115 protein-coding genes, 2 tRNA genes and 2 pseudogenes (1 of these 119 running past the window's edge) are annotated in these 110,726 nt (G+C 63.8%); 72 read left to right on the top strand and 47 right to left on the bottom strand.

Going from position 1 to position 110,726, the window contains the following annotated elements; all coding sequences use genetic code 11:
• From aroQ to E0473_RS00550, 4 genes are all read left to right on the top strand, one after another.
• Positions 1 to 196, top strand: the end of a protein-coding gene (gene aroQ, locus E0473_RS00565; RefSeq protein WP_137678937.1) for a type II 3-dehydroquinate dehydratase. It extends 239 nt beyond the left edge of the window; 196 of the gene's 435 nt are visible here — the last part of the coding sequence; the start codon falls outside the window, past its left edge; its stop codon occupies positions 194 to 196.
• A gap of 94 nt (positions 197 to 290) precedes the next feature.
• Entirely contained in the window at positions 291 to 785 is a 495-nt protein-coding gene (gene accB, locus E0473_RS00560; protein ID WP_241657269.1) for an acetyl-CoA carboxylase biotin carboxyl carrier protein, read from the top strand.
• A complete protein-coding gene (gene accC / locus E0473_RS00555; protein WP_137678936.1) occupies positions 785 to 2,134 on the top strand; it encodes an acetyl-CoA carboxylase biotin carboxylase subunit in 1,350 nt (449 codons plus the stop codon). The genes accB and accC overlap by 1 nt, the downstream gene beginning before the upstream one ends.
• Positions 2,135 to 2,223: 89 nt before the next feature.
• Positions 2,224 to 2,532 carry a hypothetical protein gene (locus E0473_RS00550; protein WP_137679985.1) on the top strand — a complete coding sequence of 103 codons (309 nt, stop codon included), beginning with the start codon at positions 2,224 to 2,226 and terminating at the stop codon, positions 2,530 to 2,532.
• 27 nt (positions 2,533 to 2,559) lie between these two features.
• On the opposite strand, the gene E0473_RS00545 is transcribed toward E0473_RS00550, so the two are convergent.
• Positions 2,560 to 3,024 (bottom strand): Lrp/AsnC family transcriptional regulator, encoded by a 465-nt coding sequence (locus E0473_RS00545; protein ID WP_137678935.1) that lies wholly within the window; start codon positions 3,022 to 3,024, stop codon positions 2,560 to 2,562.
• A gap of 259 nt (positions 3,025 to 3,283) precedes the next feature.
• Between E0473_RS00545 and E0473_RS00540 the strand changes: the two genes are divergently transcribed.
• The 17 genes and pseudogenes from E0473_RS00540 (at position 3,284) to E0473_RS00465 (ending at position 20,465) form a co-directional block, all read left to right on the top strand.
• A complete protein-coding gene (locus E0473_RS00540; protein ID WP_137678934.1) occupies positions 3,284 to 5,080 on the top strand; it encodes a histidine kinase dimerization/phospho-acceptor domain-containing protein in 1,797 nt (598 codons plus the stop codon).
• A 44-nt stretch (positions 5,081 to 5,124) separates the two neighbouring features.
• Complete coding sequence (locus E0473_RS00535) at positions 5,125 to 6,123, top strand: polysaccharide deacetylase family protein (RefSeq protein ID WP_137678933.1); 999 nt, start codon at positions 5,125 to 5,127, stop codon at positions 6,121 to 6,123.
• Positions 6,124 to 6,195: 72 nt separating this feature from the next.
• Positions 6,196 to 6,272 (top strand) — tRNA-Ile (locus tag E0473_RS00530).
• A gap of 29 nt (positions 6,273 to 6,301) precedes the next feature.
• Positions 6,302 to 6,378: transfer RNA gene (locus tag E0473_RS00525), tRNA-Pro, on the top strand.
• Between the two features lie 1,152 nt (positions 6,379 to 7,530).
• Positions 7,531 to 7,698, top strand: a complete 168-nt coding sequence (locus E0473_RS00520; RefSeq protein ID WP_162848932.1) for a YezD family protein — start codon at positions 7,531 to 7,533, stop codon at positions 7,696 to 7,698.
• A 71-nt stretch (positions 7,699 to 7,769) separates the two neighbouring features.
• A complete protein-coding gene (locus E0473_RS00515) occupies positions 7,770 to 10,220 on the top strand; it encodes a TonB-dependent receptor (RefSeq protein WP_137678931.1) in 2,451 nt (816 codons plus the stop codon).
• A 781-nt stretch (positions 10,221 to 11,001) separates the two neighbouring features.
• Positions 11,002 to 11,310 (top strand): annotated as a pseudogene (locus E0473_RS15780) (MHYT domain-containing protein); the annotation flags it as partial.
• 84 nt (positions 11,311 to 11,394) lie between these two features.
• The gene (locus E0473_RS00510) at positions 11,395 to 12,855 is read left to right on the top strand and encodes a putative bifunctional diguanylate cyclase/phosphodiesterase (protein WP_421721775.1); all 1,461 of its coding nucleotides are present in this window, start codon (positions 11,395 to 11,397) and stop codon (positions 12,853 to 12,855) included.
• A gap of 9 nt (positions 12,856 to 12,864) precedes the next feature.
• On the top strand, positions 12,865 to 13,314 hold the full coding sequence (locus E0473_RS00505; protein WP_137678929.1) for a BLUF domain-containing protein: 450 nt from the start codon (positions 12,865 to 12,867) through the stop codon (positions 13,312 to 13,314).
• A 406-nt stretch (positions 13,315 to 13,720) separates the two neighbouring features.
• Positions 13,721 to 14,051, top strand: a pseudogene (locus E0473_RS00500) (IS5/IS1182 family transposase); the annotation flags it as partial.
• Between the two features lie 361 nt (positions 14,052 to 14,412).
• On the top strand, positions 14,413 to 15,168 hold the full coding sequence (exbB, locus tag E0473_RS00495) for a tonB-system energizer ExbB (protein ID WP_137678928.1): 756 nt from the start codon (positions 14,413 to 14,415) through the stop codon (positions 15,166 to 15,168).
• 4 nt (positions 15,169 to 15,172) lie between these two features.
• Complete coding sequence (gene exbD / locus E0473_RS00490; protein ID WP_137678927.1) at positions 15,173 to 15,601, top strand: TonB system transport protein ExbD; 429 nt, start codon at positions 15,173 to 15,175, stop codon at positions 15,599 to 15,601.
• A complete protein-coding gene (locus E0473_RS00485; RefSeq protein ID WP_137678926.1) occupies positions 15,601 to 16,374 on the top strand; it encodes an energy transducer TonB in 774 nt (257 codons plus the stop codon). Before exbD ends, E0473_RS00485 begins: the two co-directional genes overlap by 1 nt.
• A 57-nt stretch (positions 16,375 to 16,431) precedes the next feature.
• Positions 16,432 to 18,798 carry a TonB-dependent receptor gene (locus tag E0473_RS00480; RefSeq protein ID WP_137678925.1) on the top strand — a complete coding sequence of 789 codons (2,367 nt, stop codon included), beginning with the start codon at positions 16,432 to 16,434 and terminating at the stop codon, positions 18,796 to 18,798.
• A 61-nt stretch (positions 18,799 to 18,859) separates the two neighbouring features.
• Positions 18,860 to 19,543, top strand: coding sequence for a Fe2+-dependent dioxygenase (locus tag E0473_RS00475; RefSeq protein WP_137678924.1), 684 nt, complete (start codon positions 18,860 to 18,862; stop codon positions 19,541 to 19,543).
• On the top strand, positions 19,540 to 20,142 hold the full coding sequence (locus tag E0473_RS00470) for a cytochrome b family protein (protein WP_161981459.1): 603 nt from the start codon (positions 19,540 to 19,542) through the stop codon (positions 20,140 to 20,142). Before E0473_RS00475 ends, E0473_RS00470 begins: the two co-directional genes overlap by 4 nt.
• A complete protein-coding gene (locus tag E0473_RS00465; RefSeq protein ID WP_137678922.1) occupies positions 20,139 to 20,465 on the top strand; it encodes a PepSY domain-containing protein in 327 nt (108 codons plus the stop codon). The genes E0473_RS00470 and E0473_RS00465 overlap by 4 nt, the downstream gene beginning before the upstream one ends.
• On the opposite strand, the gene E0473_RS00460 is transcribed toward E0473_RS00465, so the two are convergent.
• Both E0473_RS00460 and E0473_RS00455 read right to left on the bottom strand, forming a co-directional pair.
• Positions 20,455 to 22,419: a glycoside hydrolase family 3 protein gene (locus E0473_RS00460; protein ID WP_241657268.1), complete on the bottom strand. Its 1,965-nt coding sequence runs from the start codon at positions 22,417 to 22,419 to the stop codon at positions 20,455 to 20,457. The genes E0473_RS00465 and E0473_RS00460 overlap by 11 nt on opposite strands.
• A 61-nt stretch (positions 22,420 to 22,480) precedes the next feature.
• Complete coding sequence (locus tag E0473_RS00455) at positions 22,481 to 23,107, bottom strand: YitT family protein (protein WP_137678921.1); 627 nt, start codon at positions 23,105 to 23,107, stop codon at positions 22,481 to 22,483.
• A 116-nt stretch (positions 23,108 to 23,223) separates the two neighbouring features.
• On the opposite strand from E0473_RS00455, the gene ettA reads away from it, so the two are divergent.
• Positions 23,224 to 24,903, top strand: coding sequence for an energy-dependent translational throttle protein EttA (gene ettA / locus E0473_RS00450; protein WP_137678920.1), 1,680 nt, complete (start codon positions 23,224 to 23,226; stop codon positions 24,901 to 24,903).
• A gap of 97 nt (positions 24,904 to 25,000) precedes the next feature.
• On the opposite strand, the gene E0473_RS00445 is transcribed toward ettA, so the two are convergent.
• Positions 25,001 to 25,300 carry a GIY-YIG nuclease family protein gene (locus E0473_RS00445; RefSeq protein WP_137678919.1) on the bottom strand — a complete coding sequence of 100 codons (300 nt, stop codon included), beginning with the start codon at positions 25,298 to 25,300 and terminating at the stop codon, positions 25,001 to 25,003.
• Positions 25,301 to 25,411: 111 nt separating this feature from the next.
• On the bottom strand, positions 25,412 to 26,731 hold the full coding sequence (locus tag E0473_RS00440) for a chloride channel protein (RefSeq protein ID WP_137678918.1): 1,320 nt from the start codon (positions 26,729 to 26,731) through the stop codon (positions 25,412 to 25,414).
• Between the two features lie 220 nt (positions 26,732 to 26,951).
• Between E0473_RS00440 and E0473_RS00435 the strand changes: the two genes are divergently transcribed.
• Entirely contained in the window at positions 26,952 to 27,857 is a 906-nt protein-coding gene (locus tag E0473_RS00435; protein ID WP_137678917.1) for an RcnB family protein, read from the top strand.
• A 125-nt stretch (positions 27,858 to 27,982) separates the two neighbouring features.
• Positions 27,983 to 28,663, top strand: coding sequence for a prolyl hydroxylase family protein (locus tag E0473_RS00430; RefSeq protein ID WP_137678916.1), 681 nt, complete (start codon positions 27,983 to 27,985; stop codon positions 28,661 to 28,663).
• A gap of 6 nt (positions 28,664 to 28,669) precedes the next feature.
• Here the strand turns inward: E0473_RS00430 and E0473_RS00425 are convergent, their stop codons facing one another.
• Positions 28,670 to 30,298, bottom strand: a complete 1,629-nt coding sequence (locus tag E0473_RS00425; RefSeq protein WP_137678915.1) for a lysine--tRNA ligase — start codon at positions 30,296 to 30,298, stop codon at positions 28,670 to 28,672.
• A 116-nt stretch (positions 30,299 to 30,414) separates the two neighbouring features.
• Between E0473_RS00425 and E0473_RS00420 the strand changes: the two genes are divergently transcribed.
• From E0473_RS00420 to E0473_RS00405, 4 genes are all read left to right on the top strand, one after another.
• Entirely contained in the window at positions 30,415 to 31,308 is an 894-nt protein-coding gene (locus tag E0473_RS00420) for a mechanosensitive ion channel family protein (RefSeq protein ID WP_137678914.1), read from the top strand.
• A gap of 142 nt (positions 31,309 to 31,450) precedes the next feature.
• Positions 31,451 to 32,977, top strand: a complete 1,527-nt coding sequence (locus E0473_RS00415; protein ID WP_161981457.1) for a tannase/feruloyl esterase family alpha/beta hydrolase — start codon at positions 31,451 to 31,453, stop codon at positions 32,975 to 32,977.
• A 57-nt stretch (positions 32,978 to 33,034) separates the two neighbouring features.
• The gene (locus E0473_RS00410) at positions 33,035 to 35,782 is read left to right on the top strand and encodes an ATP-dependent DNA helicase (protein ID WP_137678912.1); all 2,748 of its coding nucleotides are present in this window, start codon (positions 33,035 to 33,037) and stop codon (positions 35,780 to 35,782) included.
• Complete coding sequence (locus tag E0473_RS00405) at positions 35,770 to 36,312, top strand: SixA phosphatase family protein (RefSeq protein WP_338325082.1); 543 nt, start codon at positions 35,770 to 35,772, stop codon at positions 36,310 to 36,312. The genes E0473_RS00410 and E0473_RS00405 overlap by 13 nt, the downstream gene beginning before the upstream one ends.
• Positions 36,313 to 36,349: 37 nt before the next feature.
• On the opposite strand, the gene E0473_RS00400 is transcribed toward E0473_RS00405, so the two are convergent.
• From E0473_RS00400 to rpmF, 5 genes are all read right to left on the bottom strand, one after another.
• Positions 36,350 to 36,691 carry a MerR family transcriptional regulator gene (locus tag E0473_RS00400; protein ID WP_241657266.1) on the bottom strand — a complete coding sequence of 114 codons (342 nt, stop codon included), beginning with the start codon at positions 36,689 to 36,691 and terminating at the stop codon, positions 36,350 to 36,352.
• Between the two features lie 53 nt (positions 36,692 to 36,744).
• Positions 36,745 to 37,041 (bottom strand): integration host factor subunit alpha, encoded by a 297-nt coding sequence (locus E0473_RS00395; protein ID WP_137679981.1) that lies wholly within the window; start codon positions 37,039 to 37,041, stop codon positions 36,745 to 36,747.
• Positions 37,042 to 37,152: 111 nt separating this feature from the next.
• Positions 37,153 to 38,118 (bottom strand): beta-ketoacyl-ACP synthase III, encoded by a 966-nt coding sequence (locus tag E0473_RS00390; protein ID WP_137678911.1) that lies wholly within the window; start codon positions 38,116 to 38,118, stop codon positions 37,153 to 37,155.
• The gene (gene plsX, locus E0473_RS00385; protein WP_137678910.1) at positions 38,115 to 39,179 is read right to left on the bottom strand and encodes a phosphate acyltransferase PlsX; all 1,065 of its coding nucleotides are present in this window, start codon (positions 39,177 to 39,179) and stop codon (positions 38,115 to 38,117) included. Before plsX ends, E0473_RS00390 begins: the two co-directional genes overlap by 4 nt.
• A gap of 32 nt (positions 39,180 to 39,211) precedes the next feature.
• The gene (rpmF, locus tag E0473_RS00380; RefSeq protein ID WP_137678909.1) at positions 39,212 to 39,391 is read right to left on the bottom strand and encodes a 50S ribosomal protein L32; all 180 of its coding nucleotides are present in this window, start codon (positions 39,389 to 39,391) and stop codon (positions 39,212 to 39,214) included.
• Positions 39,392 to 39,582: 191 nt separating this feature from the next.
• Between rpmF and E0473_RS00375 the strand changes: the two genes are divergently transcribed.
• Positions 39,583 to 39,978, top strand: coding sequence for an MAPEG family protein (locus E0473_RS00375; RefSeq protein ID WP_137678908.1), 396 nt, complete (start codon positions 39,583 to 39,585; stop codon positions 39,976 to 39,978).
• Here the strand turns inward: E0473_RS00375 and E0473_RS00370 are convergent.
• From E0473_RS00370 to E0473_RS15775, 3 genes are read right to left on the bottom strand one after another with little or no spacing between them, the layout of a single operon-like run.
• Entirely contained in the window at positions 39,971 to 40,630 is a 660-nt protein-coding gene (locus E0473_RS00370; RefSeq protein ID WP_277751494.1) for an MBL fold metallo-hydrolase, read from the bottom strand. The two genes, E0473_RS00375 and E0473_RS00370, sit on opposite strands and share 8 nt — an antisense overlap.
• Positions 40,631 to 40,673: 43 nt before the next feature.
• The gene (locus E0473_RS00365; RefSeq protein WP_338325081.1) at positions 40,674 to 41,303 is read right to left on the bottom strand and encodes a LexA family transcriptional regulator; all 630 of its coding nucleotides are present in this window, start codon (positions 41,301 to 41,303) and stop codon (positions 40,674 to 40,676) included.
• A gap of 48 nt (positions 41,304 to 41,351) precedes the next feature.
• Positions 41,352 to 41,642, bottom strand: coding sequence for a hypothetical protein (locus E0473_RS15775; RefSeq protein ID WP_161981456.1), 291 nt, complete (start codon positions 41,640 to 41,642; stop codon positions 41,352 to 41,354).
• Here E0473_RS15775 and E0473_RS00355 point away from each other — a divergent pair.
• A complete protein-coding gene (locus E0473_RS00355) occupies positions 41,641 to 41,994 on the top strand; it encodes a hypothetical protein (RefSeq protein ID WP_162848930.1) in 354 nt (117 codons plus the stop codon). The two genes, E0473_RS15775 and E0473_RS00355, sit on opposite strands and share 2 nt — an antisense overlap.
• Before the next feature lie 87 nt (positions 41,995 to 42,081).
• Here the strand turns inward: E0473_RS00355 and E0473_RS00350 are convergent, their stop codons facing one another.
• From E0473_RS00350 to cobT, 5 genes are all read right to left on the bottom strand, one after another.
• Entirely contained in the window at positions 42,082 to 43,518 is a 1,437-nt protein-coding gene (locus E0473_RS00350) for an aldehyde dehydrogenase family protein (RefSeq protein ID WP_137678905.1), read from the bottom strand.
• A gap of 72 nt (positions 43,519 to 43,590) precedes the next feature.
• On the bottom strand, positions 43,591 to 44,529 hold the full coding sequence (locus E0473_RS00345) for a D-2-hydroxyacid dehydrogenase (RefSeq protein ID WP_137678904.1): 939 nt from the start codon (positions 44,527 to 44,529) through the stop codon (positions 43,591 to 43,593).
• Positions 44,530 to 44,565: 36 nt separating this feature from the next.
• Entirely contained in the window at positions 44,566 to 46,050 is a 1,485-nt protein-coding gene (cysS, locus tag E0473_RS00340; RefSeq protein ID WP_137678903.1) for a cysteine--tRNA ligase, read from the bottom strand.
• Between the two features lie 219 nt (positions 46,051 to 46,269).
• A complete protein-coding gene (locus tag E0473_RS00335) occupies positions 46,270 to 46,764 on the bottom strand; it encodes a DUF2939 domain-containing protein (RefSeq protein WP_137678902.1) in 495 nt (164 codons plus the stop codon).
• A gap of 29 nt (positions 46,765 to 46,793) precedes the next feature.
• The gene (gene cobT / locus E0473_RS00330; RefSeq protein WP_137678901.1) at positions 46,794 to 48,614 is read right to left on the bottom strand and encodes a cobaltochelatase subunit CobT; all 1,821 of its coding nucleotides are present in this window, start codon (positions 48,612 to 48,614) and stop codon (positions 46,794 to 46,796) included.
• Positions 48,615 to 48,762: 148 nt separating this feature from the next.
• Here cobT and E0473_RS00325 point away from each other — a divergent pair, with 148 nt between their 5' ends.
• Complete coding sequence (locus E0473_RS00325) at positions 48,763 to 49,407, top strand: DUF2490 domain-containing protein (RefSeq protein WP_137678900.1); 645 nt, start codon at positions 48,763 to 48,765, stop codon at positions 49,405 to 49,407.
• Between the two features lie 12 nt (positions 49,408 to 49,419).
• Here E0473_RS00325 and E0473_RS00320 read toward each other — a convergent pair whose 3' ends face one another.
• On the bottom strand, positions 49,420 to 50,124 hold the full coding sequence (locus E0473_RS00320; protein WP_137678899.1) for a DUF4197 domain-containing protein: 705 nt from the start codon (positions 50,122 to 50,124) through the stop codon (positions 49,420 to 49,422).
• Positions 50,125 to 50,177: 53 nt separating this feature from the next.
• Between E0473_RS00320 and E0473_RS00315 the strand changes: the two genes are divergently transcribed.
• Positions 50,178 to 52,349: a primosomal protein N' gene (locus E0473_RS00315; RefSeq protein ID WP_137678898.1), complete on the top strand. Its 2,172-nt coding sequence runs from the start codon at positions 50,178 to 50,180 to the stop codon at positions 52,347 to 52,349.
• 90 nt (positions 52,350 to 52,439) lie between these two features.
• Positions 52,440 to 53,516 (top strand): PAS domain-containing protein, encoded by a 1,077-nt coding sequence (locus tag E0473_RS00310; protein ID WP_137678897.1) that lies wholly within the window; start codon positions 52,440 to 52,442, stop codon positions 53,514 to 53,516.
• A gap of 21 nt (positions 53,517 to 53,537) precedes the next feature.
• Here E0473_RS00310 and E0473_RS00305 read toward each other — a convergent pair whose 3' ends face one another.
• Positions 53,538 to 54,563, bottom strand: coding sequence for a bifunctional transcriptional activator/DNA repair enzyme AdaA (locus E0473_RS00305; protein WP_137678896.1), 1,026 nt, complete (start codon positions 54,561 to 54,563; stop codon positions 53,538 to 53,540).
• A 78-nt stretch (positions 54,564 to 54,641) separates the two neighbouring features.
• Between E0473_RS00305 and E0473_RS00300 the strand changes: the two genes are divergently transcribed.
• From E0473_RS00300 to E0473_RS00255, 11 genes are all read left to right on the top strand, one after another.
• Complete coding sequence (locus E0473_RS00300; protein ID WP_137678895.1) at positions 54,642 to 56,219, top strand: S1 family peptidase; 1,578 nt, start codon at positions 54,642 to 54,644, stop codon at positions 56,217 to 56,219.
• A gap of 162 nt (positions 56,220 to 56,381) precedes the next feature.
• Positions 56,382 to 56,939: a F0F1 ATP synthase subunit delta gene (locus E0473_RS00295; RefSeq protein ID WP_137679978.1), complete on the top strand. Its 558-nt coding sequence runs from the start codon at positions 56,382 to 56,384 to the stop codon at positions 56,937 to 56,939.
• Positions 56,940 to 56,965: 26 nt separating this feature from the next.
• Positions 56,966 to 58,495 carry a F0F1 ATP synthase subunit alpha gene (gene atpA, locus E0473_RS00290; RefSeq protein WP_137679977.1) on the top strand — a complete coding sequence of 510 codons (1,530 nt, stop codon included), beginning with the start codon at positions 56,966 to 56,968 and terminating at the stop codon, positions 58,493 to 58,495.
• A 7-nt stretch (positions 58,496 to 58,502) separates the two neighbouring features.
• Positions 58,503 to 58,796 carry a putative quinol monooxygenase gene (locus E0473_RS00285; RefSeq protein ID WP_137678894.1) on the top strand — a complete coding sequence of 98 codons (294 nt, stop codon included), beginning with the start codon at positions 58,503 to 58,505 and terminating at the stop codon, positions 58,794 to 58,796.
• A gap of 7 nt (positions 58,797 to 58,803) precedes the next feature.
• Positions 58,804 to 59,673 (top strand): F0F1 ATP synthase subunit gamma, encoded by an 870-nt coding sequence (locus E0473_RS00280; RefSeq protein ID WP_137678893.1) that lies wholly within the window; start codon positions 58,804 to 58,806, stop codon positions 59,671 to 59,673.
• Positions 59,673 to 60,206, top strand: coding sequence for a hypothetical protein (locus tag E0473_RS00275; protein WP_137678892.1), 534 nt, complete (start codon positions 59,673 to 59,675; stop codon positions 60,204 to 60,206). The genes E0473_RS00280 and E0473_RS00275 overlap by 1 nt, the downstream gene beginning before the upstream one ends.
• Positions 60,207 to 60,244: 38 nt before the next feature.
• Entirely contained in the window at positions 60,245 to 61,702 is a 1,458-nt protein-coding gene (gene atpD / locus E0473_RS00270; protein ID WP_137678891.1) for a F0F1 ATP synthase subunit beta, read from the top strand.
• A gap of 144 nt (positions 61,703 to 61,846) precedes the next feature.
• Complete coding sequence (locus tag E0473_RS00265) at positions 61,847 to 62,104, top strand: ATP synthase F1 subunit epsilon (protein ID WP_137678890.1); 258 nt, start codon at positions 61,847 to 61,849, stop codon at positions 62,102 to 62,104.
• 15 nt (positions 62,105 to 62,119) lie between these two features.
• Positions 62,120 to 62,290, top strand: a complete 171-nt coding sequence (locus tag E0473_RS15470) for a hypothetical protein (protein WP_162848929.1) — start codon at positions 62,120 to 62,122, stop codon at positions 62,288 to 62,290.
• A gap of 109 nt (positions 62,291 to 62,399) precedes the next feature.
• Positions 62,400 to 62,837 (top strand): hypothetical protein, encoded by a 438-nt coding sequence (locus tag E0473_RS15755; protein WP_161981454.1) that lies wholly within the window; start codon positions 62,400 to 62,402, stop codon positions 62,835 to 62,837.
• Complete coding sequence (locus tag E0473_RS00255; RefSeq protein WP_137678888.1) at positions 62,834 to 64,342, top strand: ArnT family glycosyltransferase; 1,509 nt, start codon at positions 62,834 to 62,836, stop codon at positions 64,340 to 64,342. The genes E0473_RS15755 and E0473_RS00255 overlap by 4 nt, the downstream gene beginning before the upstream one ends.
• 6 nt (positions 64,343 to 64,348) lie before the next feature.
• Here the strand turns inward: E0473_RS00255 and E0473_RS00250 are convergent, their stop codons facing one another.
• Positions 64,349 to 65,239, bottom strand: coding sequence for a DMT family transporter (locus tag E0473_RS00250; protein ID WP_137678887.1), 891 nt, complete (start codon positions 65,237 to 65,239; stop codon positions 64,349 to 64,351).
• Between the two features lie 18 nt (positions 65,240 to 65,257).
• Between E0473_RS00250 and E0473_RS15330 the strand changes: the two genes are divergently transcribed.
• Positions 65,258 to 65,395: a hypothetical protein gene (locus E0473_RS15330; RefSeq protein ID WP_161981453.1), complete on the top strand. Its 138-nt coding sequence runs from the start codon at positions 65,258 to 65,260 to the stop codon at positions 65,393 to 65,395.
• 46 nt (positions 65,396 to 65,441) lie between these two features.
• On the top strand, positions 65,442 to 66,995 hold the full coding sequence (locus E0473_RS00245) for a TadA family conjugal transfer-associated ATPase (protein ID WP_137678886.1): 1,554 nt from the start codon (positions 65,442 to 65,444) through the stop codon (positions 66,993 to 66,995).
• A gap of 2 nt (positions 66,996 to 66,997) precedes the next feature.
• On the opposite strand, the gene E0473_RS00240 is transcribed toward E0473_RS00245, so the two are convergent.
• Positions 66,998 to 67,228: a hypothetical protein gene (locus E0473_RS00240; RefSeq protein ID WP_137678885.1), complete on the bottom strand. Its 231-nt coding sequence runs from the start codon at positions 67,226 to 67,228 to the stop codon at positions 66,998 to 67,000.
• A 55-nt stretch (positions 67,229 to 67,283) separates the two neighbouring features.
• Between E0473_RS00240 and E0473_RS00235 the strand changes: the two genes are divergently transcribed.
• Positions 67,284 to 68,198 (top strand): DMT family transporter, encoded by a 915-nt coding sequence (locus E0473_RS00235; protein ID WP_241657265.1) that lies wholly within the window; start codon positions 67,284 to 67,286, stop codon positions 68,196 to 68,198.
• A gap of 82 nt (positions 68,199 to 68,280) precedes the next feature.
• A complete protein-coding gene (locus tag E0473_RS15690) occupies positions 68,281 to 68,409 on the top strand; it encodes a hypothetical protein (RefSeq protein WP_277751493.1) in 129 nt (42 codons plus the stop codon).
• A gap of 33 nt (positions 68,410 to 68,442) precedes the next feature.
• Here the strand turns inward: E0473_RS15690 and E0473_RS00230 are convergent, their stop codons facing one another.
• The 7 genes from E0473_RS00230 to E0473_RS00200 form a co-directional block, all read right to left on the bottom strand.
• Positions 68,443 to 69,039 (bottom strand): DUF938 domain-containing protein, encoded by a 597-nt coding sequence (locus E0473_RS00230; protein WP_137678884.1) that lies wholly within the window; start codon positions 69,037 to 69,039, stop codon positions 68,443 to 68,445.
• Positions 69,036 to 69,725 (bottom strand): NAD(P)H-binding protein, encoded by a 690-nt coding sequence (locus tag E0473_RS00225; protein ID WP_137678883.1) that lies wholly within the window; start codon positions 69,723 to 69,725, stop codon positions 69,036 to 69,038. Before E0473_RS00225 ends, E0473_RS00230 begins: the two co-directional genes overlap by 4 nt.
• Positions 69,718 to 70,878: a deoxyguanosinetriphosphate triphosphohydrolase gene (locus E0473_RS00220; RefSeq protein WP_137678882.1), complete on the bottom strand. Its 1,161-nt coding sequence runs from the start codon at positions 70,876 to 70,878 to the stop codon at positions 69,718 to 69,720. The genes E0473_RS00225 and E0473_RS00220 overlap by 8 nt, the downstream gene beginning before the upstream one ends.
• 105 nt (positions 70,879 to 70,983) lie before the next feature.
• Positions 70,984 to 72,441, bottom strand: coding sequence for an NAD(P)(+) transhydrogenase (Re/Si-specific) subunit beta (locus E0473_RS00215; RefSeq protein ID WP_421721757.1), 1,458 nt, complete (start codon positions 72,439 to 72,441; stop codon positions 70,984 to 70,986).
• Positions 72,442 to 72,560: 119 nt separating this feature from the next.
• On the bottom strand, positions 72,561 to 72,845 hold the full coding sequence (locus E0473_RS00210) for an NAD(P) transhydrogenase subunit alpha part 2 (protein WP_137678880.1): 285 nt from the start codon (positions 72,843 to 72,845) through the stop codon (positions 72,561 to 72,563).
• A gap of 3 nt (positions 72,846 to 72,848) precedes the next feature.
• On the bottom strand, positions 72,849 to 73,970 hold the full coding sequence (locus E0473_RS00205) for an NAD(P) transhydrogenase subunit alpha (RefSeq protein WP_137678879.1): 1,122 nt from the start codon (positions 73,968 to 73,970) through the stop codon (positions 72,849 to 72,851).
• 19 nt (positions 73,971 to 73,989) lie between these two features.
• Positions 73,990 to 74,112 (bottom strand): aa3-type cytochrome c oxidase subunit IV, encoded by a 123-nt coding sequence (locus E0473_RS00200; protein WP_137678878.1) that lies wholly within the window; start codon positions 74,110 to 74,112, stop codon positions 73,990 to 73,992.
• Between the two features lie 155 nt (positions 74,113 to 74,267).
• Between E0473_RS00200 and E0473_RS00195 the strand changes: the two genes are divergently transcribed.
• A complete protein-coding gene (locus E0473_RS00195; protein ID WP_137678877.1) occupies positions 74,268 to 75,689 on the top strand; it encodes a sigma-54-dependent transcriptional regulator in 1,422 nt (473 codons plus the stop codon).
• A 117-nt stretch (positions 75,690 to 75,806) separates the two neighbouring features.
• Here the strand turns inward: E0473_RS00195 and folP are convergent, their stop codons facing one another.
• Positions 75,807 to 76,931, bottom strand: coding sequence for a dihydropteroate synthase (gene folP / locus E0473_RS00190; RefSeq protein ID WP_137678876.1), 1,125 nt, complete (start codon positions 76,929 to 76,931; stop codon positions 75,807 to 75,809).
• Between the two features lie 274 nt (positions 76,932 to 77,205).
• Here folP and E0473_RS00185 point away from each other — a divergent pair, with 274 nt between their 5' ends.
• Both E0473_RS00185 and E0473_RS00180 read left to right on the top strand, forming a co-directional pair.
• Entirely contained in the window at positions 77,206 to 77,724 is a 519-nt protein-coding gene (locus E0473_RS00185) for a TetR/AcrR family transcriptional regulator (RefSeq protein ID WP_137678875.1), read from the top strand.
• Entirely contained in the window at positions 77,721 to 78,851 is a 1,131-nt protein-coding gene (locus E0473_RS00180) for an MFS transporter (RefSeq protein WP_137678874.1), read from the top strand. Before E0473_RS00185 ends, E0473_RS00180 begins: the two co-directional genes overlap by 4 nt.
• Positions 78,852 to 78,873: 22 nt before the next feature.
• Here the strand turns inward: E0473_RS00180 and E0473_RS00175 are convergent, their stop codons facing one another.
• The 3 genes from E0473_RS00175 to E0473_RS00165 form a co-directional block, all read right to left on the bottom strand.
• A complete protein-coding gene (locus E0473_RS00175; protein ID WP_137678873.1) occupies positions 78,874 to 80,010 on the bottom strand; it encodes a site-specific DNA-methyltransferase in 1,137 nt (378 codons plus the stop codon).
• A gap of 217 nt (positions 80,011 to 80,227) precedes the next feature.
• Positions 80,228 to 81,154 (bottom strand): calcium/sodium antiporter, encoded by a 927-nt coding sequence (locus tag E0473_RS00170; protein ID WP_137678872.1) that lies wholly within the window; start codon positions 81,152 to 81,154, stop codon positions 80,228 to 80,230.
• Positions 81,155 to 81,158: 4 nt separating this feature from the next.
• Positions 81,159 to 81,806 carry a ribonuclease HII gene (locus E0473_RS00165; protein ID WP_137678871.1) on the bottom strand — a complete coding sequence of 216 codons (648 nt, stop codon included), beginning with the start codon at positions 81,804 to 81,806 and terminating at the stop codon, positions 81,159 to 81,161.
• Between E0473_RS00165 and E0473_RS00160 the strand changes: the two genes are divergently transcribed.
• From E0473_RS00160 to E0473_RS00135, 6 genes are all read left to right on the top strand, one after another.
• Positions 81,793 to 82,995 (top strand): PQQ-dependent sugar dehydrogenase, encoded by a 1,203-nt coding sequence (locus E0473_RS00160; protein WP_241657264.1) that lies wholly within the window; start codon positions 81,793 to 81,795, stop codon positions 82,993 to 82,995. The two genes, E0473_RS00165 and E0473_RS00160, sit on opposite strands and share 14 nt — an antisense overlap.
• A gap of 53 nt (positions 82,996 to 83,048) precedes the next feature.
• Complete coding sequence (locus E0473_RS00155) at positions 83,049 to 83,573, top strand: GNAT family N-acetyltransferase (RefSeq protein ID WP_137678869.1); 525 nt, start codon at positions 83,049 to 83,051, stop codon at positions 83,571 to 83,573.
• Positions 83,574 to 83,602: 29 nt separating this feature from the next.
• Positions 83,603 to 84,154, top strand: a complete 552-nt coding sequence (locus E0473_RS00150) for a DUF1285 domain-containing protein (protein ID WP_137678868.1) — start codon at positions 83,603 to 83,605, stop codon at positions 84,152 to 84,154.
• A complete protein-coding gene (locus E0473_RS00145) occupies positions 84,151 to 84,750 on the top strand; it encodes a CoA pyrophosphatase (RefSeq protein ID WP_137678867.1) in 600 nt (199 codons plus the stop codon). Before E0473_RS00150 ends, E0473_RS00145 begins: the two co-directional genes overlap by 4 nt.
• 142 nt (positions 84,751 to 84,892) lie before the next feature.
• A complete protein-coding gene (locus E0473_RS00140) occupies positions 84,893 to 86,071 on the top strand; it encodes a CCA tRNA nucleotidyltransferase (RefSeq protein ID WP_137678866.1) in 1,179 nt (392 codons plus the stop codon).
• Positions 86,072 to 86,280: 209 nt separating this feature from the next.
• Positions 86,281 to 86,784, top strand: a complete 504-nt coding sequence (locus E0473_RS00135) for a hypothetical protein (protein WP_137678865.1) — start codon at positions 86,281 to 86,283, stop codon at positions 86,782 to 86,784.
• 61 nt (positions 86,785 to 86,845) lie between these two features.
• On the opposite strand, the gene parC is transcribed toward E0473_RS00135, so the two are convergent.
• The gene (parC, locus tag E0473_RS00130) at positions 86,846 to 89,146 is read right to left on the bottom strand and encodes a DNA topoisomerase IV subunit A (protein ID WP_137678864.1); all 2,301 of its coding nucleotides are present in this window, start codon (positions 89,144 to 89,146) and stop codon (positions 86,846 to 86,848) included.
• A gap of 103 nt (positions 89,147 to 89,249) precedes the next feature.
• Between parC and E0473_RS00125 the strand changes: the two genes are divergently transcribed.
• Both E0473_RS00125 and E0473_RS00120 read left to right on the top strand, forming a co-directional pair.
• On the top strand, positions 89,250 to 89,789 hold the full coding sequence (locus E0473_RS00125; protein ID WP_137678863.1) for a type 1 glutamine amidotransferase domain-containing protein: 540 nt from the start codon (positions 89,250 to 89,252) through the stop codon (positions 89,787 to 89,789).
• A 141-nt stretch (positions 89,790 to 89,930) separates the two neighbouring features.
• Positions 89,931 to 90,794: a DUF4349 domain-containing protein gene (locus E0473_RS00120; protein WP_241657263.1), complete on the top strand. Its 864-nt coding sequence runs from the start codon at positions 89,931 to 89,933 to the stop codon at positions 90,792 to 90,794.
• Here the strand turns inward: E0473_RS00120 and E0473_RS00115 are convergent.
• Positions 90,791 to 91,120, bottom strand: a complete 330-nt coding sequence (locus E0473_RS00115; protein ID WP_137678861.1) for a 2Fe-2S iron-sulfur cluster-binding protein — start codon at positions 91,118 to 91,120, stop codon at positions 90,791 to 90,793. The two genes, E0473_RS00120 and E0473_RS00115, sit on opposite strands and share 4 nt — an antisense overlap.
• A 5-nt stretch (positions 91,121 to 91,125) precedes the next feature.
• A complete protein-coding gene (locus E0473_RS00110) occupies positions 91,126 to 92,193 on the bottom strand; it encodes a cysteine desulfurase family protein (RefSeq protein ID WP_137678860.1) in 1,068 nt (355 codons plus the stop codon).
• A 274-nt stretch (positions 92,194 to 92,467) separates the two neighbouring features.
• Here E0473_RS00110 and E0473_RS00105 point away from each other — a divergent pair, with 274 nt between their 5' ends.
• On the top strand, positions 92,468 to 92,767 hold the full coding sequence (locus E0473_RS00105; RefSeq protein WP_137678859.1) for a putative quinol monooxygenase: 300 nt from the start codon (positions 92,468 to 92,470) through the stop codon (positions 92,765 to 92,767).
• Positions 92,768 to 92,776: 9 nt separating this feature from the next.
• On the opposite strand, the gene E0473_RS15685 is transcribed toward E0473_RS00105, so the two are convergent.
• The 5 genes from E0473_RS15685 to E0473_RS00090 all read right to left on the bottom strand — a co-directional run bounded on the left by E0473_RS15685 (position 92,777) and on the right by E0473_RS00090 (position 94,074).
• Positions 92,777 to 92,902 carry a hypothetical protein gene (locus E0473_RS15685; protein WP_277751492.1) on the bottom strand — a complete coding sequence of 42 codons (126 nt, stop codon included), beginning with the start codon at positions 92,900 to 92,902 and terminating at the stop codon, positions 92,777 to 92,779.
• Between the two features lie 37 nt (positions 92,903 to 92,939).
• Positions 92,940 to 93,284 carry a hypothetical protein gene (locus E0473_RS15325; protein ID WP_161981451.1) on the bottom strand — a complete coding sequence of 115 codons (345 nt, stop codon included), beginning with the start codon at positions 93,282 to 93,284 and terminating at the stop codon, positions 92,940 to 92,942.
• Between the two features lie 58 nt (positions 93,285 to 93,342).
• Positions 93,343 to 93,546 carry a hypothetical protein gene (locus tag E0473_RS00100; RefSeq protein WP_137678858.1) on the bottom strand — a complete coding sequence of 68 codons (204 nt, stop codon included), beginning with the start codon at positions 93,544 to 93,546 and terminating at the stop codon, positions 93,343 to 93,345.
• A 1-nt stretch (position 93,547) separates the two neighbouring features.
• Positions 93,548 to 93,742 carry a hypothetical protein gene (locus tag E0473_RS00095; protein ID WP_137678857.1) on the bottom strand — a complete coding sequence of 65 codons (195 nt, stop codon included), beginning with the start codon at positions 93,740 to 93,742 and terminating at the stop codon, positions 93,548 to 93,550.
• A 77-nt stretch (positions 93,743 to 93,819) separates the two neighbouring features.
• On the bottom strand, positions 93,820 to 94,074 hold the full coding sequence (locus tag E0473_RS00090; RefSeq protein ID WP_137678856.1) for a cold-shock protein: 255 nt from the start codon (positions 94,072 to 94,074) through the stop codon (positions 93,820 to 93,822).
• Between the two features lie 409 nt (positions 94,075 to 94,483).
• On the opposite strand from E0473_RS00090, the gene E0473_RS00085 reads away from it, so the two are divergent.
• Positions 94,484 to 95,224 (top strand): sulfotransferase domain-containing protein, encoded by a 741-nt coding sequence (locus tag E0473_RS00085; RefSeq protein WP_137678855.1) that lies wholly within the window; start codon positions 94,484 to 94,486, stop codon positions 95,222 to 95,224.
• 73 nt (positions 95,225 to 95,297) lie between these two features.
• Here E0473_RS00085 and E0473_RS00080 read toward each other — a convergent pair whose 3' ends face one another.
• Entirely contained in the window at positions 95,298 to 96,284 is a 987-nt protein-coding gene (locus E0473_RS00080) for a cysteine desulfurase family protein (protein WP_137678854.1), read from the bottom strand.
• Positions 96,285 to 96,384: 100 nt separating this feature from the next.
• On the opposite strand from E0473_RS00080, the gene E0473_RS00075 reads away from it, so the two are divergent.
• Entirely contained in the window at positions 96,385 to 97,041 is a 657-nt protein-coding gene (locus tag E0473_RS00075; protein WP_137678853.1) for an alpha/beta hydrolase, read from the top strand.
• Positions 97,042 to 97,214: 173 nt separating this feature from the next.
• On the top strand, positions 97,215 to 97,907 hold the full coding sequence (locus E0473_RS00070) for an energy transducer TonB (RefSeq protein ID WP_161981450.1): 693 nt from the start codon (positions 97,215 to 97,217) through the stop codon (positions 97,905 to 97,907).
• 8 nt (positions 97,908 to 97,915) lie between these two features.
• Here the strand turns inward: E0473_RS00070 and E0473_RS00065 are convergent, their stop codons facing one another.
• A complete protein-coding gene (locus E0473_RS00065; protein ID WP_338325080.1) occupies positions 97,916 to 98,125 on the bottom strand; it encodes a hypothetical protein in 210 nt (69 codons plus the stop codon).
• Positions 98,126 to 98,203: 78 nt separating this feature from the next.
• Here E0473_RS00065 and E0473_RS00060 point away from each other — a divergent pair, with 78 nt between their 5' ends.
• The gene (locus tag E0473_RS00060; RefSeq protein ID WP_137678851.1) at positions 98,204 to 100,045 is read left to right on the top strand and encodes a DUF885 domain-containing protein; all 1,842 of its coding nucleotides are present in this window, start codon (positions 98,204 to 98,206) and stop codon (positions 100,043 to 100,045) included.
• A 382-nt stretch (positions 100,046 to 100,427) separates the two neighbouring features.
• Here the strand turns inward: E0473_RS00060 and E0473_RS00055 are convergent, their stop codons facing one another.
• Entirely contained in the window at positions 100,428 to 102,074 is a 1,647-nt protein-coding gene (locus tag E0473_RS00055) for a phosphoenolpyruvate carboxykinase (protein WP_137678850.1), read from the bottom strand.
• Between the two features lie 189 nt (positions 102,075 to 102,263).
• On the opposite strand from E0473_RS00055, the gene E0473_RS00050 reads away from it, so the two are divergent.
• From E0473_RS00050 to E0473_RS00020, 7 genes are read left to right on the top strand one after another with little or no spacing between them, the layout of a single operon-like run.
• Positions 102,264 to 103,043 (top strand): response regulator transcription factor, encoded by a 780-nt coding sequence (locus E0473_RS00050; RefSeq protein WP_137678849.1) that lies wholly within the window; start codon positions 102,264 to 102,266, stop codon positions 103,041 to 103,043.
• A complete protein-coding gene (locus E0473_RS00045; protein ID WP_137678848.1) occupies positions 103,036 to 104,589 on the top strand; it encodes a stimulus-sensing domain-containing protein in 1,554 nt (517 codons plus the stop codon). The genes E0473_RS00050 and E0473_RS00045 overlap by 8 nt, the downstream gene beginning before the upstream one ends.
• The gene (locus E0473_RS00040; protein WP_137678847.1) at positions 104,586 to 105,032 is read left to right on the top strand and encodes an HPr kinase/phosphorylase; all 447 of its coding nucleotides are present in this window, start codon (positions 104,586 to 104,588) and stop codon (positions 105,030 to 105,032) included. The genes E0473_RS00045 and E0473_RS00040 overlap by 4 nt, the downstream gene beginning before the upstream one ends.
• Before the next feature lie 42 nt (positions 105,033 to 105,074).
• The gene (gene rapZ / locus E0473_RS00035; RefSeq protein WP_137678846.1) at positions 105,075 to 105,983 is read left to right on the top strand and encodes an RNase adapter RapZ; all 909 of its coding nucleotides are present in this window, start codon (positions 105,075 to 105,077) and stop codon (positions 105,981 to 105,983) included.
• A 49-nt stretch (positions 105,984 to 106,032) separates the two neighbouring features.
• Positions 106,033 to 106,437: a PTS sugar transporter subunit IIA gene (locus E0473_RS00030; protein ID WP_137678845.1), complete on the top strand. Its 405-nt coding sequence runs from the start codon at positions 106,033 to 106,035 to the stop codon at positions 106,435 to 106,437.
• Positions 106,434 to 106,727 (top strand): HPr family phosphocarrier protein, encoded by a 294-nt coding sequence (locus E0473_RS00025; RefSeq protein ID WP_137678844.1) that lies wholly within the window; start codon positions 106,434 to 106,436, stop codon positions 106,725 to 106,727. The genes E0473_RS00030 and E0473_RS00025 overlap by 4 nt, the downstream gene beginning before the upstream one ends.
• Complete coding sequence (locus tag E0473_RS00020; RefSeq protein WP_137678843.1) at positions 106,727 to 107,527, top strand: TrmH family RNA methyltransferase; 801 nt, start codon at positions 106,727 to 106,729, stop codon at positions 107,525 to 107,527. The genes E0473_RS00025 and E0473_RS00020 overlap by 1 nt, the downstream gene beginning before the upstream one ends.
• Positions 107,528 to 107,578: 51 nt before the next feature.
• Here the strand turns inward: E0473_RS00020 and E0473_RS00015 are convergent, their stop codons facing one another.
• Entirely contained in the window at positions 107,579 to 108,325 is a 747-nt protein-coding gene (locus E0473_RS00015) for a hypothetical protein (protein WP_137678842.1), read from the bottom strand.
• Positions 108,322 to 109,761, bottom strand: coding sequence for a DNA recombination protein RmuC (locus E0473_RS00010; protein ID WP_137679974.1), 1,440 nt, complete (start codon positions 109,759 to 109,761; stop codon positions 108,322 to 108,324). Before E0473_RS00010 ends, E0473_RS00015 begins: the two co-directional genes overlap by 4 nt.
• Before the next feature lie 239 nt (positions 109,762 to 110,000).
• On the opposite strand from E0473_RS00010, the gene E0473_RS00005 reads away from it, so the two are divergent.
• Positions 110,001 to 110,726: formate--tetrahydrofolate ligase (locus E0473_RS00005; protein ID WP_137678841.1), on the top strand; the 726-nt coding region annotated here is incomplete at its 3' end.

The raw sequence follows: 110,726 nt of genomic DNA, 5'->3' as shown, positions 1-110,726 counted from the left end.
TACGCACACCAGCCTCGCGCTGTACGATGCAATCCGCTCGATCACCACGCCGGTGATCGAGGTCCACATCTCCAACCCCGCCGCGCGCGAGGCTTATCGCCACCAATCCTATGTCGGCATGGCCGCCAGGGGCGCGATCACCGGCATGGGCGTCTACGGCTACGAACTCGCGCTCGAGGCGGCGGCCCGCTTCTGATGTGCCCCGCCCCAAGCTGACCGCAGGCTTGCCATGCGGGGCGACAGGCACTAGCGCGGGCGGTCAACATTAGTCGCAAGTACTGAGGAATTGCATGGCAGATTCTAAGCCGGCTTCTGGCCGTAAGTCGGGCATGACGGTGGACACCGCGCTGGTGCGCGAATTGGCCGAATTGCTCGCCGAAACGGGCCTTACCGAAATCGAGGTGGAGGAAGGCGATCGCCGTATCCGCCTTTCGCGCGAGATGATCGCAGCGCCAGCCGCCGCCATCAGCGTGCCTGCTCCGGCTGCGGCAGCACCCGCAGCAACGCCCGCGCCGGCTGCGGCGCCCGCCGCCCCGGCGCCGAGCGACAACGCCAACGCGGTCAAGTCGCCGATGGTTGGCACCGCCTATATGGCGTCCGAGCCGAACTCGCCGCCGTTCATCGCGGTGGGCGACAAGGTGAAGGCAGGCGACACGCTGCTGATCGTCGAAGCGATGAAGGTCATGAACCCCATCACCGCGCCCAAGGATGGCACCATTGGCGAAATCCTCGTCGACAATGCCGAGCCGGTCGAGTTCGACCAGCCGCTGGTGATCCTGAACTGATGGCGATCAAACGCATACTCATCGCGAACCGCGGCGAGATCGCGCTGCGCGTTCACCGGGCCGCACACGAAATGGGCATCGAGACGGTTGCGGTCCACTCGACCGCCGACGCCGAGGCCATGCATGTGCGCCTCGCTGACCATGCCGTCTGCATCGGCCCGCCCTCGGCGACCGACAGCTACCTCAATCAGGCGGCCATCATCTCGGCTGCCGAGATCACCGGCGCCGATGCCATTCACCCCGGCTACGGCTTCCTCTCGGAAAACGAGAAGTTCGCCGAGATCGTCGAGGCGCACGATCTGATCTGGATCGGCCCCAAGCCCGAGCACATCCGCACCATGGGCGACAAGGTCGCCGCCAAGAAGACGGCGGGCGCGCTGGGCCTGCCGCTGGTGCCGGGCTCTGCCGGTGCGGTCGAGACGATGGACGAGATCCGCGCGGTGGCCGCCGAATGCGGCTATCCGGTGCTGGTCAAGGCCGCAGCAGGTGGCGGTGGCCGCGGCATGAAGGTCATCCCCGGCCCCGAGAACCTCGAAGCTCTCGTCAATCAGGCGAAGTCGGAAGCCAAGGCCGCCTTCGGTGACGACACCATGTATGTCGAGAAGTACCTCGGCAATCCGCGCCACATCGAATTTCAGGTGTTCGGCGACGGCAAGGGCAATGCGATCCACCTCGGCGAGCGCGACTGTTCGTTACAGCGCCGCCACCAGAAGGTGTTCGAGGAAGCCCCCTCGCCCGTCATCACCCCGGAAGAGCGCGCGCGCATGGGCGGTATCGTGGCCAACGCCATGGCCGACATGGGCTATCGCGGCGCGGGCACGATCGAGTTCCTGTGGGAAAACGGGGAGTTCTACTTCATCGAGATGAACACCCGTCTGCAGGTCGAACACCCGGTGACCGAAGCGATCACCGGCGTAGACCTCGTGCGCGAGCAGATCCGCGTTGCCGATGGCAAGCAGCTTTCGGTCACGCAGGACGAACTGGAGTTCAAGGGCCACGCGATCGAGTGCCGGATCAACGCGGAAGACCCGTTCACCTTCGCCCCTTCGCCGGGCAAGGTCACGGCCTACCACCCGGCGGGCGGCATGCATGTGCGCGTCGATAGCGGGCTCTATTCGGGCTATTCGATCCCGCCTTACTACGACTCGATGATCGCCAAGCTGATCGTCTACGGCCGCACCCGCGAGGGCTGCCTGATGCGGCTGCGTCGGGCTCTGGAGGAGATGGTCGTGGAAGGTGTGAAGACCTCGATTCCCTTGCACCAGGCGCTGGTGCGGAACGAGGACGTGATCAACGGCGACTACACGATCAAGTGGCTCGAAGAGTGGCTGGAAAGCCGCGAGGGGTGAACAACCTGGCGCCTCCCTCTGTCCTTTCGGACGAGGGGGTGCCGTGAGTGGCAGCCTTGGCTAATCTTGCAGTGGTCGTGGTTGCGCTCATGGTAATGGCGATCATGGTGCGACGCGGCAATGCGCGTTTTCGCGACTATGCTCGATTGCCGATGCAATGGGGTCTTCACGGTCAAGTCAACTGGACCGCCCCGCGCGCGTTAGCCCTGTCGTTCATTCCCGTGCTTGCGGGCGTGGTGCTAACGAGCGCATTCGTCGCTTCGCTCGCTGCGTCGCCGCGCGAAGGACAGGAGGATGCCGCCCTGCCGGTGTTCCTGATTTTGGGGGGAATGTTTGTCGGTATTTTCGCTTTGCATCTGAGGCTGATTGCCTGGTCACTGCGGCGTAACGGACCGTAGGCAAGGTGCCCTTAATGCAATCCGCCGCTAACCCAGCGGAACCCCCGGTTCGTTCTTCGCGGTGCGGATCGTCAGCGAAGTCTTCACGCTCGCCACGTTGGGCGCTGGCGTCAGCTTGCTGGTGAGGAATTCCTGGAAGCTCTGCAGATCGTGGCTGACGATCTTCAGGATGAAGTCGATCTCGCCGTTGAGCATGTGGCACTCGCGCACCTCGGGCAGGTCGCGCATGTGCACTTCGAAAGCGCGCAGATCTTCCTCCGCCTGGCTGCGCAGTGACACCATCGCGAACACCGTGATCGCATAGCCCAGCTTCGAGGGGTCGAGGTCGGCGTGATAGCCGCGAATCACGCCCTCTTCCTCCAGCGCACGTACCCGGCGCAAACACGGCGGTGCGGTCAGCCCCACGCGGCTGGCCAGGTCGACATTCGTCACCCGGCCTTCGGCTTGAAGTTCAGCCAGCAATTTCCGGTCAATCGCGTCCAGCGTGCCCATGGGCCTGCCCCCTTTGCTGATCACGGTCACAAAACGGCGCCCACCTGCGCCGGAATCTGCGACCTGATCTGGATCCAAGTGCAACTTTCTTGAGGAAACAACCAAGATGCGCAAGCCTGTTGTGCGGAAATGTTATTATCCGCTGTTCGGGATGTCCCTTTTTGCGACGCCGCCTGCCAGCGCACATGCCAAAGACAACCGTGCCGGGTAGTGGCGCATTCGTCCGGATGTTCAATCCTTCTCGCGGAGCGCCATACCCTTGTTCGACGACCGTCTTGCCACCGTACTGCGCATGGCTGCGCTGGGGCAGGCGGGGCAGCTCACCCAATTTCGCCAGTTGCTCGACCTGCTGGGCACCCTGCGCGACGATCAGGCCGCCAGCCCTGTTGTCGAGCGGGGATTCGCCCGACTGACCGAACTGCGCCAGCACATTGCGCCAGAAGAACAGGCCCGAATCCTGCGCGAGAGCGGTCTCCGGCTACGCAATCCGCGGCTCGTGGCGGTTCTGGCGGAAGGCGAACCCCGCATCGCAGCGGCAGCGATGGCCACCGCACGGCTGACCGAGGCGCAGTGGCGCACCCTAATTCCTCAGCTGCCGGTCGGTTGCCGCGGGTTTCTGCGCCACCGCCGCGACTTGCCCGCCAGTGCGACCACACTGTTGGCCCGGCTTGGCATCGGCGATCTGGTGCTTTCCGATGCCGCCCGCGAAACGCGCGCTGAAGCGATCTCGCAGGACCCCCCTGCCCCTGCGCCGCTTCCGAAGGAAGACGCCAAGTGCGAACAAAAGCCGGAGACACCGGCGGTTCCGCTTCCGCCAGCCGCGCCCGCCGCTCTCGAGCCGCTCATCACCGCCGAACCAGAAGCGCCAGACGAACCGAAAGCGCCCGTCGAACCGACTGCGTCAGCCGCAGAGCCGCGCGCCATCGGCGAGATCATCGAGCGGATCGAAATCTATCGCAGCGCCCGCCGCACCCCTGTGCTCGCCCCGCGCCTCCCGCTGGGCGATGCGCCTGCCAGCGAACAGTCCACGAGTGTGATGGCTTTCGACGCGGTCACCGATGCGGAAGGCCGCGTACTTGCGGCGAGCGACCCAGTCATTTCCGAGGTGCTTGGCATGTTGCTGACCGGAGCCCACCCGGGCCCACTGGTGAGCTTTGGCGAAGACATCGCCCCGGCCTTCCGCCTCCACCAACCCGTTCGCGCCGGCCGGATCGCGCTCAAGGGGCGTGGACGTCTCGCCGGTGACTGGCTGATCGAGGCAAGCCCGATCTTCGAGCGCCCGCGCGGGAACTTTGCCGGCTATCGCTGCCGCCTGCGCCGCCCGCCGAGGCCGAGCGCTGCCGAGAGGCAGGTACCTGAAAACGCGGGTGCCGACCGGATGCGCCAGATTCTGCATGAACTGCGCACGCCGGTGGGAGCGATCCAGGGCTTTGCCGAAGTGATCCAGCAGCAGATGTTCGGCCCCGCGCCGCACGAATATCGCGCCCACGCCGCCGCTATCACCGTCGATGCGGCACGCCTGCTAGCAGGCTTTGACGAGCTTGACCGGCTGGCCCGCCTTCAGACCGGCGCGGCCAAGCTCGAAAGCGGTGAGAGCGATCTTGCCGAAGTTTTCAGCGAAACCTTGCGCCGCCTTCGCCCAGTGCTCGAACCGCGCGATGCCGCGATTGAGCTGGAGACGATCGGCGGGCCCTTTCCTCTAGCCATTGCTCGCACGGAAACACGCTTGTTGTCGTGGCGGCTGTTGGCGACCATGGCCGGCGCGCTCGCCCCATCCGAAACGCTCACGCTGAAACTGGAGCAGCGCGGCAAATCCGCCTATCTTTCGTGCCATCTGCCCCAATCGCTGCACGACCTCGACGCCTTCGACGAGAAGCGCCGGGGAGCGCTAAGCTCAGGCGTATTCGGCCCGCGCTTCGCCCTGGACCTTGCCGCAGCCGAGGCCCACGCAGCTGGCGGAAAGCTGACCTTCGCCGAAAAACGGGTAAGCCTTCACTTGCCGCTAACGGGCGGCGGGTTATTGACCCCTGCAAGTCAGGCCCATAGCACGGCCTGAGCAACCGGCGCAGAGGGGGCGGCGGAGCAGCAGGAGTAATTTCGGTGGCCGTGCGAAGCCTGTTAGACCCGCCACCGCCACAAGCTCTCGCCCGTTTTCCCGATGGCAAGACCCGCTACCTTGTAACAGTCGACACCGAGGAAGAGTTCGACTGGGACAAGCCTATCAAGCGCGATGGCTATGGGCTTGAGCATGTGTCGAGGCTCGCTCAATTTCAGCAATTTTGCGAGGAAATGGGCGTCGTTCCGATCTATCTGGTCGACTGGCCCATCGCGACATCCGCGCTGGCCGGCGAAATCCTGCGCGACCCTGTCGCCGCCGGGCGGGCCGAAGTGGGGGTTCAGCTGCATCCTTGGGTCAACCCGCCTTTCAGCGAAGAGGTGAGCCAGACCAACAGCTTTGCCGGCAATCTGCCCTTTGCGCTCGAGGCCGAAAAGTTCGCCCGCCTGCGCGACCGGATCGAGGCGCAGTTTGGCGCTGCCCCGCTGATCTATCGCGCCGGGCGCTATGGCCTTGGCCCGCGCACGGCGGAAATCCTGCAGACCAACGGCATCGCGATAGATACCTCGGTGCGCGCCAAGTTCGATTATGCGGCGAGCGGCGGGCCCGACTATCGCCTCCATCCGCTTGCGCCCTACTGGCTCGACGATGCACACACGATGCTCGAATTGCCGCTGACCACCACCTTCTGGGGGCTGCTGCGCGAGCTGGGCGATGCGATCTATCCGCGCTTGTGGCGAATGCCGCAGGCTCGCGGGGCGCTCTCTCGGCTCGGCCTGTTGGAACGCATTCCGCTGACGCCGGAAGGCGTAGGCGTGGATGAGGCCATTCGCGGGATCGACATGGCGCTCGACGCCGGGTTGCCGGTGCTGATGTTCTCTTTCCACAGCCCTTCGCTGGCGCCGGGCCACACACCCTATGTCCGCAGCGCAGAGGATCTTGCCCGGCTTTACGACTGGTGGCGGCGTATCTTCGCCTATTGCGAAGGGCGCGGCGTGGTATCCTCGTCGGCGGCCGACGTGTTGGCGTCGGTGGCGAGATAGCATCGCAATGACGCGAAGTTCTTGCCGTGCGGGGCTGCACAAGCTATCGGCCCATTTCGCGCTGACAAGGCGGGGCCTGTAGCTCAGTTGGTTAGAGCTGGCCGCTCATAACGGCTAGGTCGCGGGTTCGAGTCCTGCCGGGCCCACCAGCCTTGTTGTCAGCGTGAATGATCCCGGTCGGGGAGTGGCGCAGCCTGGTAGCGCATCTGTTTTGGGAACAGAGGGTCGCAGGTTCGAATCCTGTCTCCCCGACCAATCTCTGGAAACCACGCAATTTTGCGGTTTTCGGTGACGCTACATTGACATATCTAGTGACACTTAGCGTGACACATGTACGAGTGTCGAAACCGCTGCAAGGCAGTGCGGAGCGCAACCAGTAGTCTGGTTGAATAGAGTGTGGATCAGAATTCCGCGAGTTAACTCATCGGCTGGTTAAGAGCACGCCACCATTCTTCCGCTAGCTCCGAATGGCTGGCACTGCGTCGGTTTCCGGCGTGTTTGGTTTTTACCGCATCGAGCGAAGTTGCCACACGACTTTGGCAATCCCGCATAGGTTTCCAAACAGAGCTCGTTGCCCAATTCCAAGTGCACGAAAACCTGGTAATGTCGGTCGCCGTGCTTGGCACGTATTCACCCGCATGGTGGGAGAACCGCCATCCCGGCAGGCTGCGCCTCTCCGCCAGCCGCACAGCCTAATCAAGTCTGACGGAGGCTGACTGCTCATCCTCGGTGAGCAGAGTAATGGCCCGGCAGGCGCGCGCCTACCGTCCAGCACATGCCAACGTGACCGAGCCCATTCCGGCTTAGCCTTGGCTTCTCGTGCGAGCGCTGGTTGTGGCCATCTGGCTGCATTAACCCGATCTTTCGTAATTCTGCTCGGGTGGTTGAATGCGTTGCCATGACCGCAAGAATAAACGGTCCGCGCCCCTGACAACGATCGTCCGACAGGCAGGCGGTTGGCAAACCGGTGGGATCGATGCAGCCCAGGCGCTTGGTGCCCCCTACCCTGGCGCTCTAAATATTGAGAAAATGTCGGATCCGTGGGCTCGCAACCAATAGATCAAGCGCTGGACGACGTATATTGGGCCGATTGCTGGCTGTCGGGAGTTAGAAGGCAAGACGGGCATCACAGACGTATGATGCGCGAACTATAATCGCCCGCGTTGCGTTTGCAAAGTATTTGACCGGATCGCAGATCCGCCGGATGGCATGTGCCTTTCCAACCCAGTTGAGCCTGTACCAGCCTTCCCGCTGAATCAGAATTCACACGCAAATACAGTATGCTATATCGCATCAACAAGTTGCGCTTTCAGTGCTCCCGCATTTTCTTTGCACTTAGCCCTATTCTCAACCTATTTGATTGAGAATAGGGCTAAGTCGGTGAGTCGCTTTAGCAAGGAGATGAGAATGACCAAGATCACGAAACCTGATCTGCCTGGAACTAACGCCGATCCTCTCGGGCTGGTCGCCACTGCACTCGAACGGCTTCGCTTCGGGGCGATTCAGCTTACCGTGCACGAAGGGAAGGTTACCCAGGTAGATATCACCGAAAGGCGCCGATTCCTCGGCGCCTAAGCCAACTAACAGAACAACTCGGAAGAGCAGACCGGACCGCCGGATGCCCCTCTTTTTCGAAAGACTAAGACATGCATCCCATTTACGTCCGGCCCGTGGTGGCCGTTTGCGCGATCGCGCTTGCCACCCCGGTAGCAGCCCAAGAAAGCGCCCTACCCGGCAGCAACAGCGAAGCTTCCTCTCCCAGCACCGAAAGCGCGACGGCGAGCGATGACGATATCATCCTCGTCAACGCCCGACGTCGCAGCGAAAGCGCACAGCAAGTGCCGATCGCTATCAGCGTGATCGGCGGCCGCAAGCTCGACGACCTGGGTGCCTTCAACGTCCAGCGCCTGCAGCAGATCTCGCCGTCGCTGAACTTCTTCTCGTCAAACCCGCGCAACACGGCGGTGAATATCCGCGGTATCGGTGTGCCGTTCGGCCTCACCAACGATGGGTTTGATCAGGGCGTGGGTCTTTATGTCGACGACGTCTATTTCTCGCGCATTGCTTCAGCCACGCTCGATTTCCTCGACGTGGCGCAGATCGAGGTGCTGCGCGGCCCGCAGGGGACGCTGTACGGCAAGAACACGACGGCCGGCGCGATCAATATCACCACTCGACGCCCGACATTCACCTTTGAAGGTCGCGGTGAGCTCAGCGTAGGCAACCTCGGTTTTACGCAGGCGAAAGCCTCGATTTCGGGACCGGTCAGCGACACCGTGGCAGCGCGCTTCGCCCTGTCCTCGACCGACAGGCGCGGCACTATCTTCAACACTACCAGCGGCAACTATATCAACGAGCAGGACAACTTGGGCCTGCGCGCGCAGGTGCTGTGGGAGCCGGCCGACAACCTCGAAGTGTTGCTAGCGGGCGATTACACCGATCAGAACCCCGAATGTTGCGCTCAGATCTACGTCGGAACCGGCCTCACCCAGCGACCGCTGAACCGTCAGTATGCGGCATTGGCGGCAGCGCAGAACTATCAGGTGCCGAGCGAGAACCCATTCGACCGCGTCACCGACGTCGATGCCAACCTCAATGCGCGCAACCGCATCGGCGGTGTGTCGCTGAGGGCGCAGCTCGATACCGCCTTCGGCACGCTCACTTCGATCACCGCTTGGCGCGCATGGGACTGGCTACCTGAAAACGACAGGGACTTCACCGGCCTGCCCATCACCATCCGGTCGCAGAACCCCTCGCAGCAGGACCAGTGGACGCAGGAATTCCGCTTTTCGCACGAAGGGGACCGGATCGGCTTCCTGCTCGGCGCCTTTGCTTTCGAACAGAAGGTGCGCACTCAGGGCACGCAGGAACAGGGCCCGGCAGCGAGCCGCTGGCTACTCAATCCTTCCAGTCCATTGGCGGACGATCCCACGGTGCTCGACGGGTTGACCGCAACCAATGACATCCAGCTCAACAACACCAGCCTGGCGCTGTTCGGCCAATTGACCTGGAAGGTGACCGACAGCCTCTCGCTGCAACCGGGTTTCCGCGTCAACTACGATCGCAAGAAGGGGCTCTACGAGAGCGTGGTGACCAATGGCGATGGTCAGCTGGTGACCTCTGCCGAAACCGATCCGCGCATTGTGGCCCAGCGCGGAGTGCTTGCTCCGCAGCGGTTCGAGCCCGAATTTTCGGACTGGAATTTCAGCTACGATCTTACCGCAAGTTACCAGCTGACAGACGATATCCTAGCCTATGCGACCTACGCGAAAACCTTCAAGCCGGGTGGGATAAACCTCAATGGCGTGCCCACCGATGCGGCGGGAAGCCCCATCCTTGCGGTGGGCTCTGTTCGGCCGGAAACGGTCAACCATTACGAGGCGGGGCTCAAGACGCAGTTCGCGGCGCGGGTGGCGACGCTCAATCTGTCTCTGTTCCGCACCGATATTGATGACTATCAGGCGCAGGTCGTCAACGGCCAGTTGGGGGTACTGCGCGGCTATCTCGCCAATGCCGAAAAGGTGCGCACGCAGGGCGCGGAATTCGACTTCGAGATTCGCCCCAGCGAGCGATTCAATGCCTATTTAGGCGGCGCCTTCACCGACGCGACCTATCTGCGCTTTACCGATGCCCCGTGTCCGCCCGAACTGTCGGGCGGCACCACCGTCGGCACGGGACAAACTCCGGGAGGGGCCGGCGTTCCCGGCTCCTTGAGTCCGGCCAACTGCGATATTTCGGGCGAGCAATTGCCAGGCGTCTCGAAATGGTCGATCACCGCCGGCCTTGAGGGCAGTCTGCCGCTCTCGCTACTGGCGCGCGCGGGCGAGCTGTACCTAGGCATGGACGGAAGCTGGCGTGCCCGGTTGTCTTCAAACCCAACCCCTTCGGCCTACACCTGGATCGAAGGCTACGCGCTGGCCAACCTGCGCTTCGGGTTCCGCAACGACGATGGCCTCAACGCCTTCGTTTGGGTTCGCAACGTCTTGGACGAGGACTACTTCGAACAGCTTGCCGTTCCCTCAGGCAACACAGGGCTGATCGTCGGCCAGCCGGCCGACCCGCGCACCTATGGCCTCACGCTCGCTTACGAATTCTGATCCTGCAATCTACTCATCCGAGGACAAGCTCTTGTTCGAATTTGCTGACATTTTTGATTTACCATCTTCTGCCGTTTAATCCTGCTCGATGCGGTGCTGGGGGTACCGCCCGCCACCGCCTCGAGCAGCGTCCATCTGGTCGAAATGTTCACCACCGGAGCCTCGGGCCCGCGCCATATTAGGCAACGCAATATTGAGGCTCGCTCCATGCGCACCTGGCGGCTTAATTTCCCCGCGCCCCGCGTTCGGCATGCGTCGATGCAATTGGCAGCTAATTGCGATAGACAGAGAAAGTAGAGACAACAGTAAATGGGCCGCTTTGTCGGACCACTGCTTTGCCAGTTTCCCAAGTTGAACAAATAGGTCCCCGTCAAACAGTGTCCTGTCAGAAGCCAAACCGGGAAATGCGATCAGTCACCTTGCAAAAGCCAAGTTGCGGCTGAAACTAATCAGTCGCTGCCATGACGCAACAGAAACACGGATGTCCTTGATAGCACTGTCAGAAATCTGGCCCTATCGGGCGTAGCGATTTGATTAACTGCTTTGCTTCTAACCAAGATTGATCCTGCTGCGCCGCAGGAGAATTTTGGAGCCCTTTGCCATGCGTGTGATCAGCTGTGTCGTCCACGATCACAATCTGTGGTTCGTGATGGTGGCGGCCATCCTTTGCGTTACCGGCTCGCTAGTCGCAACGACGCTGATTCGCCGCACTTTTCTTGAACAGGGTGTGTCGAAAGCTCATTGGTGTTTCCTGTCCGCATTCGTCGCTGGCGGCGCCACATGGGCGACCCACTTCATAGCTATGCTCGGATATCAGGTGCCTGCGCCGGTGACCCTGGATGGCCCCCTTACCGTGTCATCGGCTCTTATCGCGGTGGGCGGAATCGGCGCCGGGCTTGAAATTGCTTCGATCAGACGCTTCCGATTTGCTCCCATATTCGGCGGTGCAACCATTGGGTTGGCGATAGCGTCGATGCATTACACAGGCATGTTTGCTTACCGCGCCGACGGGGCAGTTCGCTGGGACGTTGGCTACATCATTGCGTCGATTGTTTTGACCGTAATCCTGTCGGCGCTTGCAGTTTGGCGGTTACAAAACGGAGCGGAGAAAGGTCGTACCGTTCAAGCTGGGTTGCTTCTGGCACTCGCAATTGTCGGACTGCATTTCACAGGAATGGCGGCCTTTACCGTCACCCCTATGCCGGGCTTTTCTCAGGGTGCGGATAGTGAGGCCTTTGCAACCATGGCTGCGGCTATTGGCTTGGTGACATCGCTGATCGTCGGAACCGGGCTCTCGTCATATTTCCTTGAGCGTAAGACCAGGTCTGATGGAGAAACGCGCATTGCTCACATCGCGATGCATGATGCGTTGACCGATCTGGCAAACCGTCGGCAGTTTACTGAGGCGCTAGAATCCGAGTGTGCGAAGCTGAAGAAATACGGCAGGCCCTTCACGCTCCTGATGGTGGACCTCGATCGGTTCAAGCCGATCAACGACACACTAGGCCATCCCGCCGGAGATGAAGTTCTCAGACGGGTTTCCCGCCGCCTCCTTGTTGCCGTTCGCAGGGGCGACATCGTGGCGCGCATCGGCGGAGATGAATTTGCAATCATCAGTTTCGGCGTGAGCGATGCGACGCAAGCGCAGTCCATTGCCGAGCGAATTATCGAACTGGTCTCGCGCCCCATGATCGTCCAGGACAGCGTAGTGGAAATCAGCGCGAGCGTCGGCGTCGCAGTTGCTCCGCAACACGGGACCGAGCCCGACCAGCTCACCAAACACGCCGATGTCGCCCTTTATTCTGCGAAGCAAAGCGGCAAACATACTTACAGGTTTTTCGAGCCATCTTTGATGTTGGCGATCCAGCGGCGGCGTACGCTGGAGGCTTCGCTACGCCGGGCATGTATGCGCGACGAATTCAGGATAGTTTATCAGCCCGTATTCAACTCCGATGGGACGGAAATATGTGCAGCGGAAGCTCTGCTTCGGTGGACCTGCCCAGAGCGCGGAGAAATTGCCCCTTCCGAATTCATTCCGATAGCGGAAGAGCAGGGGCTGGTCTCCCGCATTGGTGCGACAGTCCTCAGGCAGACCTGCCTAGACGCCGCATCTTGGCCAGACCATATCGGCCTGGCAGTCAACGTATCGCCCATCCAGTTGCTTGATCCTCGTTTGCCGCAAACGGTGAGACAGGCACTTGAGGGAGCCGGGCTGTCTCCGCATCGTCTAGAACTGGAAATTACCGAAACCGCGCTGCTGCAAAACGACGAAGCCGCGCTTAAGGTTCTTAACCAAATTCGCGAGACCGGTGTGCGCATCTCGCTCGATGATTTCGGCACGGGCTATTCATCGCTAAGCTATCTCCATCGTTTCCCAATCAGCCGCATCAAGATCGACAAGTCGTTCGTGCAAAAGCTGCCGGATGATGCCGGGAGCGCTTCCATCGTCAAAGCGATTGCGCAGTTGGGTGCGAGCTTGAACCTCGAGATTACTGCCGAGGGAATTGAAACTTCATCGCAGCTCAACTTCATTCGCGAATACGGCTGCGATCATGTTCAGGGGTTCCTGACCGGTCGTCCGGTTTCGAACGAAGCGTTCATCGGCCTGATGACGCGTGACAGCGTTAGTGCTTAAGGATTGTTCATGCCGCTCACCCGCCTGCTTTACACCAGTACCAGCTGCTTGCCCGAGCAAAATGGCCTGACAGTCCAAGTCAACGCAATCGCTCAGCAAGCGGCGGAAAGAAATGAGAAATGTGCTGTGACGGGCGTTCTCGTTTTTATCGAAAATCAGTTCATTCAGGTATTGGAAGGTGGAGGCCCTGAGATCGAAGAGACCTTCGAGCGAATTTGCTGCGATCTCCGTCACAAAAGCGTCAGGCTTATCGATCTTGTGGTGGTTAAGGAGCGGATGTTTCCGTGCTGGAAGATGCAACTACTTTCCGACAAGCATGAAACTACCCTTGAACTGCGCGATGATCTTGAAACCATCAGCTTTCTTGTGGGTGTCAATGCGAAGGCAGCCGTAGAGAAGATCCGAAAGTGTCTCGATGCTCAAGAATCGACGACTATCCGCCACAATTTGGTATGCTGATTGCTAGATCGCCGGCGCGGCTTTGATCTCCTCCCTCTCTTCATAAGGCGAAGCCGTCTTCGACTTCGTCACTAGTAAAGGTCAGTAATCTCACTTAAAAAAAAGTAGTCGGAAGTCTACGTCACAATGTATGGCGCAAAACTTCCAGCTACTCCTTCATATGCAAATGACAAATTCCGGTCTCGCAGCCGGGTCGTTCGACTGGCCGATAAGAAGCCATATTCCGTTGAAAAACTCTCGCTTGCGGTCGGTGTGAAGTCCTGATTCACTCTTCGCAGGCAAGCGGAGCTCAGGCTGATGACGGGCGACCACGTGCCGAGCGATCAACTGCAGGCGGCCCTCGATCGAACCCGAGCTGATGATCCGGATGCTGAATATCGGCTATTGCATGAGCTTCTGTGAGCGGGCCTTCTACGCCTATAGCGCAAACTACCTTATCGATCTCGACCACACGGGCATTATCGATGTTCAGGCGACCGACCGCGATCTGGCGTACCGAGGTGCTCGCGCAGCGGCGGATGATCGAACGGACGCAGGACCGCTTCGGCTTCTGGCCCGAGAAGCTGGGCGCCGACACCGCCCCGAACCTGGCTTGGCTGGTCGAGGAGAGAGGCATCGCACCGCATATCCCGGTGTTCGAAAAATACGCACGCCACAATGGTACCTTCGAACGATCCGCCTTCTCCTACGACGACCAAGATCACAGCTTTGTCTGCCTAGGTGGCAATCGCCTGCGCACTCCCAACGGAGCAAAAGATGAGTTCCACCTCGCCGCCCGCGCACATAGCCCTCGATAACGTCTGCGGCGATACTCGAAGCTGCGGATCGCATGGCTGACTGCCGACTGGGTGAGGTTCAGCTGCTCGGCCTCGCACTAAGGCGGTCGACGCGATCGATTTCTTACAGGATGGCCAGAGGTTGAGGATCGATCGCAAAGCATGAAGCTTCGTCATCCCATGCAGCGATACGAGCTGAAGTGTCATTCCCCAACCCGCCGATATGGCTGTAAAAAAAGTATTCTACAGCTGCGAAAGATTCGCATTGCAATCGCTTCGCAATAATCATAGTGGCGCCGGCAGGAAGAGTTGGACGCACACAATGACACGATTGAGCTATTCGGCTGCACTTGGAGCAGCTCTGCCCGCTTTGCTGATTTCCACCCCTGTTCTCGCCCAGCCGGTGGTGCCGGCGAGCCTGTCGGTCGGCTCCATGTTCATGGAGGCGGACTGGGTGGTGAAGCTGGTGATGATCGGACTGCTGATTGCCTCGCTGATCACCTGGACCGTAGCCATCGCCAAGGGGCTGGAACTGGGCAAGGAAGGGAAGCGACAGCTCGCGCTGAATGCCAAGGTGATAGGCGCGCGCAGCCTGGCCGATGCACGCAAGGCTGCGCCCGAAGCCTCCGACTTGCTCGATGCCGCTGCATTGGAACTCACGCTTTCGGCCGACGCGCTTGACGATCCAGACGGCATTCGCGAACGCATCGCCACCCGTTTTGCGCGGCTCGAAGCCGAGACCGGGCGCAAGCTGGCGCGCGGCATACATGTACTCGCCACCATCGGCGCGACTGCCCCGTTCGTGGGCTTGTTCGGCACAGTATGGGGCATCATGAACGCCTTTATCGGCATCGCCGAGATGCAGACCACCAACCTCGCCGTCGTCGCGCCCGGTATTGCCGAAGCGCTGCTGGCGACGGGTGTGGGCCTGTTCGCCGCTATCCCCGCCGTCGTGATCTACAACCACTTTGCCCGCCAGGTCGCCGAACAGCGCGCACTTGCCGCCGACCGTGCCGCCGCGATCCTCAACATTGCCTCGCGCGACCTGTCGCGCGGTGTGGCCGCGAAGGATCTCTGAGGCGATGGCGTTCAAGCTTGGCACCTCTGACGAAGGCGACCTGCCGCTCAATGGCGAGATCAACGTTACGCCGTTCATCGACGTGATGCTGGTGCTGCTGATCATCTTCATGGTCGCCGCCCCGCTGGCCACGGTCGACGTGCGGGTGGACTTGCCGGTCGCCAATGCCGAGAGCGCGCCGCGCCCCGATCAGCCGGTGTTCGTCACCATCGAGGCCAACGGCCGCCTCACTGTCAACGACCGCGAAACGCCGCTGTCGCAGCTTGGCGGCGAAGTCCTGCGCGTGACCGGAGAAGATCGCGAACAACGCATCTTCCTGCGGGCCGATAAGACAGTTGAATACGACAAGCTGATGCAGGCGATGAACGGCCTGCGCGCGGCGGGATACCTGCGCGTGGCGCTGGTGGGTGCAGAGGGTGCGGACACTCCCTGATGGCGAGCCCTGCCCCCTCCTCTCCCTCGGGTTCGCTTAACTGGCAGGTGGCCTTTGCTATCGCTGCGGCGGGCCATGTTGTGCTGGGCGCAGCGATCCTCGTGCAGCGCGCAAAATCGAGTGAGCGGCTGCCCGATCCGGTCATGATCGTCGAGCTGCCAGCAGGGGCCGCTCCCGCTCCGTCGCAGGGCACAGTAGAGCCCGAGCAGGAACAGGTGCAGCCGGTTGAACAAGCCCTCCCCGACACCGTCATCCCGCGCCTTCCCATCCCGCGTGTCGAAACCCCGATGTCGAGCGAGCCGGTCGCCGTGCCGACCCCGCCGCTGGCGCCGCAGCGGGTGCAGCCGCAAGCGCAAACCCGTCCGCAACCCGCGCCTGCGCGCAGTGCTCCGGCACCGCTTGCGGCGCCCGCAGCAACCCCGGGCACCGGCACGACAAATGCCGGATCGGGTGCAGGTGAGAACCCACGCGCCAAGGCCGAACAGGCCGACTGGATCGCGCTCGTCAACAATCATCTGGCGCGCCGCAAACGCTACCCGCAAGAGGCGCGTCGGGCCGGACAGGAGGGCACGCCCTCGGTCCGCTTTACCGTCGACCGGCGCGGAAGGGTGTCAAACGTGTCGATTGTCCGCTCCAGCGGGCACCAATTGCTCGACGAGACGACGGTACAATTGGTTCAACGCACCGCGCCGTTCCCCGCCATGCCGCGATCGATGCAACGCGATTCAATTACGATCACCTTGCCGATCGAATATGCGCTCGACCGCGACTAATCCGCAATTGAAATGAATATCCGAAACCCAAGGGACGAAAAGAAGAGGACGTTGTTAATGACTCGCACAAGCAATATCAGAAAGCCAGCAAGCCTGCGCCGCGCCGGTTCAGCCCTAGCGCTTGGCGCGGCGGTAGCGGGCAGCCCCGCTATGGCGCAGGACGCCAATGGCGAGGTCGTGCTCGACACGCTGCGGATCGAAGACCGCGCTGCCGATGTGAACCCCTATTCCACACCCGGCGCGCCCTATAAGGCCGAGCGTTCGGGCGACATCCGCATCACCCGCCCCATCGCCGACACGCCCACCACGATGACGGTGCTGACCGAAAACCAGATCGACGACTCGGGCTACACCGACCTCTCGCGCATCCTTGAGGCCCAGCCCGGCATCACCGTGGGCACCGGCGAAAACGGCAACGCTTTTGGCGACCGTTATATCATCCGCGGGCAGGAAGCGCGCTCCGATGTGTTCGTCGACGGCCTGCGCGATCCGGGCATGACCACGCGCGAGAGCTTCGTGGTCGAGCAGATCGAGATCACCAAGGGCCCGAACTCGACCTTCGCCGGTCGCGGCACGGCGGGCGGCGCGGTGAACCTCATCACCAAGGCGGCCACCACCGACTATGACTTCTTCGACGGCACCATCGGCGTCGGCACCGACCGCTTCGTGCGCCTCACCGGCGACGTGAACCTCGCGCTCGACGAGACCTTCGCGATCCGCGCCAACGGCCTTAACGGCTACACCGACATCCCCGACCGCGAACCCGGCAACCGACGCCGTTCGGGCGGCGCGCTGTCGGCCACCTGGTCGCCCAGCTACGATTTCGACCTTACGCTCGACTATTACCTGTTGCGCGCAAAAGACCGGCCCGACCTTGGCGACTATCTTTCGGGCGATGTCGCAGACAACAGCCGCGAACCCGTGGAAACCCCGGCTTATATGCAGGAGCAGGACTTCCAGAAGTCGAACGTCGATGTCGTCACCGGCCGCCTCAACTGGCAGCTGACCGACAACATCAGCTTCTCCAACCGCGCCCGCTATGGCGAGAGCCACAATGGCTATGTCGTCACCGGCGCACGCGGCACCACCACCGATGCCAGCGATCCCAACGGCGCCTACGACACCTTCTCGCTCTCCACCCATCAAGGCTGGCAGGATGTCGAATACTTCGCCAACCAGGCCAACCTGCTGATTGAAACAGAGGCACTGGGCGGCGAGAACGACCTTATTTTCGGTGCCGAGTATACCGATCACAAGGTGCTAAACGGCGTCTATGACGTGAACAACACCGGCGCGACCAACTGCATCACTCCGGGCAACCGCTTCAACCCGACCCCAGCTCCTAACTTTTGCGGCCTTGGGCCGAACGGTCAGGTGGTGTCGGGTCTCAACAACTTGCTCGGTCGCGAGATCACCAAGGATCGCTGGGACTCCGACTGGCAGGTTGAGACTTTCTCGATCTACCTTATGGACACGATCGACCTCACCGAAAGCCTCACCGTGTTCGGCGGCCTGCGCTGGGATACGTTCGACTTCACGCTGTCGACATTGTCCGTGCCGCGTGGCAGCCCGGCCGGTACTGAGCCGACGCTCGAAACCTACGCCTACGATGACAGCTTCTGGAATGGCCACTTCGGCGTGACCTACCGCCTGAACGACTGGGCCATGGTCTACGGTTCGTTTGCCACGGCGGCCGATATCAACGGCGGCGAGAGCGACCTTGGCACCAATTCGGGTTATGGCGGTCTCGTCATCATCGATGGCGAGTTCCGCGGCGGCTCGCCCGAGCGTTCGGAAAACTGGGAACTGGGCACAAAGCTCGAACTGTTCGATCACAAGTTCCTGCTCACCGGCGCCCTGTTCCAGACCACCAAGAGCGACGTGCTCGAAGGCTCGGCTGGCGGCTACACCCCCGATGGCACGGGCAATACCGGCAAGAACCGCACCCGCGGCTTCGAACTGGGCGTGGCGGGCAACATCACGCCTGCATGGTCGATGCAGGGCGGCCTCACCTATGTCGATACCGACGTGCTCGAAAGCGCGGTCGATGCCGATTACATCGGTAAGGAACTGGCCAACACCGCCAAGTGGCAGGCCTCGTTCCAGACCCGCTATCAGGCGACCGACGCCTTCGCCATCGGCGGCGCGGTGAAGTACAAGGGCGAGCGTTACGGCGGCCAGCCCGATACGGCGGCGGGCTTCACCGAACTGCCCGGCGGCGGCTTTGCCTATAGCCAGCCGGTGCCTGCCTACACCGTGGCCGACCTGTTTGCCGAATATCGCTTCAGCAACAACATGAGCCTGCGGGTGAACGTGAACAACGTGTTCGACGAGAACTACTATCTCGCCGTCTATCGTTCGGGCGGGTTCCTCTACAAGGGCGATGCGCGCCAGGCCGTGGCGACGCTCAACCTGCGCTACTAAGCGCAAACGAGGCGGGGCGGCGGCGATTGCGGCCGCCCCGCTTCCTTTCTAGAGAACCGCCATGCTGATCGTGATCGAAAACCTGCTGACCAAGGACGAGGTCGCCGCGCTGCGAGCCAAGCTCGACGGATCGGGCTGGCTCGATGGCGCGGATACGGCGGGCACGCGCTCGGTGACGGTGAAGCAGAACCTGCAACTGCCGCGCACCGATCCGCTGGCTCAGGAGCTGAGCAACGCGATCCTGCGCAAGCTAGGCCAGCATCCCGAATTCGTCTCGGCCAGCCTTGCCGAGAAGATCTGGCCGCCGGTGTTCAACTGCTATCGCGATGGCGGGCATTACGGCACCCATTCGGACGCCGCGCTGATGCGCCTGCCCGAGGCCAATCTGACCGTGCGCAGCGACCTTTCGGCCACCATCTTCCTTACCGAGCCCGAAGACTACGACGGCGGCGAACTGCTGGCCGAAACGCCGTTCGGGGCGCAGGCGGTGAAGTTGGCGGCGGGCGACATGGTACTTTATCCTTCGTCCTCGCTGCATCAGGTGACGCCGGTGACGCGGGGCCAGCGCATCTGCGCGATCACTTGGATTCAAAGCGCGGTGCCCGATGCCGAGGCTCGTGGTCTGCTCTACGATCTCGATTGCTCGATCCGCGCGCTGACGCCGGGCAAGGCCAAAGACGATCCCGATATCGACCGGCTGATCCACGTCTATCACAACCTTTTGCGCAAATGGGCGCAGGTGTGACCCGCAAGCTACGCCCGCTGGTCTGGCTGCTGCTGGCGCTGCCCGCGCTGGCGATGCTGTATCAGCTGGCGCGCGGCGAGACATTCGCTTTCAAGCTGCTGCATCCCACCGGCGAGCTGGCCTTGCGGCTGATGGTGCTGGCGCTGATGGTCGGGCCGCTGATCGCGATTTTCGGACGCAACCGCTTCCTGCTTGGCTGGCTGGCGCTGCGCCGCAATATTGGCGTTGCCGCGTTCATCTACGGCCTGCTGCACCTCGTATTCTATGCCATGGACATGGCCGCGATCGGGCCGATCGTCGACGAATTCTGGCTGCCCGGCATCTGGACCGGCTGGCTCAGCCTCGCGCTGATGCTCGCCGCCGCCGCGATCAGCGCGGACTGGGCGGTGAAAGCGCTGGGGCCGTGGTGGCAACGCATCCAATATGCCGTCTATGGTGCGGTGCTGATCGGGGCGCTGCACTGGTACTGGCTCGACAACAACGCGGGGCCAGCGCTGGTTCACCTTGCCCCGTTACTCATCTTGTGGACCCTGCGCGCCGTGGTCAAACGCACCCGCCGCGCCCGGAAGAAGGCCAAAGAAAAGGAAATCCTCGCATGACCAACCGCCTCCGCCTTGCCGCCTCGCTTGCCATCGCCGGTGCCGCTCTTGGCCTCGCCCAGCCCGCACTGGCCGATGGCGATGTCGTGTGCTCAAGCGGGCCGCGTGAGAACTGGAAGTCTGTCAACGACCTCAAGAAGGCGGCCTGGCTCGAACGCTGGGAGATCATCGAAACCCGCATCGAGGGCGACTGCTACGAGGTCTATGCGCGCAACCAGCAAGGGCAGGTGCTGGAAGCCTTCTTCCACCCGGTCACGCTGGAAAAGCTGGTGGTGTTCCGCCGCGGCAGCGAGGTTTACCGCAAGCGCGGCTTCACCGGCTAGGCGCCTGCCAACGATAGCCGAGCGCATAGAGCGGCGCCTCGCTATCGGCAGGGGCACCGGGCCGCTGCGCCTCGACCGCTGCCATCGACACCGGCAGTTCGAACGGCAGCTTGCCGCGCGGGCTCACCGCGCCGGTAAGCACGTCGAGCAGCGCGGCATCGCTCGCACCGAAGCTGGCGAGCAGCACGTTGGCGCGCGGGCGGAACGGGGTGAGGATCGCAGGCCGGTCAAGCTGCACATCGGCCACCAGCGGCAGGCCTTCGGGCAGGCTGGCCATGAATTGCCGCGCCTCGTGATCTTCCGGGAAGGCAAGGCTCCCCTCCTGATGCATGGCCCCGAACACATAACCGGGATGCAGCATTTCCGAGGGGCTGCGGGTGCGCAGGATCGCGAAGTCCGCCTCGGCAGGATCGGTGACCGGGGCCAGCCCCGCGGCCTCCGCCGCCTCGGCCGACAGGCCGGACAGCAGCACCTTCGCGCCCGGCTTCAGCGGCAGCGAGCCATCGTTTTCGAGCGTGACCATGCTCAGCGCCATCGCCTCGCGCCCGCGCGCCTTTTCTTCCGCCGTTCCCACCTCGGCCTCGGCCCGCGCGGGATCGACATAGGGGTTATCAAACAGGCCCAATTCGAAGCTCTGGATGAGGATGCGCCGGACAGACTCGTCGATCCGATCCTCGCTCACCAGCCCCAGCCGCACCGCTTCCAGCAGCGGCGCGGGATCGTCGACCCCGCCGAACTGGTCGATCCCCGCATCGAGCGCCTTGGCGAAGCGTTCGGGCCGGGTCAGCTCCTGCACGCCCCACGCGGTCGAGACATCGGCGAAACTGGGCGCTTCGCCCTCGGGCGAACCCTCAACGCAGCGCTCGTTGCAGTCGGCGGTGATCGCCCAGTCGGACAGGATCACGCCCTGAAAGCCCAATTGATCGCGCAGGATGTCGGTCAGGATCACCTTCTGGTATCCCACCCCCACCGGCTCCAGTTTCTGGCCGCGCAGTTCCAGTTCCTCGATGATCGAATAGGCCGGCATCACGCCCGAAGGTTTGGCTCCGAGTGCGCCGGTGAAAGGGATGATCGCCTGCTGCCATTCGAGGATGTTCAGCTTCGACATCCGGCCATAGTAGTTGTGCGCATCGAACCCGGTCGACGAGGCCGAATAGCCGGCAAAGTGCTTGATCACCGCGGCCACCCCGCCCGGCTGCACCCCGCTCGCCCCGCCCTGCAAGCCTTCGACCAGCGCCCGCCCGACGCGCGCCGAGACCTGCGGGTCTTCGCCCAGGGTATCGAAGTTGCGCGGCCAGCGTGGTTCGCTCGCAACGTCGATCTGCGGGCCGAGCAGCATGGCAAAGCCCACCGCGCGCAAATCGTCGCGCACCATTTCGGCATAGCTGCGCGCGAACTCGGGATCGTCGAGCGCGCCGAAGGCCACACCATTCGGCCACTGGCTGAACTGGCCACCCGCCACGCTTGCGCCTGCCAGTTCGGTATAGCCGTGGCGCGGGTCGGTCATTATCAGCGCAGGCACGCCCAACCGGTGCGCCTCCGCCGCTTCCTGCACCGCGTTGTTGGCTTCGGCCAGCGCGCGGTTTTCGGTGGCGAGGCGCGAAATGAAGTGCGTCGCGCGGGTCTTGCCCATCGCCTCGGTCAAGGCGGCAATGTCGTAACCAGTGGCAGGCTCACCCATCGGGGCGTTACCCGGCAGCGTGGCCACGATCATCAGCCCGGCCTTTTCCTCCAGCGTCATGCGCTCGGCGAGATCCTTGGCCCGTTCGGCGGGGGCAAGGCGCCAGTCTTCGTAGGGCGTGAGCGCACCATCGCGGTCAAGATCGCGGAAGGTCACGCCGTCTTCGGTAATGATCGGGATCACCCGGCTTTGCAGATCTGGCGCAGGCAGCTCCTGCTTCGCGCAGGAGGCCAGTAACATCGCGACCGTGGCGACAAGCGCGCTTCTACCCAAGACTGTATCTCCCTTTGCCGTGAGCGTCATCTTAGCACGGCAAAGGTCAGCGAAGGCAAGCCTAATGCCCGGTATAGCGCCCCGGGCGGTGCCAGACGACCAGCGTCATGTTGATCGCCAACATGCTCAGCACCGACCAGCCGAACGAAGCGAGATCGAGCGACGACAGCGCTACCAGCAGGATTATCGCATCTAGCGCCATGTGCATCCGCCCCACGCTCCACCCGCGTGAATTCTGCATCCACACGGCGATGATATTCACCCCGCCCACCCCGGTCTTGTGCCGCAGCAGCGCCAGCAGGCCGAGGCCCGAAACGGTGCCGCCGCCAAGTGCGGCGAAGGCCGGGTGAATGGTCGCGATATCCAGCGACGTGCGCGTTACAGCTGCAAAGGCGAAAATCAGGCCGCAAGCGATGATCGTGCGGATCATGAAGGCCCGGCCCAGCTTCATCAGCCCGATCAGGAAAAACGGGATGTTGATGAGGAAGAACAGCAGGCCCACCCCCAACGGCACATGATAGCTCGCCAGCAGCGCCAGACCCGCAACGCCGGCCGTGGTTATGCCCGCCGCCTTCATCAACACCAGCCCGAAAGCGATCAGCCATGCGCCCGTCACCAGCGCATAGGCATCCTCGAGCAGAGTGTGGCGCGTTTCGTCGCGCGGAGGGGAGATAGTTTCATCTGACACCACTTGCCAATAGACCGCACAGGCCGCGCTGCGCAAGCACCTTGCCGAGCGAGCGATCTGCCCCTATTTCGCGGCCCAACTCATTCCCCGATCACACCGAGTTTTAAGGACCCCAGATGGCCGCCCAATACGCATTTGTCATGAAGGACATGACCAAGACCTTCCCCGGTGCGCAAAAGCCGGTGCTCTCGAACATCAACCTCCAGTTCTACCAAGGTGCCAAGATCGGCATCGTCGGCCCCAACGGCGCGGGTAAGTCGACCCTGATCAAGATCATGGCCGGCATCGACAAAGACTTCACCGGCGAAGCCTGGCCGGGCGAGAACATCACCGTCGGCTATCTCGAACAGGAGCCCGAGCTGGACGAGAGCAAGACCGTGCTCGAAAACGTCAAGGACGGCGCGCGCGAAGTGGCTGACCTGGTCGAGCGTTTCAACGCCATCTCCGCCGAAATGGGCGACCCCAAGGACGACACCGATTTCGACGCGCTGATGGAAGAAATGGGCGACCTGCAGGCTAAGATCGACGCGGTCGATGGCTGGACGCTCGACAACCAGCTCGAAGTGGCGATGGAAGCGCTGCGCTGCCCGCCGGGCGACTGGCCCGTCACCGATCTTTCGGGCGGTGAGAAGCGCCGCGTGGCGCTGACCCGGCTGCTGATCCAGAAGCCCTCGATCCTGCTGCTCGACGAACCGACCAACCACCTTGACGCTGAATCGGTGAAGTGGCTCGAAAACCACCTCAAGGAATATGCCGGCGCGGTGCTGATGATCACCCACGACCGCTACTTCCTCGATAACGTGGTGGAGTGGATCCTCGAACTCGACCGTGGCTCCTACTATCCCTACGAGGGCAACTACTCGACCTACCTCGAGAAGAAAGCCAAGCGTCTCGAGCAGGAAAGCCGCGAGGAAAGCGGCAAGCAGAAGGCGCTTCAGCGCGAACTCGAATGGATCCGGCAAACTCCGTCAGCCCGCCAGACCAAGAGCAAGGCGCGTATCCGCAAGTTCGAAGAGCTGCAGAACAGCCAGGACAGCCGCGGCATCGGCAAGGCGCAGATCGTCATTCAGGTGCCCGAGCGCCTCGGCGGCAAGGTGATCGAGGTGAACAACATCTCGAAGGCTTATGGCGACAAGCTGTTGTTCGAAGACCTTTCCTTCATGCTGCCGCCGGGCGGAATCGTTGGCGTGATCGGGCCGAACGGCGCGGGTAAATCGACGCTGTTCAAGATCCTCACCGGCAAGGAAGAGCCCGATAGCGGCTCCGTGGACATGGGTTCGACGGTGCGGCTGGGCTATGTCGACCAAAGCCGCGATCATCTCGATCCCAAGCACAACGTGTGGGAGGAGATTTCGGACAGCCTCGACTACATGAAGGTCAACGGTCAGGACGTGAGCACGCGCGCCTATGTCGGCGCGTTCAACTTCAAGGGCGCGGACCAGCAGAAGAACGTCGGCAAGCTGTCGGGCGGTGAACGCAACCGCGTGCACATGGCCAAGATGCTGAAGCAGGGCGGCAACGTGCTGCTGCTCGACGAACCGACCAACGACCTCGACGTGGAGACGCTGGGCGCGCTGGAAGAGGCGATCGAGAACTTCGCCGGCTGCGCGGTGGTCATCAGCCACGACCGCTTCTTCCTTGACCGTCTGGCCACGCACATTCTCGCGTTTGAGGGCAACAGCCATGTCGAGTGGTTCGAGGGCAACTTCGAAGCCTACGAGGAAGACAAGCGCCGCCGTCTGGGCGATGCGGCTGATCGACCGAGCCGGGTGGCGTATAAGAAGCTTACGCGCTGAGTTTGATGAACTGAGCCCGGCCCCGGATCAGGTCCGGGGCGACGGAATGGCGATGTGTATCCCCGCGTCGTCGCCCCGGCCTTGAGCCGGGGCCGGGCTACTCTTCCCCGAACCACACATCCCATAAGTCGCGCCAGTCCGGGTTCTCCTCCTCGATCAGCGCAAACTTCCAGTCGCGCCGCCAGCGCTTGATCCTCTTTTCGCGTACGATGGCCTGTTCGATCTCCTCATGGCACTCAGCATAGACGAGCATGGTCTTGCCGCGCTCGGCCACATGAGCCGAGCCTTCGCCCATCCGGTGCTGCTGCACGCGCCGAATAAGATCAGCCGAAATGCCGACGTACATCCCGCCCCGATAGCGGTTGGCCATGATGTATACCCAGCCGCCCTTTTTCATGTGGCAAAGCTATCGCGAAGTTAGATCGAAAAATAGCCCGATCCCGGCTCAAGGCCGGGATGACGAGGTAAGTTCGGAATTCGGCGCCCCGGCCTTGAGCAGGCGCTGGGCTTACGCCGCCGCCTTCGCCTCATCCTTCGGCAGGAAATCCTTCGCCAGCGCGTGATAAAGCCGCTCCTTGCACACCGTCGATCCGGCCCAGTCGCCGATCAAAGCAGTAGCGAACAGCGGCACAATTGCGCCGCTCATGCCCGTAGTCTCGCTAAGAATAATCACCGTGGTCAAAGGCGCTCGGACCACCCCGGTGAAATATCCCGCCATGCCCATCAGCACGATCAACCCGGCCTGATCGCTTGGAAACAGCACCGTCAGCAGGTGCCCGAAGCCCGAACCCGCCGCCAGCGACGGTGCGAAGATGCCGCCCGGAATGCCGCTCACACTGGTCGCCAGCGCGGCGACGAATTTGGCCGGGCCGAACCACAGGTCGCCCTCCTCACCCGCCAGCAGCGCCTGCGTCGCCTCGTATCCGGTGCCCGACACCTGCCCGGCGGTCAGGAAGCCCAGCACGCCCACGATGATCCCGCAGACCAGCGCCGTCACCAGCGGACGCTGGCCCAGCAGCGAAGTCCAGCGTCCGTCCGGCCCGCGCAGGGCCAGCATCAGGCGCGAAAACAGCCCGCCAAGAATGCCGCCGACCAATCCCGCCAGCGGAGCCGCGATCAGGATCGAGGTAACCGGCAAAGAGCCTTCGATCTCGCCGAAATAGACATAGTTGCCCGCCAGCCCCTGCGCCGTCAGACCGGCAATCATCACCGCGCCCATCACCAACACCGCCACGCGCTGCTCATAAGCTACGGCCAGCTCTTCGATGGCGAAGGCGATCCCCGCCAGCGGCGTGTTGAAAGCCGCCGCCACGCCCGCCGCACCGCCTGCGATCAGCACGCCGGCGCTGACCTTCACGCGCAAGGCGCGGTGCACCGCCACCATCAGCGCCGCGCCCAGTTGCACGGTCGGCCCCTCGCGCCCGACCGAAGCCCCGCCGAACAGCGACATCACGGTCAGCACCATCTTCGCCAGCGCCGCGCGCAGCGACACCAGTTTCAGCGTCTGCTCGCTATCGGGATGGCGGCCCGCTGCGATCACTTGCGGAATGCCCGATCCGCGTGCTTCGGGTGCCAGCTTGCGCGTGAGCAGCGCGATCAGCACGAACATCACCGGCGTCAGCACCAGTGGCAGCCAGCCGTATTCGGCGGTGAGATCGAGAAACAAGTCCTGCGCCCCGTCGCCCACCGTGGCGAAGACCAGCGCCACCAGACCGATCAGCACCGCCGAGACCATTGTGGCAACCCGGCGGGTCCAGTCGTCAACCCGCGCGAGATCATCCGGCACCTTCTTGCCGAGCCAGCGTGCGAGCGGTCCGAATATCTGCATGATTGCGCTCTATGACCTGCACGGGCCGCCGTCCAGTTGCGGGCGAAAAAGACGGCAGGTGTTGCATCCCGACACGCGTTCACCAGGCCACTTTGCCGGCACAAACGTTAAGGTTATCGCGCGGTTCAGTTAACGGACAGGACGAATCGGTAAAACGGCGCTTAAGGAAATAACCTCACCGCGGCACTCGGGCGGAATGGTCCAGACGGGAGTTCACACCATGCTTATCGCCAGACTTCTCAAATCGAGCGGGCTTGCCGCGGTCGCCATTGCGCTCGCCCTGCCGGCGCTGAGCGCGCCCGTGGCGGCGCAGGATCGGCAGTGGGAAAACCGCCCCAACAATCGCGGCACGGCCGCCAACCGCTCGGGCACGAACCGCCGCGAGGCCAATCGCGGCAACCAGGGCAATCGGTCCGCATCGGACTGGCGGCAGGAGCGCACTCAAGCCTCGCAGGCGATGCGCGAGGCCCGCCAGGAGGCGCGCCGTGTCGATCGCAGCGCCGAACGCCAGGCCGCCCGGATCGAAAACCGCAGCGAGAACCGCGCAGCCCGGGTTCAGGAGCGCTCCGAACGCTGGGCCAACCGCGCCGAGCGGCAGGGTGACCGGCCTGTAGGGACCCTGCGCGAGCTGGGCCAAAACGCCCAGCGCTGGCGCGATCGGCAGGACAATCGCTGGCGTGACAACGACCGCCGCGACCGTGATCGCGACCGCTGGCGCAACAATGATCGCCGTGACTATCGCGACCGTGATCGCAATCGCGACTATCGCGACCACAACCGCAACCGCGACTATCGCAGAGACCGCGATTATCGCCGATGGGACCACAACAACTGGCGGCGTGACCGGCGCTACGACTGGAACCGTTATCGCCGGGACAACCGCAGCATCTATCGGCTGGGCCGCTACTACTCACCCTATCGCAACTACAGCTACCGCCGCCTGAGCATAGGCATCCATCTCGATAGCCCGTTCTATTCGAACCGCTACTGGATCAACGACCCGTGGCAGTATCGCCTGCCCCAAGTTTACGGCCCCTATCGCTGGGTGCGTTATTACGACGATGTGTTGCTGGTCGACATGTACAGCGGCGAAGTGGTCGACGTGATCCACGACTTCTTCTGGTGATATGCCCGTTCCATCGCCGGCGCGAGTGACCGGCGATGCGAGCCCCTCATCTTCGGGTGGGGGGCTCGACCGCATGGGCGCAGCGCTTGCCTTCGTAGCGCGACTTGGGGATAGATCCCTGCGTGATGAGTAAGACCAAGAGCCCCTACGCCGAGAACGCCGACCTTCCCGCCCTGCGCCGCATCGGCGCGCAGGTGCGCGAGCGACTGGCGGCCAACCCCGCCGTTTACAAGGTGCCCACCGACAAGGCCGAGCTGTTCGCCGTGGGCGACTTCATGAGCGCAGAGGAATGCACGAAGATGCGGGCGCTGATCGACGCTGTGGCCAAGCCCTCCTACGTGTTCGACGTCGACTATTCGGAAGGCTATCGCACCAGCTATTCGGGCGATGTCGATCCGAACGATCCGTTCATTCGCAAGATCAGCCGCCGGATCGACGACCTGCTCGGGATCGAGCCAGAGTTCGGCGAAACGATCCAGGGCCAGCGCTATATGCCGGGGCAGGAGTTCCAGCCGCATTGCGACTGGTTCCATTACGGCACCAGCTACTGGGACATGGAAATGGCGCGCGGCGGGCAGCGCAGCTTCACCACCATGGTGTTCCTGAACGAGGTCGAGGCTGGCGGCACCACCGACTTTGTGGAGCTGGACATTGCCATTGAGCCCAAGCCGGGCGTGCTGCTGATCTGGAACAACGCCAAGCCCGATGGGCACACCAACCTCGATACTCTGCACGCGGGTCGACCGGTGATCACGGGCTGCAAATACGTGATCACCAAATGGTATCGCACCAAGACTTGGACCTGAGGGGGATCAGGACCGCGACAGCGCCTCGGCGATAAGCTTGCGCGAGTTCTCGACGCCGTAAAGCGCGATGAAGCTGCCCATGCGCGGCCCTTGCGCCGATCCGAGCAGCGTCTCGTAGAGCGCTTTGAACCAGTCGCGCAGATTCTCGAACCCGAACTGTTCCTGCTTGCCAATCTCGTAGACTTGCGTTTGCAGATCCTCGGCGCTGGTCGCCGGATCGACCTCGGCAAGGTAAGCATCGAGCGCGCGCAAGGCCTCGGCCTCGTTCGCGCTCGGCGCACGCCGTGACAGCGTGGGCGCGACAAAATCGCGGTTGTAGGCCAGCGCTGCCTCGACCAGCCGCGCAAGGTCCGGGTGACTCTCGGCGCTGGCGTCTTCGACATAGTTGCCGAGGTACGACCAGACCTGTTCGTCGGTCGCCCCGGCGCCCAGCACGCCGACAAGGTTGAGCAGCAGGCCGAAGGTCACCGGCAGGCTGTCACCCGCGCCATGCGGCGGCTGCACCTGATCGGGGCTTTCCGCGCGCAGCAGGTGCCAGGCCGGATTGCCGAGCTGCTTTTCCACCGGCTGGCCAGGAATGGCGGCGCGGAACTGCCAGTATTCGTCCACCGCCTTGGGGATCACGCCAACGTGGAGCTGCTTGGCGCTCTTGGGGTTGGCGTAGAGATAGTGCCCTAAGCTCTCCTCGCTGCCATAGGTCAGCCATTCATCGATGGTGAGGCCGTTGCCCTTGGACTTCGAAATCTTCTCGCCATTGGCATCGAGGAACAGCTCGTAGATCATACCCTCGGGCTTGCGCCCGCCGAGCACCTGCACGATCTTGCCCGACTGGGTGACAGAGTCGGTCAGATCCTTGCCGCACATTTCATAATCGACGCCCAGCGCATACCAGCGCATCGCCCAGTCGACCTTCCATTGCAATTTGGACTGGCCGCCAAGGATCGACTGTTCGACCACTTCGCCCTCGTCCTCGAAGCGCACGATCCCCGCCTCGGCATCGACTACCTCGATCGGCACCTGCAGCACGATCCCGCTCTTGGCGCTGATCGGCAGTACGGGCGAATAGGTCTGGCGGCGCTCTTCGCGCAGCGTAGGCAGCATGATCGCCTGAATATCGTCGTACTTGCGCAAGACCTGCTTGAGCGCCTCGTCGAAGCCGCCCGAGTTGTAGCGGTCGGACGCGGCGATGAATTCGTAGTCGAACCCGAACTGGTCGAGGAATTCGCGCAGCTTCGCATTGTTGTGATGTGCGAAGCTTTCGTACTTCTCGAAAGGGTCGGGAATGCGGCTGAGCGGCTTGCCGAGGTTTTCCTCCAGCAGCGACCGATTGGGGAGATTGTCGGGCACTTTGCGCAGCCCGTCCATGTCGTCCGAGAACGCAACCAGACGAGTGGGCGCAGGCGTGCCATCTTCGGCAGCGGCGACGATCTCGTAGGCGCGGCGCACCAGCGTGGTGCGCAGCACTTCCTGAAAGGTGCCGATATGCGGCAGGCCCGAGGGGCCGTAGCCGGTCTCGAACAGCACGGGTTCGCCGCCGGGTTTGCCATCACGGAAGCGTTTGGCAAGCCGCTGCGCCTCCTGAAACGGCCAGGCTTTGGACGAACGGGCGGCGGCAATGAGATCGGGGCTGAACATAGGCCTAGGCCCTTTGCGGATTACGGGCGCTTTCGCAAGCGCGAAGGCCATTTCGGAACTCGGCGCTGTTCGCCTCGTTGGGAAAGCGAATTTGCTGTCAGACAGAGGGGCGACAATTGAATTACGTCAAGACGATTACGGATCAGATCGAAGCCATGTGGATGGGATTTATCGCCATCCTCCCCAATCTCGCCCTCTCCCTCGTTGTCCTTTTCCTGACCTGGCTGGTCGCCAAGTTCGCAGTGCGTATCGCTGACCGCATTGTTGGCCACACCCATGTGCGCACCGATCTCAAGCGCCTTACGGCAACTGCGGTTAAACTGTTCATATGGATTTTGGGCCTGCTGATCGCGGCGGCTGTGGCCATTCCCGGCTTCACCCCGGCGGGGATGATCGCCGGCCTTGGCGTGGGCGCGCTCGCCATCGGTTTCGCCTTTCAGGATATCTTCGAGAACTTCCTTGCCGGCGTTCTGATCATGCTGCGCGACAAGATGAACATCGGCGACTGGGTCGATGCGGAAGGTGTGAGCGGGACGGTCGAGAAGATCACCTTGCGCGAAACGCATATCCGCCAGTTCTCGGGTGAACTGACCATCCTGCCCAACTCGATGATCTTCAAGAACGCGGTGAAGATCCACACCGATCAGCCCGTGCGCCGGTATGATCTGATGGTCGGCGTCTCTTATGATTGCAGCCTGCCCGATGCGGAAGCTGCCATCGTGCGTGCGCTCGAATCGGTCGAGAGCATTTCGAAAGAGAAGCCGGTGGACGCTTTCGCCCGTGCCTTCGGCGGCAGCTCGATCGATTTTCTGGTCCGCTGGTGGGTCGATACCGAGCGCGAGAACCACTTCCTCGTTCACCGCGACGTGATCTATGCGATCAAGCGCGAGCTCGACGAAGCCGAGATCGACATTCCCTTCCCCATCGTCACCAACATGTTTCCCGAAACCCTGCGCCTGGAGCAGGAAGACACCGGCAACGAGACGGCCAAACCGGTCGAGGGCAATTGAAAGTGATTTGATCGGCTCGGCCGTCTTGGCCTCGCCCGAAAGCTGTGCCATTCCCCGGCCAAACTCCGCACCAGCTTGCCCGGGCAGGCTGGTGCGAGTGGAAGAGAGCCTCGCCTCGGCGGGGCCGTAGGTGGAGTGGGACGTGAACCGCATCAAAGTACTAGCCGCATCGATCAGCCTTGCCACGCTCGCGCTCACGGCCTGCTCGCAAGCCAGCCCCAAAGCGGAAGCGCCGGGCCTGATCGCCACCAGTGCCGATGCCTGCAACGCTTTCGATGTCTCCACACTCGGCACCGGCGAAGGCAGCGCAAGCTGGGTCGAGACCGAGGAAAGCCTGCCCGCTTACTGCGAAATCAGCGCGACTCTCTCGCCGCTTGATGGCTCGGCCATCGGCGTGGTCTATCGCTTGCCTGCCGAATGGAACGGAAAGCTGCTCGGCCTCGGCGGTGGCGGCTGGGCTGGAAACGTCACCATCGAGGCGGCTGCTGAGGGCCTCGCCAAGAACTTCGCCACCATGCAGACCGATGGCGGCCAACCGGGCACGGATGTCTGGGCCAACAGCTGGGTGGCCGAAAATCCGGTTGCGGCGGAAGACTTCAGCCACCGCGCCGTTCATGAAATGACCGTGGCGGGCAAGCAGGTCGCCGCCAGCCTCTATGGCACCGAACACGAGAGCGCCTATTTCAACGGCTGCTCGACCGGCGGGCGCATGGCGCTGATGGAAGCGCAGCGTTATCCTGAAGATTACGACGCGATCATCGCTGGTGCCCCGGTCTATACCTTGCAGGTGCAGACCAGCGCCGTGTTCCGCAATCAGACCTTCGCGACAGATGATAGCGCCGCCGGGTTCACTCCGGCCGAACTGCAACTGGTGCAGGATTCGGCCCTCGCCGCCTGCGATGGCGACGACGGGCTGGAAGACGGGCTGATCAACGATCCGCGCGCCTGCGCTTTCGATCCGGCGAAGCTGCAATGCACGGGCGAGAAAGATGACAGCTGCCTCTCGGGAACGCAGGTGGCTGCTCTCAAGCAGACCTATTCGGGCCAGCGCGCATCGGACGACAGCTGGTCGATGTTTCCGATGAGCCGCGGCGGCGAAGCAGGCTGGTCGCTGTTCATGGCTACCGATGGCTCCGGCAAGGATCCCACCGGCGGCGGGGGCCTTGGCAACCTGTTCCCGCTGTTCTTCGAGCCCGGCGAAAGGCCTACGCTCGCGAGCTTCGACAACAGCAGCTATCTCGCAGTACGCGCCAGCCCATTTGCCGAGATGTATGAGGCAAAGAGCCCCGATCTGTCGGCCTTCTTCGAACGCGGCGGCAAGCTGATGATGTACCATGGCGAAAGCGATCCCGGCCCCAGCCCTATCGGCTCGACCGACTATGCGCGGCAGGTGGTCGACGCGAATCCGCAGGCGAGCGAGCAGTTCCGCTACTTCCTGCTGCCCGGCGTTGCCCATTGCCGCGGCGGGCCGGGTGCGGATCTTGTCGACTACCTTGGCGCCATGGACGACTGGGCCGGTGGCGCCATCGCGCCCGACCGCCTGATCGGGACGAAGGACGACCGTTCGCTGACCCGACCGCATTGCGCATGGCCCAATGTCGCGCACTACAAGGGCGAAGGCGATCCCAACAATCGGGTGAGCTGGACCTGCGAACCGCGCAAGAGCTGACGAAAAGAAGGCGGCAGGCGTTTTCCTTTCGTTCCATTTGCCTCTAGGGTTTCGCTGATGGCCGAACCCCTCCCCCTTCCCGCGCTGCACGCCAGCCACTCCGGCTGCTGGCAGCGCGGTGCCAGCGGCGACACCGCGCAGATCGGGCGCGGCCAGGCGGTGATGGCGGCAGCCGATACGCCCAACCTCGTGCTCAACGCGCCGCTGGTGGCAACGCGGCTGGGCTACCCCGATCTTTCCGGGCTGGACCTGCTGGAACTGTTCGCCTTCGTCCACCCGGCCCGCTTTTGCGTGCCCACGCCGCGCGGGCTGGCCCATGCGCTGGAGCTGAACGAACCGGCGAGCGATGCCGATGTGCCCGAATTCCTCCAGCGCGCGGCCTCGCACTTGCTCGCCCGCTGCGAAGCGCCCGAATGGCCCGAGCGCGAAGGCGCGTGGAGCGTTCTGCAATCGTTGGCGCGGCTGCGCTGGACCTGGGCGCCGGTGCTCGCCCCGCACGTGGCCAAGCCGGAACGCGCCGAACGCTGGCTGTTCGCTCGCCTGCCCGAATGGGAAGAAGCCGCTGAACGCCCGCAACCGGCGCAGGTTACGCTGGCGGAGGATGCGGTCGAGACCCGACTCGAAGCACTGACCGGAAATCAGGCCGAACGGCGCGAAGGGCAGCGGCTCTATTCGCGCAAGTCCGCGCATGTGTTCGCCCCCCGCCCCGCACGCGGTCAGCCACACCTGCTGTTGGCGCAGGCGGGCACCGGCATCGGCAAGACGCTGGGCTATCTCGCCCCAGCCTCGCTGTGGTCCGAAACAGCGCACGGCACGGTCTGGGTTTCGACCTACACGAAAAATCTTCAGCGCCAGCTGCGCGAGGAGAGCCGCCGCGCCTGGCCCGAACGACGGCCCGATGGCAGCCAGCCGGTGGTGGTGCGAAAGGGCCGCGAGAACTACCTGTGCCTGCTCAATCTCGAAGATGCCTTGCAAGGCGGGTTCTCGGGCCGCCCCGCGATCCTGGCGCAGCTGGTGGCGCGCTGGGCCGCCTATAGCCAGGATGGCGACATGATCGGCGGCGACCTGCCCGGCTGGCTCGGCACGCTGTTCCGCCAGCGCGCGATCCGCTCGCTCACCGACCAGCGTGGCGAGTGCATCTATGCCGGATGCCCGCACTTCCGGAAGTGCTTCATCGAACGCGCCGCGCGGGCCTCGGCGCAGGCCGATCTGGTGATCGCCAACCACGCTTTGGTGATGATCAACGCCGCACGCGGGCGCGATACGGCGCAGCGTCCCACGCGGATCGTGTTCGACGAGGGCCACCACGTGTTCGACGCCGCCGATTCGACCTACTCCGCCGCGCTCAGCGGGATGGAGGCGATCGAGCTGCGGCGCTGGATCATCGGCCCTGAACGCGGCTCCAAAGGCAGGCGGCGCGGGCTGTCCGCAAGGCTCGCCGATGTCGCGAGCTATGACGACGAGGCCGGAGACGCGGTGGAGGCCGCGCGCCACGCCGCCGAAGCCCTCCCCAGCTCAGGCTGGCTTGACCGGCTCGCCGAAAACGCGCCCTCCGGCCCCATCGAAACCCTGCTCGGCGCGATCCGCGCCACGACCTATGCCCGCGACGAAAGCGGCGGACAGGAAGCAGGCTACGGGATCGAGACCGAGGCAGCGCAACTCGATGGGCCACTGGTGGAGCTTGCGCAGGAAGGTGCCGCAGCCCTCGCCGCTATCCGTCAGCCTCTAATAAAGCTCGGCATCCGGCTGGAGGCGCTGCTGGAGGAAGGGCCGGACTGGCTCGACGGACAAGGCCGCGCGCGGATTGAGGGTGCCCGCCATTCGCTGGTATGGCGGATCGACACGCTGGCATCGTGGCAAGCCATGCTCGAACGGCTAGGCGGTCCGACCGACCCGCAGTTCGTCGACTGGCTCGCCGTGGCGCGCGGCGATGCGCGCGAATACGATGTCGGTCTCTACCGCCACTTCCTCGACCCGATGCAGCCCTTCGCGCAAACCGTTCTCGAAGGCGCGCACGGGGTGATGCTGACCAGCGCTACGTTGTGCGACCGCGGTGCCGAAGGGCCGGACTGGGACGAAGCCGTGGCCCGCTCTGGCGCGACCCACCTCGGCCTCGCGCCCGAACAGATCGCCGCCACCAGCCCGTTCGACTATGCATCGCGGGCCGAAATCCTGATCGTCACCGACGTGCCCAAGGGCGATCTTGCCGCACTCGCCGGGGCCTATGCGCGGATCATTGAGACGACGGGCGGCGGCGTGCTCGGCCTGTTCACCGCGATTCGCCGCCTGCGGAGCGTCCACGGCCGCATCGCCGACCGGCTCGCGCGCGCAGGTCTGCCGCTCTATGCCCAGCACGTCGATCCGATCGACACCGGCACGCTGGTCGATATCTTTCGCGACGATCCGCACGCCTCCTTGCTCGGCACCGATGCCCTGCGCGACGGGGTCGATGTGCCCGGGCAATCGCTGCGCTGCGTGGTGATGGAGCAGGTGCCCTGGCCCAAGCCTAGTATCCTGCACCGCGCGCGCCGTGCGGCAGGCGGCGGCAGCGCCTATGACGACCGCGTGATCCGTGCCCGCCTCGCCCAGGCCTTTGGGCGGCTGATCCGCACCCGGGACGACCACGGCCACTTTGTCGTGCTTTCTCCCGCCTTTCCCTCGCGCCTGCTGACAGCCTTTCCGCCAGACGTTCCGGTCACGCGGCTGACACTCGATGATGCTTTACAACGGCTCGGAGAGGGTCTTTTGTCGCCCGATGCAACCTTGCCGCAACCAGCGGCAGAGCAAGGAGAGTGGCCAAGGTGAAGCGGCTGGGCCTGTTCCGCCATGCCAAGTCCGATTGGGACGATATGAGCCTGCGCGATTTCGACCGCGGGTTGAATGCGCGCGGGCAGCGCGGCGCGGCATTGATGGGCCGCCATATCGCCGAATACGGCGCGAAGTGGGACCGGGTGCTGGCGAGCCCCGCCAAGCGCATCAAGCTCACGCTCGAATCGAGCGCGCTGAAAGTGCCGGTCGACTATGTCGATGCCGCCTATCTGGCAGACAGCACCACGCTGATGGCGATGCTCACCGCGATCGCGGGCGATCCCTCAGCGGTCATGCTGGCCGGGCATAATCCGGGCATGCAGGAACTCGCACTGGATCTGGCCGGTGCCACCAACGAGAACGCGCTGTTCGGCGAAGTGCTGGAGAAGTTTCCCACCGCAGGCTTTGCCGTGCTCGATCTCGCCATCGACAAATGGGCCGATTGCGCGCCGAACTGCGGCCGTATCGTGCATTTCGCACGGCCACGCGATCTCGATCCCGAGCTGGGGCCAGTCGGCGTAGGCTGACTGGCCCGTGCTGCGGTGAAGACCAATCGTTGAAGGCTTAGTTGCCGAGACTGCGGGCGAGCTTGGCGCGCACAGCATGCAACCCCTCAAGCAGATCGTCGTCCACTTCAGCCGCCTGCGCCGAACCTCGGTGTTGGGCCGTGGTATCCTCGGCGGCAGGCTGCTTGCCTTCGAGCACGCTGCGCGCACCCTTCAGCGTATAGCCCTCGGCGTTGACGAGTCGGTCGATCTGGCTGACCAGCGCGATATCCTCAGCACGGTAAAGCCTGCGTCCCCCGCTCCGCTTGAGCGGGTTCAGCATCGGGAACTGTTGCTCCCAGTAACGCAGCACATGGGGTTTGAGACCCAGCGCCTCGCAGACTTCACCGATGGTTCTCATGGCACCGGGTGCCTTTCCATCGCTGAAGAAAACTTCTCCGTGCATTTCCGTCATCAGCTCGAAGCGATCCTGTCCTTCAGCTTCTGACTGGCACGGAAGGTCAGAACCCGCCGCGGAGTGATCGGCACTTCGACGCCGGTCTTGGGATTGCGACCGATACGCTCGTTCTTGTCGCGCAGCACGAAGCTGCCGAAGCCGGAGATCTTCACGTTCTCGCCATCGGCCATCGCATCGCACATCTTGGCGAGGATCTCCTCGACCAGCGCGAGGCTCTCAGCCCGCGAAAAGCCCATCTTGTGGTTGATTGTTTCTGCCAGATCGGCCCTGGTGAGGGTGCCGACGGATCGCATATTGACCATGCGCCCATTCCTATCGCTACGTTTGACTACCCCGAGCGCCTCTTGGGGCAAAGATCGGTCGATAGCAAGGAAAAGCGCAGGAAATTTCCCCCGTCTACCGTGTTAAACGCGTAGTAACGATGCGCCCCAGGTAAATCCGCCGCCCATGGCTTCAAGCATAACCAGCTGGCCCGGCTGAATTCGGCCATCACGCCGCGCCACATCGAAGGCCAGTGGCACCGAAGCGGCCGAGGTATTCGCGTGGCGATCGACAGTCACCACCACCTGCTCCATCGACAGGCCGAGCTTGCGCGCGGTGGCATCGAGAATGCGCAGATTGGCCTGATGCGGCACCACCCAATCGAGCGCGTCGGCGCCTAGCTGCGCTTCCGCCAACACCTCTTCGAGCACTTCGGCCAGGTTCTTCACCGCGTGGCGAAACACCTCGCGTCCCTTCATCCTGAGGTGGCCGACCATGGTGCTGGTCGAGGGCCCGCCATCGACATATAACAGATCGTTGTGCGCGCCATCGGCATGGAGGCGGCTGGCGAGAACACCGGGGCCTTCCTCGGCCACATCGCGCGCTTCCAGCACGAACGCGCCGGCGCCATCGCCGAACAGCACGCAGGTCGTGCGGTCTTCCCAATCAAGCACGCGGCTCATGGTTTCCGCGCCGATCACCACGGCCCGGCGCGCCATACCGCTGCGCAGCATCGCATCGGCAGTGCTCATCGCATAGAGGAACCCGGAACAGACCGCCGCGACATCGAAAGCCGGAAAGCCTGCCCCGCCCAGCGCGTGCTGCACCTTGGTGGCCGTGGCCGGAAAGGTCTGATCGGGCGTGCAGGTGGCGAGCACGATAAGGTCGATCCCGTCGATGCCGACTCCCGCGTCTTCCAACGCCGTGCGCGCGGCAGCGGTGGCAAGACTTGCAGTCGTCTCCCCTTCGCCCGCGAGATAGCGTTGCTGGATGCCTGTGCGTTCGCGAATCCATTCGTCGCTGGTGTCGACCTTGTCGGCCAGCTCATCGTTGGGGACGCACCGTGCTGGCAGGGCCGAGCCCGTGCCGATAAGAACCGAGCGGATCATTGCTGCCCCTGCGCTGCCACGTTGCCACTGGCCTTCAATGCGCCATCGTCGAGCGCGGAGAGATCGGCCGCAATGCGCGTGGTCAGGTCATCCTCGAGAAGGCGTGCGGCCACGGCCACGGCATGAGCGACGCCCTGCGCATTGGCGCTGCCGTGCGACTTTACGATAACGCCGTTAAGGCCAAGAAAAACGCCGCCATTGTGATTGTTCGGATCGAGATGATGGCGCAGCAACTCGGTCGCCGGGCGCGAAATCAGGAAGCCGATCTTCGAGCGAATCGACGAGCGGAAGGCTGTCTTTAACAAGTCGGTGACGAACCGGGCCGAGCCCTCGATCGCTTTCAGGGCAATATTGCCCGAGAAACCGTCGGTCACGACCACATCGACATCGCCGCGGTTGATCTTGTCAGCCTCGACATAGCCTTCGAAACGCATGGCCAGCCCGCTTGCATCGCGCAAGAACTGGCTGGCATCCTGCAGCTTGTCGGTGCCCTTGGTGTCTTCGGTGCCGATGTTGAGCAGGCGCACGCGCGGGGCTTCATTGCCGCAGACGATGCGCGAATAGGCCGCGCCCATCACCGCGAATTGCACGAGATTGCGCGCATCGCACTCGGTGTTGGCGCCGAGATCGAGCATGATCACATCGTGCTCTTCGAGCGTCGGCATCAGAGCCGCGAGCGCAGGCCGGTCGATACCGGGCATGGTGCGCAGCGCGAGCTTGCTCATCGCCATCAGCGCGCCGGTGTTGCCGCCGCTGACGGCCGCGCCGCACTTGCCCTCTTTCACGGCCTGAATGGCAAGGCCCATCGAGGTGGTCTTGGCGCGACGCAGTGCGCGGCTGGGCTTTTCATCGCCCGCCACCACATCCTCGCAATGGAGGATTTCGGAAGCTTCGCGCATGTTGGGATGCGCTTCCAAGGCCTTGCTAATGCGGGCTTCATCGCCGACCAGCAAGAACTTGAACTGCTCATGACGGCGACGCGCAAGCGCCGCGCCTGAGATCATCACGCGCACGCCCTCGTCCCCGCCCATCGCATCAATCGCGATACGCGGAAGACTCATGCCGAAAACCCCTGTTTCTCGTGGGTGGCTTTTTACAGACCGACCGAAACGATCTCGCGACCGTTGTAAAAGCCGCAGTGCGGGCAAAGGTTGTGCGGGCGCTTCAGCTCACCGCAGTTGTTGCATTCGTGGAACGCCTCAACCTTCAGCGAATCGTGAGAGCGCCGATTGCCACGGCGATGCGGCGAAACTTTTCTCTTAGGGACAGCCATGGCGGCACCTGTTCCTTAAATCATCAAATAATGTTGCCAGCGCACTAGGCCAAGCGTTCAGCCCACGCAAGCGTGAGAGAAAGAAGGTGCCTGGCAGTGCGGCGAAGGCGCGCGCTATAGCGGTTTCTGGCGATGTTGCAAGCACGGGCTGCGCTGTTTATCGCCTGCCGATACCCGAAGGGAAAAGAAATATGCCCCAACTGCCCATCTCGCTTGCCGCCTTCGCCATCGCCGCGTTCATCAACCTGTGGCTGGCGATCCGCTGCGGCAAGGCAAGAATAGAGGCCAAGGCGATGCACGGCGATGGTGGCCACCCGATGCTGCTCAAGCGGATGCGCGCGCAGGCGAATTTCGTGGAATATACGCCGTTTGCCCTGCTGCTTGTGCTCGGGCTGGAGCTTTCGGACCATTCCGGATGGCCGCTGGCGGCTACCGCAGGCATCTTTTTGCTCGGGCGGGTCAGCCATGGGCTCGGGATGGATGCCGACGTGGCAGGCCCCTTGCGCCAGGCTGGCATGGCAATGACGATGCTGCCGCTACTGGCGCTGGCAATCGTCGCGCTGCTTGCCTCCATAGGGGTTATCTGATCGCTGCGTCGCCTACATAGGGGTTGCTCTTGCGCTCGGCCCCGAAAGTCGAATGTGGCCCGTGGCCGGGCACGAAGGTCACATTGTCGCCCAAGGGCCACAGCTTGCCGGTAATCGCATCCAGCAGGTCCTGATGGTTGCCCATGGGAAAGTCGGTGCGCCCGATCGAGCCTGCGAACAGCACATCGCCAACGAAGGCGAAGCTGGTGTCGCGGTGGAAGAACACCACGTGGCCGGGCGTGTGGCCGGGGCAATGGATCACCTCGAAGGTGATCTCGCCCACGCTGACGGTGTCGCCATCCTTCAGCCAGCGGGTCGGCTCAAACACCTTGGTTTCGATCCCGAAGCGCGGGCCATCCTCGTCGAGCCGCGAGATCCAGAACCGGTCCGCCTCGTGCGGGCCTTCGATGGGCAAATCCAGCTCTTCGGCGAGCATACCCGCCTGCCCGCAGTGATCGGCATGACCATGTGTGATGAGGATTTTTTCCAGAGTCACGCCAGCGCGCGCCACGGCCTCCTTCAATTTGTCGAGATCGCCGCCCGGATCGATCAGGGCACCCTTCATGCTATTGGAGCACCAGACCAGCGAGCAGTTCTGCTCGAACGGGGTGACGGGAACGATGGCGGCGCGCAGCGGGGCTTCTTTGGTCATGCCCCCGATGTGCGATCTTGGCAGGCCATAGGCAAGCCCCGCCCTAAACGCGTCCGCTCTTCCACACCACGCGGCCGATAATCGCGAAGTCTTCCACGTCGACCGAGATCGGGGGATAGGCCAGGTTCTGCGACAGCAGCGAAAACCGGCCCCCGCCCTGGCTGGCCACGCGTTTCACCAGCAACGTATCGTCAAGGCGAACCACATAGACGCCATCGCGAAAGGGCTGCTCGCGCATATCGACCAGCACCTCATCGCCTTCGCGCAGCAGCGGCTCCATCGAATCGCCGATCACACGAATGGCAGAGAGCTTCGCGCCTTCCAGGCCATGCTCGGCCAGCCAGCGGCGACTGAACTGGAATGCATCGAACGGCTGCTCGGCATCGTGGATCGCGCCGGGGCCTGCCGAAGCGTCGATATTAAGTCGCGACACCTCGACCCAGTCTCCCGTGCGTGGGGGCGACGGTTCCGCTGGTGCCCCCAGTTCGGATTCGGCCAGCCCGAGAAACTGGGCGAGCTTGCGCCGATCCTCCTCTTCCAGCTTCCTCGGTGAGCCTTTGGTGATATATTGCTGAAGATAAGTCGGGTTGCGGCCGAGCATACGCGAAAGCGCGGCAAGGCTGGATCCACGCTCACGGGCGGCTTGGGCTAGGCGGGTTCTGGCGTCCATCATCGTTTTCCTGCGACCCCTTCAAAATCCTTCCTACACGAAGTATTTTTCCTAGACAAGCGGCAAATTTTCCGTAAGGTCGCTGTCACCGAATCGCGATCGGGTCATTGCTAGAACAAAACATGAACGAGAAAGGGGAATCAGGCTGTGCTCATTCGCAAGATCGAGATCTTCCTGCGCCGTTATCGCATGGCGCCCACTACCTTCGGCCGCCTCGCCGCGCAGGACCCGCGCTTCGTCCTTGACCTGCGCAACGGACGCCGCCCCCGCGCCGATACTGCGGGGCGTGTGGAACATTTCATGAACACTTATAATTCGACCGCCTTTGGAGCCTTCTGTCATGCATGATGCTGCCGTTTCTCAGCGCCCGGCCCGCAAGCTGCGCACCGGCACTTCGGGCAAGTTGCTTGCCGCGCTGGCAGACCTCGCCCGGCATCAGGCACGGGTGATACATCATCATGAGGCAAGCTGGGCCAGCATCACCTTTGCCGGCACCCGCCACCGCGTCACGCTGGAGTTCCGCGGCGAGGAAGCGATCGAAGCAGGCGAATGCTTCATCGCGTTTCTGCCAGAGCACGAGTTCACCATCCCCGCTCAGCTAGTGGCCGATGCAGCCGTGGTCGAAGTGGATCACTGCCTCGATCCGGCCGTGCTGGCCATTACCTGCGAATTGCTGCTGCTGGAGGAGGGCTGAACCTAAGCCCGCCCCACGGCACAAAGGGGCGGCGCGGATTCGGATACAGCCTCCGTCCGCAGCCGCGCTGCCCCCATTTCATCGCCGTTAGGTCCGCCGGATCACCAGATTGCGGATTTCGGTCATGTCCTCCATCGCAAAGCGAATGCCCTCGCGGCCGAGGCCGGAATCCTTCACCCCGCCATAGGGCATGTTGTCGACGCGGTAGCTGGAGACATCGTTCACCACCACGCCGCCGACTTCGAGGATGTTCCAGGCATCGAGCACTTGCTGGAAATTGTTGGTGAAAATGCCCGCCTGCAACCCATACCGGCTGTCGTTGACCTGATCGAGCGCCTCATAGAAATCGGAGAATTTGGAGAGGTTGGCAAGCGGGCCGAAAGCCTCTTCCTTGCTCGCATCGCAGTCGCGCGGCACATCCTCAAGCAGGGTTGCCTCCAGCATATTGCCGTCCGACAGCCCGCCTCCGCATAGCAGTTTGGCCCCGGCCTTCACTGCATCGTCGATCCAGCCCTTGAGGCGCGAGGCCTCCTTGTCCGAGATCATCGGGCCGATGAAGGTCTCGCGGTCTTTCGGATCGCCCGACACCAGCAAGGCGGTTTTCTCGACCAGCATGGCCTTGAACTTATCGTAGATATCTTCGTGGATGATGATCCGCTGCACCCCGATGCAGCTCTGCCCGCTCTGATAGAACGCACCGAAGATGATCCGTTCGAGCGCGTGATCGAGGTCGGCATCCTTGTCGACCACCACCGCCGCATTGCCGCCCAGTTCGAGCACGACCGGCTTCTTGCCCGCCTTGGCCTTTAGCGCCCAGCCAACCTCGGGCGAGCCGGTGAAGGAGAGGAACTTCAGCCGCTCGTCAGTGGTGAACAGGTCGGCCCCGTCACGGCTGGCGGGCAGGATCGAGAAGGCGCCCTCGGGCAGAACGTCGCATTCGGCCAGCACTTCGCCCATGATGATCGCGCCCAGCGGCGTCATCGAAGCGGGCTTCATCACGAAGGGGCAGCCCACCGCGATGGCGGGAGCGATCTTGTGCGCGGCTAGGTTCAGCGGGAAGTTGAACGGGCTGATGAACGAGCACGGCCCGATCGGCACCCGCTTCCACATGCCCATATAGCCCTTGGCCCGCGCCGAAATGTCGAGCGGCTGGACTTCGCCATAGTTACGGGTGGATTCCTCTGCCGCGATCTTGAAGGTGTCGATCAGCCGGGTAACCTCACCTTCGGCATCCTTGATCGGCTTGCCTGCCTCCACGCACAGCGAATAGGCCAGCTCGTCGAACCGCTCGCGAAAGCGGCTCACGCAGTGTTCGAGCACGCCCTGCTTCTCGAAGCTTGCGAGCTTAGCCATCGCGGGCGCTGCCTTCGCCGCCCCGGCAATCGCCTGCTCGATGATATCGGGCGTCGCCAGCGCGGTGCGGAAGGCCACCTCGCCGGTGAACTTGTCGGTCACTTCCAGGTCGGTGTTAGGCTGCGCGGCCTTGTTGTTAAGGTAAAGCGGATAGGTATCTTTGAGCTGCATTCGGTCATCCCCGCGTCGGACTGGCTCCCCGGCCACCTGCCGGGCTACGCTATGCCAACGCAGGGAAGGCGGCTAGTATCCGAGCGCGAGATCGACCTCCGCCGTCAGGGCCGCGCCGTCCTTCCAGGCCTGGCAATTGGCGAGAAAGCGCCGTGCGGTCTCCTCGCGCATCTGGGGGGTGGGGAGCCCTGCCATGTGCATGGTGATGCGGATGTTCGGGCATTCCCAAAGATAATGATCGGGGTCAATCGGCTCAGGATCGGTCAGATCGAGGATCGCCCCGCCCAGCCGCCCGCCATGCAGCGCATCGGCCAGCGCGCGCTGATCGACGATATCGGCGCGGGCATAGTTCACCAGCACCGCCTCGGGCTTCATGGCGGCAAGTTCGGCCTTGCCGATCATCCCCGCGGTCTCCGGCGTGCCCGGCATGGAGAGGACCACATAGTCGAAATCGCCCAGCCGCGCGCGCCACTCACCCGGCCCTAGCGCACCATCGCGAGCAGAACGCCGCATGGGCGTCACCTCGACCCCGAAGGCGGTCAGCAAGCGCCCGATGGTGCTGCCGATCTCGCCATAGCCCATGATCAGCGCGCGGCTGCCTTTCAGCTCGCGCATGGAGCTTGGCCATTTCGCCCATTCCTTGCGATCGTGCGCGCGGATTAGGTCGGCATAGCCGCGCGCCTCGGCCAGCATCGTCATCACCGCGAACTCGGCCACGGCATTCGCGTTGATCCCTGCCCCGTTGGTGAGCCGCACACCGCGCTCGGCCAGAAGGTCCAGCGGCATCCAGTCGACCCCGGCAAACTGGCTGTTGAGCCACTTCAGCTTGTCGGCCCGTTCAAGCGCTGCCAGCGCATCGGTCTTGTCGAACATGTCGAACCAGCCGATCTCGGCCTGGGGCGCGAGCGCCTTCAGTTCCTCGCCGTTCTCCCAGAAGTGCGCTTCGACCCAGTCGGGAAGGCCCGGCTCGATCATTTCGCGGTAAACGCCCGGAAGAACTGCGATTGTCATTTTTTATCCTCTCTTATCGTTATCGCGCGTGACGCTTCAGAGCCTCCACTCCCACGCCAGCGGATCGCCGTCCATCACCTCCACGCCCTGCGCAGCAAGCTCGTCGCGCAGCGCATCGGATGTGGCAAAGTCCTTCTCCGCCCGCGCGGTCTTACGGCGGGCGAGCAGCTCATCGATATCGGCGGCGGTAATCGTGGCCAGCTTTGGCCTGATCCGTAGATCGGCGCGTGTAACGGTGAGCAGATCCAGCCCCAGCACGGCGTCCATCGCCGCGATTACCTGCGCTTTGTGGGCGGGATCGAGCTTCTTCTGAGCCAGCACCTCTTCAAGCACGGTGAGCGCCTGCGGGGTATTGAGATCGTCCTCCACCGCGCTTTCGAATCGGCCGAGGAACGGTATGAAGGTTCCGCCCACTTCGCCGCGCGCTTCGGCGAAGGTCCAGCCGTCTTCGGGGGTTTCCGGCAGTTCGTCGAGCTTCGCCTTAAGCGCCTCGACCGCGATCAGCATCCGCTTCAGACGGGTGAGCGCCGCTTCCAGTCCTTCCCATGAAAACTCCAGCTCGCTGCGGTAATGCGCCTGCAGGCACATCATCCGGTAGGCGAGCGGGTGGAAGCCTTTGTCGATCAGCAATTGCAGCCGCAGGAACTCGCCCGAGGACTTGCTCATCTTGCCGCTGCGCTCGACGAGGAAATTGTTGTGCATCCACACCCGCGCACCGCTGTTGGCGGTCTCGGTGAGCGAACCGCAGCCGCAAAAGGCCTGATTTTGCGCGATCTCGTTGGGGTGGTGAATTTCGCGGTGGTCGATGCCGCCGGTGTGAATGTCGAACGGGAAGCCGAGCAGCTTGCCGCTCATCACCGAACATTCGAGATGCCAGCCCGGCGCGCCCCGGCCCCACGGCGAATCCCACTCCATTTGCCGGGTTTCTCCGAGAGGGGTCTTGCGCCAGATCGCGAAGTCGGCGGCGTTGCGCTTGCCTTCCACCGCCTCGATCCGACCCTCGCCTTCTTCGGTGACGGCGCGGGCAAGGCGCCCGTAGTCGGCCACGGTCGAGACATCGAAATAGAGTCCGCTGTCCAGCTCATAGCAGTGCTCGGCGGCGATGCTTTTCGCGAAGGCGAGCATGTCGTCGATATAGTCGGTCGCCACCGACCAGTGCGCGGGTGCGCGGATGTTGAGCGCCTTCACGTCGGCCCAGTAAGCCTCGGTATAGTGCTTGGCGATATCCCAGATCGACTGCGCGCGCTGCGCCGCCATCTTCTCCATTTTGTCCTCGCCCGCATCGGCATCGTCGGTGAGGTGGCCCACATCGGTGATGTTAATCACGTGGGTCAGCTTCAGCCCGCGTGCGCTCAGCGTTCGGCCCAGAATGTCGGCGAAGACATAGGCGCGCATGTTGCCGATATGCGGGTAGTTATAGACTGTCGGGCCGCAGGTGTAGACCCGCGCCTCACCCTCATGAACGGGAGAAAACGGCTCAAGCTGCCGCGTGAGCGAATTGAACAGGACCAGCTGCGTCATATGCCGCGCCTGATGCGCGAAGCGGGGCGAGTAATCAATGGCTGGCTTGCCAAGGGCTGCCCCTCAGATTTCTTCACCTTGGTTGGGAGCCTTTTCACGCGATCAGGCGTTGAACCGATGCGACCCTGAGAGCTGACTGCAAATTAGCCGGCTTCTCGCCTTAGCCCCGCTGCTTTCGGGCGGCGGGGCTCTTTCGCTTTAAGCCCATCGCCAGACAACTTATTGCGATACCTCCATCGCAACCACCTGCCAGCGCAGCCCGCGCCGTTCGAACAACAGTACAGGGCCAGCGCTGCCATCGTCATAGGTGCTCACGCCGCGAAAATGCGACAGGTCTTCGCGCTTGACGCTCCAACTCAGTTCCCGGTTGCGCAGGTCGCGCGGCAGCAGCGTGGTTGCCACAGCGCCGGTGGTGATGATCGTCACCATGCCCTCCGGCGTGATCAGCGCATCCACCGCCGCATCGCCCACCGAACCGAGGATCGCCCCGCCAATGCCGTCGATCAGGCCATCGCCGGTCGGGGCGATCGAAGCATCGAGCTGCGCCCGGGTGTTCTCGCGCAGCGCGGGAAAGTCGATGGACGCTTCCAGCTCGGCTGTGTTGCGCGCTTCGGCGGCCTCGGCAAGGTCCTTCATCGCCAGCCAGGGCGAGAGATAGAACCAGCCGCCAAAGGCTAGCACCACCAGAAGAATGAACAGAACAAGCTTACGCATCGAGGGTGTGCCTTTCGCGAAACGGGCCGCTAGTCGACCTCGAACAGGTCGGCCAGCTGCTCGATGATCGTGCCGCCGAGCTGCTCGACATCCATGATCGTCACCGACTTCTTGTAGTAGCGCGTCACATCGTGGCCGATGCCAATGGCGGCCAGCTGGACGGGCGAGCTTTTCTCGATCCAGTCGATCACCTTGCGCAGGTGCTGTTCGAGATAGCCCGCGTTATTCACGCTCAAAGTAGAATCGTCCACCGGCGCGCCATCTGAGATAACCATCAGGATGCGGCGGTCTTCGGGTCGCGCCAGCAGCCGCTCGTGCGCCCACAGCAGCGCCTCGCCGTCGATGTTCTCCTTCAGCAGCCCCTCGCGCATCATCAGCCCGAGCGAGCGGCGCGCGCGGCGCATCGGTTCGTCGGCCTTCTTGTAGATAATGTGACGCAGGTCGTTGAGGCGGCCCGGATTGGGCGTCTTGCCATCGGCCAGCCACTTCTCGCGGCTCTGCCCGCCCTTCCACGCGCGGGTGGTGAAGCCGAGGATTTCGACCTTCACCCCGCACCGTTCCAGCGTGCGCGCCATGATATCGGCGCTGATCGCGGCGATGGAGATCGGGCGGCCCCGCATCGAGCCGGAATTGTCGATCAGCAGAGTGACGACCGTGTCCTTGAACTCCTGCTCCTGCTCGACCTTGTAGCTGAGCGAATGGCCCGGCGAGATTACCACGCGCGCCAGCCGCGCGGCGTCGAGCAGGCCTTCTTCCTGATCGAAATCCCAGCTGCGGTTCTGCTGCGCCATCAGGCGGCGCTGAAGCCGGTTGGCGAGCCGCGTCACCACGCCCGCAAGCCCCGCCAGCTGGCTGTCGAGATAGGCGCGCAGCCGATCAAGTTCGTCGAAGTCGCACAGCTCGGTCGCCTCGACCACTTCGTCGAACGAGGTGGTAAAGGCCTTGTAGTCGAAGCCCTCGGGCAGGTCTTGCCACGGCGCGTTGCGGCGCTGGGGGACCATCATCTCCTCGCCGTCGTCGCCGGGATCGCCCTCGCCCATCTCCTGCTCGCCGGACTCCTGCTCCTCGCCGTCGCCCTCGCCTTCCTCGCCCTCAGCCCCTTCGGCGGCGACCTCGGGCTGGTCGGACGGGTCAGCGCCGTCCTGCTCGTCGGTCTCGTCCTGCTGGTCACCGGATTCGTCGGGGTTGTCTTCTTCCTCGCCGCTGTCATCGGGCTCCTGCTCGACCGGGACCATGTCGAGATGGCGCAACATGTCGAGCGCGAGCGACTGGAACGCCTCCTGATCCTCCAGCGCGTCGGTGAGCCGCTCGAAGTCATCGCCAATGCGGCTTTCGATATGTTCACGCACCAGTTCCACGCCCTCGCGCGCCGCGATCGGAATGGGCTGCCCGGTCAGCTGCTCGCGCAGCATCAAGGCAAGCGCGGTCTGCATCGGCACCTCACCCGCTTCCTCGGCGCGGGTGATCGCGTCGCTTGCCAGCCGCTGCTCGGTCATCGCGGCAAGGTTCGCGCGCATTCCGGCGAAATCGCGCTCACCGATAGCCTCGTAGCGGGCACGCTCGATGGCGTCGTAGCAGGCGCGGGCCTCGATATCCTCGGGCATATGCGCCTTGTGCAGGCGGGCATTGTGGTGCCGCATCTTGAGCGCAAAGCTATCGGCAAAGCCGCGCGCCTCACGCGCCTGCGCTGGGGAAACCTCGCGCCCCGGCGAGGGCACGCGCATCGTCTTGCCGGCGGCGAAAGGCGCGTCGGCGGTCCAGTTGAGTTCGGTTTCCGGGTCGCGCGCAATTGCGCGGGCGGCGCCGGTCAGCGCGAGCTTGAAGCGATCGAGAGGGGATTCGTCAGCCATTGTTCCTGCCTATATGAGCAGGGCGGTGGAAGTGCCAAGCCTGCCACGCTGGAAAGGCTGCTTGCCAAGCTTGACCCAACGCCTCGTTTCTCTAGAGGGCACCCTTGTCATTTTTTTGTCATAATAGTGGCGAGAGGCCCTTGTTATCATGATCGATTCTGCTGCGCTGCTAAGATTTGGTGCCCTGTGCGCGGCCGCCATTTGGGGTGTGCCAGCGGCTGCGGCCGACGAAGACGTCCAGTTCTGGATATATCTCAAGGGCAGTTTCTCGGTTGCCGACAACGTCAGCAACACGACCGAAATCTCGCCGCGCTGGCGTGAAGGGTCGGACATTATCCAGCTGCGCACCACCTTCGAAACCGAAGTGGCGGACGGGTTCGAACTTGGTGCGGGCGGCGCCTACATCGAATCGGGCGGCAACTACGAAATCAGGCCACACCAGCAGCTGGTCTTTTCGTCGGGGCGCTTCTCCGCACGCACGCGGTTCGAACAGCGGTTTGCCGAAGGGGCGGACCGGGTTGAGCTGCGACTGCGGCAGAATGTGCAATTCGCACAGCCGATTGCGGAGGGAACGCGCGCGCATCTCACTGGAGAGGCACTGTATACGCTGCAAAACCGCGACCGTGCCTACGACGACCGGAACGACCAGTGGCGCGGCGAGGTAGGGTTACAGCAGCGCCTCAACGATTCGTTTTCGCTGACCGGCGCATACCGCGCGATCTATACGCCGCGCGACAATCGCAGCGATACGCTCAACCACGTCGCCATTCTTACGCTTTCCTGGAAGCCCTGACCGGCCACCCGATCAAAGCTGCGCGCCCACGCCGAATACGCCGATCAGCACCGGATCGTTGGTGGAACGCGGGTCGGCGCGGATCGCGCTTTCCTCGCCGCCGATCTCGCCCCAGATCGCATCGTTGATGGCAGAGGAGAAGTTGCGCGACACACCGGCAACGTCGATCCCGGTCAGCCCGGCGAGCAATTCTCCGACCAACGGATCCTGGGCATAGCGCATGGCCTCGCCCAGTTCGGGTACCATCGCCTCGATCAGCGCATTGCCCATCTCTTCGCGCAGGTAGCTCGTGGCCGCGGTCGGCCCGCCGCGCACCAGCGCTACGGCATTGGCGTAACCGATAGTCCGCACAGCGTCGGTGACGAGCGGCGCTGCGCGATCGGCGGCATCGATGGCGAGATCGGCGAAGCTGTCGTTCAACCGCTCCTTGAACAGGGCCGAGGTCAGGATCGAAGCCAGCACATTGCCGCGCGTGCCGAGCAGGTTTTCCAGTCCGATTGTTTGGACCGCATTATCCCAATAGCCGCCATCGACGGTTAGCCGGGCAAAAGCGCGCTCGGACGAAAGGTAGAGAAGCCGCCGCACAGCGTCTTCGAGGCTGAAGCCGCCCATGCTCGCACAGCCCGGCAGCAACAAAGCCGCACCGCCCACGGCAGAGCCCAGAAACAGCCGCCTGCCAAGCACCGGCCCGCCGCTGGAAAGAACATTATCGGTCATAGTCACACTCCTCGCCCTTGCCCGCCTCATGGGGCTGCTCCCATATTGCCAGCGTGCCTGCAAAACGTGTCCGCCTGCTGATGATGAACGCCGCCTTGGGTCCGCTCGATTACCGGGTGCCTGATGGCGTGGAGGTGAACGCAGGCGCGGTGGTGGTGGTTCCGCTGGGGCCGCGCCAGGTGCTCGGGATCGTGTGGGAGGAAGACCGCCTCCCCGCCGAGCGTATCGACGATTCGCGCCTGCGCCCGCTGATCGGGGTCTGCGACGTACCGCCGATCAAGGCCGAGCTGCGGCGGCTGATCGAGTGGTGCGCGGACTACTATTGCGCCCCCATGGCTTCGGTGGCGCGGATGGTGATCGCCAGCTCGGCGGCGCTGCGCGGGGCGGCGACCATGACCGAATACCGGCTCACCGGCGGGATGCCCGAACGCATGACCGCCAAGCGCGAACAGGCTCTCGCCGCGCTGGAGGGCGAACAGGCCTCATTGCGCGAACTGGCGGGCATGGCGGACGTAAGCGAGGCAGTGCTGCGCGGGCTCGTCAACCAGGGCGCGCTGGAGCCGGTCGAGGTCGACTGCGACCGGCCCTACCCCCAAGCCCGCGCCGACTATGCCGTGCCCGAACTGAGCCCAGAGCAGGCAGAGGTCGCCGCGCGGCTGGTCGCGGCGACCTCGGGCGGCGGGTTCGCTCCGTTCCTGCTCGACGGTGTCACCGGCTCGGGCAAGACCGAGACCTATTGCGAGGCCATCGCCAGCGCGCTGGAGCGCGGTCAGCAGGTGCTGGTGCTGCTCCCCGAAATCGCGCTGACCGAGGCCTTCCTACGCCGTTTCGAGGAGCGCTTCGGCGCCGCGCCGGTGCAGTGGCACTCATCGCTCAAGGCGACCGAGCGCCGCCGCGCCTGGCGCGCCATCGCGGCTGGCACCGCGCAAGTGGTGGTCGGCGCGCGCTCGGCGCTGTTCCTGCCCTATGCGCGGCTCGGCCTGATCGTGGTCGACGAGGCGCACGAAATCAGCTTCAAGCAGGACGACGGCGTACGCTACAACGCCCGCGACGTAGCGGTGATGCGCGCCCGCTTCGAGCGTATCCCGGTGGTGCTGGCCTCTGCCACCCCGGCGCTCGAAAGCCTCGCCATGGCCGACAGCGGGGTTTACGAGCGGCTGGTACTACCGAGCCGGTTCGGCGGGGCACAGCTGCCCGATATCCAGCTCGTCGACCTCACCGAGGAACCGCCCGAGCGCGGCGAATGGATCGCCCCGCCGCTGCGCCGCGCGCTGTTACAGCGGCTCGAAAAGGGCGAGCAGTCGCTCCTATTCCTCAATCGGCGCGGCTATGCCCCGCTCACTCTTTGCCGCGATTGCGGGCATCGGTTGCAGTGCCCCCATTGCAGCGCGTGGATGGTCGAGCACCGGTTCTCCGCGCGGCTCGCCTGCCACCATTGCGGCCACGAGATGCCGCCGCCCAAGGCGTGCCCCGAATGCGGCGCGGCAGACAGTCTCGTTCCTTGCGGACCCGGCGTCGAGCGGATTGCCGACGAGGTGGCGCAGATCCTGCCCGATGCGCGCGTGACCGTCGCCACTTCCGACACGCTCAACTCACCCGAACGCGCCGCGCAGTTCGTGGCCGAGGCCGAACACGGCGCGATCGACGTGATCGTCGGCACCCAGCTTGTCACCAAGGGCTTCCACTTTCCTGAGTTGACGCTGGTGGGCGTGATCGATGCCGACCTCGGCCTAGAAGGCGGTGACCTGCGCGCGGCGGAGCGGACCTATCAGCAGATCGCGCAGGTCGCCGGGCGCGCCGGGCGCGGGGCCAAGCCCGGCGAAGTGCTGATCCAGACCCGCCATCCCGATGCGCCCGTAATCGCTGCGCTGGCCGCAGGTGACCGAGATGCGTTCTACGAAGCGGAAACTGAGGCGCGCCGCCATGCCCATGCCCCGCCGTTCGGGCGCTGGGCCGCGATCATTATCTCCTCGGAGGATGAAGCCGAGGCGCGCATGGCCGCCAACCGCATCGGCGACACCCGCCCACGCCTGCCCGACTTGCAGTTCTACGGCCCCGCACCCGCACCGATGGCGCTGCTGCGCGGCCGCTATCGCTTCCGTCTGCTGGTGAACGCGCGGCGCACCGCGCAGCTTCAACACACCATCCGCCAGTGGATTGCGGCGGTGCAGCATCCGCCCGGCGTGCGCGTGGGAATAGATATCGATCCCTATAACTTTGTTTAGTGCGCGCGGTAGCAAAGCCATCTAGGCGCACAGCTAATTGTGCCTATAAGACAGCCGGCAAGGCTGATCAGACGACCGGGAATTGACGACATGGACGAGGCTCAGCAGGGCGAAAACGAAACAGCGTTCGACCATACGAATGCGCCGCCCATCCCCAAGGGCATCTCGCGCAACACGATGGAAGACCTGCCCTTCTCGCTGGTGATTGCCGATGCGCAATTGCCCGATATGCCGCTGGTCTACGTCAATCGCGCATTCGAACGCGTGACCGGCTACAACCGCGAGTTCGTGATCGGACGCAACTGCCGCTTCCTGCAAGGCGCGGACACTAACCCCGCCGATCGCCAGCTGATCCGGGAGGCGCTGGACGCGGGGCGGGAGATCACGGTGGACATCTTCAATTATCGCGCCGATGGCGAGCCCTTCGTCAACCGCCTGCTGATTTCGCCCCTGCGCGATGGCGATGAAATCACCCACTTCCTCGGCATCCAGTCGGAGCAGCCTAGCGACGGTGCCTTTGCCGAACGCGCCGCCCGGCTCGACGAGCAGTTGCGCGAGGTTCAGCACCGGGTGAAAAACCACCTTTCGCTGTTGCTCGCGCTCATTCGCCTCGAATCCAGCCGCACCACCGACGCGAAGGCCGCGCTCGGCGTGCTGGCCAACCGGGTCGAGGCGCTCAACATGCTTTATGACGAGTTCAGCCGCTCTGGCGGAAAGGGCAGGGGCTCGATCGCGCTCGGCGCCTATGTCAGCCGCGTGTGCGGCGCGCTCAACATGATCGACGGGCACCGCGAAGTGCGTATGAACCTCGAAACCGACGAGGTGCGCGCCACGTTGAACAGCGCCTCACAGGTGGGCCTGCTAGTCTCCGAACTTCTCACCAACGCGCTTCAGCATGGCTTTGCCGACGACGAAGCGGGCGAAGTGGCCGTGCGCCTTTGGCGCGACGAGGAGGGCGACAACGCCTGCCTGCAGGTAGCCGACAACGGTGGGGGTATCCCTGAAGGTATCGATTGGCCCAACGCCGGCAATCTCGGCGCGCGCATCGTGCGCGACCTGACGAGACGGATCAACGGCACGATCGACGTGGAGACGGGCTCCGATGGCACCACCGTCACTATTACCATTCCGCTCAGCGCGCTGGGTTCGCAGGAACCGGAGGAATAATGTCGCGCTGCCGGCGCGCTGCTAGTCCTCGCGTTCGCGCCGAAGCAGTTCGCGCTTGATCGCCTCGCCATAAGCATAGCCACCTAGCGCACCGCTGGCCTGCACCACTCGGTGGCACGGCACCAACACGGCAACCGGGTTTGCGCCATTGGCGCTGCCCACCGCGCGACTGGCACCCGGCTGGCCAAGCGCGGCAGCGATCTGGCCATAGCTGCGGGTTTCACCGGGAGGGATTGCGCGTAGCTGCTCCCACACACGCTGCTGGAACGCCGTGCCCGCCACGTCGAGCGGAATGTCCGGCTTGGAGCTGGGCGTTTCGACCGCAGCGACAACCTGCTGCAACAGTGCGGCAAAGTCCGCCCCGCCCTGCCTTAACTCGGCGCGCGGGAAGCGAGCGCGCAATTCGTCCTCGCCTTCGTCGAACGAGAGGCGGCACACGCCCTTCTCGCTTGCCGCCACCAGCATTGGGCCGAGGCTGGTTTGAGCCATCGCCCAGCGGATCGTCACGCCTTCTCCCCCGCGTGCCCATGCACTTGGTGTCATCCCCAACCTTCCTTCCATTCCCGCATAGAACGTGCTCGGCCCTTCGAAGCCCGCCGCATAGATTGCATCGGTGACATTGCTTTCCTCGCTTAACCGGGTGCGGGCAGCCTCCTGCCGCAGCGCCCTGCCATAGGCCGCCGGTGAAAGGCCGGTCGCCCGCGTGAACATGCGCTGCAAATGCGCGGGCGAATAGCCGCAAGCCTGGGCCAACTGCGCCAGCGGCACAGGCCGAGCCTCGCCGCGCAGCAGGGCCAGGGCCTGCGCCACCGCCGCCTCGTCGCGCGTCACCTCGCCAGGGCGACAGCGTTTGCAAGGCCGAAACCCCTCACGCTCCGCTTCGGTAGGGCCGCTCAGGAAGCGGCAGTTCTCAGGACGCGGCCTGCGCGCAGGACACGAGGGGCGGCAATAGATTCCGGTCGACACCACGCCTACCACGAAGCGCCCGTCGAACGCACGGTCACGCCGGGCGAAGGCCTCGGCCATCTGGGCGAGCGTAGGGGTCATCCGGCGATATTTACGACCAAATGACGAGCGATGCTTCCCGAATCTTGCGCTCAAAGCGATGAGAGGCGAAAGGGGGCCATGATCGCGCACACCCTCCGCACACTCGCCCTGGCGCTGAGCCTTCTGTTCGCCGCCATGCTCCCCGCGGCCCCGGCACAGGCAGACGAGGCCGATATCGCCGCCGCTGCGCGCGGCGTGGTGCGCGTGGTGATCATCGGCCGCGATGGCGACCAGATCTTCCCCATCGCCCACGGCACCGGCTTCGTGGTCGCGGGCGAGCGGATCATAACCAATGCGCACGTCATCAACCCCGCCATCGAGGACAAGCGCCTCTCGATCGGGATCGTCCCGCCCGAAGGCGGCGATGCAGTCTACGCCCGGCCGGTTTCGGTCAGCCCGCGCAATGATCTGGCGATTCTCGCCACTACCAAGCCGATGAACCTGCCCGTGCTCACCATCGCGGGCAATCCGGCGAGCGGACAAAGCGCCGTCACCGCCATCGGTTACCCCATGAACGTCGACCGGGCGCAGGGATTGGGCCAGAACGACCTGTTTCGCGCAACCCCGCCGGTGCTAAGTACCGGCTTTCTTTCGGGCCGCCGCCCGAGCCGCGAGATGGACACCCTGCTCCACACCGCGCCCATCGCCCGCGGCAACTCGGGCGGGCCGCTGGTGGATAACTGCGGTCGGGTGATCGGAATCAACTCGTTCGGCGCTGAAAGCGAGGGCACCGAGGCCGAGTTCTTCTTTGCCGTAAGCACGCGCGAGCTGCTCCCCTTCCTGCGCGCGAACGATATTCAGCCGCAATTGAACGCGCTGCCCTGCCGCTCGCTGGCCGAGCTGGATGCTCAGGACGAAGCGCGCCGCCAGCAGATGCTCGCCGCAGACCAGCGCCGCGCCGAACAAGCCCGGGCCGAACTGGCTCAGCGCGAGGAGGAATTGCGCCGCGATCTCACCTTCCGCACCATCGATGCCCGCGCGAACCGGATGGCGCTGGCGCTGCTGTTGTTCGTGATCGCTCTGGCCGCGGGCGGCGCGGCCTATCTCATGCATCTGCGCGGCGACATGCGCCAACGTGCAATCGTCGGCAGCGTGGCGATTGTGGCGCTGGTGGGTGCTGCCATCGCCTGGCTCACCCGCCCCGCCTTCGCCGATATCGAAAGCGATCTGCAAGCCACGCTGTTTCCGGAGCGACCCGGCGACGCTCCCGAAGATAAGCCGGGCGGCGCGCTCGTGGCCGAGGCGACCTATTCCTGCGTGCTCGATCAGCAGCGCAGCCGCGTCACCAGCGCGCCCAAACAGGATCTCGAAATCGGCTGGAGCGCGCAAGGCTGCGTCAACGGCCGCACCCAGTATGGCATCAATGCCGGAGACTGGACCCGCGTGCTGGTGCCTTCGACAGAGGCGGCAGTGTCGGTCAACCGGTTCGATCCGCAGGCCCACGAATATGTGGTGGAGCGTTACCTGCTCGACCGCGAAGCCATGCGCAACGCGCGCGAACTTCGTGGGCAATACGAGGCCCCGCAATGCGACGGCGGCGATCAGGCGGCGCGCCAGCTCGGCGTCGATCAGGGCGCGGTCATGACCGCCCTGCCCGACCGGCCGAACGAGCGGCTTGTCTATACCTGCACCCTGAATGGAAACGCCACGGACTGACGGCAGACACACTTTACCGCCAAAGGCTTGTCCCCCGGCCTTGCATCCCAATCCACCCGATGCTAGGCGCGCGCCGAGTTTGCCGGGGGGGTTCTTTAAGTGCCCCAATTCTCCGGCGAAACACACATCGTCTACTCGGACAGTTTGAAGGATAATTCGCGCGTGGAGCTTTCCGCCGGTATTCAGGCCAGCCTAACAGGGCGTTATGCCTCGGCCCTGTTCGATCTCGCCAGCGAAGCGGGGTCCGTTTCCGCTGTCGAATCCGATCTCGACAAGCTCGATGCTGCACTGCGCGAATCGGGTGATCTGCGGGCGCTGATCCGCAATCCCGAGATCACACGGTCGCAGATTGCCAATGTGATGGCAGGCCTTGCCGATCACCTTGCGCTTTCGCCCCTCACCAAGAACTTCCTCGGCGTGCTGGCGAACAACCGCCGCGTGGCTGATCTGCCTGGCATGATTCGCGCTTTCGCCGCCATCGCCGCGGCCCAGCGCGGCGAAGTGCAGGCCGAAGTCGCCTCCGCCCACCCACTCAGCGATACGCAGCTGGGTGAGCTGGAAGGCCGCCTGCGTGCCCGCGAAGGCCGCACGGTGAAGCTGAAATCCCGTGTCGACCCCGACCTTCTGGGCGGGCTCGTCGTCACCATTGGTTCCAAGCGCATCGATAGCTCGATCCGCACCCGTCTCAACTCGCTTGCCCAGGCCATGAAGAGCGCCTGAAACGCCGATTACCGAAAGGCTCAATGATGGAAATCCGCGCCGCAGAAATCTCCAAGGTCATCAAGGACCAGATCGCCAACTTCGGCACCGAAGCCGAAGTCAGCGAAGTGGGCACCGTGCTGTCGGTTGGTGACGGCATCGCCCGCATCCACGGGCTCGACAATGTGCAGGCGGGCGAAATGGTCGCCTTCGCCAACGGCACGCAGGGCATGGCCCTGAACCTTGAAGCGGACAACGTCGGCGTCGTGATCTTCGGCTCGGACGCCGACATCAAGGAAGGCGACAACGTCAAGCGCACCGGCACCATTGTGGACGTTCCCGTCGGCAAGGGCTTGCTCGGGCGCGTAGTCGATGCGCTCGGCAACCCGATTGACGGCAAGGGCCCGCTCACCGACGTCACGCGTGAGCGCGTGGAAAAGAAGGCCCCCGGCATCATCCCGCGCAAGTCGGTGCACGAACCCGTGCAGACCGGTCTCAAGGCGATCGACGCCCTCGTCCCCGTCGGCCGCGGCCAGCGCGAGCTGATTATTGGTGACCGTCAGACCGGCAAGTCCGCCGTCGCCATCGACACCTTCATCAACCAGAAGGGCTGGAACAACGGCGACGACGAAAGCAAGAAGCTCTACTGTATCTACGTCGCCGTGGGCCAGAAGCGCTCGACCGTGGCGCAGATCGTCAAGCAGCTCGAAGAGAACGGCGCGATGGAATATTCCATCGTCATCGCCGCCACCGCGTCGGAGCCGGCTCCGCTGCAGTACCTCGCGCCCTACACCGGTGCCGCGATGGGCGAATTCTTCCGCGACAACGGGATGCACGGCCTGATCGTTTATGACGATCTGTCGAAGCAGGCTGTCGCCTATCGTCAGATGTCGCTGCTGCTGCGCCGCCCGCCGGGCCGTGAAGCCTATCCGGGCGACGTGTTCTATCTCCACAGCCGCCTGCTCGAACGTGCGGCCAAGATGAACGACGAGAACGGCGGCGGATCGCTCACCGCGCTGCCGATCATCGAAACGCAGGCTGGCGACGTTTCGGCCTACATTCCGACCAACGTGATCTCGATCACCGACGGCCAGATCTTCCTCGAAACCGACCTGTTCTATCAGGGTATCCGTCCGGCCATTAACGTGGGTCTCTCGGTGAGCCGCGTCGGCGGTTCGGCCCAGACCAAGGCGATGAAGAAGGTCGCAGGCTCGATCAAGCTGGAGCTGGCGCAATACCGCGAAATGGCGGCCTTTGCGCAGTTCGGTTCGGACCTCGACCCGGCCACGCAGAAGCTGCTCAACCGCGGCGCGCGCCTCACCGAGCTGCTGAAGCAGGCCCAGTTCTCTCCGATGCCGGTGGAAGAGCAGGTCGTCTCGATCTTTGCAGGCACCAATGGCTATCTCGACAAGATTCCGGTGAACCGCGTCAACGAATATGAAGCCGCGATGCTGAGCTATATGCGCCAGAACCACGCCGACACGCTTGCCACGATCCGTTCGAGCGGAAAGTTCGAAGGTGCGGAAAAGGACGCCGTGGTCGCCGGTCTCGACGCCTTCGCCAAGCAGTTCGCCTGATCGTCCGATGAGCTACACCGTATTCGCCACGATCCCGGTCAAGCCGGAGCATATGGAGGCTGCCGCGCAGGCAGTTGCCTCCATCGTTCCTGCGACCCGTGCCGAAGACGGCTGTCTCATTTTCGAGCCCCGCCGTGCGGCGGACGGATCGAGCACGATTATGATTTTCGAAGAGTGGGCGGATCGCGACGCGTTCGAGTTCCACCACGCTCAGGAATACACCAAAGACGTGTTCGCGCAGTATGAAGGGTGGCTCCAATCGCCCCCTCAACTCGTCGAAGTGCGGTCGCTGGAAGGCTGAACAGGATATGGCAAGCCTCAAGGAACTCAAAGACCGGATCAAGTCGGTCAAGTCGACGCAGAAGATCACCAAGGCGAAGCAGATGGTCGCCGCGGCGAAGCTGCGCAAGGCTCAGGCCGCAGCCGAGGCCGCGCGCCCCTATGCCGAGCGTCTCGCCGGTGTGATGGGCTCGCTCGCCAGCAAGGTGAGCGGCGCCGATGCACCGCTGCTGCTTTCGGGCAACGGCAAGACTGACCGGCACCTGCTCGTCGTCGTCAACACCGACAAGGGGCTGTGCGGCGGTCTTAACGCCAACATCGTCAAGGAAGCCAAGCGACAGGCCCGCGCGCTCGAACAGGCGGGCAAAGAGGTCACCTTTTATCTCGTCGGCAAGAAAGGTCGTGCGCCGCTAAAGCGCGACTATGCCAGCCAGATCGGTGACGGCTTCGACACCAGCGAAGTGCGCAATATCGGCTTTACCGAAGCCGAAGCGATTGCCGACGACCTCATCAGCCGCTTCGAGAAAGGCGAATTCGACGTCGCCTCGCTCATCTATCCGATCTTCAAGAGCGCGCTGGCGCAAGATCCCACCACCGTGCAGATCGTGCCCGTCCCCGCTCCCGAAGAGGTGACCGACACCGGCGCTGTGGTCGAGTACGAGCCGAACGAGGAAGAAATCCTCGCCGACCTGCTGCCGCGCTACATCAAGACCCAGCTGTTCGGCGCGCTGCTCGAACGCGAAGCATCGGAGCAAGGCGCCTCGATGACCGCGATGGACAACGCCACCCGCAATGCGGGCGAGCTGATCGACAAGCTGACCGTACAGTACAACCGCAGCCGCCAGGCCGCGATTACGACTGAGCTTGTCGAGATTATCGCTGGCGCGGAGGCGCTGTGATGAAGCGAACGAAACTCTGTCGTTTTTCAGCTGTTGCGCTTTTGGTCGCTATTATTGCACCCGTAGGTGCTAATGCGCAGGATGCGCTCAATGGAGCTTCATCGGACCTCGAAACAGGAAAGATTGTACGCGGCGTGAGAGTGACCTTGAATCGGCTGGTCGATCAAAACTGTTTGACGCACAGCCGTTCTGAAAAAAGCCGCTCCACTCGCGCCTCAAGAAGTGATTGCAGTAACTTAAATTCGCTTTCTGTTTTCGGACATTCTGTTCAAGGAGTGAGCAGCATCACATTCTTTTCGACGCCCCTTTGGGATGCTGGCGCGCATTTCTTTGTCTATTTCAATGATGAAGTTGATGAAGTTGTCGCTTCATTCGTTGCAAATGGAGCTACCAACCTCGGCTGCGAAGGCAGAGGCAAAATGCGACACTGCAAATTGCAATATCGCAACGGCGAAGACTTCGGAGTTCAAAACCGCCAAAAAGGCGGCTCACTAATCGTTCAGGAAGACCGGTCTCCTGGTGAACTTTTCTGAGCCGCATGAGACAGACCGTTTCCTAAGGAAAAAAAGCCATGGCAACTGCCCCCGCTCTTAACCAAACCACCAACGGCACCATCGCTCAGGTGATCGGCGCCGTCGTCGACGTGCATTTCGAAGGCGAGCTGCCCGCCATCCTCTCCGCGCTGGAGACGAAGAACGGCGACACCACGCTCGTCCTCGAAGTCGCCCAGCACCTCGGCGAGAACACCGTGCGTACCATCGCGATGGACGGCACCGACGGCCTGACCCGCGGTCAGGAAGTGATCGCCACCGGCGCGCAGATCTCGGTGCCGGTCGGCCCGAAGACGCTTGGCCGCATCATGAACGTCGTCGGCGAGCCGATTGACGAGCGCGGTCCGATTGGCGCCGAAATGTCGGCCCCGATCCACGCCGAAGCTCCGCCCTTCCTGGAACAATCGACCGAAGCGGCCATTCTCGTCACGGGCATCAAGGTCATCGACCTGCTCGCGCCTTACGCCAAGGGCGGCAAGATCGGCCTGTTCGGCGGCGCCGGTGTGGGCAAGACCGTGCTCATTCAGGAGCTCATCAACAACATCGCCAAGGGCCACGGCGGCGTCTCGGTGTTCGCGGGCGTGGGTGAACGCACCCGCGAGGGCAACGACCTCTACCACGAGTTCCTCGACGCCGGCGTTATCGCCAAGGACGCCGAGGGCAATGCGACTTCGGACGGTTCGAAGGTGGCGCTCGTGTTCGGCCAGATGAACGAGCCGCCGGGTGCCCGTGCCCGCGTCGCGCTCTCGGGCCTGACCATGGCCGAATACTTCCGCGATCAGGAAGGGCAGGACGTGCTGTTCTTCGTCGACAATATCTTCCGCTTCACCCAGGCGGGTTCGGAAGTGTCGGCGCTGCTCGGCCGTATTCCTTCGGCGGTGGGCTATCAGCCGACCCTGTCGACCGACATGGGCAACCTGCAGGAACGCATCACCTCGACCACCAAGGGATCGATCACCTCGGTGCAGGCGATTTACGTCCCTGCGGACGACTTGACCGACCCTGCCCCTGCCACCTCGTTCGCGCACCTTGATGCGACCACCACGCTCAACCGCGCGATTTCGGAGCTCGGCATCTATCCGGCGGTCGACCCGCTGGACTCCACCAGCCGCGTGCTGACCCCGGCCGTCGTGGGGCAGGAGCACTACGACACCGCCCGCCGCGTTCAGGAAACGCTGCAGAAGTACAAGAGCCTGCAGGACATCATCGCCATTCTCGGCATGGACGAGCTGAGCGAGGAAGATAAGCTGACCGTGGCCCGTGCCCGCAAGATCCAGCGTTTCCTGTCGCAGCCTTTCCACGTGGCCGAAGTGTTCACCAACATCCCCGGCAAGTTCGTGCAGGTGGAAGACACCGTCGCCTCGTTCAAGGCGGTTGTGGACGGCGAATACGATCACCTGCCCGAGGCGGCCTTCTACATGGTCGGCGGCATCGAGGAAGCGATTGCCAAGGCCAAGAAGCTGGCCGAAGAGGCTTAATGACAAGTCCCCTCCCCTCTGGGAGGGGTTCGGGGTGGAGGTTGGCGCCCACAAGTCGCGCTCACCCACCCCACTGCGACTAGGCCGCTTGCGCGACCAAGTCTCGTTGCCCCTCCAGCACGGGAGGGGGTATAGGGAAAGACAATGGCTCTGCATTTCGAACTCGTCACGCCGGAAAAGCTGGTCCGCTCCGAGGAGGTCCACATGGTGGTCGTCCCCGGCAGCGAGGGCGAATTCGGCGTGCTTGAAGGCCACGCGCCCTTCATGTCGACAATTGCCGACGGCGCGGTGCAGGTCTTCAAGACCGCTGGCGCGCAGCCCGAAACCATCATGGTCCGCGGCGGCTTTGCCGAAGTGGGCGACAAGGGTCTGACCGTGCTCGCCGAGCATGTCGACGACTGACCAAGAGGCCGGGGCGTGAACACGCGCCCCGGCGTCTGCGCCCGCAAGCGGCGCTTTTCCAGCGAGGCCGAGGCCATCGCCGTGGCGCTGAGAGCCACGATCACCTTGCGCCCCTATCGCTGCCAGCTGTGCCGCGAATGGCACCTCACCAGCCGCACCAAGGGCATGAAGAGCCTGCCGCGCTGATATGCGCGCCGCAGCTTTCGCAAGCTTTCCTGGAGAGCCGAAACCATTCCAAAGACAGGCCTTCGCCAGGCCGCAAGCATCAGGGACAGCGCGCGCGAATTCTGCCCGAATGCCAACATTTCCCAATGGCCTTAATGGGCTGATTTTTAAAACGAATGGCGTGAAAGCGGCGATCGTCACACAGTCGACTTCGTCACTTTCTCTGGCGCCGGGTGGGCGCGTGAAAATCGGGCGGCTTGTCCGCGATCCAGCGCAGAAATTTCGCCACCTCCGGATCGGCCACCAGCGGCTCTCGAGCGCCGCCCAACCGCATAAGCTGCGCATTGGTGAAGCAGGCGTGGATCGTGCGATGGCAAATCGGATGGACCGGCACCGTGACTTTCCCCCGCTTAGCCTTGGGAACGACATGGTGGAGCTGCACACGCCGCCCAAGCGGGCGCTGACACAGCCAGCAGATCGCGCTCTGGTCACTCGTGTGTTGGCTAATGGGCATCGCGAAGCTAACCAAGCGCTTTCGCAAGGCTGCGACAAGCCCGTTTCCCGATGAGAAAGACCCGCCCCTTGGCCAATCTATCCCCCCATCGCGGGCACAGCACGAACATTGCGGCGAGCCTACGCCGCGACTTGCCCGGCCTGTTCGCCCTGCTGGCGGCAGTGGTCGCCACGCGCGCGGTCTGGTTCGGCGACCCCGTGGCCGACTATGACGAGCAGCTCTATTCGTTCATAGGCTGGCGCCTGCAGTATGGCGAACTGCCCTATGTCGATTGGTGGGATCGAAAGCCGTTCGGCCTGTTCGCCATCTTCGGCCTGGCTCATCTGCTGCTTGGTCCCGGCCCCATCGCCTTTCAGCTTTTCGCGGCTCTATCCGCCTTCCTAGCAGGCTGGCTCACCTATGCCAATGCCCGGCTGATTGGCGGACGGCTGGCGGCCACCTTTGCGGGCGTGGTCACGATTATCCTGCTCTCGGCCTATGGTAGCCATTCGGGCCAGAGCGAGATCTTTTTCACACCGCTGCTGCTGGCGATGGTGCGCCTGCTGGCCGAGCGCGATCACCCGGGCTTCACCCGCCGCGCCGCGCTCGCCATGCTGATCGGCGGGCTGGCCTTGCAGGTGAAATACACGGTGGTCCCGCATTGTCTTGCCTTCGGGCTCTATGCGCTTTGGATCGAGCACAGGCGGGGCGCGAATTTGGCGACGCTAGCCAAGCGCGCGCTGCTGTTCGTTTTCCTGGGCCTTCTGCCGACGCTCCTGATCGCTCTGCTCTATCTTGCCGCAGGTGGGTTTGAGGACTTCTTCTTCGCCAACTTCGTGAGCTTCTTCGATCGCATCCCCGCCAGCCAAGGCCGCTGGCAAAGCCGCTATCGCATTCTCGTCGCCCCGCTGGCGGTTCTGGCTGTGGGCGGAATCTACGCCACCTTTCGCACGAGGAGCCCGCGCGATTGGGCGGTGTGGCAACTGTTTGTCCTTTTCGCGCTGGCCTCGATCGGCTCGGTGTTTCTGCCGGGCACCGTTTATGGCTACTATTTCGCCGGACTGGTGGCCCCCGTCGCATTGCTGGCCGTACCGATGTTCGACAGCAGGGCCGTCCTACGTATCGTCTTCAACCTGCTGCTTCTGGCTGTTCTAGTCTATCTGCTAAACCTGCCCGCACGCTACGACCAGTCGCAGCAGGAGCGGCGCGAGGCGCAGCGCTTCGCACAGGCCATTGCCCCTTACGTCGACGCGCGCCGCGACTGTCTTTGGATGTTCGACGGGCACACTTCGCTGTACCGGATGACGAACTCCTGTGTACCGACCCGGTTCGTCTATCCCGACCATCTCAACAACGCCCTTGAGACCGAGGCGCTCGGGGTCAATCAGGCGGACGAGGTGGCGCGCATCCTTGCCACCCGGCCTAGTGTGATTGTTACCGCCGATCGCCCCGTAACCCCGCAGAACAGGAAGGCGACGGCGCTCGTCGAAGCTGCGCTTGCCCAGAAGTATCGCGCCCTCACCACGAATAAGCTGCGACACCGCACACTCACAGCCTGGGCGCGCAAGGCCGCGAAATGATCCGGCCTAAGCCGCAGGGCGCGTGCGCCGGTCGTGCCACAGGTAAAGCCCGGCACCGATAATGATGGCCGCGCCGACTGTGGCAAGGCCATCCGGTATGTCGTCGAAGAATATCCAGCCAAGTGAGATCGCCATCAAGAGCTGGCCGTAGGTCATCGGCGCGATGGTGCCCGCCCCCGCCTTGGCCGTACCCATGTAAATCAGCCACTGCGCCAGTGTCGCACTAACGCCGATAAACGCGCACCGCGCCAGCACAGACCAGTGCGGCCAGGTCAAAGCGAAGGTCTCGATGCCGCTGAGGTGTCCGGCAAAGGTTGCGACGCTAAGGAAGATCATCGCCGTAATCGACATATAGTACTGCATAGCGAGCACGCTGGCGCGGCCGTGGACCTTGCGGTTGGCGATTATGGTCACCGCCATTCCGGTCGCGCCCATCAGCGGGAACAGCACCGCCCAGCCCGCCGCCTCGAAATTGGGACGCAGCACGATGATCACCCCTACAAAAGCCATGGCGCTGGCGATCCAGGTGCTTTTGCGCGCCCGTTCGTCCAAAAATACCATGGCGAGAAGCGCGGTAATCACCGGCTGGGTGAAGGCGATGGTGGTCGCTTCGGCCAGCGGCATGACCCATACCGCGAAAAACATTCCGATGGCCGAACAACTGATCGACAGCCCGCGCAGCCATTGCAGCTTGTCCCGCGGAAGAGCCAGCGCGCCAAGCCCCTCGCTGCGCGCCAGCAGCACGGCCAGCAGCGCGCTGCCTACGATATAACGCGTCGCCGCCATTGCCGGTGCGGGCCAGGCACCCATCATGCCCTTCACGATGGCGTCGCCGATCGAAAGCGTACAGAAACCAGCGAGTGCATAGAGCAGGCCGGCGCGATCCGAATTTTGCATGAAGGCCTCGTCCCCCGCTTGAGCGCTCCGCCTAGGCTGGCGCTGGCTGCCATGCAATCGTTCACCTCTTTTGCGAGCACCGACGATGACCGCGAACCCCTTTGCGAAATCTTTACCAAGATTGCCGAAAAGCTGGCTGATTTCGTGATTTCGTGATGTCGGCCCGCTGTTTGCGCGGTCGGACAGACCAAGAGGGACGGCAATGAGCGCATTCGGACGCAAAAACGGCGTCGGTGGACCGGGCGGCACAGGCGGGTCACGGCCCAGCTTCGGGGTTGCCAAGCCCATGCGCAATGGCAACGCCCCCGCGCCCAGCGACCGCAGCGCGGCTCAAGTGCCCGGCGGCGAGCAGTTCCCGCCCCTGCCCAATGCAGGAATGCCGGCCGATGCTGGCGCCGAACCATCTGCCCCCAGCCCCCACGCCGATGCGATGAGCCGCCTCGCCGACCGTGCCAATGCCGCCAGCGAAAGCGGGGTCAGCGAAGTCGGCGGGTTCGAACAGTCGGTTCACAAGATCAAGGAGCAGGTGCTCCCGCGCCTGCTCGAACGCGTCGATCCGGAAGCGGCGGCCACCCTCTCGAAGGAAGAGCTGTCGGAAGAATTTCGGCCGATCATCATGGAGGTGCTGGCCGAGCTGCGCATCACGCTCAACCGGCGCGAACAGTTCGCGCTGGAAAAGGTGCTGATCGACGAGCTGCTCGGCTTCGGCCCGCTGGAAGAGTTGCTAAACGATCCCGATATTTCGGACATCATGGTCAACGGCCCGCAGCAGACTTATGTCGAGCGCAAGGGCAAGCTGCAGATCGCGCCGATCCAGTTCCGCGACGAGACGCACTTGTTCCAGATCGCCCAGCGCATCGTGAACCAGGTCGGAAGGCGCGTCGACCAGACTACGCCGCTGGCCGACGCCCGCCTCAAGGACGGATCACGTGTGAACGTGATTGTGCCGCCGCTGAGCCTCAAGGGCACGGCGATCTCGATTCGTAAGTTCTCCGAAAAGCCGATCACCATCGACATGCTCAAGGGCTTCGGCTCGATGAACGAGAAGATGGCGACCGCGCTCAAGATCGCGGGCGCGAGCCGGATGAACATCGTGATTTCGGGCGGTACCGGCTCGGGCAAGACGACCATGCTCAACGCGCTGTCGAAGATGATCGACCCGGGCGAACGTGTGCTCACCATCGAAGACGCGGCCGAACTGCGCCTGCAACAGCCGCACTGGCTGCCGCTCGAAACCCGCCCGCCGAACCTTGAAGGTCAGGGCGCTATCACCATCGGCGACCTCGTGAAAAACGCCCTGCGTATGAGGCCTGACCGGATTATCCTGGGCGAAATCCGCGGCGCGGAGTGTTTCGATCTCCTCGCCGCGATGAACACCGGCCACGATGGTTCGATGTGTACGCTCCACGCCAACTCCCCGCGCGAGTGCCTTGGCCGTATGGAGAACATGATTCTGATGGGCGACATCAAGATCCCGAAGGAAGCGATCAGCCGCCAGATTGCCGAGTCGGTGGACCTCATCGTGCAGGTGAAGCGCCTGCGTGACGGTTCGCGCCGCACCACCAACATCACCGAGGTTATCGGCATGGAGGGCGATGTGATCGTGACGCAGGAGCTGTTCAACTTCGAATATCTGGACGAAGGCGAGGACGGCAAGATCATCGGCGAATACCGCAGCTCTGGCCTGCGTCCATATACTTTGGAAAAGGCGCGGCAGTTCGGGTTCGATCAGGCCTATCTGGAAGCCTGCCTTTAGGCTCAGCCTTTCAACCAGCCACTGATCGCGACCGCCATCAGCAGCAAGCCGATCAGCGAGGACAGCGCAGCAATGTCACGCCAGGGCAGCACACCAACGGCATCGATATTGCGCCGGTTGCGGCGGCGGCGCTCGCCCATGAACGCGATTGTCGAAAGTCCCAGCATTGCCAGGCCCGCCAACCCAACCAAGGTCGCATCACTGGCGAAAAGCAGGAAGTCGGGCTCTTTCATTGGCGCGCATATGGGCATCGCTTGCCACCCGCGCAATCGCCTCTAAGGCAGACTTATGAGCGATAGCGATCACGACCGGCCAATGCTGGCTTTGGCCATGCGGCTGGCGGGCGTGCTTGGGCTTGCGGTGATGGCGGCGCTGATCAAGCTCGCTTCCGTACGCGGGCTGCATCTTGCCGAGATCATGTTTTGGCGCCAGCTTGTCTCAGTCCCTCTGATCGCCGGTTGGGCGATCCACGCCGGCGGGCTGCAACTGCTCGCGACCAAACGGCCCAAGGCCCATCTGGTGCGCAGCCTTTATGGCATCGTGGGGATGCTGTGCAATTTCGGCGCGGTGATCCTGCTGCCGCTGGCGGAGGCGCAAACCATCAACTTTTCGGCCCCGATCTTTGCCGTGATCCTTTCCATGGTGCTGCTGCGCGAGGCGGTGGGGATATGGCGCTGGTCGGCGGTGTTGGCGGGTTTTGTCGGCATCCTAGTGATCGCGCGGCCCGGCGATAGCAACATTGCACTCAATGGCGCGCTGGTCGCGCTGGGCGGGGCTTTTATGATCGCGCTGATCTCGATCCAGATTCGCGACCTCGGCAAGACCGAGAAGCCATATGTGATCGTGTTCTGGTTTGCGCTCACCAGCGCAGTGCTGACCGCGCCGCTGCTGCCTTTCACGATGAAAGCGCACGGCTGGCAAGACTGGCTGCTGCTGCTCGCCATCGGGCTGAGCGGAACCTGGGGTCAGATCCTCATCACCATGGCGCTGCGCTATGGCAAGGTCTCCAGCGTGATCGTGATGGACTATTCGGCCATCGTCTGGGCGACGCTGCTGGGCTGGCTGATGTTTGCCAACCTCCCGCCCGCCACGACCTTTATCGGCGCACCTGTCGTGATTGCGGCCGGCCTGGTGATTACCTGGCGCGAACGGGTGCTGTCACGCCGCGCCTTCGTCGATCAGCGGCAGGCTACCGGAACCTGACAGCCCTTCGGCGGTTTTCCCTGCACTCCCTCGCGGTGAGAAGATGCAGCGATCCGAGGGGGACTTCAGGAAAGGACTTACCATGACCCGTAAGATTATCATCGCCGCGACCACCGCTGCCCTCGCCTTTGCCGCAACTGCGTGCAACACCGTGAGCGGTGCTGGGGAAGATCTGCAGTCCGCATCGGACACGGTTGCCGACGAAATGTGATCAGTTACGGCGGGCAGGCCTCAGGCTCGGCTATCACCCCTTGCGGCGATAGACGAGCACGAGATTGTTCGCCGGCATTTTGTGCCGCGCCGTAAGGGTCAGTCCCTGCGCGCGGCACAAATCGTCTAGCCATTCGCGCTCGCGCAGCCCCCATTGCGGGTTGCGCGCTTTCAGGCTTTCACCAAAAGTCAGGTTGGAAGGTGAGGTCTCGACCTCGTTTTCCAGCCACGGTCCATAAAGGATCAGCGGCGCACCTTCCGACAGCAGCTTTCCTGCCGCCACGACTAGCCCTTCGGTGGCAGACATCGGGCTGATATGCGCCATGTTCGAGCAGTAAATGGCATCGGCACGGGCGACGGGCCAATCCTCGGCGCTTGCATCGAGCTGGATTGGCGGCAGCAAGTTCTCACCTGCATAATCCTCCCCCCATGCGGCTATCGAGGCCAGCGCTTCGGGATCGGGATCGCTTGGCTGCCAAGTGATGTTCGCGAAGAGCCCGGCGAAGTGCACGCCATGCTCACCCGTCCCGCTGGCCACCTCCAGCACCAGCCCCGAGGCGGGCAATTCGCGCGCCAGAACTTCGGCAATCGGAGCGCGATTGCGCTCTGTGGCAGGAGCATGGCGTTTCATGCCGATCGGCCCTTGGCAAATGCACGGGCGAGGCGCTGGATTGCATCGTAATCGTGTTCGAACGTCCCGCGCGCCGGAGTGCGCACCGCCTGCAGCAAGGCCACCGCCAGATCACTTGCCTTTACCGAGCGATAGCGCCGCTTCGATCCGTGGAGGAAAAGATCGGCTACCGGCGCCGCGACCTGCCCGATCCCCTCCAGCACCCGCCGTTCGCCTTCGCGCTGGCCACGCAACAGGCCGGTGCGCACAATATCGAGCCGCGCGAAGCCAAGCTTGCGCAGGCCCTGCTCCGCCTCTCCTTTTACGCTGAGATAGTGGGCCTTGGCATGGGGGTCCGCCCCCACCGACGACAGATGCACGAACTGCCGCGCCCCCGCGCGCTTTGCCGCCTCGGCCACGCGCAACACCAGCGTGCAGTCGATTTCGCGCAGTCCCTCGCGGCCCGATTTCGCCTGTGTCGTGCCGAGCGAACAGATCGCGGTATCAGGGGCAATCGTGGCAATCGCCTGCGGCCAGTCACAAACCGGGGCGAGCATCATTTCCATCCGTCCGCCACGCGGGAGCGGCACCTCGCGCCGCGCCAGCGCAAGCAGCGACAGGCCCGGCACATCGCGCCCCCGAGCGATAACCTCGCGACCCACCAGCCCGGTCGCGCCGACCAGCAGGACGCGCATAGGGTCAGACATTGGTCAGCCGCGCCGATACTTCGCCGAAGATGCGGCGGTATTGCTCGATGGCATAGCGGTCGGTCATACCGGCGAGGAAATCGGCGATATGCCGTGCGCGCTGCGGTTCCTGCGGCGGCAGGCTGTCTTTCCAGCTTGGCGGCATAAGCGCAGGCTTCTGATCGTAGGCAGCATACAGCTGAGCCAGCACGTCGCGCGCCCGCTTGGCGGTGCGCAATTGCTCATCGTGATAATAGAGCCGCTCGTACATGAACTTTTTGAGTCTGCGCTCGCGTGCCTGCATTTCCGGCGAGAAGGCCGCGATAGGCCGCCCGGCGGCGCGGATATCGTCGGCGCTTTCGATCCCTTGAAGGTTGGCGCGCGTGGTTTCGAGCAAATCGTTCACCATCAACCCGATTTGGCTGCGCACCAGTTCGCGCAACAGCTGCTTCTCGTCGGCATCGGGAAAGCGACGTTCTATCACGCGGAACTCGGCTTCGATGAAGTCGAGCGTCAGCAGATCGTCGAGTTGCAGGAACCCGGCGCGGTAGCCGTCGTCGATATCGTGGTTGTCGTAGGCGATGTCGTCGGCCAGCGCTGACACCTGCGCTTCGAGTGAGGGCCACCGGTCAAGATCGAGCGGGAACGCGGCGTCGAGCTCCTGCAAGGCCCAGCGCGGCGCGGTCACCGGGCCATTGTGCTTGGCGATGCCTTCGAGCAGCTCCCACGAGAGGTTCAGTCCGGGAATCCCGTAATAGGGGCTGTCGAGCCGCATCAGCACGCGCAGCGCATGTTCGTTATGATCGAACCCTCCGCGCGGTTCGAGCGCCGCGTCGAGCGCCTCCTCGCCCGAGTGCCCGAACGGCGGGTGGCCGAGATCGTGCGCGAGGCACAGCGCCTCGGTCAGATCCTCATCAAGCCCGAGCTGCCGGGCGACCACCCGGCCAATCTGCGCCACTTCGAGGCTGTGGGTGAGGCGCACGCGATAGTGATCGCCATCGGGCGCGACGAACACCTGCGTCTTGCCCGCCAGGCGGCGGAAGGCAATCGAGTGGATGATGCGGTCACGGTCGCGCTGGAACACGCTGCGCGGGCCGCGCGCGCCGTCTCCTTCCTGAGCGAATTCGCGCCCGCGCGAGGCGGCAGGATCGGCGGCATAAGGGGCAAGAGGCATGGCCCTTGCGCTAGGGCCAGCGCCCTGCCCCCGCAACCGGAACACTTGGTGAACCTCGCCGTGCCGTGCGGCGCGCGCGCCGATTATCCACCGGCACGCGGCGCACTAGCCGTCGAGCGCCTTGTTGATCTCTTCGACCATCTTCTTGGCGTCGGCCAGCAGCATCATGGTCTGGTCCATGTAGAACACGTCGTTGTCGACGCCGGCGTAGCCCACCCCGCCCATCGAGCGCTTGATGAAGAACACCTGCCGCGCCTTGTCGACATCGAACACCGGCATCCCGTAGATCGGGCTCGACTTGTCGCTCTTGGCCGCCGGATTCACCACGTCGTTCGCGCCGATGATGAAGGCCACGTCGCACTGGGCGAACTCGGAGTTGATGTCCTCCAGCTCGAACACCTTGTCGTAGTCGACGCTGGCTTCGGCGAGCAGCACGTTCATATGCCCCGGCATCCGGCCTGCGACCGGGTGGATCGCAAACTTCACCTCGACGCCCTGTTCTTCCAGCAGGTCGGTCATCTCGCGCAGCGCGTGCTGCGCCTGCGCCACCGCCATACCGTAGCCGGGAATGACGATGACCTTCTCGGCCTGCTTGAGCATGAAGGCGGCATCGTCGGCGCTGCCCTGTTTGTAGGGCCGCTGTTCGCGCGCCTCGCCGCCGCCTGCGCCGCCTGCATCGGCGCCGAAGCCACCCGCGATCACGGCGAGGAACTGGCGGTTCATCGCCCGGCACATGATGTACGAAAGGATCGCCCCCGAAGCGCCGACCAGCGCGCCGGTGATGATCATCGCGGTATTGCCGAGCGTGAAGCCCATCGCTGCCGCCGCCCACCCCGAGTACGAGTTGAGCATGGAGACCACGACCGGCATGTCGGCCCCGCCGATGGGGATAATCAGCAGGAAGCCGATCACAAAGGCGAGCACCGTCAAACCGACGATCAGTGGCATCGTCGCTCCCGGAGCGGCCATGGCGAACAGCGCTGTGAGCACCAGAATAGTGGCGAGCGTGCCCAAGTTGATCACATGCCGCGCGGGCAGCAGGATCGGCGCGCCCCTCATCCGGCCCGAGAGCTTGGCAAAGGCGATGACCGAGCCCGAGAAGGTGATCGCGCCGATGGCAATGCCAAGCGCCATCTCGATCTTGCTGACCGAGTTGATCCCGCCATCCGCATCGAGCAGGCCGAAAGCCGCAGGGCTGAGATAGGCGGCCCAGCCCACCAGCACCGCCGCAAGGCCAACAAGGCTGTGAAAGCCTGCCACCAGTTCGGGCATGGCGGTCATCGCGATACGCCGGGCGATGGTCACGCCGATCATGCCGCCAATCAGGATCGCGACGCCGATCTCGATGATGTTGGCGATCTGGTGCGTCACCAGCGTGGTGATGACGGCAATCGCCATGCCGACCATGCCGTAGCGATTGCCCTTGCGGCTCGTCTCGGGGCTGGAGAGCCCGCGCAGTGCGAGGATGAAGAACACCCCGGCAACGAGATAGGCCAGGGCGACCCACGGGTTCACGGCAAGCCCTTCCCCCGTGGCGGCATGGGCGGGCGACGAAGCAAGCACCGCCAATCCCACCACCGTCAGCCCGGACTTGATCCGAAGTCGCGCTAGCTTGGCAAGGTCACGAATAAGCCCGGCCCCGGATCGCGGTCCGGGGCTACGGAGAAGAGAGTGGAACCTCATCACTTCTTCTCCTTCTTTTTGTACATCGCCAGCATCCGCTCGGTCACGGCAAAGCCGCCGAAGATGTTGATGCTCGCCAGTACCACCGCGCCAAGGCCGACCCATTTGGCCAGCCCCTCCCCGGCCTCAGCCGCGGCGATCAGCGCGCCGACGATAATCACCGAGGAAATCGCATTGGTCACAGCCATCAGCGGCGTGTGCAAAGCGGGCGTCACCGACCACACCACGTAATAGCCCACGAAGCAGGCCATCACGAAGATGCTCAGAATGCTGATAAAATCCATGGCTTACCCCCTCAGCCTCTCGCTCACCACTTCGCCGCCGCGCGTCAGCCGCACGGCATCGCCGATCTCCTCGTCGAGCACGGGTTTTCCCGCCTCCTTGTCCCAGAAGGCGCTGAGGAAGTTGAACAGGTTGCGCGCATAAAGCGCCGAGGTATCCGCCGCGAGGTGCGCGGGCGTGTTGGCATAGCCCATGATGAAGACGCCGTGCTTCTCCACCACTTGATCAGGCACCGATCCCTCGACGTTCCCGCCCTGCGCCACGGCAAGGTCGAAGATCACGCTGCCGGGTTTCATCGTCGCGATCTGCGCGTCCGAAATCAGGCGCGGTGCGGCCCGGCCCGGGATCAGCGCGGTAGTGATCACGATGTCCTGCTTGGCGATGTGGCTGGAGACCAGCTCGGCCTGGGCCTGCTGGTATTCCTCGCTCATCTCGGTGGCATAGCCACCAGAGCCCTCGCCCTCGATCCCCGCTACGCTTTCGACGAAGATCGGCTTCGCACCCAGCGACTGAATCTGCTCCTTCGTGGCAGAGCGCACGTCGGTCGCGGAAACCTGCGCGCCAAGCCTGCGCGCGGTCGCAATCGCCTGCAGCCCGGCCACGCCCACGCCCATAACGAAGCACTTGGCAGCGCTCACCGTGCCTGCCGCCGTCATCATCATCGGAAAGGCGCGACCATATTGATCGGCCGCGGCCAGCACGGCCTTGTATCCGGCAAGGTTCGACTGGCTGGAAAGCACGTCCATGCTCTGCGCGCGGGTGATGCGCGGCATGAATTCCATCGCCAGCGCCTCGAACCCTGCCCTTGCATAGGCATCGACCCGCTCGCGCTGACCGAACGGATCGAACATCGCCGCCACCCATGCGCCCGGCTTCGCGCCAGCAAGCTCCGCGACATCCGGCGCCTGCACGCCAAGGACAATATCGGCCCCAGCCACCGCTTGGTGAGCGGGGACCACCTCGGCCCCCGCTTCGCGATAGGCGGAATCGGTTATGGAGGCGGAAGCACCTGCCCCCTCCTCCACTGCCATGGTTGCGCCCAGTGCGATGAATTTTTTCACCGTCTCGGGCGAGGCGGCCGCTCGGGTTTCTCCGGCGGCCTGCTCTTTCAGTACCGCGATCCGCATCCTCTCCACGCGGACCGGGTCAGGAAATCAGGATGACGACCAGCGCCACCAGCACTGCGATCAGCGGAACTGTCCACTTGAGCGTGCCGATAAAGCCGGCATAGGTTTCGCGCGCATCGTTCATGTCTTGTTGTTGAGCCATGGGTACTCTCGTTTCTTCCCTGGTGGTATGTGTTGCAACGGTAGCTCTATCCCCGCACGGCGCGGCGCTCAAGCTCTGCTTAAGAGCCTTTTTACCACCCATGGTTAAAAGCGCGTCTTGCAATGGCCCGCTCCGGGCAAGGACAGTAGGAAATCATGGCCGAGCCTGAACAGCGCCTATTGATGCTGATAGACGACGAACCGGCCCAAAGCCGGCTTGTCACTGCCCTTGCCGCGCGCGAGGGCTGGCGCACGCTGGTGGTGGAGGATGCCGAGAAGGCCATCGCCACTCTCGGCACGCGCCAAGGGATGCAGCTTTCTGCCATTATTCTCGACCAATGGGTGCCGGGCGATGAAGCCTGCGAGCTGATCGCCGAGTTGAAGAAGCGCCGCCCTGCCCTGCCGATCCTGATGCTTACCGCCAGCACCTCGCCGCTGCTTGCGGTGGAGGCCATGCGCGCCGGCGCCACGGACTACCTTGTGAAACCCGTCGCTCCCGACCGGCTGATGCAGGCATTGCGCAATGCCACCCACGCGGAAGCCCCGCGCGACGAGATGACCCCGCTTACGGAGAAGATGCCGGCAGACCTCGATTTCGATGCGATGGTCGGCACGGCGTCCACCTTCCGCGATGCGCTGGCCAAGGCGGCCAAGGCGGCGCGCGGCCATGGCGCGGTGCTGATCGAGGGCGAAAGCGGGACCGGCAAGGAGATGCTGGTGCGCGCGATGCACGGGGCCAGCCCGCGGGCGAAAACGGCCTTCCGCATGATCAACATCGCGGGCGTTTCGGCCAGCAACATCGAGTCGCTTCTGTTCGGCCACGAGAAGGGTGCCTTCCCCGGCGCCTTCGAGAAGCATGTGGGCGCCTTGCAGAACTGCGATGGCGGCACGCTGGTTCTCGACGAGGTGGATCGCCTTCCGCTCGACCTGCAAGACCGCCTGATCGAGGTGATGACCAACAATTCGGTCCGCCCGATCGGAGCTACCTTCTCTTATAAGATCGACGTGCGGATCATCTCAGCCAGCAACCTTCCGCTTCAGGACCTGACCGATGCCGGCCACTTCCGGGCCGAGCTTCTCGACCTGATCTCGCGCACCACCATTCACCTGCCGCCCTTGCGCGAACGCAACCGCGATATCGGCGCACTGACCCGCTATTTCCTGCACCAAATCGGCCAGCAGCCGGGCCTGCGCCCGCTCGGCATCACGTCCGACGCGCTGCGCCTGTTCGGGGCCTACGACTGGCCCGGCAACGTGCGCCAGTTGCAGACCGTGCTGTTCCGCGCCGCCGTGTTCTGCGAGGGCGACGCACTGACGGCGGACGACTTCCCGCAGCTGCGCGAACTGGTCGGCGAGATCGAGCCGGTCGCGCGCTCGCCGATGCGCGATAGCGCTGGCGTGATGCTCTACACTGAAGACGGCAATCTGCGCCCGCTCGAGGAGATCGAGGCCGACGTCATCCGCCTCGCCATCGGTCACTATCGCGGCCGCATGACCGAAGTGGCGCGCCGCCTCGGGATCGGTCGCTCGACGCTGTACCGCAAGCTGAGCGACCTCGGGATCGACAACGCGGCCTGATTGGTTTTGCGAAAGCCCATCCGGGCTTTCGTCCTCGGTGCTGTTCCCTCCGCTTCGCTGCGGGGCACCTGCGGGCGGGCGCTTGCCCTTGCGACCCCTGTGGGGTCGATCTGTGTGTCAAGCCACCAACCCGTTGAAGTCAGTAAGCGCCGCATCCCTTAGCCCGCGCCACACGTTGCGCGCCTGCACCGTCTCGAACACATCGTGGACGCGCAGCAGGTGATAGCCCGCGTCCATCCCTATTTGCGCAAGCGTCAGCGACCCGCCGAGCCGCTCATGCGCCGCCGCCTCGTTGCTGAGCGCGCCGATCATCCGCTTGCGGCTCGCCCCCAGGAGCAGCGGCTGTCCGAGTGCATGGAACAGCGGAAGCGCGTTCAGCAGCGCGAGGTTCTGCGCCAGCGTCTTGCCGAAGCCGACCCCCGGATCGAGCACGATCTTCTCGCGCGCGATCCCCGCCGCCAGCGCCGCATCGCGCCGCTCTTTCAGCCAGTCGAACACGTCGAAGGCCACGGCGGTGTAGGTGCCGTCCTTGTGCAGCTCCTCAGCCGCCTCGACGCTCGCGCCGGGCGCGTGCATCAGGATCACCGGAGCCCCGCTGGCAGCGGCATAGGCGAGACTACGCGGATCGTGGCGCAGCGCCGACACATCGTTGATCACATGCGCCCCTGCGCCGAGTGCCGCTTCCATCACTGCCGGTCGCCGGGTGTCGACACTTACCGCCGCGCCCATTGCCGCGCAGACCTCGATGGCAGGAACGACGCGCTTGATCTCATCGCCTTCCCACACCGTGGCTGCGCCCGGACGGGTGCTCTCGCCGCCGATGTCGAGGATGGCCGCGCCTGCTTCGTGCATCGTGGCGGCCTGCGCGCGCATGGCCTCGGGGTCGTCCATGAACTGGCCGCCATCGGAGAAGCTGTCGGGCGTCACGTTGAGGATGCCCATCACCTGCGGCTGGTCTAGCCGGATCGTGCGCTCACCGCATTGCAGCGGTGGGTGGACGCGCTGAAGGCCGGCCCACTGCGCCGCGCCTTCGTCTGCGAGGTCGGCGGGCAGCTCCGCCAGCGCCGCGTCCATCCGCTCGCGGGTGACCACCTGCCGCGACTCCACCGCGCCGCCAGATCGCACAATCACTGCGAACTCCCGCACATAGACCATTGATCCACCTAGACGAACAGCATCACCTTCGACGGCCTGTGGCCCGGTCACGGTGGTCAGCGGCTGGAGGTAGACGGTGTGACTCATTGTTCAGCTTTCTGCGGCTTTTCCTGCAAGGGTGTTACAGGTGTGACAGAGTACAGGGGAAGAAAACCCTCTGGTCATTCTCGTGCACAGTTCCGCGTAACCCAATGGCGGCTGGCGCGCGGTTCAAGCACAGCTGGTGGGACGTAGGAAAGGGGGTTGGCGGCTCGTCTCAACCAGCGAAGCGGATTGCCGGGAATTGCGCCCACAGTGGACACCGACTGCAATGTAAAACGAACGTTTTACATTGCTTCAGCGTTCAGTTACGCTTCCGGTCATGCCAAACGATGAACTCACAATTGCCGCTGAGCGGCTTTTCGACACAAACGGCTATAGCGCGACCGGGATGGACAGCTTGACTCAGGCTGCCGGTATGTCGAGCCGGACACTCTATAAACGTGTCGGCAGCAAGGCGGCGCTGATGGGCCGGGTGCTGGCCGAGCGTGATCGACGCTTCATGGAAGCCATTGCGGTTCAGAGCGTGGATGCGCTTTTTTCCGCCGTTGAGCATTGGGTGCGGACAGAGGGCGCGCGCGGGTGTCTTTTCCTGCGCTCACTGGCCGAGACCGGAGGCAATACGCCCGAGATCGCCGCGGCTGTCACTGCTCACAAGACGGCGTTCCGGCATCGCATTCATAAAATCGTTGCTGCGGACCTCGGCCACGAGGATCCGGCTCTCGCCGAACAGATTCTTATTCTCGCGGAGGGAGCGACACACGCCGCAGTGTATCGTGGCGTAACGGCAGTATCGGCAGCTCGCTCCGCCGCTGGTCTGTTGGTTGATGCGCGAAGATGACCCCAACACTTCGCGTAGGCGCGACCGGATTTGGCTTGATCGCGCTGTGCTACGGCTTTGCGCGGTTCGCCTTTGGCTTGTTCCTGCCGCAGATCGATGCCGAGCTTGACCTTGGCGCGTCATTAAGCGGCGTGATCTCGGGCGGGTCGTTTGCCGGTTACTGTATTGCGATCATAGCTGCAGCGGCCCTCACTGAACGGCTTGGGGCGCGGATCGTGGCGATATCGGCGGCAATGCTCGCCGCGATTGGCATGGCCGGGATCGCACTGGCTCCGTCTCCTGCCTTCCTGGCATTCGCCGTAATCGTCGCCGGGTTGAGCACGGGTCTTGCCTCTCCACCGATGGCGGCGGCTGTCGTCGCCGCTGTTCGCGCCGACCGGCAAGATGCGACGAACACATTTATCAATGCGGGGACGAGCGCGGGTGTCGCCCTGTCCGGCCCGATCGCGCTTGCCATGAACGGGCAGTGGCGAACGACATTTGCGATTTTCGCTGGATTGGCGGTCGTTCTGGCGGCTGTCGCCTCCGTCGCTTTGCCGCCTACTCGCGGCAGCCCTTCCTCAATCGGCCTGCCCCGGATTACGAAGCCCCTCGGCTCCTTGATCGTCGCCACTTTCCTGATCGGCATGGCGAGCACTGCGATCTGGTCGTTCGGCGGGCAACTCGTCTCGCAAAACTTGGGTTGGGGCCCGACCGGAACGGCCATTCTTTGGAGCGGCATCGGGACAGGAGGAATTATCGGGGCGTGGGCCGGCAGCCTTGTGTCGCGCTTCGGCCTCCAGCGCATCCATCTGCTATTCTGCGGTGCTGTTGCAGCTACAATCGCGGCAGTCGGGTCCGGTGTGGCAATGGCCGGACTGGTGCTGGCAAGTGGAGCGCTTTTCGGTGCCGCTTACGTCATGCTGACCGGCGTCTATCTAATCTGGGGCGTGCAAGCCCTACCGGAGCGCCCCGCAACCGGCTTGACGATCGGTTTCCTGACCCTTGCCATCGGGCAGACTGTCGGGGCTTCCCTCTTTGGCCTGCTGCTGAGCGGACCCGGTATGGGGACGGCGATCATCGCCTTTGCCGCCATTGCGATGGCGGCCGGGGTGGTTCGCCCCGGGTTCTGCCCTGCCCGCGCGTGACCGAGCCGCCTTCAGTGTTCGATCAATCCTCCACGCTCAGCAGATAGAGCTGCCGCGCCGCATCGATCGGCTTGATCTCGCCATCGCGCTCATAGTGCCAGAAGGTCCAGCCGTTGCAGCTCGGCGCGCCTTGCAGCGTCTTTCCGACATGGTGGATCGAGCCGCTTTCCTTGTCGCACACAATCGAACCGTCGGCCCGCACCTGCGCGCTCCAGCGGCGCTTCTTGTCGAACACCTTGGTGCCCGCCGGCAGCAGACCCGCCTCGACCACCGCGCCGAAGGCCACGCGCGGTTGGCTGCGTGCGCTCTGCATCGTGGTCAGCGCGCTTTCGTCGAGGGGGAGTTCCTTGGCGATCCGCGCCGTCGCCACCTTGCGATAGGCAGCTTCGCGCTCGCAGCCGATCCAGTCGCGACCCAGGCGCTTCGCCACCGCGCCGGTGGTGCCGGTGCCGAAGAACGGGTCAAGCACGACATCGCCCTTCTCGGTAGTGGCGAGCAGCACGCGATACAGCAGGCTCTCGGGCTTCTGCGTGGGGTGGGCCTTGTGGCCGTCGTCGCCCTTCAGCCGCTCGCCGCCCGAGCAGATCGGCAGCACCCAGTCGCTGCGCATCTGAAGCTCGTCGTTCAGCGTCTTCATCGCGCGATAGTTGAAGTGATAGCGGGCCTTTTCGCCCTGGCTCGCCCACAGCAGCGTCTCGTGCGCATTGGTGAAGCGGGTGCCGCGGAAGTTGGGCATCGGGTTAGACTTGCGCCAGACGATGTCGTTAAGCAGCCAGAACCCGAGGTCCTGCATGATCGCGCCAACGCGGTAGATGTTGTGGTACGAGCCGATCACCCACAGCCCGCCATCGGGTTTGAGTATCCGTTTGCACTCGGTCAGCCATTCGCGGGTGAAGGCGTCGTAGGCGGCGAAGCTGTCGAAGCGGTCCCAGTCGTCGGTGACGGCGTCGACGTGGCTGCCGTCGGGGCGGTTGAGGTCGCCGCCGAGCTGGAGGTTGTAGGGCGGATCGGCGAAGACGAGGTCGATGCTCGCATCGGGCAGCTTGCGCATTTCCGACACGCAGTCGCCCGCGAGGATCTGCCCCAGCGGCAGCTCGACCTTCGGCGCAGCTTTTACCCGTGCCGGGCGCGGAGCCCGGACTATCGTCAATTCACCCATGAACAATCAATCCCTCGCTTATCCACAAGCTTGTGAGTCCTAGCGACTCGCCAGTCAAGGTGGCGTGAGCGAAGCCAGACCCCAAAATGCAGGGTGCGACTCGGGCGAACGAAAGGGGAATGACACCATATATTGAGTCCCGCTCTGGCAGCAGGACTCGACATGATGGGGTGTGGCGCCGCGGACTCGCGCTCCGGAAATCGCGCGAATTATTTTTCTAAAGCGCGAAGACCAGCGCCGTGTTGGCGGCGAATGCAGCGAGCAGCAGCGCGCCCAGCCCCCGCCCCAATCGGCTGGCATAGCGGCACAGGCCCAGGATCAGCAGCGCGCTCGCCACCAGCACCGGCCATTCGATGTCGGCCAGCTCGAAGGGGATCGGCTGCGGGGCGATGGTCATGGTGACGCCGCCGATCAGCAGCAGGTTGAACAGGTTGGAGCCGACCACATTGCCAATCGCCAGTTCGCTACGACCGCGCAAAGCGGCTGCGGCGGTGGCGGCGAGTTCGGGCAGCGAAGTTCCCACCGCCACCACGGTGAGGCCGATGGCGGTCTGCGAAACGCCCGCCATCTCAGCCAGTTCGATGGCCCCGCCCACCAGCAGATCGCCGCCGCCGACTAGCGCGGCCAAGCCGCCACCGAATTGCAGCAGCGCCAGCCACCAGATCGGATCGCCCTCACCGTCTCCATCGTCCTCGCCGGTTTCGGGCAATTGCCGCAGGCGCCACAGGATATAGACCACCAGCGCCGCCAGCAGCGCCGCGCCTAGCATGGGCGAGGCCCACTGCGCATAGGTCGCCAGCCACAAGAACAGCGCCGCCACCAGCCCGATCAGCGCGTCGCGCTTGCCGATCCCGCGCATGGCTATCGGCGCGATCAGGGCGCCTGCTCCCAAGATCAGCAGCGAATTGGCGATGTTCGAGCCGACGATATTGCCCCAGGCGATCCCCGGCGATCCGAGCATGGCCGCCTGCACGCTCGCCACCAGTTCAGGCATCGAGGTCGCCGCACCGACCACCACCAGACCGGTAATAAGCGGCGAAATGCCGAGCATCTTCGAAATGCCCACGGCTCCACGCACCAGCAGTTCGCCGCCGAGCGCGAGGGCAACGAGACCGCCGAACACGGCAAGAATCGAAAAGATCATCCGGTTACGCTTCCTGCAGGGGCATTTCGAGCTGGGCGACAGGGGCAAAGCTGCGGCGGTGCAGCGGGCTTGGCCCATGAATGCGCAGCGCTTCGCTGTGTTCCTTCGTGCCATAGCCCTTGTTGCGCTCCCACCCATAATGCGGGTGCGCAAGCGCCGCTTCGCACATCAGCCGGTCGCGATATTCCTTGGCCAGGATCGAGGCCGCGCCGATGGCCGGTTCGCTGCCGTCGCCGCCCACGATCGCGCGCGCAGGCCAGCGCCAGCTTTCGGTGCGACCGGCGGGCGTCAGGTTGCCGTCGATCAGCGCCTCGGCAGGGTCACAGCCTATCACCGCGCACAGCCGCTCCATCGCCTGCGCCATGGCCAGCATGGTGGCGGCAAAGATATTGATCCGGTCGATTGTGTCGGCATCGACCACCCCGATCCCGAACGCGCAGGACTGGCGGATGTCCTGTTCGAGCACGGCGCGGCGGCGCGCGGTCAACTTCTTGGAATCGCCCAACCCGTCTGGCGAAGGCTTGCACAGGACCACGGCAGCGGCCACAACAGGACCAGCCAGCGGCCCGCGCCCCGCCTCGTCGATCCCGGCAATGCAGCCGGGCGTTGCAAAGCGGCGTTCGAAGCCGGATAACGGAGTGCCGAAAACCATGCGCCAGTCGATCCTTTCCACGCCATTGTTGACCGTCTCGTTCATCCTCGCAAGCTGCGGGGGCCTTGGTGCCGGGGATAGCACCGCTCAGGAACCTGCCCCCGTTTCCGGGGGAGAGCCGATAACGCTGGAAGACGAGGCCACCTTCGCCGTCACAAGCCACGGCACCTTTGCCGAGCCCTGGGCGATTGCCGAGGAGCCGGGCACCGGCAATCTCTTCATCACCGAGAAGGCAGGCACCGCAAAGCTGTTCCGCCCCGCCGATGGCAGCGTTCTTGAGATTACGAGCGGCCTTCCCGAGGTCGCCTATGGCGGACAAGGCGGGCTTGGCGACGTGGTCTTCGCGCCGGATTATGCGACGAGCGGCACCGTCTACATCAGCTGGGCCAAGGCCGACGAGGGCGAGGCGCGCCGCGCCGCGCTCGGCCGGGGCAAGCTGGTCTGCGGCGAGGATAGCTGCGCCATCGAGGGCTTCACCCAGATCTGGCAGCAAAGCCTCGCTATCGAAAGCAACGGCCATTTCAGCCACAAGATCGCCTTTTCGCCGGACGGACAGTACCTATTCCTCTCAAGCGGCGACCGCCAGCAGCAAGACCCGGCGCAGGATCGCACCAACAACCTCGGCGCTGTGCTGCGCCTGAATCTCGACGGCACCCCGGCGGCGGGCAACCCGTTCGCCGAAGAAGGCAGCCCGACCGACCAGATCTGGACCTATGGCCAGCGCAACATCCTCGGCCTCAAGTTCGACGCGGCGGGCAACCTGTGGGAGCTTGAACACGGGCCACGCGGCGGCGACGAGCTGAACCTCGTTGTCGAAGGCGCGAACTACGGCTGGCCCGCCCGTTCCAACGGCGTTAACTACAACGGCGACGACATCCCCAACCACACGGCAGACGATGGCTTCACCAAGCCCGCGATCTTCTGGACCCCGGTCATCGCGCCGGGCGACATGATCTTCTACGAAGGCGAAATGTTTGCCGACTGGCAGGGGCAGATCCTGATCGCGAACCTCGCCACCACCAGCATCGTGCGCCTTGCTCTCGATGCCGCCAACAACGCCGCGACCGAGGAAGCGCGCTATGCCTTCCCCAAGCGGCTGCGCGATATCGTGGAGGCGAGCGACGGCGCAATCTGGGTGATCGAAGACGGCGACAACGGGCGGCTGCTGCGCCTCACCCCCGCGAGCTGAGGCGCACAAATCGATTGCAGGCGGTGGCGCGCGCTCTTAATCGCGCGCGTCCTATGGCCGATTCTCTTGCCCCCACCACAATGGTGCCACTGAGCGCCGTCGATCCCGCAATGGTCGAGCAACTGCTCGACCGTGCGTTCGGGCCGGATCGCCATGAGCGCACTGCCTACAAGGTGCGCGAGGGTACCGAGTGGCTGCCCGCGCTGAGCTTTGCCGCCATCGACGAGCAGGAATTGCTGGTCGGCTCGATCCAGGTCTATCCCATCGCGCTGACAGACGAGGCTGGCCGCCGCCACCCGATGCTGATGGTCGGCCCGGTCGCCGTCGTGCCCGAGCGGCAGAGCGAAGGTTTCGGCACCACATTGATGATGGCTATGGCCTCCAGCCTCGATCCCGCCGCCGCCTTGCCGCAGGTGCTGATCGGAGATGCGCCGTACTATGGCCGCTTCGGCTTCGTCGCCGCACCCACGCAGGGGTGGTCGCTGCCCGGCCCTTACGACAAGGCCCGTCTGCTCGTGCGCGCGCCCAATGTGGGCGTATTGCCGGAAAAGGGCACGCTGGGGCCTTGGATCGGCTGACGCTCTCTGGCATCGCTAATTTCACAGCCATGCCATACGAAGCCCCGCCCGATCTTGCCTCTCTCTCGCTCGAGCAGATTGCCCGTGCCGTGGAAGAACGCCGCCTGCCACCGGTCGAGCGCTGGTCCCCGAGCGAGGAAATCGACAGCCTGATGCGGATCGCCGCCGACGGCACGTGGTTCCACGATGGCAGCCCTATCAACCGCCCCGCCATGGTGCGCGCCTTCTCCTCGCTGCTGGTCAAGGATGATGGCGGCCAGCACTGGCTGATGACCCCGCAATGCCGGCAGGCAATCGCGGTGGACGATGCGGCTTTTATCGCGGTGGACCTGAAGATCGCGCAAGGTGCGTTGGCCTTCCGCCTCAACACCGATGAGCTGGTCGTCGCTGGCCCCGATCACCCCTTGCGCGCCGAGGGCGATCCCGAGTGCCCCGCGATCTATCTCGCCGTGCGCCACGGCACCGAAGCGCGGCTCGACCGGGCGACTTGGCTCCAGCTGGCCGAGCACGCTCTGGCTGCAGGCGGCGAAAAGCTGGAGGTGACCAGCGCGGGCACCACCTTCTCTTTGGTGCCGCGATGAGTGAACTGTTCGACCGCCTCACGCGCATCTTTGCCGAGAGCCGCGACGTGGGCTTTGCGGGCCTGCGCGACGACAGCGATGTGACGAGCGGGAAGCTGCGCCCCGCCGCTGTTCTGATCGCCGTTACCGACCGGCCCGATCCCGGCATCCTGCTCACCCAGCGTCCCGAAACCATGCTCAAACACCCCGGCCAGGTCGCCTTCCCCGGAGGCAAGCTGGAAGCCGGCGAAGACGCCGTGGCCGCCGCGCTGCGCGAAGCCGCCGAAGAGCTGGCCATCGCTCCCGACGCGGTGCGCGTGATCGGACAGACACAGAGTTTCGTCACCGGCTCGGGCTTCGAGCTAACGCCGGTGCTCGGGCTGGTTCCGCACGATCTGCCGATCCGGCCCGACCCGCGCGAGGTGGCGGGCTGGTTCGAGGTGCCGCTGCGTTATGCGCTCGACCAGCGCAACCATGTCTCGAAAAGCGGCCTGTTTCGCGGTATCCAGAGAGACTACACTGAAATCCTGTGGCAGGACTATCGCATCTGGGGGATCACCGCAGGCATTCTGGCGAACCTTTCGCACCGGCTGGCCTGGGAAGATCTGCTCGATTGACGCCTTCATCCCCACCCTCCGCTCACCCCGAGCTTGTCTAAGGGGCGCCTTTGGTTCTAGCGCCGCCGTCAAAGAGAAGGACAATCGTTGGGCCGTCGGCCCCTCTTCGAGTCCGACAAGCTCAGGACGAGCGGAGCTGGTTATGGAACAGGTAGTATTGCAGGCAGACTGGACCGCGCGCGAAGACCTCGCGCGCCTGGTTGCGGTGCTGGGCGCGGACAACCTGCGCTGGGTCGGCGGCGCGGTGCGTGACAGCCTGCTCGGGGCCGAGGTCCATGATATCGACGCCGCCACCACGCTGCATCCCGAGGCGGTGATGGCCGCACTGAGGGAGGCGGAGATCAAGGTCATCCCCACCGGGATCGACCACGGCACGGTGACAGCTGTGCTGCCGGGCGGCAATGTCGAGATCACCACCCTGCGCAAGGACGTGGCCACCGATGGCCGCCGCGCCACCGTAGCCTTCGCCGAGGACTGGGCAGATGACGCCGCCCGGCGAGATTTCACCATCAATGCGCTTTACGCTCACCCACTTAGCCTTCTGATTTCAGACTATTTCGAGGGGTTGGCGGATCTCGATGCGCGCCGCGTTCGCTTTATCGGCAACGCGCGTGAGCGGATCGCCGAGGACCACCTGCGCATCCTGCGTTATTACCGGTTTCAGGCGCGCTTCGGATCAATGCTCGATGGCGAGGCCGAGGAAGCTTGCGCCGATATGGCGGCAACGCTCAAGGGTCTGTCGCGCGAACGGGTGGCTAGCGCACTGCTCGCCCTCCTCGCCCTGCCTGACCCGCTGGAGACGGTCGAGCGCATGTTCGCGCGCGGCGTTCTGCCGGTAGTGCTGCCAGAGGTGACGCCTGCAACCATGGCAGAGCTGGCCGCGCTCATCGCTTTCGAAAAATCGCGGTCCGCCAAGCCCGCGCCGCTTCGCAGGTTGGCGGCGATGCTGCCTGCTGAGCCCAAGCTCGCCGAGCAGGTCGCGGCGCGGCTGCGGCTGTCCACCGCACAGAAAAAGGCGCTATCCCGGATGGCGCGGCGTGGCGGAATGGAAGCAGATGTGCGCGCGCTTGCCTATCGCGAAGGCCCGGCCATGGCGCGCGACCTGCTGCTGCTCGCGGAACGCGACGCCAAAGCGCTAGACGGGTGGGAGGTGCCGACCTTCCCGCTCAAGGGCGGCCAGATTGTAGAGCGCGGCGTGGGCGCAGGGCCGGAGGTGGCGCGCATCCTGCAAGCGGTCGAGGTGCGCTGGATGGCGGAAAGCTTCCCCCCGCAAAGCCGGGTGGACGAAATTCTTGATGAGGAATTGGCGCGGCGCGCTTGAACTGGGGAACAGTTCTGGTGCAGGTAGCGTTAAGAGTGCTGCTGCTACAGCATACTCAAGGGTTCGAGGCCTCTCTCGCCTCACAAGTGTCTGCCGCTTTGCGGTGTGCCACCCTCCATCGTTTTTCCGGCCCAGCATTAAGCGCTGTCGGATTATGTATCGCTCCCGGCCCCGCCTTGTCCGCAGGCTGGATGGAATGAGGAATTTGCATGACTAAGAAATTCACCGCTCTCGCCGCCACTCTCGCTCTCACTTTTGGTGCCGGCGCTGCCAATGCGCAGGAAGTCGGCGCGATCGTGATGGGCAACGACGGCGTCCAGATCGGCACGGTTGCCGCCAACGACGGTGCCAACGCCGTGGTCGACACTGGCAAGCACAAGGTGCCGTTGGCAGTCGACAGCTTCGCCGAAGGTGACAACGGCTACACGCTGAACATCACCAAGACCGAACTCGACGCCATGATGGACGAGGAAGTGGCCCGGCGCGAAGCCGCGCTTGCCGCTGCCTTGGTTGTCGGCGCGGAAGTCGCCACGGCTGACGACGTGTCGCTCGGCACGATCGACGAGATGAACGATGTCGGCATCACCATGGTGCAGGATGACGAGCCGCTGACCCTGCCGCGCGAGATGTTCGCGCTCGACACCGATGGTTCGCTGATGGTGCTCGTCACCAAGGCCGACCTTGACGCAGCCATCGCAGCCCAGGCGAGCTAAGCGCTCCCCCTAATGCTTCAATCGGCCCGCGCGAATATGCTTCGCGCGGGCCTTTTGTTTGTCAGAAGCGATTGTCTTTCGGAAAGCCGTTCGGCGGCAGACGGCCCGCTGCGCCGCGCGCAACCTTCCACATGCCGATTTCGGTCTCGTTACGGGTGCGCCCGGTCGCGCCGCCCATCTGCCAGCTCAGCCCGTCGGCCAGCGTGAAGGTCGTGGCATCGGACAGCCCGCCATCGCGATAGCGCTGCAAGGTCACGCCCTGCCCGCGCGTCATGACCGGCATCTCTTCGAGACTGAACACCACCAGCTTGCGGTTCTCGCCCACCACCGCGACATGGTCGTGCTCGGTGGCAATCGGGCGAACCACCACCAGCTTGGCATTGCCCTTCAGGTTCACCACCTGCCGACCTTTGCGCGTTTCGGCGAGCAGCTCGTCCGTCACCGCGACAAAGCCTTTGCCGGTATCCGCCGCGAGCAGGATCTGCCGCCCTGGCGCGTGGACGATCATCGCCATGATCTGCGCCGAAGTGTCGATATCGAGCCCGTTGCGCACCGGCTCGCCAAAACCGCGCGCGCCGGGCAGCTTGTCCGCGCCCAACGTGAAGAAGCGCCCGTCGCTGGCGCATAGCAGCAGTTTATCAGTAGTCTGGCAGTGGACCGCAAAGGCCGGGCCATCGCCCTCCTTGTACTTGAAGTCGCCGCAGCCGTCCTGCCCCAGATCGACATGGCCCTTGGCGGCACGCACCCAACCCTTCTGGCTGAGGATCACCGTCACCGGCTCCTTCTCGATCATCGCGCTAGGGTCGAACTCCACTGTCGGCGCGGCCTCGGCAATCGTGGTGCGGCGCGCGCCGAGCGCGGTATCCTCGGCATAGTCCTTGCGCAGAGTGCGCAGGTCCTTCTTGAGCCGGGTGCGCTGGCGGGCCGGGCTTTCGAGCAGTTTTTCCAGCTCGTCCTTCTCGGCCAGCAGGTCGTCCTTTTCCTGCCGCAGTTGCATCTCCTCCAGCTTGCGCAAGGATCGCAGCCGCATGTTGAGGATCGCCTCGGCCTGCCGGTCGGTGAGGCCGAATTCCGCCATCATCACCGGCTTTGGCTCGTCCTCGGTGCGGATGATCTCGATCACCCGGTCGAGGTTGAGGAAGGCAATGATATAGCCCTCGACCAGCTCCAGCCGGTCGGCGATCTTGCCGAGCCGGTGCCGCGTGCGGTTCTGCAGGATCTCGATCTGGTGGCGCAGCCAGTTTTCGAGCAGTTCCTTCAGCCCCATCACCATCGGCGTGCGGGTGGAGTCGAGCACGTTGAGATTGAGCCCGAAGCGCGTTTCAAGGTCGGTCAGCTTGTAGACGCTCTCCTTGAGCATCTCGGGATCGACATTGCGGCTGCGCGGCACCAGCACGAGGCGGATGTTCTCGTCGCTCTCGTCGCGCACATCTTCGAGCAAAGGGAGCTTCTTGTCGGCGATCACCTGGGCGATCTGCTCGATCAGCTTGCCCTTCGGAACCTGATAGGGAATTTCCGAAATAACAAGCTGATAGCCGCCACCCTTGTGACGTTCTATCCCCGCCTCACGGTCAGCCTCGTTGTCCGCCTCGGCAGCGTAAAACCGCCCGCGCACCCGGAACGAGCCGCGCCCGGTTTCGTAGGCCTTCGAGATCGCCTCGGGGCTGTCGACGATCAGGCCGCCGGTGGCGAAGTCCGGCCCCTGCATCAGCTCCATCAGCCGCGCGTGCTCAACATGCGGGTTGTCGATCAATTCGAGCGCAGCGTCGATCACCTCGGCGGCGTTGTGGCTGGGGATGTTGGTGGCCATACCCACCGCAATCCCGCTCGACCCGTTGGCGAGCAGGTTGGGGAACAGGCCGGGGAAGATGACCGGCTCTTCCTCCTCGTTGTTGTAGGTCGGCACGAAGTCGACCGTGCCTTCGTCCAGCCCTTCCATCAGTTGCAGCGCGGTCTTGGTCAGGCGGCATTCGGTGTAGCGCTGGGCGGCGGCGTTATCGCCGTCGATATTGCCGAAGTTGCCCTGCCCCTCGATCAGCGGGTAGCGCAGCGTGAACGGCTGCGCGAGGCGGACCATCGCATCGTAAAGCGCGCTGTCGCCATGCGGGTGATACTTGCCCATCACGTCGCCGACCACGCGGCTCGATTTCTTGAATGCACTATCCGGCCCGAGGCGCAGGCCGCGCATACCCCACAGGATGCGGCGGTGGACCGGCTTCAGCCCGTCACGCAGATCAGGCAAGCTGCGCGCGGTGATCGTCGACAGGGCGTAAACGAGGTAGCGTTCGGACAGCGCGCTATCGAACGGCGCATCGACGATGGCGTCGAACGGATCTTTGTCTTCTGTTTTGGCGGACGACATGCAGTTTGACCTAGCAGCGGCACGGCTGGGGGGACAGCACGGAACAATGCGGTTTCCCCAAGCGTAACATAGGCAAGAGCAAATTCTTACGGAGAATGAACAGATGCCCCAAAATGTTATGATCCTCGCCACGAACGGCTTCGAACAGAGCGAGCTGGAAAAGCCGAAGCAGCTGCTTGAAGAGGCCGGCTATCAGACCACCGTGGTCAGCCCGGAAAGCGGCCAGATCAAGGGGTGGGACAACAAGGACTGGGGAAGCCCGGTCGACGTTGACCTCACCCTCGATAAGGCCAAGGCTGACGACTTCGACGCGCTGCTGCTGCCCGGCGGTCAGATAAATCCGGATATTCTGCGCATGAACAAGGATGCGGTGGCCATGGTCAAGGCCTTCGCAGACGCCGGTAAGCCTGTTGCGGCAATTTGCCACGGCCCATGGTTGTTGGCCGAAGCGGACGTGATCAAGGGCAAGACCGTCACCTCCTGGCCTTCGATCCGCACCGACCTGCGCAATGCCGGTGCAAACGTGGTCGACGAAGAGGCTGCGGTCGACGGGATCTTCATCACCAGCCGCAACCCGGACGACATTCCGGCCTTCACCAAGGCGCTGATCGATGCGCTGGAGAAAGATGTCGTGATGGTCTGACGCTGCGCAAAGCGGCTTAATATCGGGGCCCCGTCGAGCATTTCGGCGGGGCCTTTTGTTTGCGCTATTGCCAAATGGCTTACCGCCCTCATAGAATGTGGCAACAATAAGGCGCGCCCACGGGCAGTCGCAGGAGAGCGGATGATGAAACGTTTTTTCATAACGGGCTGTGCGGCCTTGGCGCTGACTGCTTGCGGCCAGCAGAGCGAATACACCACTTCGGAAGAGCGCCTGACGACGGTCGATGTCGCCGAGCCACCTGCTGATGGAGATATGGCGGGTGGAGAGATACCGGTATCGATCCCGCAGATCGCCTATGTCTACGAATATGGCTTCCGCGTTGCGGCGAGCGACATGGCGCCGTTGCAGGAGAGGCAGATTGCGCTGTGCGAGAGCATGGGCCCGCAACAGTGCCGCGTGCTGGAAATGCGCTCTTCGGGCGACGAAGGGGATTATGCCTACGGGTCACTCAACCTTGCAGTGGCGGCGGAAAAGGCGCGGGCGTTCGGTTCGCAGCTCGCGGCGACAGCCGGTGAGGCTGGTGGCGAGCAGGTTTCCACTGCAATCACCGGCGAAGACCTTTCGAAACAGATTGTCGACACCGAGGCGCGGCTGCGCGCACGCACCGCCCTGCGCGACCGGCTGATGGAGGTGCTCGAAACGCGGCGCGGGACCGTGGCCGAACTGGTCGAGGCCGAGCGCGGTGTGGCGCAGGTCAACGAAGAGATCGATCAGGCGCGCTCATGGCTGGCGGAGATGCGTGGGCGGGTCGATTTCAGCCGGGTCAACGTGCAATATCAAAGTGGTGCCCCCTCCGGCGGCGGGTTCGTCGAGCCGATCCGGCAGGCCTTCGGCTCGGTCGGGTCGGTGCTCGGCACTGTCATCGCCGCGCTCATCATGCTGGCGACTGCCGCCGTTCCGGTTGCTCTCGTCCTCTGGCTCGGCCTGTTGGGCTGGCGGCGGTGGCGCCCGACGAAGGCGCCCGGAGCAGCCGACGAAAGCTAGAACCCTTGCGCGTTGTGGCTACCTTCGGGGATGCGCACTTCCAGCCCATCCAGCTCCTCGCTCAACAGGATCTGGCACGAGAGGCGACTGGTCGCCTCGACGTCGGCGGCGAGGTCGAGCATGTCTTCTTCCTCTTCGCTGGCATCTCCCAGGCGACCGAACCATTCGCGCGCGATGATCACATGGCAGGTCGAGCAGGCCATCTGCCCCTCGCATGTGCCTTCGAGCGGCATCCCGGCGCGCTGTCCCACTTCCAGCAAGCTGTCGCCCGCCGCAGCCTCGACCGCGCGCTTTTCGCCCTCGCGTGTAATGAAGGTGACCTTGATGGCTGCTATCCTTGTTGCGACGCAGCAACTATAATTCGTTCAGCCGCCGCTTCAAGCTCGGAAAGCGTGGTGTAACGCCCGAAGCCCAGCCGGATCGACGATTTTGCCTGCGCCTCGCTCAGCCCGATGGCGCGCAGCACATGGCTGGAACGGCCCGATCCGCTAGCGCAGGCCGACCCGGCCGAGAACATCACCTCGCGGCAGTCGCTCGTCAACCGGGCGACGTCGAGACCATCCCGGCACAGGTTGATATTCCCATGCCAGCGTTCCTCGGCGCTGCCGTTCAACTCCCACCCGGCGAACAGCTCGCGGGCGCGATGCCACAATGCTTCGATATGAGTCGCGTCTTCGTCCATTCGATCAGCAGCCAGGGCCGCTGCCGCACCGAACCCCGCGCAAAGCATCGGCGATAGCGTGCCCGAGCGCAGCCCTTGCTCCTGACCGCCGCCCGTCGAGACAGTCTTCAGCTCGACCCCGTCGCGCAGCCACAGCGCGCCGATCCCCTTCGGCCCGTGCAGCTTGTGCGCGCTGACCGCGATCATGTCGGCCTCGGCGCAGGCAAGCTTGCCATAGGCCTGTACCGCATCGCACAGATATAACGCGCCCCACTCCTTCGCGCGGGCGTACCATTGGGCCGTCGGCTGCACGGTGCCGATCTCGTTGTTGACCTGCATAACCGCGACCAGCCCTGTGCCCTCGGCCAGGCTTTGCGACGGATCGCACAGCCCCTCGCCCGTCACCGAAAGTTCATGGTGGTTGCCCAGCGCCCGCGCGGTATCAAGCACCGCGGCATGTTCGATGGCAGAGCACGCCACAGGCCCGCCGGCACCCCGCATCGCAAGGTTGATCGCTTCGGTCGCGCCGCTGGTGAAGATCACCCGCCCGCCAGCCGGAAACAGCGCCGCGACCTGATCGCGCGCCACTTCCACGGCGGCAGCTGCCATACGCCCCATCCGGTGCGGCGAGTGCGGGTTGCCGAACTGTGCGCTATCCGGGCCGCCGAGCCACGGCTCCATCGCCGTGCGCGCTTCGGGCGCCAGCGGCGTGGTGGCCTGATAGTCGAGATAGATCATCGCCCTTGCCCTTTGAAAAGGTGACGAAGTTGATAGCGCTTCGGGCGGCTTTGTGCAGCGCTATCCCGCAGAAACGCGCGGCTTGTGGGCCAACGGGCGAATTTGAAGGTCGGGCGGAATTTTTCGGAATGGGCGATGCGCGTCATGAGGCTGTTGTGGGGCTTTTGGAGTCCGTAGGAAAGGGCCCGCGTACCAATCGCCGCTTTCGTCCTCGTGCATCAAGTCCGGGTCGAAAAGGTAGCTTGCGTCCGCGCCCTGAGATATCTTTGCTGCCATGCTCTTGATCGTCGGAACCGTTCGCTTGCCCGCCCACAACCTTGAGCCGGCACGGCCGATCATGCAGCGCATGGCCGAGGCCAGCCGCGCCGAAGACGGCTGCGCCGAATACAGCTACGCCGAAGACCTGTTCGATCCCGGCCTGATCCATGTGAAAGAGATGTGGCGCGACCAGGCCGCCCTCGACCGCCACTTCGCGACAAGCCATCTCGCCGAATGGCGCGCCGCCTGGCCTGACCTCGGCATCGGCGAGCGCGACCTGCGCGTTTATGACGTAGAGGAGCCGCGTGCGACCTAGGCCTGGCGCTTACTTCGCTGTCCTGAGCGCATCGAGATAGGCCAGCAAGTTTTCGATATCGCCTTCTTCGAACTTGAACACCGGCATTTCGAAAGTGTGACCCACCTGAATTCCCCGCTCGAACGGACCTGCCACCAACCATTAAGGCAACCGGTGCGACGCCACTTCGAGACTAGACTTCGAGACTGGGAGCGTTCGGATTTGGCAAGACACCATCCTTAAGTGCATGGCAGCTGGCACAATTGGCATGCGCGAAAGCCCTGCCTTTGGCCGCGCTGTCGGAAAGTTCAGTAGCATCGCGATCCATTACGCAACCCGTAACGAACAGCGCACCGGCAACAATCATCGCCGGCTTGAGCACAATGGAATTCGGTTTGGCCTTTTTCGGCGCTCTGACGAAACATGGTTCATCGGCGCAGACATTTCTACCATGGAAGGAGCGCGGGCCGTGTCTGCCCCAGTCCGTATCAATCGAGAGGTGCTCGGGTTTAAATAAGCGGGCGCTGTTGAGTAACATTGAGCAGAGCGGAAACGGCGAGAATTGACCAAAATCCGATCAGGGCCGGCAATGCCTGCTAAGGGCGCTGGCGGCGATGCTCCGCCAGAGCGTCTTCGAGCCGCGCATAGGAATATGGCCCAACGCGATAGTGGACGGACGTGATGGCAGTAATGCCTTCCGGCAGCGCGGCTGGCGTATCGGGCTTCAGTGAACCGCCTTCGCTTTCCCATGCACCGGTTCCAGGCTGGTCGGGGTTGTGCGCGATTGGCGCGATGCTCATGTCATCCCTCCTCGTCAGCGGGGGCGCGTTCGTCGCGAGGCCAGCCCTGACCGGACAGGCCATTCGTCCTGCGCCACTCTGCCATCCGCTTGGCACGCCCGCCTAACAGATCGATGGCGTCCTTGCGTTCTTCAGCCGTGCCAGAGCGATCAACCTTCATCGCGGCAAGCTGGTGATCGAACAGAAACTTGTTCATCGGCATGGCAACGAATCCTGGCAAGAGGGGGCAGGCGTGAGCCGGGGGAAGTGATCCCCCCGGCCTGCTTGTCGGCGTTAGCCCTGTTGGGCGTTGGCCTGATCCTTCTGGTTCTGGCCGTCGCCCTGCTGGGCCTGCAGGTTCACGGCAGTCTTCTTGCCGCCATCGACTTCGCTGGTTTCATAGCTGAAACGCTGATCGACCTTAGGTACCTCGGCTTCCTGCTGCAGGTCCGCCTTCTTGAAGCGCAGTGCATCGCCACCCTTTTCCGGGGTGATCGAGCCGGTGCCTGAGCTGCTGTCGTAGCTCTTGATCTTGCCAAAATGTGCCATTTGTCATTCCTTCGTGCGAGTGTGCAGCGCGCCAGAATTGACCCGGCTGCGACTAGGAGGCGTAACTGAAGGAAAGGGCTTCCGATCGTGGAAGCGATGACCGTCGATTGCGACTGGTAGCTGAGTTTTAGATGGGGACGGCGAGCGGTGATTACAAGCGAAGCGCGTTGCCAAGAATGCAAATGGCAACCGCGCCCAGTGTGAAGTCGCTTGCGGCGAAAACAGTCCGATAGCTTGCCAGCATCCGTAGAAAACGTAGCCGCTGGCAAATTCAGGAAACTGGAAAGAAGCTGACAGCACGAACCTGGAACGCAGAGAATTCGCATTTTCGAAGCACCGGTTCAACTTGTCACCACTTCGCTATACCTCTACCACTGAATAACAGTTTTGTCGGGATAGGGCGCGCACAATGCGAGTTGCAATTATCAGTTCACCTCGCAGCGGAAACACGTGGTTTCGGGAAGTATTATCCAAGACTCTTGGGCTCGAGAACATCGCTATCCATAATTATCTAGATGCTCCATCATCGCTTCCTAAAAAATGTGCTCTTCAAATTCACTGGTATAGGGAGCCAAATTTTCAGAAATTTTTGTTACAAAATGATTTTCAACTCATCACGCTGGCGCGACATCCGTTGGATGTCCTTATCTCCACCCTTGCCTTTATCAGACACGAGCCAGAGACTGCACGCTGGCTTGGCGGTAATGTTGCCATTCCGAAGACACTTCACGGTTGCACGCCAACTTCAGTCGCCTTTGCCAATTATGCAGTCAGTTTCGGAGCCGAGAACTTGCTTTGCGTAAGTCAACAATGGTGGCACGACGAAAACGTGATCCGGGTCCGCTATGAAGATTTGGTCGCCAATCCGACATCGGAGTTCGGGCGCGTTGTAGAAGGATTGGGTGGGGGTAAGCAGCGCCTGATCGAAGCCCTTGATGAGCGAGATTTCTCGTACTTTCAAAGCCTGCCCAACAAACATGGGTGGAAGGGCCGGCCGGGCCTGTGGCGCCTCCTTATCGTACCAGCAACTGCGCGCCGCATCAGGCGTCGGCACAGTAACGTTTTCGAAACTCTGGGTTATACCGTGAGGCCTAAATTGCTTCTGTCGCGCAAGCGTGCCGAAGCGAACTGGAACGCTCTCGAGAGGTGACAGCCAGGTGGATCGGCGACCCAATAGGAATCAGTCCTAACCGCTGGGCTTGGTCCGTGGCGGGGCGGGCACCTCAGGCGAGCCCACGCCACGCCTCCCTGAACGCCTCCAGCTCCGCCGCCGTAGTATTCCACCCCAGCGACACCCGGATCGTACGCCGGGCCACCTCGTCCTCTACCCCGAAGGCGTCGAGCACGCGGCTCTTCTTCAGCGTGCCCGACGAGCACGCACTGCCCGCCGACACTGCAAAGCCCATCGCGTCGAGCCGTATCAGCAGCGCCTGCGCGCTCATGCTCGGATGCGCGACCGATAAGATGTAATCCACCTGCTCGCCTAGTTCGAGCACGTCGCACGCCAGCGTCTCGCGAAACTGCGCGCGGTCCTCGGCAGAGGTCGCCCAGTCGCCCGCCTCCAGCGCGGCGGCCATACCCATGATCGCGGGCAGGTTCTCGGTACCCGCGCGGTAGCCGCGTTCGTGGCCGCCCATCGGTTCGAGCAAAGCGAAGTCGCGCACCAGCAGCGCGCCCACGCCAATCGGTCCGCCAAACTTGTGCGCCGAGACCACCGCCATATCCACCTGCGGCAAGGCCAGCTTGCCCGCGCTCTGCGAGCAATCGGACAGCACCAATGCGCCTGTCTCGCCCAGCACTTCGGCCATATCCGCGACCGGGTTGATCGTGCCCGTTTCAGGGTTGACGTGTTGGATCGCGAACACGGTGTCGTTATCCAAAGCGACATCCTCGGAATAGATCTCGGCGTCGGGCGCAGCGCGCAGCACCGCGTCGTGCTCCACCGCGCTGACCACGCGGCGGCTCGCCTTGGCGCGCCCCAGCCCCAGCGCCAGCGCTTCGCTGGCGCCGCTGGTAAAGATTACCTCCCCCTGCCAGCCGAGCGCCGCCTTCACCCGTTCGCGCGCCTGCTCAAGCGCGGCCTTGGCCTTGCGGCCTTCGGCGTGGGGGCTGCTGGGATTGGCCCAGATCGCCCAGCCTTCTTCCATCGCGGCGCGCGCTTCGGGGCGCAGCGGCGAGGTGGCAGCGTGGTCCAGATAGATACGGGTCATGCGGAAAGAATTGCGAATAACGCCATCGTCCCTATATAGCCGCCCACTTCCCTCGCGCCAGTCGCTTGGTTCAACCCGTTACAGCAGAGCATATCCGCCCATGCCGCACGTCATTTTTCCCGGCCCCGAAGGCCGCCTCGAAGGCCGTTACTCGCCCGCTCCGCGCCCGCGCGCGCCCGTGGCGATGATCCTCCACCCGCACAGCCAGGGTGGTGGCACCATGAACGATCGCATCGTGCAGCGCCTCTACAAGACCTTTACCGACCGTGGGTTCGCCACGCTGCGATTCAACTTCCGCGGCGTCGGCAAGAGCCAGGGCAGCTTCGACAATGGTATTGGCGAACTGTCGGATGCGGCGTCGGCGCTCGACTGGGTGCAGTCGATCCACCCCGAAGCGCAGGTGACCTGGGTTGCCGGTGTCAGCTTCGGCGCGCTGATCGGGATGCAGCTGCTGATGCGCCGCCCCGAGATTCGCGGCTTCATCTCGATTGCCCCGCCCGCCAACATGTACGACTTCTCGTTCCTCGCGCCCTGCCCGGCCTCGGGCATCTTCATTCAGGGCACGGCGGATACCGTGGTGCAGCCGAACAGCGTGCAAAAGCTGGTCGACAAGCTGCGTACGCAAAAGCACATCACGATCCACCACGACGAGATCCCGCGGGCCAACCACTTCTTCGAAAACGAAATGGAGGAGCTGATGGCCTCGGTCGACAACTATCTCGATTTCCGCCTCGACCCGTCCTGCCCGATTACCTGATCGGCTGACCGCAGGCCTGTAAGCGGGGCGGGATCCGCCCGGCTCTCCATCCGTAAATCCCTCCATAACCGGTTCCTGCCGGGCGAAAAGCCATGCCTGAATTTGGTGGCTTTTCGCCCCCGTCGTTCCGTGGTAATGTGTGACATAATAACATTACAATGGAGGAGTTTGATATGGCCTATGTTGACAGCACATCTGCGCCGGGCGCGCGAGCAAGGGCTTTGCTCGGAGTTGGCGCCATTCATGCGGTGATGGCCATCGGCGTCTATACCGGCTTGACGATCACCGGTGTGATCGCCCCGCCCGACAAGATCGTCACCGCATGGAACGTGCCCACCCCGGTGCCGACTGCCGAACCACCGCCACCAGAACAGAAAGCCGAGCAAGACCCGATTGTTCCGACCTACAACCCGCCCAAGGCGCCCGACCGCATCATCGACCTGCCGGTCGATACGCCCACGGTAGCGCAGAAGCTTGACGATGGGCCGATCATGCCCACGATTCCGCACAAGCTGCCGGGTTCGACTGTCGGAGAGGGCAGCCTGATCCTACCTTCGCCCACGCCCAGCTTTGCCGCTGTCGGCCCGGCGCCGATCAACGGGCCGAACGGCTGGATCACCACCAACGACTATCCGCGCCGCGATCTCATGCGCGAACACGAAGGCACTGTGCGCTATCGCCTCGTGGTGGCAAGCAACGGTCGGGTGGAAACCTGCGAAGTGACGCAAAGCTCGGGCCACAGCGGGCTCGATGCCGAGACCTGTCGCCTGCTGCAACGCCGCGCGCGGTTCGATGCGGCGAAGGACACCAGCGGCGCGCAAGTGGTCGGCACCTTCACAGGCGCGGTGACCTGGCAAATTCCGTAAGCGAGGCTTCAGTCTTCGGCGGCGGCTTCCTGGAGGCTGTCGCCGCCGTCGCTGGCGGGCAGCACCCAGATCACGACATTGGCAATCATCACGAAAGCCAGCACCGCCATCAATAATGCCTTTTGCGTGTTGCCCTTGCGGAACAGCGAATAGGCCCCGCCCACCAACACGGCAGCGGCAAGCATAACGAGCGATAGCACGAAATCGGACATGATCATCGTCTAGCCAAGGCCTCGGTCGCCGCCAAGAGCGGGGTCGCCGTTTGACTTAGCCAGTTGCGGCTGTAACCAGATGCCATGCACAGCTTTCACACACCCACCCTCTCCCGTCGCGCTGCTCTGAAGGGCGCCTCGGGCCTCGCCATCGCCGCCACCCTGCCCGGCTGCGTTACCGCCGCCACGTCCCCAACAGCCGATACCGGCGCGCAGGCACTGCTCGACGATGTCGCCTGGCGGCTGCTTTCGCACCAGCCCGGCCGCGCAACCTCGCTCGGGGTCGATACCGGCGTCCACGCCGCCTTGCGCGGCGAGCTTGAAGATGCCTCGCCCGAGGGCCGCGCCGCGCTAGCCGATACGTTGCGCGAAGATCTCGCGCGCGTTTCCGGGGTTGATGAAGGCACGCTCGATCCGGCCACCCGCACCAGCCTCGAAGTGGTGAAAAGCGCCTATGCCAACGCGCTGGAGGGCTTTGCCCAGCCCTATGGCGATGTGGCGGTCGGATCGTGGCGCAATGCGCCCTATGTCGTGATCCAGAACGTGGGCGGCTATCTCGACCTGCCGCGCAGCTTCGATTCGGACCAGCCGCTGCGCGACGGGGCCGATGTAGGCTATTACATGGAGCGGCTGGCAAAGGTGCCCGCCTATCTCGCAGGCGAGCTGGAGCGGATGCGGTCGGCCCGCGAAATGGGCCTCGTCGCGCCCGATTTCCTGCTCGACAAGGCTATCGCCCAGATGGAGCAGACCATCGCCGATACCGCCGAGGGCGGCGCTTGGGCGATGCCGCTCGGCCGCTCCGATATGCCAGAGGCGAAGGCCGCCGTGCCCCATGCGGTGCGGTTGGCCCAAAGCGCCATCGCTCCCGCGCTTGCCGCGCAACTCGAAGAGCTGAAGGCCGAGCGCGCTATGGCAACGTCTGACGCGGGCATGTGGGCGCGCCCCGGCGGGCCGGACTATTATCGCTGGGCCCTCAAGGCGAGCACCACGACCGATATCACCCCCGACGAGGCACACGAACTGGGCCACGACACGCTCGCCTCGATCCACGCCAAGATGGAGCCGATCCTGCGCTCGCTCGGCTATACCGAAGGCACGGCCGGCCAGCGCATGAAGCAGCTTTCCGAAGACGAGCGCTTCAAGTTCGCCGAGGGCGACGAAGGCCGCGCGCAGATCATGGAGTTCATTCACGAGCGGATCGACTGGATTCGCGGGCAGATGCCGCGCGCGTTCAACCGCACCGTGGATGCACCGCTCGAAGTTCGCCGCCTGCCACTGGCCGAAGAGCCCGGCGCGCCCACCGCCTATGGCGGCGCGGGTTCGAAGGATGGCAGCATTCCCGGCAAGATGTGGATCAACCTGCTGACCACCGATCTGCACCGCAAATATACCCTGCCCACGTTGGTCCACCACGAGACCATCCCGGGCCACGTGTGGGAGGGCGAATATTCAAACCAGCTGCCGCTGATCCGTTCGATCCTCGCGTTCAATTCCTTCAGCGAAGGCTGGGCGCTTTATGCCGAGCAGCTGGCTGACGAGCTGGGCGCCTATGACGATCACCCGGCGTGGAAGCTGGGCTATTTGCAGGATGCGGCCTTCCGCGCATGTCGTCTGGTGGTCGATACAGGGATGCATTCCAAGCGCTGGAGCCGGGCCGAGGCGCTCGCCTTCATTACCGAGCAGACCGGCGACGGGGCGGACGAGATGGCCAGCGAGATCGACCGCTATTGCAGCTGGCCGGGGCAGGCCTGCGGCTACATGATCGGCAAGCTGGAAATCCTGCGCCAGCGCGAACGCGCGAAACAAGCGCTGGGCGCGCGTTACGACCTTAAGGATTTCAACATGGCGGTGGTCGAAGGCGGCAACGTGCCGCTCGACGTGCTGGCAGGAAACATCAGCCGCTATACCGCGGGCGCAACCGGCTAGGCCAGAATGCCCTTACGCTCTTCCCCTCAGGGAGGGGTTGGGGGCTCGACGCTGGCTGGCGTGGGACAACATCCCAACCCTTCCCCACGAGGGGAAGGGCTTTGCGAGCGATCAGCCCTTCTCGAGGCCAATTCGACCGTGTCGCCCTGCATCGTGTGCGCCTGCCCCAAGGCGGCAATCGCCTTTTCGGCCGTCGCCGGATCGATCCCGACCTACGCTGCAAGGTTCACCACATCGTCGGGCGAACCGGCGATGGCCTTGAGCATTGCGTCAAGCATACTCATGGTCTGTCTCCTTCGACGCTAAACGTCGTCGAAGGAGACCTATTTATTGACCATGCAATTTGGAAGACACCCAAGATACCTTCGCGTGCCGATGTTGATCAGGCAGGCTGCGCGGCGAGCTGCGGGGCAGCCTGCTTCACGGCGTCATCGACATAGGCTTCGAACTGCTCGAAGTTGCCGACGAACAGCTTGACCAGATGCTGCGCCATTTCGTCGTAGGCTTCCTTGTCGGCCCAGGTCGAACGCGGATCGAGGATCGTCTGGTCGATGCCCAGTTCTTCCAGCGCGGGGACGAACACCGGAACTTCGAAGCCGAAGTTCGGATCGGTGCGATACTCCACATTGTCCATCTTGCCGTCGAGCGCAGCGTTGAGCAGCCCGCGCGTTGCCTTCAGCGGCATCCGGTTGCCGACGCCATACTTGCCGCCGGTCCAGCCGGTGTTGAACAGCCAGCACTGCGCATTACCCTCGGCAATCCGCTTCTTCAGCAGGTTGCCATAGACCGAGGGGTGGCGCGGCATGAAGGCAGCGCCGAAGCAGGTCGAGAAGGTGGCTTCGGGCTCGGTCACGCCGATCTCGGTGCCGGCGACCTTGGCGGTGTAACCCGAGAGGAAGTGATACATCGCCTGTTCGGGCGTCAGCTTGGCAATCGGGGGCATCACGCCGAAGGCATCGGCGGTGAGCATTACCACGTTCGACGGCACCGGGCCGAGGTTCTTTTCCGACGTGTTCGGAATGAACTCGATCGGATAGGCACCGCGGGTGTTCTCGGTCTTGCTGGTGTCGGTGAAGTCGATCTCGCGCGTACCCTCGTCCATGGCCACGTTCTCGAGGATCGTGCCGAACATGCGGGTGGTGGCGTAAATCTCCGGCTCGCCCTCGGCCGAAAGGTCGATCACCTTGGCGTAGCAGCCGCCTTCGAAATTGAAGACCGCCGAATCCGACCAGCCATGCTCGTCATCGCCGATCAGCGTGCGGCTGGCGTCGGCCGAAAGCGTCGTCTTGCCGGTGCCCGAGAGGCCGAAGAAGATCGCCGTCTTGCCGTCGGCGCCGATGTTGGCCGAGCAGTGCATCGGCATCACGCCCTGTTCGGGGAGCAGGTAGTTCAGCAGGCCGAACACGCCCTTCTTCATCTCGCCCGAATATTCGGTGTTGCCGATCAAAATCAGCTTCTCGCTGAAGTTGACCGCGATCACGGTGTCGCTGCGGCAGCCGTGGCGTTCAGGATCGGCCTTGAAGCTGGGCAGGTTGATGATGGTATATTCGGGCGCGAAGGTGGCCAGCTCGTCCTGCGTCGGGCGTACCAGCAGCGTGTGAACGAACAGCGAGTGCCAGGCCATCTGCGTGATCACGCGCACGTTCACGCGGTATTCCGGCTGCGAACCGCCGAACAGGTCGGCCACGTAAAGCTCGTCCTTGCCTTCCAGCTCGGCAAGGAAGTCGGCCTTGAGGTTGGCGAAGTGTTCGGGGCTCATCGGCTGGTTGATGGCGCCCCAGTTGATCGAGTCTTCGGTGGCGGCATCGCGCACCACGAACTTGTCCTTCACGCTGCGCCCGGTGAAGCGCCCGGTCTCGACCACCAGCGGGCCATGCGCCGCCAGCTTACCTTCGCCACGCTCCAGAGCATGTTCCACCAGCGCTGCTGTGCCCAGGTTGGGATGGATTTTTGCCTTGGTTGAAAGGCCTTGTTCGGACAATGAAACGTTCAGGGGTGTCACATGCGTCTCCTCACGCAGGTTGGTCATGGCGCTCTAGAGCGGTCGCCGGGCGATTGTGAGGGCGCATAGGATGCGCGCCCCGCAAGGTCAATTTGCTGCATGCCACGGGTGCGGCAACTGACCGGAAATGTTACACGATTACGCAAGCTGGCAACAGCTACATGATTGAGAAAGTGATGTCGGCGCGTTAGTCCGCTCCGGTAACGAGGTGATTGCATGAGCGAAGCGGCAAGCGAACAGCACAGGATCGACAGAGAGGCGGCCCCGGCTGGGAGCGAGGCGCAGCGCGTGATCGCGCTGGTCGACGACGATCGCAACATCCTCACCACGCTTTCCATCGCGCTTCAGGCCGAAGGCTATGCCACGCGCGTCTATTCCGATGGCGAGGCGGCGCTCGGTGCGCTGCTTTCCAACCCGCCTGACCTGGCCGTGTTCGACATCAAGATGCCGCGCATGGACGGTATGGAGCTGCTTGGAAAGTTGCGCGAACACTCGCCACTCCCGGTAATTTTTCTCACCAGTAAGGATGAGGAGGAGGATGAAGCCGCCGGCCTTGCCATGGGTGCCGACGACTATATCGCCAAGCCGTTCAGCCAGCGCCTGTTGCTCGCGCGGATCGGCGCAATTCTGCGCCGTGCCGCGCCCCTGGTGCCGGGGGAAGAACCGCGCGAGCGGCCGACCGAGGCCGAGGGCGGCGTGATCACGCGCGGGCGGCTGGCGATGGACCCGGCGCGCCATCAGGTCACCTGGGACGGGCGCGATGTCAGCCTCACCGTCACCGAATTCCTGATCCTAGAGGAACTCGCCCGCCGCCCCGGCGTGATCAAGAGCCGCAACCAGCTGATGGACGCAGCCTACCCCGACGACATCTTCGTCGACGACCGCACCGTCGATTCGCATATCAAGCGCCTGCGCCGCAAGTTCCGCGCCGCAGACCCGCAGTTCTCCGCCATCGAAACGCTTTATGGCGCGGGCTACAGCTTCGCAGATGGCTGAGGAAGATCTGCGCGCCAGCCGGCTCGAACGGCTGGCCTTCCCGCTTGGCGCTTCGCTCACCACGCGCATTCTGGCGGTCAACCTGATCCCGCTGCTGGTGCTGGCGCTAAGCCTTTTCTTCCTCGATTCGTACCGCCGCCAGTTGCTCGACGAGCGCTACAAGCTCGCCCGTATCGAGGCGCAGATCACGGCTGAGGCGCTGGCCGGGGCCACGCCCGAGCGGCAGGAGGCGCTGCTGGTGCAGATCGGCAAAGAACAGCGCATGAGGTTGCGCATGTACGACGCCGCCGGCACGCTGATCGCCGATAGTTTCGTGCTCGATGGCTTGGCCTTCACCCTGTCCGATCCGATCGCCGCGCCGATCACCGACGATCTTGCCCGGTGGACCGATCAGGCGGTGAACTTCGCTGTCGGGGCCGATGCCGCCCCGCCCTATGCCGAGCCCGAAGATCCTGCCGCCGATTCGTGGCCGGAACTCGCGCGCGTGCGGCAACAGGGCTTCACCCAGATCGAGCTGCGCCGCGCGCCCGATGGCACCCCGATGATCAACGCAGCAGCGCCGGTGGGGCTGAACGGGGCCAGCCTGCTTACCACGCGAAACGCGGTCGATATCACGCAGGCCGTGCGCAGCGCCCGCACCAGTCTGCTGTTGATCATCTTTGCGGCGCTGCTCGTCTCAATCGTGCTTTCGCTCTATCTCGCCGCCACCATCATCGAGCCGCTGCGCCGTCTGGTGCGCGCGGCGGTGAAGGTGCGCGCGGGTCGCGAGCGCGAGATCGAAGTGCCGCGCATGGACGAACGCACCGACGAGATCGGCCTGCTCGCCCGCGCCGTGTCGGACATGACCGGCGCGCTGCGCCACCGGATCGACGCGGTCGAAAGCTTCGCCGCCGATGTCGCGCACGAAATCAAGAACCCGCTGGCGTCCTTGCGCAGCGCTATCGAATCGCTCCCCCGCGTGACCGACGCGGACCTGCGCGCACAGCTGGAGGAAGTGGCCGCGCACGACGTGCGCCGGATCGACCGGCTGGTGAGCGAGATTTCGGAAGCCAGCCGAATCGACGCCGAGCTGAGCCGCGCCACCTTCGAACTGGTCGACCTTGCCGAACTGTTCGCCAATGTCGTCGCCGCCAAACAGACGCGCGGCGAAGTGCGCGACTGTGTGGTGACGGTGGATAAGCAGGTCGACGATGCCCGCGTGCTGGGCGTGCCGCTGCGGCTGGAACGGGTGGCCGAAAACCTGATCGACAACGCCGTCTCGTTCTCCCCTCCCGGCGGCACCATCGCGGTGACCGTGCAGCGGCGCGGCAACCGGCTCGCCGCAATGGTCTGCGACGAAGGCCCCGGCATCCCCGATACCGAGCGAGAAAAGGTGTTCCGCCGGTTCCACTCGCAGCGGCCCGATCACGAGAACTTCGGCAACCACTCGGGGCTCGGCCTCGCCATCGCGCGAACCATTATCGAAGCGCACGACGGCACGCTCTGCGTCGCCGAGGAAAGCCCGCTCGGCGGGGCCTGCCTGATGTTCGAATTGCCCGCCACATGAGCGCTGGCCTGAATATTGTGATCGCCAATGTGAGTTGCGTCGCAATCGAGGGCCGCGCGGTGCTGATCGAAGGGCCTCCCGGCGCGGGCAAGTCAAGCCTGGCGCTGGCGCTGATCGAATCGGGCGCGGGGCTGATCGGCGATGATGGGGTGACGCTCGAAGTCAGGAATGGCCAGCTCGTCGCTTCTGCGCCGCCGAACATTGCCGGGCTGATCGAGGTGCGCGGCGTCGGCCTTGTCACCCTGCCCACCACCAGCGCCCCGGTCGCGCTGGCCATTGTGCTCGATGAAAAGGCCCCGCGCCTGCCCGATGGCCCGGGCTCGGCAAGCTGGTGCGGCATCGCAGTGCCCCGGATCGCTCTCTATCCCGATCCCGCCACCGCGCCGCTGCGCACACGCTGGGCACTGCGCCAGCATGGGACGGAAATGACGCCGTGCGCGTAGGGTCTTTTCTTTTGCGCCACAAAAGCGCATTGAGCGCGCCCGATGGTCGCGTCGCAAACTGACGATCCCCAGCGCATCCTGCTGGTCACCGGCATGCTCGGCGCGGGCAAGTCGACCGTTCTGCGCGAGCTGGAAGATCTTGGCTGGGAAGCGATCGACAACTTCCCCGTTCGTCTGCTGGATCGGCTGATCGGCCCGGACGGCGCGAACTACCCGCTGGCCATCGGTTGCGACTGCCGCACGCGCGGCTTCTCTCCCGCCGACATTATCGAACAGGCCAAGGGGCTCGTCGGCGATAACCGGATCGAATTGACGACCGTGTTTCTCGACTGCGCCGGCCACGAGCTGGAGCGCCGCTTCAACGAAACCCGCCGCCGCCATTTCCTCGCCGCCGATCTGCCGGTTTCGTCAGGTATCGCAGCCGAGCGGGAACTCCTCGCACCGCTGCGCCGGTGGGCCGAGGTGCTGATCGACACCACCAGCTATTCGGTCAACGATCTCAAGCTGGCGGTGCGCGAACGCTTTGCCTCCTCGCCATCGCAGCAGCTCACCGTCACGGTTTCGAGCTTCGGCTTCTCGCGCGGGATGCCGCCGTCTGCCGATCTGGTGTTCGATATGCGCTTTATCGACAACCCGCACTGGATCGAGGGCCTGAAACCGCTGACCGGGCTCGACGCCGCCGTGGGCGAGCATATCGAGCGCGACCCAACCTTTCCCAGCGCCTTCGCCAAGATCGCCGATCTGGTGACCGAGCTGCTCCCGCGCTATGCGGCGCAGGGCAAGACCTATGTGAACATCGCCTTCGGCTGCACCGGCGGCCGTCATCGCAGTGTATACAGCGCGCAGAAGCTGGCGCAGGCCTTGCGCGAAGCGGGCTTTTCGCCCACGGTCATTCACCGCAATCTGGGCTCGCGCGCGGCCGAGCTTGTTGAAGGCACGCAACACCCGTGACTCAAGTGGCAAATTCTATGCAATTTCTCTCGATGGACGGCACACCGGCATGATCGGGCTGATCCTCGTAACCCACGGCCAGCTGGCCCGTGAATTCGTCGCCGCGATGGAGCATGTGGTCGGTAATCAAGCAGCGGTGGTCCCCGTTTGCATCGGCCCGCACGACGATATGGAAGTGCGCCGCAAGGATATCGCCGATGCCATAGCCGAGGTCGACACGGGCACCGGCGTGATCATCCTCACCGATCTGTTTGGCGGCACGCCATCGAACCTGGCGATCTCGCTGCTCGATCCCGGCCGCACCGAAGTGATCGCCGGTATCAACCTGCCGATGCTGATCCGCCTCGCCGGTGCGCGCAAGGAACTGTCGCTGCACGATGCCGCCGAAGCCGCGCGCGAGGCAGGCCGCAACTACATCACCATCGCCAGCGAATTCCTCGGACAGCACGCATGACCCAGACGACCAGCGATACCGCCAGCGCCGAAGTGCTGATCGTCAACAAACGCGGCTTGCACGCGCGCGCCAGCGCCAAGTTCGTCACCTGCGTATCAGGGATGGAAGGCACGCGGGTGAGCGTGATCAACAAGGAAGGGCATGAGGCCGCTGGCGGCTCCATCCTCAGCCTTATGATGCTCGGCGCGGCCAAGGGCGACACGGTGACGATTCGGGTGGCGGGCGCCGATCACGAAGCGCGCCTGGCGGAGCTGGTGGCCATGGTCGAAGCCGGTTTCGGCGAGGACTGATGCGCCGCGAAATCACCGGTTTTTCCAATCCCACCGTCAAGCTGCTGAAAAGCCTGCGCGACAAGAAGCACCGTAAACGCGAAGGCCTGTTCCTTGCCGAAGGATTGCGCCTCCTCACCGACGCGCGCGCCTGTGGCCGCCTGCCGCAGATGCTGGTGATGGCCAATGCACGCGATCCGCACCCGCTGCTCGATGCGCTTGAAGCCGATGTGCTGGCGAGCGGCGGCGAGGTGATTGAAACCAGCCCCGACATTCTCTCGAAGATCACCGGCAAGGATAACCCCCAGGGCGTGGCGGGCGTGTTCGCGGAGTTCGATACTTCGCTGGCCGCGCTCGATCGCTCCTCGGCCAATATCTGGCTGGTGGCGCAGGCGCTGCGCGATCCGGGCAATTTGGGCACGGTGCTGCGCACCGGCGATGCGGTGGGAGCAGGCGGACTGATCCTGATCGACGACTGCGCCGATCCGTTCAGCGTCGAGGCCGTGCGCGCGAGTATGGGGGCGGTGTTCACCCAGGGCCTCGCGCAAGCCGGGTGGGACGAATTCGTCAGCTGGCTTCGCGCCGGAGAGGGACAGCTGGTGGCAGCCTCCTTGCGGAAAGCGGTGCCTTATCGCGGCGCACCCTATGCCGCGCCGTGCTTCGTGATGGTCGGCAACGAATCGCGTGGCCTGCCTGAGCACTATGAACTTGCCTGCGACCTGCGCGTGACCATGCCGATGAAAGGCCGCGCTGATAGTCTCAATGCGGCGGTGGCAGCTGCGGTGCTGGCATATGAGGTGCTGGCGTCGCTGGAGGGGTAAGCCGGCTACAAGCCCTGCCCCGGATCAGGCCCGGGGCGACGACTTAAGTTATCAATCCCCCGCGATCAAACTGGTAATCCGCCACTTGCCGTTGCGGCTGGCCGCGAGCAGCCGATAGTCGATCAAGCTGCGCAAGCGCTTGGCATCGATATAGCCCTCGATCACGGTCGGCTTGCCTGCTGGCGATTCCCGCCGCTGCCAACGGATATGGGCAAAGCCCGAATTTCCCGAGCCACCATCCACCAGCTCCACCACGTCCCACGAAACGGCACCAATGACAGGGGCCTGCTTCGCCGCTGTTTCATGCACGGGAACGCCTGTACCGGTTACGATCATTCCCGAGTAGGAATCGGTGTTGATCTCCTGGGCGAAATACCAGGGCACAGTGATGAGCGCATCGCCATCGGAAGCGCAGCCCAGCGTCATCAGCTCGTCGAGCTTGGCCCACAGCGGCGCAGTTTCGGAAGCCAGCATGGACCGCAACTGATCGCGCCCCGCCCCACCGCCGAAATCAAGCTTCACATCTTCCGCCGCGAGCGCCACGAACGCCTCGGTGTTGCGCGCGGAGACCGCGCTACGGATATCTTCAAGGAACGGCGAGGCACCAGCCACCTCGGCACACTCGTCGCGCGGGGCATAGGGCCCGGCGGGCTGCGGCGTTTCCTCGATCTGGTCGACCGTATCGGCCACGGCCTGTTCGACCTGGCTGGCCGGCGGGTCGTTTCGGTTGCACCCTTGCAGCGCCATCGCGCCTGCCACCAGCAGCAAGCCAACCCGGCGGGCACGTGCAGACCTCATTGCTCGACTTCCTCTCTTCGCTCGTCGGCCCCAATCTGGGCTGCCTCGTCTTCTGGCGCAAGGTCTGCCGCGACATAGCGCGGAACGCCTTCGACGAACGGCACTTCCTCGATCTCGCGCTTGCCGATCTCGATGCCCTTTTCCTGCATCCGCCGCGCCGAAGTGAGCACGTTGCGCTCAAAACTGCCAACGAAGCTGTTGTAGTTCTTCACCGCCGATTCGAGCCCGCCGCCCATGCGCTTGAGATGCTGCGCGGCAGTTTCCAAACGCCCGTAAAGCTCGGTCCCGATCCGGCCAATCTCGCGCGCCTCATTGGCGAGCGCATCCTGCCGCCAGACCTGCGCCACGGTGCGCGCAATGGCGACAAGGTTGGTTGGCGTCGCCAGCAGCACCTTCTTCTCGAAGGCGAAGTCCCACAGCTCGGGATCGGCCTCCAGCGCGGCGGCGACGAAGTGCTCCCCCGGAACGAACATCACCACATAGTCTGGCGCATCTTCGAACTGGCTCTGATAACTCTTGGCGCCCAACGTCTGCACGTGGTTGCGCATCGACTGTGCGTGGAGCTTCAACTGGCGCTTGCGCTCCTCGTCGTCGTCGGCCTCGAACGCCGCCTGATAGGCGTTGAGCGAGACCTTGGAATCGATCACCAGCTTCTTCTGCCCCGGCACGTTGACTATGGCATCGGGCCGCAGCCGGCCATCGTCGGTCTCGATCGACTGTTCGAGCAGAAAATCGGTGTGCTGTGCGAGCCCGCACTGTTCGAGCAGGTTCTGCAAGGCCCGCTCGCCCCAGCGCCCGCGCGCCTTGGGCGCATTGGTGAGCGAATTGCCCAGCCGCTGCGCCTCGCGCCGGACCTCCTCTTGGCTGAGATGCATCCGATCAAGCAGGCCTTTCAACTCGCCAAAGGCATTGACGCGCTGCTGCTCCAGCGTGCCCACCGTCCGCTCGTACTTCTCCAGCCGCTCGCTCACCGGCTTGAGCAGGTTGGCGACGGCCTCCTTGTTCTTGGCCTCGGCATCGCCCAGCCGCGCGGCGGCATCGGCGATGAACTTCTCCTGCGCCTTGCCGAGCACCTCGCTGCCCGTCACCTTGAACTCGCGCAACAGCTCCTCGCGCGCTTCCTTGAGCAGCGTAATCTGCTTTTCGGCATTGGCCTCGTTCGCCTCCAGCGTCGCGAGCCTGTTCAAGGCGCCATCTCGCTCGGCGCGGACCTTCTCTAGTTCGCCCGCCAGCGCATCGGCCCGCTCGGCCCGGACTACAGCACCTTCCAGATCGATGACAGCGCGGCGGAATTTCTCGTCCACCTCCTTACTCGCCGCCTTCGCCGCGTCCAGCTCGGTCCGCAACCGCGCCAGATCGCGCCCCCACAACAGCCAGCCGACGGCAACCCCCAGAAATAGCGCAAGCAGCGCGGTAACAATCGCTTCAACAAGCATCGACAAACTCGCAAGAACAGGAACGAAACACGAACTTAACGAACGACAAAGCCTTGCACAAGCGGCCCGACGCGCCCATCCCCCGCTCAAGCGAAAAGCGCCCCTAGCCCCAGAGTTTCCGCTTGAGCATCGGCCTGAAAAAATCGTATGGGTCACATACAAATTCAGATTCGCGAAAATTTCGCGCTTACGAAATCCGGCGCATCCGCTGCCGGCCGAACACGGGAAAGGACAGGTTAATGCCCACCGATATCGAAATCGCCCGCCAGGCGACGCTCATTCCGATCACCGAGGTAGCGAAAAACGCCGGCGTGCCCGACGACGCGCTGATCCCCTATGGCAAGTACAAGGCCAAGGTCGACACCGCCACCCTGCCCACCACCAGCAACGGCAAGCTGATCCTTGTCACCGCGATCAACCCCACGCCTGCGGGCGAAGGCAAGACCACCACTTCGGTCGGCCTTTCGGACGCGCTTCACCGCATCGGCAAGAAGACCATGCTGTGCCTGCGCGAGCCCTCGCTCGGCCCGTGCTTCGGCGTGAAGGGCGGCGGCGCTGGCGGCGGTAAGTCGCAGGTCATGCCGATGGACGAGATCAACCTCCACTTTACCGGCGACTTCCACGCCATTACCTCGGCGCACAACCTGCTCTCGGCCATGATCGACAACTCGATCTACTGGGGCAACCCGAACGACATCGACCTGCGCCGCGTCACTTGGCGCCGCGTGCTCGACATGAACGACCGCGCGCTGCGCCAGATCGTCGGCCCGCTCGGCGGCGTGTCGAACGGCTTCCCGCGCGAAACCGGCTTCGACATCACCGTGGCTTCGGAAATCATGGCTATCCTGTGCCTGGCTTCGGACCTCGAAGACCTGCAGAAGCGCCTCGGCGACATCATCATCGGCTATCGCCGTGACCGCACCCCGGTGTTCTGCCGCGACATCAAGGCGGACCCGGCCATGACC

The organism is Aurantiacibacter suaedae, assembly GCF_005434915.1.
Classification (GTDB): Bacteria; Pseudomonadota; Alphaproteobacteria; order Sphingomonadales; family Sphingomonadaceae; genus Alteraurantiacibacter; species Alteraurantiacibacter suaedae.
Note: the sequence above shows the minus strand (reverse complement) of the source record. Positions and strands in the feature narration are given on the sequence as shown.

Coding starts and splice junctions, on each gene's coding strand:
- accB (WP_241657269.1), top strand. CDS start 291: ATGGCAGATTCTAAGCCGGCTTCTGGCCGTAAGTCGGGCATGACGGTG.
- accC (WP_137678936.1), top strand. CDS start 785: ATGGCGATCAAACGCATACTCATCGCGAACCGCGGCGAGATCGCGCTG.
- E0473_RS00550 (WP_137679985.1), top strand. CDS start 2,224: ATGGTAATGGCGATCATGGTGCGACGCGGCAATGCGCGTTTTCGCGAC.
- E0473_RS00545 (WP_137678935.1), bottom strand. CDS start 3,024: ATGGGCACGCTGGACGCGATTGACCGGAAATTGCTGGCTGAACTTCAA.
- E0473_RS00520 (WP_162848932.1), top strand. CDS start 7,531: ATGACCAAGATCACGAAACCTGATCTGCCTGGAACTAACGCCGATCCT.
- E0473_RS00515 (WP_137678931.1), top strand. CDS start 7,770: ATGCATCCCATTTACGTCCGGCCCGTGGTGGCCGTTTGCGCGATCGCG.
- E0473_RS00510 (WP_421721775.1), top strand. CDS start 11,395: ATGGCGGCCTTTACCGTCACCCCTATGCCGGGCTTTTCTCAGGGTGCG.
- E0473_RS00505 (WP_137678929.1), top strand. CDS start 12,865: ATGCCGCTCACCCGCCTGCTTTACACCAGTACCAGCTGCTTGCCCGAG.
- exbB (WP_137678928.1), top strand. CDS start 14,413: ATGACACGATTGAGCTATTCGGCTGCACTTGGAGCAGCTCTGCCCGCT.
- exbD (WP_137678927.1), top strand. CDS start 15,173: ATGGCGTTCAAGCTTGGCACCTCTGACGAAGGCGACCTGCCGCTCAAT.
- E0473_RS00485 (WP_137678926.1), top strand. CDS start 15,601: ATGGCGAGCCCTGCCCCCTCCTCTCCCTCGGGTTCGCTTAACTGGCAG.
- E0473_RS00480 (WP_137678925.1), top strand. CDS start 16,432: ATGACTCGCACAAGCAATATCAGAAAGCCAGCAAGCCTGCGCCGCGCC.
- E0473_RS00475 (WP_137678924.1), top strand. CDS start 18,860: ATGCTGATCGTGATCGAAAACCTGCTGACCAAGGACGAGGTCGCCGCG.
- E0473_RS00465 (WP_137678922.1), top strand. CDS start 20,139: ATGACCAACCGCCTCCGCCTTGCCGCCTCGCTTGCCATCGCCGGTGCC.
- ettA (WP_137678920.1), top strand. CDS start 23,224: ATGGCCGCCCAATACGCATTTGTCATGAAGGACATGACCAAGACCTTC.
- E0473_RS00445 (WP_137678919.1), bottom strand. CDS start 25,300: ATGAAAAAGGGCGGCTGGGTATACATCATGGCCAACCGCTATCGGGGC.
- E0473_RS00440 (WP_137678918.1), bottom strand. CDS start 26,731: ATGCAGATATTCGGACCGCTCGCACGCTGGCTCGGCAAGAAGGTGCCG.
- E0473_RS00435 (WP_137678917.1), top strand. CDS start 26,952: ATGCTTATCGCCAGACTTCTCAAATCGAGCGGGCTTGCCGCGGTCGCC.
- E0473_RS00430 (WP_137678916.1), top strand. CDS start 27,983: ATGAGTAAGACCAAGAGCCCCTACGCCGAGAACGCCGACCTTCCCGCC.
- E0473_RS00425 (WP_137678915.1), bottom strand. CDS start 30,298: ATGTTCAGCCCCGATCTCATTGCCGCCGCCCGTTCGTCCAAAGCCTGG.
- E0473_RS00410 (WP_137678912.1), top strand. CDS start 33,035: ATGGCCGAACCCCTCCCCCTTCCCGCGCTGCACGCCAGCCACTCCGGC.
- E0473_RS00400 (WP_241657266.1), bottom strand. CDS start 36,691: ATGAGAACCATCGGTGAAGTCTGCGAGGCGCTGGGTCTCAAACCCCAT.
- E0473_RS00395 (WP_137679981.1), bottom strand. CDS start 37,041: ATGCGATCCGTCGGCACCCTCACCAGGGCCGATCTGGCAGAAACAATC.
- E0473_RS00390 (WP_137678911.1), bottom strand. CDS start 38,118: ATGATCCGCTCGGTTCTTATCGGCACGGGCTCGGCCCTGCCAGCACGG.
- plsX (WP_137678910.1), bottom strand. CDS start 39,179: ATGAGTCTTCCGCGTATCGCGATTGATGCGATGGGCGGGGACGAGGGC.
- rpmF (WP_137678909.1), bottom strand. CDS start 39,391: ATGGCTGTCCCTAAGAGAAAAGTTTCGCCGCATCGCCGTGGCAATCGG.
- E0473_RS00375 (WP_137678908.1), top strand. CDS start 39,583: ATGCCCCAACTGCCCATCTCGCTTGCCGCCTTCGCCATCGCCGCGTTC.
- E0473_RS00370 (WP_277751494.1), bottom strand. CDS start 40,630: ATGACCAAAGAAGCCCCGCTGCGCGCCGCCATCGTTCCCGTCACCCCG.
- E0473_RS00365 (WP_338325081.1), bottom strand. CDS start 41,303: ATGATGGACGCCAGAACCCGCCTAGCCCAAGCCGCCCGTGAGCGTGGA.
- E0473_RS00355 (WP_162848930.1), top strand. CDS start 41,641: ATGCATGATGCTGCCGTTTCTCAGCGCCCGGCCCGCAAGCTGCGCACC.
- E0473_RS15775 (WP_161981456.1), bottom strand. CDS start 41,642: ATGACAGAAGGCTCCAAAGGCGGTCGAATTATAAGTGTTCATGAAATG.
- E0473_RS00350 (WP_137678905.1), bottom strand. CDS start 43,518: ATGCAGCTCAAAGATACCTATCCGCTTTACCTTAACAACAAGGCCGCG.
- E0473_RS00345 (WP_137678904.1), bottom strand. CDS start 44,529: ATGACAATCGCAGTTCTTCCGGGCGTTTACCGCGAAATGATCGAGCCG.
- cysS (WP_137678903.1), bottom strand. CDS start 46,050: ATGACGCAGCTGGTCCTGTTCAATTCGCTCACGCGGCAGCTTGAGCCG.
- E0473_RS00335 (WP_137678902.1), bottom strand. CDS start 46,764: ATGCGTAAGCTTGTTCTGTTCATTCTTCTGGTGGTGCTAGCCTTTGGC.
- cobT (WP_137678901.1), bottom strand. CDS start 48,614: ATGGCTGACGAATCCCCTCTCGATCGCTTCAAGCTCGCGCTGACCGGC.
- E0473_RS00325 (WP_137678900.1), top strand. CDS start 48,763: ATGATCGATTCTGCTGCGCTGCTAAGATTTGGTGCCCTGTGCGCGGCC.
- E0473_RS00320 (WP_137678899.1), bottom strand. CDS start 50,124: ATGACCGATAATGTTCTTTCCAGCGGCGGGCCGGTGCTTGGCAGGCGG.
- E0473_RS00310 (WP_137678897.1), top strand. CDS start 52,440: ATGGACGAGGCTCAGCAGGGCGAAAACGAAACAGCGTTCGACCATACG.
- E0473_RS00305 (WP_137678896.1), bottom strand. CDS start 54,563: ATGACCCCTACGCTCGCCCAGATGGCCGAGGCCTTCGCCCGGCGTGAC.
- E0473_RS00300 (WP_137678895.1), top strand. CDS start 54,642: ATGATCGCGCACACCCTCCGCACACTCGCCCTGGCGCTGAGCCTTCTG.
- atpA (WP_137679977.1), top strand. CDS start 56,966: ATGGAAATCCGCGCCGCAGAAATCTCCAAGGTCATCAAGGACCAGATC.
- E0473_RS00285 (WP_137678894.1), top strand. CDS start 58,503: ATGAGCTACACCGTATTCGCCACGATCCCGGTCAAGCCGGAGCATATG.
- E0473_RS00280 (WP_137678893.1), top strand. CDS start 58,804: ATGGCAAGCCTCAAGGAACTCAAAGACCGGATCAAGTCGGTCAAGTCG.
- E0473_RS00275 (WP_137678892.1), top strand. CDS start 59,673: ATGAAGCGAACGAAACTCTGTCGTTTTTCAGCTGTTGCGCTTTTGGTC.
- atpD (WP_137678891.1), top strand. CDS start 60,245: ATGGCAACTGCCCCCGCTCTTAACCAAACCACCAACGGCACCATCGCT.
- E0473_RS00265 (WP_137678890.1), top strand. CDS start 61,847: ATGGCTCTGCATTTCGAACTCGTCACGCCGGAAAAGCTGGTCCGCTCC.
- E0473_RS15755 (WP_161981454.1), top strand. CDS start 62,400: ATGCCAACATTTCCCAATGGCCTTAATGGGCTGATTTTTAAAACGAAT.
- E0473_RS00255 (WP_137678888.1), top strand. CDS start 62,834: ATGAGAAAGACCCGCCCCTTGGCCAATCTATCCCCCCATCGCGGGCAC.
- E0473_RS00250 (WP_137678887.1), bottom strand. CDS start 65,239: ATGCAAAATTCGGATCGCGCCGGCCTGCTCTATGCACTCGCTGGTTTC.
- E0473_RS00245 (WP_137678886.1), top strand. CDS start 65,442: ATGAGCGCATTCGGACGCAAAAACGGCGTCGGTGGACCGGGCGGCACA.
- E0473_RS00240 (WP_137678885.1), bottom strand. CDS start 67,228: ATGAAAGAGCCCGACTTCCTGCTTTTCGCCAGTGATGCGACCTTGGTT.
- E0473_RS00235 (WP_241657265.1), top strand. CDS start 67,284: ATGAGCGATAGCGATCACGACCGGCCAATGCTGGCTTTGGCCATGCGG.
- E0473_RS15690 (WP_277751493.1), top strand. CDS start 68,281: ATGACCCGTAAGATTATCATCGCCGCGACCACCGCTGCCCTCGCCTTT.
- E0473_RS00230 (WP_137678884.1), bottom strand. CDS start 69,039: ATGAAACGCCATGCTCCTGCCACAGAGCGCAATCGCGCTCCGATTGCC.
- E0473_RS00225 (WP_137678883.1), bottom strand. CDS start 69,725: ATGTCTGACCCTATGCGCGTCCTGCTGGTCGGCGCGACCGGGCTGGTG.
- E0473_RS00220 (WP_137678882.1), bottom strand. CDS start 70,878: ATGCCTCTTGCCCCTTATGCCGCCGATCCTGCCGCCTCGCGCGGGCGC.
- E0473_RS00210 (WP_137678880.1), bottom strand. CDS start 72,845: ATGGATTTTATCAGCATTCTGAGCATCTTCGTGATGGCCTGCTTCGTG.
- E0473_RS00205 (WP_137678879.1), bottom strand. CDS start 73,970: ATGCGGATCGCGGTACTGAAAGAGCAGGCCGCCGGAGAAACCCGAGCG.
- E0473_RS00200 (WP_137678878.1), bottom strand. CDS start 74,112: ATGGCTCAACAACAAGACATGAACGATGCGCGCGAAACCTATGCCGGC.
- E0473_RS00195 (WP_137678877.1), top strand. CDS start 74,268: ATGGCCGAGCCTGAACAGCGCCTATTGATGCTGATAGACGACGAACCG.
- folP (WP_137678876.1), bottom strand. CDS start 76,931: ATGAGTCACACCGTCTACCTCCAGCCGCTGACCACCGTGACCGGGCCA.
- E0473_RS00185 (WP_137678875.1), top strand. CDS start 77,206: ATGCCAAACGATGAACTCACAATTGCCGCTGAGCGGCTTTTCGACACA.
- E0473_RS00180 (WP_137678874.1), top strand. CDS start 77,721: ATGACCCCAACACTTCGCGTAGGCGCGACCGGATTTGGCTTGATCGCG.
- E0473_RS00175 (WP_137678873.1), bottom strand. CDS start 80,010: ATGGGTGAATTGACGATAGTCCGGGCTCCGCGCCCGGCACGGGTAAAA.
- E0473_RS00170 (WP_137678872.1), bottom strand. CDS start 81,154: ATGATCTTTTCGATTCTTGCCGTGTTCGGCGGTCTCGTTGCCCTCGCG.
- E0473_RS00165 (WP_137678871.1), bottom strand. CDS start 81,806: ATGGTTTTCGGCACTCCGTTATCCGGCTTCGAACGCCGCTTTGCAACG.
- E0473_RS00155 (WP_137678869.1), top strand. CDS start 83,049: ATGGCCGATTCTCTTGCCCCCACCACAATGGTGCCACTGAGCGCCGTC.
- E0473_RS00150 (WP_137678868.1), top strand. CDS start 83,603: ATGCCATACGAAGCCCCGCCCGATCTTGCCTCTCTCTCGCTCGAGCAG.
- E0473_RS00145 (WP_137678867.1), top strand. CDS start 84,151: ATGAGTGAACTGTTCGACCGCCTCACGCGCATCTTTGCCGAGAGCCGC.
- E0473_RS00140 (WP_137678866.1), top strand. CDS start 84,893: ATGGAACAGGTAGTATTGCAGGCAGACTGGACCGCGCGCGAAGACCTC.
- E0473_RS00135 (WP_137678865.1), top strand. CDS start 86,281: ATGACTAAGAAATTCACCGCTCTCGCCGCCACTCTCGCTCTCACTTTT.
- parC (WP_137678864.1), bottom strand. CDS start 89,146: ATGTCGTCCGCCAAAACAGAAGACAAAGATCCGTTCGACGCCATCGTC.
- E0473_RS00125 (WP_137678863.1), top strand. CDS start 89,250: ATGCCCCAAAATGTTATGATCCTCGCCACGAACGGCTTCGAACAGAGC.
- E0473_RS00120 (WP_241657263.1), top strand. CDS start 89,931: ATGATGAAACGTTTTTTCATAACGGGCTGTGCGGCCTTGGCGCTGACT.
- E0473_RS00110 (WP_137678860.1), bottom strand. CDS start 92,193: ATGATCTATCTCGACTATCAGGCCACCACGCCGCTGGCGCCCGAAGCG.
- E0473_RS00105 (WP_137678859.1), top strand. CDS start 92,468: ATGCTCTTGATCGTCGGAACCGTTCGCTTGCCCGCCCACAACCTTGAG.
- E0473_RS15325 (WP_161981451.1), bottom strand. CDS start 93,284: ATGTTACTCAACAGCGCCCGCTTATTTAAACCCGAGCACCTCTCGATT.
- E0473_RS00100 (WP_137678858.1), bottom strand. CDS start 93,546: ATGAGCATCGCGCCAATCGCGCACAACCCCGACCAGCCTGGAACCGGT.
- E0473_RS00095 (WP_137678857.1), bottom strand. CDS start 93,742: ATGAACAAGTTTCTGTTCGATCACCAGCTTGCCGCGATGAAGGTTGAT.
- E0473_RS00090 (WP_137678856.1), bottom strand. CDS start 94,074: ATGGCACATTTTGGCAAGATCAAGAGCTACGACAGCAGCTCAGGCACC.
- E0473_RS00085 (WP_137678855.1), top strand. CDS start 94,484: ATGCGAGTTGCAATTATCAGTTCACCTCGCAGCGGAAACACGTGGTTT.
- E0473_RS00080 (WP_137678854.1), bottom strand. CDS start 96,284: ATGACCCGTATCTATCTGGACCACGCTGCCACCTCGCCGCTGCGCCCC.
- E0473_RS00075 (WP_137678853.1), top strand. CDS start 96,385: ATGCCGCACGTCATTTTTCCCGGCCCCGAAGGCCGCCTCGAAGGCCGT.
- E0473_RS00070 (WP_161981450.1), top strand. CDS start 97,215: ATGGCCTATGTTGACAGCACATCTGCGCCGGGCGCGCGAGCAAGGGCT.
- E0473_RS00065 (WP_338325080.1), bottom strand. CDS start 98,125: ATGATCATGTCCGATTTCGTGCTATCGCTCGTTATGCTTGCCGCTGCC.
- E0473_RS00060 (WP_137678851.1), top strand. CDS start 98,204: ATGCACAGCTTTCACACACCCACCCTCTCCCGTCGCGCTGCTCTGAAG.
- E0473_RS00055 (WP_137678850.1), bottom strand. CDS start 102,074: ATGACCAACCTGCGTGAGGAGACGCATGTGACACCCCTGAACGTTTCA.
- E0473_RS00050 (WP_137678849.1), top strand. CDS start 102,264: ATGAGCGAAGCGGCAAGCGAACAGCACAGGATCGACAGAGAGGCGGCC.
- E0473_RS00045 (WP_137678848.1), top strand. CDS start 103,036: ATGGCTGAGGAAGATCTGCGCGCCAGCCGGCTCGAACGGCTGGCCTTC.
- E0473_RS00040 (WP_137678847.1), top strand. CDS start 104,586: ATGAGCGCTGGCCTGAATATTGTGATCGCCAATGTGAGTTGCGTCGCA.
- rapZ (WP_137678846.1), top strand. CDS start 105,075: ATGGTCGCGTCGCAAACTGACGATCCCCAGCGCATCCTGCTGGTCACC.
- E0473_RS00030 (WP_137678845.1), top strand. CDS start 106,033: ATGATCGGGCTGATCCTCGTAACCCACGGCCAGCTGGCCCGTGAATTC.
- E0473_RS00025 (WP_137678844.1), top strand. CDS start 106,434: ATGACCCAGACGACCAGCGATACCGCCAGCGCCGAAGTGCTGATCGTC.
- E0473_RS00020 (WP_137678843.1), top strand. CDS start 106,727: ATGCGCCGCGAAATCACCGGTTTTTCCAATCCCACCGTCAAGCTGCTG.
- E0473_RS00015 (WP_137678842.1), bottom strand. CDS start 108,325: ATGAGGTCTGCACGTGCCCGCCGGGTTGGCTTGCTGCTGGTGGCAGGC.
- E0473_RS00010 (WP_137679974.1), bottom strand. CDS start 109,761: ATGCTTGTTGAAGCGATTGTTACCGCGCTGCTTGCGCTATTTCTGGGG.